The 112,385-nt window shown below is 68.3% G+C and carries 100 protein-coding genes, 3 tRNA genes and 2 pseudogenes (2 of these 105 running past the window's edge); 67 read left to right on the forward strand and 38 right to left on the reverse strand.

Annotation, left to right across the window (positions count from 1 at the left end; translation table 11 throughout):
• Together BMZ25_RS11515 and BMZ25_RS11520 are read left to right on the forward strand one after the other, a co-directional pair.
• Nucleotides 1–1,776, forward strand: partial view of a TRAP transporter large permease gene (locus BMZ25_RS11515; RefSeq protein WP_092693721.1) — the 3' portion only. 870 nt of this gene lie to the left of the window's left edge; only the last 1,776 of its 2,646 coding nucleotides appear in the window; its start codon lies off the left edge, out of view; the stop codon is at nt 1,774–1,776.
• 88 nt (nt 1,777–1,864) lie between these two features.
• The gene (locus tag BMZ25_RS11520; RefSeq protein ID WP_092693723.1) at nt 1,865–2,938 is read left to right on the forward strand and encodes an AbrB family transcriptional regulator; all 1,074 of its coding nucleotides are present in this window, start codon (nt 1,865–1,867) and stop codon (nt 2,936–2,938) included.
• 15 nt (nt 2,939–2,953) lie between these two features.
• On the opposite strand, the gene BMZ25_RS11525 is transcribed toward BMZ25_RS11520, so the two are convergent.
• From BMZ25_RS11525 to BMZ25_RS11545, 5 genes are all read right to left on the reverse strand, one after another.
• Nucleotides 2,954–3,028 (reverse strand) — tRNA-Gly (locus BMZ25_RS11525).
• A gap of 145 nt (nt 3,029–3,173) precedes the next feature.
• Nucleotides 3,174–3,248: transfer RNA gene (locus tag BMZ25_RS11530), tRNA-Gly, on the reverse strand.
• Between the two features lie 98 nt (nt 3,249–3,346).
• Nucleotides 3,347–6,790: a pyruvate carboxylase gene (locus BMZ25_RS11535; protein ID WP_092693725.1), complete on the reverse strand. Its 3,444-nt coding sequence runs from the start codon at nt 6,788–6,790 to the stop codon at nt 3,347–3,349.
• Nucleotides 6,791–6,901: 111 nt separating this feature from the next.
• Nucleotides 6,902–7,573 (reverse strand): PAS domain-containing protein, encoded by a 672-nt coding sequence (locus tag BMZ25_RS11540; RefSeq protein ID WP_092693727.1) that lies wholly within the window; start codon nt 7,571–7,573, stop codon nt 6,902–6,904.
• Between the two features lie 48 nt (nt 7,574–7,621).
• The gene (locus BMZ25_RS11545) at nt 7,622–8,827 is read right to left on the reverse strand and encodes an alpha-hydroxy acid oxidase (protein ID WP_092693729.1); all 1,206 of its coding nucleotides are present in this window, start codon (nt 8,825–8,827) and stop codon (nt 7,622–7,624) included.
• A 290-nt stretch (nt 8,828–9,117) separates the two neighbouring features.
• Here BMZ25_RS11545 and BMZ25_RS11550 point away from each other — a divergent pair, with 290 nt between their 5' ends.
• Nucleotides 9,118–11,508, forward strand: a complete 2,391-nt coding sequence (locus BMZ25_RS11550) for an ATP-dependent helicase (protein WP_092693731.1) — start codon at nt 9,118–9,120, stop codon at nt 11,506–11,508.
• A gap of 723 nt (nt 11,509–12,231) precedes the next feature.
• Here BMZ25_RS11550 and BMZ25_RS11555 read toward each other — a convergent pair.
• Nucleotides 12,232–12,453 carry a DUF1127 domain-containing protein gene (locus BMZ25_RS11555; protein WP_092693733.1) on the reverse strand — a complete coding sequence of 74 codons (222 nt, stop codon included), beginning with the start codon at nt 12,451–12,453 and terminating at the stop codon, nt 12,232–12,234.
• Between the two features lie 261 nt (nt 12,454–12,714).
• Here BMZ25_RS11555 and BMZ25_RS11560 point away from each other — a divergent pair, with 261 nt between their 5' ends.
• The 9 genes from BMZ25_RS11560 (at nt 12,715) to murD (ending at nt 23,627) form a co-directional block, all read left to right on the forward strand.
• Nucleotides 12,715–13,821 carry an Mrp/NBP35 family ATP-binding protein gene (locus tag BMZ25_RS11560; RefSeq protein ID WP_092693735.1) on the forward strand — a complete coding sequence of 369 codons (1,107 nt, stop codon included), beginning with the start codon at nt 12,715–12,717 and terminating at the stop codon, nt 13,819–13,821.
• A 707-nt stretch (nt 13,822–14,528) separates the two neighbouring features.
• Nucleotides 14,529–15,023 carry a division/cell wall cluster transcriptional repressor MraZ gene (gene mraZ / locus BMZ25_RS11565; RefSeq protein WP_177190453.1) on the forward strand — a complete coding sequence of 165 codons (495 nt, stop codon included), beginning with the start codon at nt 14,529–14,531 and terminating at the stop codon, nt 15,021–15,023.
• Nucleotides 15,024–15,027: 4 nt separating this feature from the next.
• Entirely contained in the window at nt 15,028–16,029 is a 1,002-nt protein-coding gene (rsmH, locus tag BMZ25_RS11570) for a 16S rRNA (cytosine(1402)-N(4))-methyltransferase RsmH (protein ID WP_092693736.1), read from the forward strand.
• Nucleotides 16,026–16,373, forward strand: a complete 348-nt coding sequence (gene ftsL, locus BMZ25_RS11575) for a cell division protein FtsL (RefSeq protein ID WP_092693738.1) — start codon at nt 16,026–16,028, stop codon at nt 16,371–16,373. Before rsmH ends, ftsL begins: the two co-directional genes overlap by 4 nt.
• Complete coding sequence (locus BMZ25_RS11580) at nt 16,370–18,163, forward strand: peptidoglycan D,D-transpeptidase FtsI family protein (RefSeq protein WP_092693740.1); 1,794 nt, start codon at nt 16,370–16,372, stop codon at nt 18,161–18,163. Before ftsL ends, BMZ25_RS11580 begins: the two co-directional genes overlap by 4 nt.
• Before the next feature lie 17 nt (nt 18,164–18,180).
• Nucleotides 18,181–19,671 (forward strand): UDP-N-acetylmuramoyl-L-alanyl-D-glutamate--2,6-diaminopimelate ligase, encoded by a 1,491-nt coding sequence (locus tag BMZ25_RS11585; protein ID WP_092693742.1) that lies wholly within the window; start codon nt 18,181–18,183, stop codon nt 19,669–19,671.
• A complete protein-coding gene (locus tag BMZ25_RS11590; protein ID WP_092693744.1) occupies nt 19,668–21,113 on the forward strand; it encodes a UDP-N-acetylmuramoyl-tripeptide--D-alanyl-D-alanine ligase in 1,446 nt (481 codons plus the stop codon). The genes BMZ25_RS11585 and BMZ25_RS11590 overlap by 4 nt, the downstream gene beginning before the upstream one ends.
• Nucleotides 21,113–22,198: a phospho-N-acetylmuramoyl-pentapeptide-transferase gene (gene mraY / locus BMZ25_RS11595; RefSeq protein WP_092693746.1), complete on the forward strand. Its 1,086-nt coding sequence runs from the start codon at nt 21,113–21,115 to the stop codon at nt 22,196–22,198. Before BMZ25_RS11590 ends, mraY begins: the two co-directional genes overlap by 1 nt.
• Before the next feature lie 28 nt (nt 22,199–22,226).
• Nucleotides 22,227–23,627, forward strand: a complete 1,401-nt coding sequence (gene murD, locus BMZ25_RS11600; RefSeq protein ID WP_092693748.1) for a UDP-N-acetylmuramoyl-L-alanine--D-glutamate ligase — start codon at nt 22,227–22,229, stop codon at nt 23,625–23,627.
• A 61-nt stretch (nt 23,628–23,688) separates the two neighbouring features.
• Here murD and BMZ25_RS11605 read toward each other — a convergent pair whose 3' ends face one another.
• On the reverse strand, nt 23,689–24,891 hold the full coding sequence (locus BMZ25_RS11605) for a BaiN/RdsA family NAD(P)/FAD-dependent oxidoreductase (RefSeq protein ID WP_092693750.1): 1,203 nt from the start codon (nt 24,889–24,891) through the stop codon (nt 23,689–23,691).
• Nucleotides 24,892–25,040: 149 nt separating this feature from the next.
• Here BMZ25_RS11605 and BMZ25_RS11610 point away from each other — a divergent pair, with 149 nt between their 5' ends.
• From BMZ25_RS11610 to recN, 13 genes are all read left to right on the forward strand, one after another.
• A complete protein-coding gene (locus tag BMZ25_RS11610) occupies nt 25,041–26,207 on the forward strand; it encodes a peptidoglycan glycosyltransferase FtsW (protein WP_092693752.1) in 1,167 nt (388 codons plus the stop codon).
• On the forward strand, nt 26,207–27,310 hold the full coding sequence (locus BMZ25_RS11615) for a UDP-N-acetylglucosamine--N-acetylmuramyl-(pentapeptide) pyrophosphoryl-undecaprenol N-acetylglucosamine transferase (protein ID WP_092693754.1): 1,104 nt from the start codon (nt 26,207–26,209) through the stop codon (nt 27,308–27,310). The genes BMZ25_RS11610 and BMZ25_RS11615 overlap by 1 nt, the downstream gene beginning before the upstream one ends.
• Nucleotides 27,307–28,719 carry a UDP-N-acetylmuramate--L-alanine ligase gene (murC, locus tag BMZ25_RS11620; RefSeq protein WP_092693756.1) on the forward strand — a complete coding sequence of 471 codons (1,413 nt, stop codon included), beginning with the start codon at nt 27,307–27,309 and terminating at the stop codon, nt 28,717–28,719. Before BMZ25_RS11615 ends, murC begins: the two co-directional genes overlap by 4 nt.
• A 10-nt stretch (nt 28,720–28,729) precedes the next feature.
• Nucleotides 28,730–28,972: a DUF2484 family protein gene (locus tag BMZ25_RS11625; RefSeq protein WP_235859851.1), complete on the forward strand. Its 243-nt coding sequence runs from the start codon at nt 28,730–28,732 to the stop codon at nt 28,970–28,972.
• Nucleotides 28,973–28,974: 2 nt separating this feature from the next.
• Nucleotides 28,975–29,220, forward strand: coding sequence for a DUF2484 family protein (locus BMZ25_RS11630; protein ID WP_328586856.1), 246 nt, complete (start codon nt 28,975–28,977; stop codon nt 29,218–29,220).
• A 60-nt stretch (nt 29,221–29,280) separates the two neighbouring features.
• Entirely contained in the window at nt 29,281–30,228 is a 948-nt protein-coding gene (gene murB / locus BMZ25_RS11635; RefSeq protein ID WP_268874213.1) for a UDP-N-acetylmuramate dehydrogenase, read from the forward strand.
• Between the two features lie 50 nt (nt 30,229–30,278).
• Nucleotides 30,279–31,208, forward strand: a complete 930-nt coding sequence (locus tag BMZ25_RS11640; protein ID WP_092693760.1) for a D-alanine--D-alanine ligase — start codon at nt 30,279–30,281, stop codon at nt 31,206–31,208.
• The gene (locus tag BMZ25_RS11645; protein ID WP_235859852.1) at nt 31,196–32,068 is read left to right on the forward strand and encodes a cell division protein FtsQ/DivIB; all 873 of its coding nucleotides are present in this window, start codon (nt 31,196–31,198) and stop codon (nt 32,066–32,068) included. The genes BMZ25_RS11640 and BMZ25_RS11645 overlap by 13 nt, the downstream gene beginning before the upstream one ends.
• The gene (ftsA, locus tag BMZ25_RS11650) at nt 32,065–33,399 is read left to right on the forward strand and encodes a cell division protein FtsA (protein ID WP_092693762.1); all 1,335 of its coding nucleotides are present in this window, start codon (nt 32,065–32,067) and stop codon (nt 33,397–33,399) included. Before BMZ25_RS11645 ends, ftsA begins: the two co-directional genes overlap by 4 nt.
• A gap of 179 nt (nt 33,400–33,578) precedes the next feature.
• Nucleotides 33,579–35,258, forward strand: coding sequence for a cell division protein FtsZ (gene ftsZ / locus BMZ25_RS11655; protein ID WP_092693764.1), 1,680 nt, complete (start codon nt 33,579–33,581; stop codon nt 35,256–35,258).
• A 222-nt stretch (nt 35,259–35,480) separates the two neighbouring features.
• Nucleotides 35,481–36,401: a UDP-3-O-acyl-N-acetylglucosamine deacetylase gene (lpxC, locus tag BMZ25_RS11660; protein WP_092694109.1), complete on the forward strand. Its 921-nt coding sequence runs from the start codon at nt 35,481–35,483 to the stop codon at nt 36,399–36,401.
• A 115-nt stretch (nt 36,402–36,516) separates the two neighbouring features.
• The gene (locus tag BMZ25_RS11665) at nt 36,517–37,368 is read left to right on the forward strand and encodes an outer membrane protein assembly factor BamD (RefSeq protein ID WP_092693766.1); all 852 of its coding nucleotides are present in this window, start codon (nt 36,517–36,519) and stop codon (nt 37,366–37,368) included.
• A gap of 29 nt (nt 37,369–37,397) precedes the next feature.
• Entirely contained in the window at nt 37,398–39,047 is a 1,650-nt protein-coding gene (recN, locus tag BMZ25_RS11670) for a DNA repair protein RecN (RefSeq protein ID WP_092693768.1), read from the forward strand.
• A 1-nt stretch (nt 39,048) separates the two neighbouring features.
• Here the strand turns inward: recN and BMZ25_RS11675 are convergent, their stop codons facing one another.
• The 3 genes from BMZ25_RS11675 to BMZ25_RS11685 form a co-directional block, all read right to left on the reverse strand.
• Nucleotides 39,049–39,471, reverse strand: coding sequence for an SgcJ/EcaC family oxidoreductase (locus BMZ25_RS11675; protein ID WP_092694111.1), 423 nt, complete (start codon nt 39,469–39,471; stop codon nt 39,049–39,051).
• A 20-nt stretch (nt 39,472–39,491) separates the two neighbouring features.
• Nucleotides 39,492–40,865 carry an FAD-binding oxidoreductase gene (locus tag BMZ25_RS11680; protein ID WP_092693770.1) on the reverse strand — a complete coding sequence of 458 codons (1,374 nt, stop codon included), beginning with the start codon at nt 40,863–40,865 and terminating at the stop codon, nt 39,492–39,494.
• An 82-nt stretch (nt 40,866–40,947) separates the two neighbouring features.
• Complete coding sequence (locus tag BMZ25_RS11685) at nt 40,948–41,508, reverse strand: hypothetical protein (protein WP_092693772.1); 561 nt, start codon at nt 41,506–41,508, stop codon at nt 40,948–40,950.
• Nucleotides 41,509–41,681: 173 nt separating this feature from the next.
• Here BMZ25_RS11685 and BMZ25_RS11690 point away from each other — a divergent pair, with 173 nt between their 5' ends.
• Nucleotides 41,682–43,469: a chloride channel protein gene (locus tag BMZ25_RS11690; RefSeq protein WP_235859853.1), complete on the forward strand. Its 1,788-nt coding sequence runs from the start codon at nt 41,682–41,684 to the stop codon at nt 43,467–43,469.
• A 16-nt stretch (nt 43,470–43,485) separates the two neighbouring features.
• Here BMZ25_RS11690 and BMZ25_RS11695 read toward each other — a convergent pair.
• From BMZ25_RS11695 to cobT (BMZ25_RS11710), 4 genes and pseudogenes are all read right to left on the reverse strand, one after another.
• Nucleotides 43,486–44,862 (reverse strand): annotated as a pseudogene (locus BMZ25_RS11695) (sugar porter family MFS transporter); the annotation flags it as partial.
• Between the two features lie 146 nt (nt 44,863–45,008).
• A complete protein-coding gene (locus BMZ25_RS11700; RefSeq protein WP_092693776.1) occupies nt 45,009–45,347 on the reverse strand; it encodes a DUF427 domain-containing protein in 339 nt (112 codons plus the stop codon).
• A gap of 84 nt (nt 45,348–45,431) precedes the next feature.
• A complete protein-coding gene (locus BMZ25_RS11705) occupies nt 45,432–47,249 on the reverse strand; it encodes an aminopeptidase P family protein (RefSeq protein ID WP_092693778.1) in 1,818 nt (605 codons plus the stop codon).
• A 73-nt stretch (nt 47,250–47,322) separates the two neighbouring features.
• Nucleotides 47,323–49,203 carry a cobaltochelatase subunit CobT gene (gene cobT, locus BMZ25_RS11710; protein WP_092693780.1) on the reverse strand — a complete coding sequence of 627 codons (1,881 nt, stop codon included), beginning with the start codon at nt 49,201–49,203 and terminating at the stop codon, nt 47,323–47,325.
• A gap of 156 nt (nt 49,204–49,359) precedes the next feature.
• On the opposite strand from cobT (BMZ25_RS11710), the gene BMZ25_RS11715 reads away from it, so the two are divergent.
• The gene (locus tag BMZ25_RS11715; protein WP_143071527.1) at nt 49,360–50,187 is read left to right on the forward strand and encodes a hypothetical protein; all 828 of its coding nucleotides are present in this window, start codon (nt 49,360–49,362) and stop codon (nt 50,185–50,187) included.
• A gap of 88 nt (nt 50,188–50,275) precedes the next feature.
• Here the strand turns inward: BMZ25_RS11715 and cobS (BMZ25_RS11720) are convergent, their stop codons facing one another.
• The gene (cobS, locus tag BMZ25_RS11720) at nt 50,276–51,262 is read right to left on the reverse strand and encodes a cobaltochelatase subunit CobS (RefSeq protein ID WP_092693784.1); all 987 of its coding nucleotides are present in this window, start codon (nt 51,260–51,262) and stop codon (nt 50,276–50,278) included.
• Between the two features lie 272 nt (nt 51,263–51,534).
• Here cobS (BMZ25_RS11720) and BMZ25_RS11725 point away from each other — a divergent pair, with 272 nt between their 5' ends.
• The 5 genes from BMZ25_RS11725 (at nt 51,535) to BMZ25_RS11745 (ending at nt 55,462) form a co-directional block, all read left to right on the forward strand.
• Nucleotides 51,535–52,092: a sigma-70 family RNA polymerase sigma factor gene (locus tag BMZ25_RS11725; protein ID WP_092693786.1), complete on the forward strand. Its 558-nt coding sequence runs from the start codon at nt 51,535–51,537 to the stop codon at nt 52,090–52,092.
• Nucleotides 52,089–52,841 carry an anti-sigma factor gene (locus tag BMZ25_RS11730; protein WP_235859854.1) on the forward strand — a complete coding sequence of 251 codons (753 nt, stop codon included), beginning with the start codon at nt 52,089–52,091 and terminating at the stop codon, nt 52,839–52,841. The genes BMZ25_RS11725 and BMZ25_RS11730 overlap by 4 nt, the downstream gene beginning before the upstream one ends.
• 337 nt (nt 52,842–53,178) lie before the next feature.
• The gene (gene msrB / locus BMZ25_RS11735) at nt 53,179–53,679 is read left to right on the forward strand and encodes a peptide-methionine (R)-S-oxide reductase MsrB (RefSeq protein WP_092693788.1); all 501 of its coding nucleotides are present in this window, start codon (nt 53,179–53,181) and stop codon (nt 53,677–53,679) included.
• Between the two features lie 85 nt (nt 53,680–53,764).
• Nucleotides 53,765–54,520, forward strand: a complete 756-nt coding sequence (locus BMZ25_RS11740) for a meso-2,3-butanediol dehydrogenase (RefSeq protein WP_092693790.1) — start codon at nt 53,765–53,767, stop codon at nt 54,518–54,520.
• A gap of 57 nt (nt 54,521–54,577) precedes the next feature.
• Nucleotides 54,578–55,462, forward strand: a complete 885-nt coding sequence (locus BMZ25_RS11745; protein WP_092693792.1) for a DMT family transporter — start codon at nt 54,578–54,580, stop codon at nt 55,460–55,462.
• Nucleotides 55,463–55,645: 183 nt separating this feature from the next.
• Here BMZ25_RS11745 and BMZ25_RS11750 read toward each other — a convergent pair whose 3' ends face one another.
• Nucleotides 55,646–56,272: a J domain-containing protein gene (locus tag BMZ25_RS11750; RefSeq protein ID WP_092693794.1), complete on the reverse strand. Its 627-nt coding sequence runs from the start codon at nt 56,270–56,272 to the stop codon at nt 55,646–55,648.
• A 72-nt stretch (nt 56,273–56,344) separates the two neighbouring features.
• Here BMZ25_RS11750 and BMZ25_RS11755 point away from each other — a divergent pair, with 72 nt between their 5' ends.
• A complete protein-coding gene (locus BMZ25_RS11755) occupies nt 56,345–56,599 on the forward strand; it encodes a BolA family protein (protein ID WP_092693796.1) in 255 nt (84 codons plus the stop codon).
• Between the two features lie 7 nt (nt 56,600–56,606).
• On the opposite strand, the gene BMZ25_RS11760 is transcribed toward BMZ25_RS11755, so the two are convergent.
• Both BMZ25_RS11760 and BMZ25_RS11765 read right to left on the reverse strand, forming a co-directional pair.
• A complete protein-coding gene (locus BMZ25_RS11760; RefSeq protein WP_092693798.1) occupies nt 56,607–57,026 on the reverse strand; it encodes a hypothetical protein in 420 nt (139 codons plus the stop codon).
• A gap of 92 nt (nt 57,027–57,118) precedes the next feature.
• A complete protein-coding gene (locus BMZ25_RS11765; protein WP_092693800.1) occupies nt 57,119–58,147 on the reverse strand; it encodes a ligase-associated DNA damage response exonuclease in 1,029 nt (342 codons plus the stop codon).
• 167 nt (nt 58,148–58,314) lie between these two features.
• Between BMZ25_RS11765 and BMZ25_RS11770 the strand changes: the two genes are divergently transcribed.
• From BMZ25_RS11770 to BMZ25_RS11785, 4 genes are all read left to right on the forward strand, one after another.
• Complete coding sequence (locus BMZ25_RS11770; RefSeq protein WP_092693802.1) at nt 58,315–59,730, forward strand: circularly permuted type 2 ATP-grasp protein; 1,416 nt, start codon at nt 58,315–58,317, stop codon at nt 59,728–59,730.
• 4 nt (nt 59,731–59,734) lie between these two features.
• Nucleotides 59,735–60,688: an alpha-E domain-containing protein gene (locus BMZ25_RS11775; protein WP_092693804.1), complete on the forward strand. Its 954-nt coding sequence runs from the start codon at nt 59,735–59,737 to the stop codon at nt 60,686–60,688.
• On the forward strand, nt 60,685–61,524 hold the full coding sequence (locus tag BMZ25_RS11780) for a transglutaminase family protein (RefSeq protein ID WP_092693806.1): 840 nt from the start codon (nt 60,685–60,687) through the stop codon (nt 61,522–61,524). Before BMZ25_RS11775 ends, BMZ25_RS11780 begins: the two co-directional genes overlap by 4 nt.
• A 216-nt stretch (nt 61,525–61,740) precedes the next feature.
• Entirely contained in the window at nt 61,741–62,466 is a 726-nt protein-coding gene (locus BMZ25_RS11785; RefSeq protein ID WP_092693808.1) for an Ntn hydrolase family protein, read from the forward strand.
• Nucleotides 62,467–62,469: 3 nt separating this feature from the next.
• On the opposite strand, the gene BMZ25_RS11790 is transcribed toward BMZ25_RS11785, so the two are convergent.
• Together BMZ25_RS11790 and BMZ25_RS11795 are read right to left on the reverse strand one after the other, a co-directional pair.
• A complete protein-coding gene (locus BMZ25_RS11790; RefSeq protein ID WP_092693810.1) occupies nt 62,470–63,405 on the reverse strand; it encodes an alpha/beta fold hydrolase in 936 nt (311 codons plus the stop codon).
• 5 nt (nt 63,406–63,410) lie between these two features.
• Nucleotides 63,411–63,698: an SCP2 sterol-binding domain-containing protein gene (locus tag BMZ25_RS11795; protein ID WP_092693812.1), complete on the reverse strand. Its 288-nt coding sequence runs from the start codon at nt 63,696–63,698 to the stop codon at nt 63,411–63,413.
• 72 nt (nt 63,699–63,770) lie between these two features.
• Between BMZ25_RS11795 and BMZ25_RS11800 the strand changes: the two genes are divergently transcribed.
• The 5 genes from BMZ25_RS11800 to BMZ25_RS11820 all read left to right on the forward strand — a co-directional run bounded on the left by BMZ25_RS11800 (nt 63,771) and on the right by BMZ25_RS11820 (nt 68,862).
• Complete coding sequence (locus BMZ25_RS11800; protein WP_092693814.1) at nt 63,771–64,328, forward strand: tetratricopeptide repeat protein; 558 nt, start codon at nt 63,771–63,773, stop codon at nt 64,326–64,328.
• A gap of 72 nt (nt 64,329–64,400) precedes the next feature.
• Entirely contained in the window at nt 64,401–67,304 is a 2,904-nt protein-coding gene (locus BMZ25_RS11805) for a helicase-related protein (protein WP_092693816.1), read from the forward strand.
• Nucleotides 67,305–67,688, forward strand: a complete 384-nt coding sequence (locus tag BMZ25_RS11810; RefSeq protein ID WP_092693818.1) for an RNA-binding S4 domain-containing protein — start codon at nt 67,305–67,307, stop codon at nt 67,686–67,688.
• 51 nt (nt 67,689–67,739) lie between these two features.
• Complete coding sequence (gene fdxA, locus BMZ25_RS11815) at nt 67,740–68,078, forward strand: ferredoxin FdxA (protein ID WP_092693820.1); 339 nt, start codon at nt 67,740–67,742, stop codon at nt 68,076–68,078.
• Between the two features lie 268 nt (nt 68,079–68,346).
• On the forward strand, nt 68,347–68,862 hold the full coding sequence (locus tag BMZ25_RS11820) for a CarD family transcriptional regulator (protein WP_092693822.1): 516 nt from the start codon (nt 68,347–68,349) through the stop codon (nt 68,860–68,862).
• Between the two features lie 71 nt (nt 68,863–68,933).
• Here the strand turns inward: BMZ25_RS11820 and cobS (BMZ25_RS11825) are convergent, their stop codons facing one another.
• Complete coding sequence (gene cobS, locus BMZ25_RS11825) at nt 68,934–69,689, reverse strand: adenosylcobinamide-GDP ribazoletransferase (protein WP_092693824.1); 756 nt, start codon at nt 69,687–69,689, stop codon at nt 68,934–68,936.
• Nucleotides 69,690–69,753: 64 nt separating this feature from the next.
• On the opposite strand from cobS (BMZ25_RS11825), the gene cobT (BMZ25_RS11830) reads away from it, so the two are divergent.
• Complete coding sequence (cobT, locus tag BMZ25_RS11830) at nt 69,754–70,758, forward strand: nicotinate-nucleotide--dimethylbenzimidazole phosphoribosyltransferase (protein ID WP_092693826.1); 1,005 nt, start codon at nt 69,754–69,756, stop codon at nt 70,756–70,758.
• Here cobT (BMZ25_RS11830) and BMZ25_RS11835 read toward each other — a convergent pair.
• Nucleotides 70,755–72,740, reverse strand: a complete 1,986-nt coding sequence (locus BMZ25_RS11835; protein ID WP_092693828.1) for a cation:proton antiporter domain-containing protein — start codon at nt 72,738–72,740, stop codon at nt 70,755–70,757. The two genes, cobT (BMZ25_RS11830) and BMZ25_RS11835, sit on opposite strands and share 4 nt — an antisense overlap.
• 305 nt (nt 72,741–73,045) lie before the next feature.
• Nucleotides 73,046–75,544, reverse strand: a complete 2,499-nt coding sequence (locus tag BMZ25_RS11845; RefSeq protein ID WP_092693830.1) for a hypothetical protein — start codon at nt 75,542–75,544, stop codon at nt 73,046–73,048.
• A gap of 154 nt (nt 75,545–75,698) precedes the next feature.
• On the opposite strand from BMZ25_RS11845, the gene BMZ25_RS11850 reads away from it, so the two are divergent.
• A complete protein-coding gene (locus BMZ25_RS11850; protein WP_092693832.1) occupies nt 75,699–76,391 on the forward strand; it encodes an SIMPL domain-containing protein in 693 nt (230 codons plus the stop codon).
• 11 nt (nt 76,392–76,402) lie between these two features.
• Here the strand turns inward: BMZ25_RS11850 and BMZ25_RS11855 are convergent, their stop codons facing one another.
• From BMZ25_RS11855 to BMZ25_RS11865, 3 genes are all read right to left on the reverse strand, one after another.
• Complete coding sequence (locus BMZ25_RS11855; protein ID WP_092693834.1) at nt 76,403–77,692, reverse strand: O-acetylhomoserine aminocarboxypropyltransferase/cysteine synthase family protein; 1,290 nt, start codon at nt 77,690–77,692, stop codon at nt 76,403–76,405.
• A gap of 73 nt (nt 77,693–77,765) precedes the next feature.
• Entirely contained in the window at nt 77,766–78,779 is a 1,014-nt protein-coding gene (locus BMZ25_RS11860) for a hypothetical protein (RefSeq protein ID WP_092693836.1), read from the reverse strand.
• Between the two features lie 99 nt (nt 78,780–78,878).
• On the reverse strand, nt 78,879–79,478 hold the full coding sequence (locus BMZ25_RS11865; protein WP_328586857.1) for a MarR family winged helix-turn-helix transcriptional regulator: 600 nt from the start codon (nt 79,476–79,478) through the stop codon (nt 78,879–78,881).
• 203 nt (nt 79,479–79,681) lie between these two features.
• On the opposite strand from BMZ25_RS11865, the gene ectA reads away from it, so the two are divergent.
• The 4 genes from ectA to BMZ25_RS11885 all read left to right on the forward strand — a co-directional run bounded on the left by ectA (nt 79,682) and on the right by BMZ25_RS11885 (nt 83,448).
• Nucleotides 79,682–80,203 carry a diaminobutyrate acetyltransferase gene (gene ectA / locus BMZ25_RS11870; RefSeq protein WP_092694119.1) on the forward strand — a complete coding sequence of 174 codons (522 nt, stop codon included), beginning with the start codon at nt 79,682–79,684 and terminating at the stop codon, nt 80,201–80,203.
• A 64-nt stretch (nt 80,204–80,267) separates the two neighbouring features.
• A complete protein-coding gene (gene ectB, locus BMZ25_RS11875) occupies nt 80,268–81,554 on the forward strand; it encodes a diaminobutyrate--2-oxoglutarate transaminase (protein WP_092693838.1) in 1,287 nt (428 codons plus the stop codon).
• 6 nt (nt 81,555–81,560) lie between these two features.
• On the forward strand, nt 81,561–81,953 hold the full coding sequence (locus BMZ25_RS11880; protein WP_092693840.1) for an ectoine synthase: 393 nt from the start codon (nt 81,561–81,563) through the stop codon (nt 81,951–81,953).
• A complete protein-coding gene (locus tag BMZ25_RS11885) occupies nt 81,928–83,448 on the forward strand; it encodes an aspartate kinase (protein ID WP_092693842.1) in 1,521 nt (506 codons plus the stop codon). The genes BMZ25_RS11880 and BMZ25_RS11885 overlap by 26 nt, the downstream gene beginning before the upstream one ends.
• Nucleotides 83,449–83,592: 144 nt before the next feature.
• On the opposite strand, the gene BMZ25_RS11890 is transcribed toward BMZ25_RS11885, so the two are convergent.
• The 3 genes from BMZ25_RS11890 to BMZ25_RS11900 all read right to left on the reverse strand — a co-directional run bounded on the left by BMZ25_RS11890 (nt 83,593) and on the right by BMZ25_RS11900 (nt 86,627).
• Complete coding sequence (locus BMZ25_RS11890) at nt 83,593–85,107, reverse strand: tripartite tricarboxylate transporter permease (RefSeq protein WP_092693843.1); 1,515 nt, start codon at nt 85,105–85,107, stop codon at nt 83,593–83,595.
• Entirely contained in the window at nt 85,108–85,581 is a 474-nt protein-coding gene (locus BMZ25_RS11895) for a tripartite tricarboxylate transporter TctB family protein (RefSeq protein WP_092693845.1), read from the reverse strand. It abuts the gene before it with no gap.
• A gap of 68 nt (nt 85,582–85,649) precedes the next feature.
• A complete protein-coding gene (locus tag BMZ25_RS11900; protein WP_092693847.1) occupies nt 85,650–86,627 on the reverse strand; it encodes a Bug family tripartite tricarboxylate transporter substrate binding protein in 978 nt (325 codons plus the stop codon).
• 269 nt (nt 86,628–86,896) lie between these two features.
• On the opposite strand from BMZ25_RS11900, the gene BMZ25_RS11905 reads away from it, so the two are divergent.
• On the forward strand, nt 86,897–87,214 hold the full coding sequence (locus tag BMZ25_RS11905; protein ID WP_092693849.1) for an NIPSNAP family protein: 318 nt from the start codon (nt 86,897–86,899) through the stop codon (nt 87,212–87,214).
• Nucleotides 87,215–87,220: 6 nt separating this feature from the next.
• Here BMZ25_RS11905 and BMZ25_RS11910 read toward each other — a convergent pair whose 3' ends face one another.
• Both BMZ25_RS11910 and BMZ25_RS11915 read right to left on the reverse strand, forming a co-directional pair.
• Nucleotides 87,221–88,114, reverse strand: coding sequence for a dihydrodipicolinate synthase family protein (locus BMZ25_RS11910; RefSeq protein ID WP_092693851.1), 894 nt, complete (start codon nt 88,112–88,114; stop codon nt 87,221–87,223).
• Nucleotides 88,115–88,154: 40 nt separating this feature from the next.
• Nucleotides 88,155–88,868, reverse strand: a complete 714-nt coding sequence (locus BMZ25_RS11915) for a GntR family transcriptional regulator (protein ID WP_092693853.1) — start codon at nt 88,866–88,868, stop codon at nt 88,155–88,157.
• A 233-nt stretch (nt 88,869–89,101) separates the two neighbouring features.
• Between BMZ25_RS11915 and BMZ25_RS11920 the strand changes: the two genes are divergently transcribed.
• From BMZ25_RS11920 to BMZ25_RS11940, 5 genes are read left to right on the forward strand one after another with little or no spacing between them, the layout of a single operon-like run.
• A complete protein-coding gene (locus BMZ25_RS11920) occupies nt 89,102–90,628 on the forward strand; it encodes an aldehyde dehydrogenase (NADP(+)) (protein ID WP_092693855.1) in 1,527 nt (508 codons plus the stop codon).
• Nucleotides 90,629–90,683: 55 nt separating this feature from the next.
• Nucleotides 90,684–91,586: a 5-dehydro-4-deoxyglucarate dehydratase gene (locus tag BMZ25_RS11925; RefSeq protein ID WP_218142535.1), complete on the forward strand. Its 903-nt coding sequence runs from the start codon at nt 90,684–90,686 to the stop codon at nt 91,584–91,586.
• The gene (locus tag BMZ25_RS11930; RefSeq protein ID WP_092693859.1) at nt 91,586–92,539 is read left to right on the forward strand and encodes a 2-hydroxyacid dehydrogenase; all 954 of its coding nucleotides are present in this window, start codon (nt 91,586–91,588) and stop codon (nt 92,537–92,539) included. The genes BMZ25_RS11925 and BMZ25_RS11930 overlap by 1 nt, the downstream gene beginning before the upstream one ends.
• Before the next feature lie 31 nt (nt 92,540–92,570).
• Nucleotides 92,571–94,253 (forward strand): thiamine pyrophosphate-binding protein, encoded by a 1,683-nt coding sequence (locus BMZ25_RS11935; RefSeq protein ID WP_092693861.1) that lies wholly within the window; start codon nt 92,571–92,573, stop codon nt 94,251–94,253.
• An 11-nt stretch (nt 94,254–94,264) separates the two neighbouring features.
• Complete coding sequence (locus tag BMZ25_RS11940) at nt 94,265–95,257, forward strand: aldo/keto reductase (RefSeq protein WP_092693863.1); 993 nt, start codon at nt 94,265–94,267, stop codon at nt 95,255–95,257.
• Between the two features lie 133 nt (nt 95,258–95,390).
• On the opposite strand, the gene BMZ25_RS20880 is transcribed toward BMZ25_RS11940, so the two are convergent.
• Nucleotides 95,391–95,474 (reverse strand) — tRNA-Tyr (locus tag BMZ25_RS20880).
• Nucleotides 95,475–95,609: 135 nt separating this feature from the next.
• Here BMZ25_RS20880 and BMZ25_RS11945 point away from each other — a divergent pair.
• Nucleotides 95,610–96,407: a TrmH family RNA methyltransferase gene (locus BMZ25_RS11945; RefSeq protein WP_092693865.1), complete on the forward strand. Its 798-nt coding sequence runs from the start codon at nt 95,610–95,612 to the stop codon at nt 96,405–96,407.
• Nucleotides 96,408–96,600: 193 nt separating this feature from the next.
• A complete protein-coding gene (locus BMZ25_RS11950) occupies nt 96,601–97,047 on the forward strand; it encodes a YHS domain-containing (seleno)protein (RefSeq protein WP_092693867.1) in 447 nt (148 codons plus the stop codon).
• Between the two features lie 326 nt (nt 97,048–97,373).
• Here BMZ25_RS11950 and BMZ25_RS11955 read toward each other — a convergent pair whose 3' ends face one another.
• Both BMZ25_RS11955 and hisF read right to left on the reverse strand, forming a co-directional pair.
• On the reverse strand, nt 97,374–97,691 hold the full coding sequence (locus BMZ25_RS11955; protein ID WP_092693869.1) for a phosphoribosyl-ATP diphosphatase: 318 nt from the start codon (nt 97,689–97,691) through the stop codon (nt 97,374–97,376).
• Nucleotides 97,688–98,449 (reverse strand): imidazole glycerol phosphate synthase subunit HisF, encoded by a 762-nt coding sequence (hisF, locus tag BMZ25_RS11960; RefSeq protein WP_092693871.1) that lies wholly within the window; start codon nt 98,447–98,449, stop codon nt 97,688–97,690. Before hisF ends, BMZ25_RS11955 begins: the two co-directional genes overlap by 4 nt.
• Nucleotides 98,450–98,560: 111 nt before the next feature.
• On the opposite strand from hisF, the gene BMZ25_RS11965 reads away from it, so the two are divergent.
• On the forward strand, nt 98,561–99,019 hold the full coding sequence (locus BMZ25_RS11965) for a DUF302 domain-containing protein (RefSeq protein ID WP_092693873.1): 459 nt from the start codon (nt 98,561–98,563) through the stop codon (nt 99,017–99,019).
• Between the two features lie 4 nt (nt 99,020–99,023).
• Here the strand turns inward: BMZ25_RS11965 and hisA are convergent, their stop codons facing one another.
• Nucleotides 99,024–99,740: a 1-(5-phosphoribosyl)-5-[(5-phosphoribosylamino)methylideneamino]imidazole-4-carboxamide isomerase gene (hisA, locus tag BMZ25_RS11970; protein WP_092693874.1), complete on the reverse strand. Its 717-nt coding sequence runs from the start codon at nt 99,738–99,740 to the stop codon at nt 99,024–99,026.
• Between the two features lie 148 nt (nt 99,741–99,888).
• Here hisA and BMZ25_RS11975 point away from each other — a divergent pair, with 148 nt between their 5' ends.
• Nucleotides 99,889–100,284 carry a DUF2147 domain-containing protein gene (locus tag BMZ25_RS11975; RefSeq protein ID WP_235859855.1) on the forward strand — a complete coding sequence of 132 codons (396 nt, stop codon included), beginning with the start codon at nt 99,889–99,891 and terminating at the stop codon, nt 100,282–100,284.
• Between the two features lie 85 nt (nt 100,285–100,369).
• The gene (locus BMZ25_RS11980) at nt 100,370–101,191 is read left to right on the forward strand and encodes an alpha/beta fold hydrolase (protein WP_092693876.1); all 822 of its coding nucleotides are present in this window, start codon (nt 100,370–100,372) and stop codon (nt 101,189–101,191) included.
• On the opposite strand, the gene hisH is transcribed toward BMZ25_RS11980, so the two are convergent.
• Both hisH and hisB read right to left on the reverse strand, forming a co-directional pair.
• A complete protein-coding gene (gene hisH / locus BMZ25_RS11985) occupies nt 101,188–101,829 on the reverse strand; it encodes an imidazole glycerol phosphate synthase subunit HisH (protein WP_092693877.1) in 642 nt (213 codons plus the stop codon). The two genes, BMZ25_RS11980 and hisH, sit on opposite strands and share 4 nt — an antisense overlap.
• A 19-nt stretch (nt 101,830–101,848) precedes the next feature.
• Nucleotides 101,849–102,436: an imidazoleglycerol-phosphate dehydratase HisB gene (hisB, locus tag BMZ25_RS11990; protein ID WP_092693878.1), complete on the reverse strand. Its 588-nt coding sequence runs from the start codon at nt 102,434–102,436 to the stop codon at nt 101,849–101,851.
• Between the two features lie 316 nt (nt 102,437–102,752).
• On the opposite strand from hisB, the gene phbB reads away from it, so the two are divergent.
• The 5 genes and pseudogenes from phbB (at nt 102,753) to BMZ25_RS12015 (ending at nt 110,067) form a co-directional block, all read left to right on the forward strand.
• The gene (gene phbB / locus BMZ25_RS11995; RefSeq protein ID WP_092693879.1) at nt 102,753–103,475 is read left to right on the forward strand and encodes an acetoacetyl-CoA reductase; all 723 of its coding nucleotides are present in this window, start codon (nt 102,753–102,755) and stop codon (nt 103,473–103,475) included.
• A gap of 14 nt (nt 103,476–103,489) precedes the next feature.
• Nucleotides 103,490–106,144, forward strand: a complete 2,655-nt coding sequence (aceE, locus tag BMZ25_RS12000) for a pyruvate dehydrogenase (acetyl-transferring), homodimeric type (RefSeq protein WP_092693880.1) — start codon at nt 103,490–103,492, stop codon at nt 106,142–106,144.
• Between the two features lie 10 nt (nt 106,145–106,154).
• Nucleotides 106,155–107,486 (forward strand): annotated as a pseudogene (gene aceF / locus BMZ25_RS12005) (dihydrolipoyllysine-residue acetyltransferase); the annotation flags it as partial.
• Nucleotides 107,487–107,496: 10 nt separating this feature from the next.
• A complete protein-coding gene (gene lpdA / locus BMZ25_RS12010; protein ID WP_177190454.1) occupies nt 107,497–109,284 on the forward strand; it encodes a dihydrolipoyl dehydrogenase in 1,788 nt (595 codons plus the stop codon).
• 285 nt (nt 109,285–109,569) lie between these two features.
• Nucleotides 109,570–110,067: a phasin family protein gene (locus BMZ25_RS12015; protein WP_092693883.1), complete on the forward strand. Its 498-nt coding sequence runs from the start codon at nt 109,570–109,572 to the stop codon at nt 110,065–110,067.
• A gap of 27 nt (nt 110,068–110,094) precedes the next feature.
• Here BMZ25_RS12015 and BMZ25_RS12020 read toward each other — a convergent pair whose 3' ends face one another.
• Nucleotides 110,095–110,775 (reverse strand): helix-turn-helix transcriptional regulator, encoded by a 681-nt coding sequence (locus BMZ25_RS12020; protein WP_092693884.1) that lies wholly within the window; start codon nt 110,773–110,775, stop codon nt 110,095–110,097.
• A gap of 208 nt (nt 110,776–110,983) precedes the next feature.
• Here BMZ25_RS12020 and BMZ25_RS12025 point away from each other — a divergent pair, with 208 nt between their 5' ends.
• The 3 genes in view from BMZ25_RS12025 to tatC are tightly spaced (at most 33 nt apart) and all read left to right on the forward strand, a layout consistent with a single transcriptional unit that may run on beyond the window.
• Nucleotides 110,984–111,205 (forward strand): twin-arginine translocase TatA/TatE family subunit, encoded by a 222-nt coding sequence (locus BMZ25_RS12025; RefSeq protein WP_092693885.1) that lies wholly within the window; start codon nt 110,984–110,986, stop codon nt 111,203–111,205.
• A 33-nt stretch (nt 111,206–111,238) separates the two neighbouring features.
• A complete protein-coding gene (tatB, locus tag BMZ25_RS12030) occupies nt 111,239–111,697 on the forward strand; it encodes a Sec-independent protein translocase protein TatB (protein WP_092693887.1) in 459 nt (152 codons plus the stop codon).
• Nucleotides 111,694–112,385, forward strand: partial view of a twin-arginine translocase subunit TatC gene (tatC, locus tag BMZ25_RS12035; RefSeq protein ID WP_092693889.1) — the 5' portion only. The gene runs 193 nt beyond the window's last position; the window shows 692 of its 885 coding nt (coding positions 1–692); it begins with the start codon at nt 111,694–111,696; its stop codon lies off the right edge, out of view. The genes tatB and tatC overlap by 4 nt, the downstream gene beginning before the upstream one ends.

Consider the following 112,385-nt stretch of genomic DNA (forward strand, 5'->3'; position numbering starts at 1 on the left):
ATCATCATGGGCGTCGCGACCGTGAACCAGGCGGGCGCGATCGGGGCCGTGGGCGCGATGGTGATGGCGGGATACAGGCTGCATCCCGGCGGACCGCTGCGGTTCGTGCCGGCGCTCATGGCAATTGCCGCGCTGGCGCTGATCGTCGTGGTGGTGGCGAACTACGACACCAACGTCCGAAACATCCAGAGCGAGGCCGACGCCTTCGGCGTTACGCTGGCCGCGATCGGCGTCGCCGTGCTGCTGGTGTCGATCGTCTGGAGCGGGTGGCGCACCTTCCGCCAGGACGACGCGCTGACCGGAACGATGGTCGAGACGGCCAAGACGACCTCTCTGGTGTTCATCATCCTGCTGGGCGCGGCGATGCTGACGGCGGCGTTCCGCGCCTTCGGCGGCGAAGAACTGGTGCGCGAGTTCCTGAACGGGCTGCCCGGCGGGTTCTGGAGCAAGTTCGTCATCGTCATGGCGGTGATCTTCGTCCTGGGCTTCTTCCTCGACTTCATCGAGATCGCCGTGGTCGTCGTGCCCATCGTGACGCCGATCCTGCTGGCCGATCCGGCCGCCAACGTCACCGCCGTGTGGCTGGGCGTGATGATCGGCCTCAACATCCAGACCTCGTTCCTGACCCCGCCCTTCGGCTTCGCGCTGTTCTACCTTCGGGGCGTAGCGCCGGCGGCGGTCCGGACGATCCAGATCTATCGCGGGGTCGTGGCCTTCATCGGGCTGCAGCTGATCGCCCTGCTGATCGTCGCCTTCAACCCGCCGCTGGTGAACTACCTGCCGAACCGGACCTCTCTGCTGGCAGAGACCGCGCCGCCGCCGGTGAACCCGGCACTGCAATTCTGCATGGAGGACTACGTCGCCGAGACCTTCGACGAGCGGGGCGACGACATCCGCGCCGCGATCGACCGCGCTGCGTCGCTCGACCTGTCCTATCTGCCCGAGGACCTGCGCGACGAGTTCGCCGACGGCATCGAGGCGGCGCGCGAGTCCTTCACGCTGATGGACGAGATCCGCGCCGCCGAAGAGGCGGTGGCCGCTGCCGCGCCGGAGTATCGGCCGCAGCACACGATGGTGCGCGACCTTCAGTCCGAGGTGCGCGGGCTCTCGGAGCGGATCGAAGAGCTGGAGACCCGGATCCGCCGCGGCTTTGGCGATACCGAGGCGCAGGAGGCGACGCTGGAACAGTTGCAATCCGAGCGCGAGGCGATCCAGTCGCAGATCCCCGAGGGCTGGGACGACGTGCATGCCGAGTTCGCCACGCTTACCGACGAAGAGCGCCGCGCCCGTCTGACCTATCGCCGGACCGTGGACGACGCCTACGAGCCGGTGCCGCGCCTGCAGGCGATCATCGCGGACGCCGATGCGCTCGCTGCGCTGGAGGATGAGGTGGCCGGCCTGCAGGACGCCGACCTTGAGGCGATGGATGGCGAGACCGCGGACCAGCGTTTCGGCGAGGTCGAGAGCCGGGTCGGAGAGGTCGCCGGCGCCGACGACATCCGCGGGCTGCTGGCGGATGCGCGCCGCGACATCGACGACCGCGAGCCCGATCCGGCCGCCGCGCGCGAGTCGGTGGATGAAGCGGTGCAGCTGCTGCGCTCGGAGGTGGAATGGCGGAACCGCGCCGCGGACGAGCTGGCCCCGGCGCTGGCCGAGTACGAGCGGGCGATCCGCACCACCATCGGCCTGCGCAGCCTGCCGCGGCTGCCACGGGAGCAGGCGCTGGAGATCGCCGCCTGCAAGTCGGACCACCGCGACATCTCGCTGAACTTCTAGAGCGGGCAGGGGGCGGGCCGGCCCGCCCCCTCTGGTGTCTCCCGCGCGGCGGGAGTAAGCGTCGGGAATGCTTACGTTCCGACCTCGCATGCCGTCCCGCCCCGTGCTCAAGGCGACGGCCCTCGCGATCGCTGTCGGTGCGCTCTGCGGCGTGTGCGCCGCCCTGGCGCATCTGCCGATTCCGTATCTTCTGGGCGCGCTTTTGGGCTCTGCGGTGCTCGTTGGATTCGCGCCGGGGCTCTTTCCCGACGACTACAAGTTCCCGCAGCCCTTCCGCTTTGCCTTCGTTGGCGTGATCGGCGCGATGATCGGGGCGCAGGTCGATCCCGAGTTCGTCCACCGCATCCCCCAACTGGGCATGACGTTGACCGGGGTGGCGGTCTTCGTCATCACCGCCCATGCTCTGAGCTACATGCTGTTCCGCCGGATGGGCGGCTATGACCGCGCGACCGCGTTCTTCTGCGGCTCGCCCGGCGGCCTTCTTGAGAGCATCACGCTGGGCGAGGCGGCGGGGGCCGATGTGCGGGTGCTTACGCTGCACCACTTCCTGCGGATCATCCTGGTGGTCGCGGTTCTGCCGCTGGGCATGTCGTTGGTCTATGGCCGGGCGCTCGGGTCGTCCGCGGGCGAGGGCTTCGCCCACGGCGCGGCGGAATTGTCGAGCCTGCCGATCCTCCTGGTGCTTTGCGCAGGGGGCAGCGTCCTGGGGCTGCTCCTGCGTCTTCCGGCGGCGCCCTTGAGCGGGCCGATGCTGCTGGCCGGAATCGGGTCAGGCGCGGGGCTGATCGAGCTGAACCCGCCGAACTGGGTCACGCAGGTGGCGCAGGTGGTGATCGGCGTGTCGCTGGGCGTGCGCTTCATCGGGGTGACCCGCGACCTGCTGTGGCGCGTGCTGAAGCTGTCCGTGGTGGGCGTCGCGATGATGCTGGCCATCGGGGCCGCGATCGCCGAGGCGCTTCATTTGCTCACCGGCGAGCCGTGGGACGTGCTGCTGATCTCGCTGACGCCCGGCGGCGTGATCGAGATGGGGCTGATCGCGCTGTCGCTGTCGGTGAACCCCGCCTTCGTGACGGTGCATCACCTGTTCCGGATCGTGCTGACGGTGTTGGAGATCACGACGGTCGGCAAGTACGTGATCGGCCGCGATGCGGCCCAGCGATGATCTTCGGCTGGAAAATGGAGCGGGCGATGAGATTCGAACTCACGACCCTTACCTTGGCAAGGTAATGCTCTACCCCTGAGCTACGCCCGCGTCCGTGGGTGAGGCGGTAGGTATCGCGCGTGGCCGGAGGCTGCAAGGGGGATTGGCGAGAAAAACAACAGGTTTCCGCGGGAAAATGGCACGCGCGACAGCGCGGTGGCTGCGTGTTTTCCGGTCCTGTGGGGAGGTCCCAAATTGGAGCGGGCGATGAGATTCGAACTCACGACCCTTACCTTGGCAAGGTAATGCTCTACCCCTGAGCTACGCCCGCATCCGTTGGGTGAGGCGGTGAGTAACGTGGCCGTGCGGGGCCTGCAAGTGAAAATTTCGCCGCCCCCGAAACCTGTCCCGTCCGGGGGCGGCGCGAGCTCATTCCAGCTCGATGAGCAGGTCCTTGGCGTCGATCTGCGCGCCGGGCGAGACATGCACGGCCTTGATGGTCGCGTCCCGTTCGGCGTGGATGCCGGTTTCCATCTTCATCGCCTCGATGGTCAGCAACAGGTCGCCCTGCTTGACCGACGCGCCGGGCTGCGCGGCGATCGAGGCGACGACGCCCGGCATCGGCGCGCCCAGGTGGTTCGGGTTGCCGACTTCGGCCTTGGGCTTGGCCCCGGTCGAGGCGCCGGCCTTGCGGTTGGCCACGCGGATCAGGCGCGGCTGGCCGTTCAGCTCGAAGAAGACCTTGGCGATTCCGTCCTCGTCAGTCTCGCCGATCGCCTGGCAGCGGATTTCCAACGTCTTGCCGGGGTCGATCTCGGCCGAGATTTCCTCGCCCGGTTCCATGCCGTAGAAGAAGGTGCCGGTGGGCAGGGTGCGGACGGGGCCGTATTCCTCGTGCCGCGCGACGTAGTCGGTGAACACCTTGGGATACATCAGGTACCCGTTCAGGTCCTCGTTGTCGAAGTCGATATCCTCGAACTTCGCCTGCAGCTCCTGCCGCTTCTCCTCGAAGTCGACCGGTTTCAGGTGCTTGCCCGGACGGTCGGTATAGGCCTTCTCGTTCTTCAGGGCCTTCTTCAGCAGCCACTGGGGCCAGCCGCCCGGCGGTTGGCCGAGATTGCCGCGCAGCATGTCGATGACGCTGTCGGGGAAGGTGACCTCTTTCTTCGGATCCTCGACATCCGCGCGGGTCAGGCCCTGGCTAACCATCATCAGCGCCATGTCGCCCACGACCTTCGACGACGGCGTCACCTTCACGATGTCGCCGAACATCTGGTTCACGTCGGCATAGGCCTGCGCGACCTCGTGCCAGCGGTCCTCGAGCCCCAGCGAGCGCGCCTGCGCCTTGAGGTTGGTGAACTGCCCGCCCGGCATCTCGTGTAGGTAGACCTCTGAGGCGGGGGCCTGCATGCCGGATTCGAAGGCGGTGTAATAGCCGCGCACCGCTTCCCAGTAGTTCGAGATCTCGCGCACCGCCCCGATGTCCAGCCCGGTCTCACGCTCAGTATGGGACAGCGCGGCGACGATGGTGCCCAAGGTGGCCTGGCTGGTGTTGCCCGACAGTGAATCCATCGCGCAATCGACCGCGTCGACGCCGGCATCCGCGGCGGCGAGGATCGAGGCGCCGGCGATCCCGGCAGTGTCGTGGGTGTGGAAGTGGATCGGCAGGCCGACCTCTTCCTTCAGCGCCTTGAACAGAATCCGGGCCGAGGCCGGTTTCAGCAGGCCGGCCATGTCCTTGAGCCCCAGGACGTGCGCACCGGCGGCCTTCAGCTCTTGCCCCATTGAGACGTAGTACTTCAGGTCGTACTTCGAGCGCTCGGGGTCCAGCAGGTCGCCGGTATAGCAGATCGCACCCTCGCAGACCTTGCCGCTGTCGACGACCGCGTCCATCGCCACGCGCATGTTCTCGACCCAGTTCAGCGAGTCGAACACGCGGAAGACGTCGACGCCCGAGTCGGCGGCCTGGGCGATGAAACCCTGCACGACGTTGTCGGGATAGTTCGTGTAGCCGACGCCGTTGGAGGCCCGCAGCAGCATCTGCGTCATCAGGTTCGGCATCGCGCGGCGCAGGTCGCGCAGGCGCTGCCAGGGACATTCCTGCAGGAAGCGGTAGGCGACGTCGAAGGTCGCGCCGCCCCAGCATTCCACGCTGAACAACTGCGGCAGGTTCGCGGCATAGGTCGGCGCGACCCGGATCATGTCGATCGAGCGCATCCGCGTGGCCAGCAGCGACTGATGGCCGTCGCGCATCGTGGTGTCGGTGATCAGCAGCTGGGGCTGCTCGAGCATCCAGTCGGCCACCGCCTGCGCGCCCTGTTCCTCGAGGATCTGCTTGGCCCCGCGCGGCGGCGTGTCGACCCGCGGCTTGGGCGGGCGGGGGATGCGCGCGTCGGGCGATGGCTTGTTCCGCCCTTCGGTCTCGGGGTGACCGTTGATGGTGATGTCGGCGATGTAGGTGAGGATCTTCGTCGCCCGGTCGCGCCGCGGCTTGAAGTCGAAGAGCTCGGGCGTCTGGTCGATGAACTTCGTGTGGTACTCGTTATTCAGGAAGACCGGGTGCTTCAGCAGGTTGATGACGAAGTCGATGTTGGTGCTGACGCCGCGGATACGGAACTCGCGCAGGGCGCGGTCCATGCGCGCGATCGCGGCCTCGGGCGTCGGCGCCCAGGCGGTGACCTTTTCCAGCAGCGAGTCATAGTAACGGGTGATGACGGCGCCGGAATAGGCGGTCCCCCCGTCCAGCCGGATGCCCATGCCCGTCGCGCCCCGGTAGGCGGTGATGCGGCCGTAGTCGGGGATGAAGTTGTTGGTCGGGTCCTCGGTCGTGATCCGGCACTGGATCGCGTGGCCGGATAGCTCGACGTCGTACTGGGTGGCGACGCCCGTGGCCTCGACCAGGCTCTTGCCCTCGGCGATGAGGATCTGGGCGCGGACGATGTCGATGCCGGTGACCTCCTCGGTCACGGTGTGCTCGACCTGGACCCGCGGGTTCACCTCGATGAAGAAGAACTCGCCGGTGTCCATGTCCATCAGGAATTCGATGGTGCCGGCACATTCGTAGCCGACCTGCTCGGCGATCTTGCGGCCGAGGTTGCAGAGCTGCTCGCGCTGCGCGTGAGAGAGGTAGGGCGCCGGCGCGCGCTCCACGACCTTCTGGTTGCGGCGCTGGACCGAGCAATCGCGTTCCCAGAGATGATAGATGTTGCCCTGGCTGTCGCCCAGGATCTGCACCTCGACGTGGCGCGCGCGCTGGATCATCTTCTCGAGATAGCCCTCGCCGTTGCCGAACGCGGCCTCGGCCTCGCGTCGGCCCTCGCGCACCTTTTCCTGCAGCTCCTCGGGCTTGAGGATCGGGCGCATGCCCCGGCCGCCGCCGCCCCAGCTGGCCTTGAGCATCATCGGATAGCCGACCTCCTCGGCCACGCGGGCGGTTTCGTCCTCGTCGTCGCCCAGCACCTCGGAGGCGGGGATGACGGGCACGCCGGCCTCGATCGCGACCTTCCGGGCGCTGGCCTTGTCGCCCAGGGCGCGCATGGTCTCGGACTTGGGGCCGATGAAGGTGATGCCGGCTTCGCGGCAGGCCTCGACGAAATGCGGGTTCTCGGACAGCAGGCCATAGCCGGGGTGGATCGCGTCCGCGCCCGACATCTTCGCGACGCGGATGATCTCCTCGATCGAGAGATAGGCGCCGACCGGTCCCAGATCCTCGCCGATCAGGTAGGCCTCGTCCGCCTTGAAGCGGTGCAGGCACAGCTTGTCCTCGGCGGCGTAGACGGCGACCGTGCGTTTGCCCAGCTCGTTGGCCGCCCTCATGATGCGGATCGCGATTTCGCCCCGGTTCGCGATCAGGATCTTCTGGAATTCGGCCATCGGCAAGGTCCCCGCTTTCTTTTGCAACTGCAGCATGCAGCCTAGTGCGGGGGGCGGCAACGGTAAACTCCGCCCGGCGCGGGGTGCCGGGCGGTGGGTCGACGGGGCCGCCTAGATGTCGCGCACGCTGGCCTCGGCCAGCACCCGCACCGTCATGCTATGCGAGGTCGGGGCAGGGGACGAGGTGTCGGGCAACTCACTTGCCGAGGACGCATCACGAAGATCCGCCACGGACCGTTCCAGCCCGCGGCACAGGCGGATCAGCCGATCCAGCCGGTCGGCCAGCGCCGGGTCGGCGTCGTCCCTGAGGATATCGAGGCCGTGCTGTAGCTGGGCCATCTGCATGTCGGCCTGCGCGCTCAGGAAGCGCACGTCGTCGAGCGCCCGCTCGAGATGGTGCGTGTCGTGTTCCCGGGGCAGTTCGATCGCCGAGCCGACGATCCGTTCCCAGCCCGCCGCGCCGTGCACCGGCTGGATCGTTACGCTCCACAGGCGCGGGCCACGGCCGAGATCGATGTGCTCGACATAGCGAAGCGGCTGTCGGCGGCGCAGGCAGTCGTCGTAGCGCGAGATGACCGCGCGTGCCTGTGGCGGGGGCAGGACGTCGTCGGGCGTCTTTCCGACCAGCATGCGCGCCTCGATGCCGGATTCGGCGACGTTGGCGCGGTTGACGTGAATGAACTCGAACGGGTCCCGTGACGATGGCCGCTCGGCGGCGAACATCGGGACTTGGGACGAGTCGAGGGCGAAGCGGAGCTCTTTCAGATCAGGAGTGGTGTACATGCGCGGGGACGTTCCGAAGAATGATGCCCGATCCTCGCGCGAAAGTAGTTAACCGCTCGTAAATGCCAAACCACATTCCGCGGCGCGGCGTCCGATCCCGGTCGGCGCGGGCAGGGGCATCTCGCGGCCGCGCGACTGGGACGGGGTCGCGAGGCCCATCTGCCCCATGTCGGCGAGAAGCCCCTCGCGCAGGACATGGATGGCGTGGGCCGCCCCCGCCGGGCCGAACGCGGCCAGCCCGTAATGCACCGCGCGCCCGATCATCACGAAGTCCGCCCCCCGCGCCATGAGCCGCAGGATGTCCGTCCCCGAGCGGATCGACCCGTCGGCGATCACCGGCATGTCCGGGCCGACGGCCTCGCGGATCGCGGGCAGGATCGCCGCCGGTGCCGGGGCCGCCTCGAACTGTCGTCCGCCGTGGTTCGACACCCAGACGGCATCGGCCAGACCGGCGAGTCGCTGCGCGGCCTCGGGGTCCAGCACGCCCTTGACCACGAGCGGCCCGTCCCATTCGTCGCGCACCGCGCGGAGATAGTCCCAGTCGGGCGCGCAACGCAGCAGATAGCCGATATGTTCGGTCGACGGGCGCGCGCCGCCGGCGCCTCCCTTGGCGTAGGGCTCCAGCGTCTTGAGCCGCGGCATCCCCATCCGCGCCATGCCGAGCGCCCAGGCGGGCTTCTGCACGATCTGCGCCAGGATCGGTGCGGTGACCTTCATCGGGTTCGACAGACGCGCGCGCCGCTGGCGCTCGCGGCGGCTGGCCACCGGCACGTCGGCGGTCAGGATCAGCGTGTGAAACCCGGCGTCCTTCGCGCGGCGCATCAGGTCGCGGCGAATTTCCGGATCGCCCGGCGGATAAAGCTGGAACCAGCCGCGGCCGCCGGTCTCGGGGCCGATGTCCTCGGGCGTCTCTGCGGCCACGTTGGACAGGCAGAACGGCAGGCCCTGCTCGGCGGCGAGTCGCGCGAGGTGGCGTTCGGCATCGGGCCAGACGAGGCCGGACATGCCCACCGGCGCAAGACCGACCGGCAGCGCGTACTCGTGGCCCAGCAGGCGGGTCGCGGTGTCGCGCTCGGGCGCGCCGGCCAGGATGGCGGGGCGCAGGACGACCGAGTCGAGCGCCTCTTCGGAGCGGTTGCGCGAGGACTGATCCCCCGTGGCGCTGTCCAGGTACTCCCACACGAAATGGGGCAGCCGGCGGCGCGCGCGGTCTCGCAGGTCTGAGATGGCGGGATGCGAAAGGTCGAGATCCATGCGGATCTCATAGCGCGGCACGCCGGGGCGGGGAAGGCACCGGTCGGGGCCTCGATCGGCCGATTGCTGGGGAGGCGCGCCGGAATGGCCGTTCGGCCGGGAGGAGAAACCGTTCGGCGCGGGCGTTGCCGGCAAAGCGGTGAGACGCTGTCGTCCGGCGCGCCTCACCGGCTAGGTTAGCACGTGGATCGCCCTTGGCGAGACGGGTGGGAAAAATTTCGCTTTGGGGTTGTGGAACACAACACGAACGCGGACTTTTCGCGCGGGTGCGAATGGGCTAGGTTCCGGGCATGAGCAGTTTCGACGAAGATGACGCGTTCGAGAACGCCGTCCCGCTGTCGGCGCAGGCGATGGCCGCCCGGCCGGCGCCCTATCTCGATGACCTGAACCCGGCGCAGCGGCGCGCGGTCGAGGCGCTGGACGGGCCTGTCCTCATGCTGGCCGGGGCGGGGACGGGCAAGACCAAGGCGCTGACCACTCGGATCGCGCATCTTTTGAACACCGGACGGGCGCGGCCGAACGAGATCCTTTCGGTGACCTTCACCAACAAGGCCGCGCGCGAAATGAAGGAGCGTGTGGGCCGCCTTCTGGGCCAGACGGTCGAAGGGATGCCGTGGCTGGGGACGTTCCATGCGATCTGCGTCAAGCTGCTGCGCCGCCATGCCGAACTGGTGGGGCTCAAGTCGAACTTCACGATCCTCGACACGGACGACCAGATTCGGCTGCTCAAGCAGCTCATCGTGGCCGAGAACATCGACGAGAAACGGTGGCCGGCGCGGCAGCTGTCGGGGCTGATCGACCACTGGAAGAACCGCGCCTGGACCCCCGACAAGGTGCCCGCGTCCGAGGCGTCGGCGTTCAATCACCGGGGCACGGAACTTTACGATTACTACCAGCAGCGGCTGAAGGCCCTGAACGCGGTCGATTTCGGCGATCTTCTTCTGCACGTCCTGACGATCTTCCAGGAGCACGAGGACGTCCTGGCGCAGTACCAGCGCTGGTTCCGCTATATCCTCGTTGACGAGTACCAGGACACCAACGTCGCGCAGTATCTCTGGTTGCGGCTCCTCGCGCAGGGACACCGCAACATCTGCTGCGTCGGCGACGACGACCAGTCGATCTATGGCTGGCGCGGCGCCGAGGTGGGCAACATCCTGCGCTTCGAAAAGGACTTCCCCGGCGCCGAGGTCGTGCGGCTGGAGCAGAACTATCGCTCGACCCCACACATCCTGGGCGCCGCGTCGGGCGTGATCGATGCCAACCAGGGGCGGCTCGGGAAGGAGCTCTTCACCGATCTGCCCGAGGGCGAGAAGGTCCGGCTGATCGGTCACTGGGATGGCGAGGAAGAGGCCCGCTGGATCGGCGAAGAGATCGAGGCGATGGCCGGCGGCACCCGCGGGATGCGCAGGGTCGGGCTGGACGAGATGGCGATTCTCGTGCGCGCGTCGCACCAGATGCGCGCGTTCGAGGACCGGTTCCTGACGATCGGCCTGCCGTACCGCGTGATCGGCGGCCCGCGCTTCTACGAGCGGATGGAGATTCGCGACGCGATGGCCTATTTTCGGCTGGCCGTGTCGCCCGACGACGATCTCGCCTTCGAGCGGGTGGTCAACACGCCCAAGCGGGGGCTCGGGGACAAGGCGCAGCAGAAGATACAGGTCATGGCGCGCAGCCAGGGCGTGAGCCTTGCCGACGGCGCGCGCCTGCTGCTTCAGGACAAGGGTCTGACCGGCAAGGGCGCGACCGAGCTGCGGATCCTCGTCGATGCCATCGCGCGTTGGAACGACGCCGTCCGCGCGGGCGAGGGCAGCCATATCGAGTTGGCCGAGACGATCCTCGAGGAATCGGGCTATACTGCCCATTGGCAGAACGACAAGACGCCCGAGGCGCCGGGCCGGCTCGAGAACCTGAAGGAGCTGGTGAAGGCGCTGGAGCAGTTCGAGAACCTGCAGGGCTTTCTCGAGCACGTTGCGCTGATCATGGACCGCGATTCCGATGACGACGGCGCGAAGGTCTCGATCATGACGCTCCACGGAGCGAAGGGGCTCGAGTTTCCGGCGGTGTTCCTGCCGGGCTGGGAGGACGGCCTGTTCCCCTCGCAGCGGTCGATGGACGAATCCGGGCTCAAGGGGCTCGAGGAAGAGCGGCGGCTGGCCTATGTCGGCATCACCCGCGCCGAAGAAATCTGCACGATCTCGTTCGCGGCCAACCGACGCGTCTTCGGCCAGTGGCAGTCGGCGCTGCCGTCCCGCTTCATCGACGAGCTGCCCTCGCGCCATGTCGAAGTGCTGACGCCGCCGGGCCTCTATGGCGGCGGCTACGGCGCCGCAGGCATGGCGGCCAGCGCGTCGCCCAAGATGCAGCAGGAGGCCGGGTCAGATCTGCACGAGCGGGCGGCAAGCTCGAACGTCTACAACTCGCCGGGCTGGCGGCGCCTCCAGGCGCGCAGCGCCGAGCGGCCGGTCAGCCAGCCGCGTGAAAACCGGAACATGGTGATCGATGCGACGGCGGTCTCGTCCTTTTCCGAGGGCGACCGCGTGTTTCACCGCAAGTTCGGCTATGGCGAAGTGCAGGGCGTCGAGGGCGACAAGCTGGACATCGCGTTCGAGAAGTCCGGCAACAAGAAGGTCGTGGCCAAGTTCGTCGTCGACGCGGCGAACGCGGACGACGTGCCGTTCTAGGCCACGCGCCGACCATCCTGACAGGAAAATCTGGGCGGACATGCGGCGGCTCAGGAGGAGGAAAACCGCCGCATGCCGCGCCCGTCGTCGGCTGTCGCGCGAGGGAGAGGCGCGCGATCGGCCATGTCCACGTGATACCGCGGCAAATGTTGTGATTGGATTTACGCAAAGGAAAAAGCGGCGACCCCAGGGAGGAGGAGGGGGCCGCCGCCATGTTCCGAACCGTGCACATCCGGGAGGAGGTGAATGCGACGGCTCTTCAACGCGTTGCCCCAGGGAGGAGGAGAGGGGCGCGGCGCTGTCTCTGTCGGACCGTTTCGGCCCTGTTATTCCGGGGCGGCGACCCCAGGGAGGAGGAGGGGCCGCCGCCGTATTCGGAACCGCGCACGTCCGGGAGGAGGTGAACGCCGCGGCTCTTTCAACGCGTCCCCCAGGGAGGAGGAGAGAGGAACGCGCTGTCTCGGTAGGGCCAGTGGGCCCGGAAATTCGGGACGGCGACCCCAGGGAGGAGGAGGGGGCCGCCGCCTGTTCCGCACGACGGCCACCTGGGAGGAGGTAGGTGCCGCCGCTCGGCAAACGCGATCCCCAGGGAGGAGGAGAGGGGCTCGCGTTGTTTCTGGGCCTTTCGGCCCGGTATTCCAGTGCGGCGGCACCCGGGAGGAGGATAGGTGCCGCCGCCTTAACAGAGAGCCCAGGGAGGAGGAGGGGCTCTCCGAACCGATGTCAGGTGCGGCCGTAGGCCGCTTCCAGCGCGATGCCGCGGACCTGCGAGCGGCCGATCCCCAGATCCGCGAGTTCGCGGGTCGTCAGGGATTGCAGCTCGGTCAGCGTGCGGCGATACAGGCGCCAGCGCGTCCAGCGCTCCTGCAGGTTGTCCATGATGCCGCCGGCCGACCCGGTCAGGGTGGCGTCGTAGCGGCGGGTCTGAGGGTCGGCATACGCCATAGTGGAACCCCTTTCTGTATACTTGCTGCGGTGCAGTATGTTTTTTCTGCGCCGCGCTGCGTTAGCGTTGTCAGTAAAATAAGCCACTGACCTCGCTTCGCAACTGCGGAACTTCTCAATGCTGCCATGCAGCATCTGCATGGGGACTGAGTGCGATTTGCATGCAATGCGCCTGAAAATTGCGCACGGGGCGGGCGCAGCTTGTTGTCGACGCTACGTCATGTTTCCTATGTCCCGATTGTTAGGCAAGGGACCGACGCCATGAGTGCGACCCGCGACGACATTCTCGAAACGCTGCGCGACATTTCCCTTCCGGACGGAGGGACCCTGGTGTCGCGCGACATGGTGCGCGCGCTGTCGGTCGACGGCGGTGCCGTGCGCTTCGTGATCGAGGCCCCCGATGCCGAGGTCGCCAAGACCCTCGGCGAGGTCCGCGAGTCGGCCGAGCGCGCGGTGCGGGCGCTGGAGGGGGTCGAGTCAGTTTCCGTCGTGCTGACCGCGCACGGGCCGGCGGACAAGTCGGCGCCGCAGCCCCAGCGCGAAGAACCGAAGGGCGAGGCGCCGTCGCTCAAGGTGGGGCGTCATCCCACGTCCCAGAACAGCGGGCCGCAGAAGGTGAGCGGCGTCGACCGCATCATCGCGGTGGCCTCCGGCAAGGGCGGTGTCGGCAAATCGACCCTCTCGGCGAATCTTGCGGTGGCGCTCGCGCGGCAGGGCCGGCGAGTCGGATTGCTCGATGCCGACATCTATGGCCCGAGCCAGCCACGCATGATGGGTGTCAGCGAGCGTCCGGCCTCGCCGGACGGCAAGACGATCATCCCGCTCAAGGCGCATGGCGTGACGGTGATGTCGATCGGCCTGATGGTCGAGCAGGACAAGGCCGTCGTCTGGCGCGGGCCGATGCTGATGGGCGCGCTGCAGCAGATGCTGGGGCAGGTCCAGTGGGGCGAGCTGGACGTCCTGATCGTCGACCTGCCGCCGGGCACGGGCGACGTGCAGCTGACCCTTTGCCAGCGCACGGCCCTCACCGGGGCCCTGGTGGTGTCGACACCGCAGGACGTGGCCCTGCTCGACGCGCGCAAGGCGCTCAACATGTTCGAGACGCTCAATACCCGCGTGCTCGGGCTGGTCGAGAACATGTCGGTCTTCGTCTGCCCCCATTGCGGCGGCGAGAGCCACATCTTCGGCAGCGGTGGCGTGAAGGCCGAGGCCGAAAAGATTGGCGTCCCGTTCCTGGGCGCCATGCCCTTGAGCCTTTCGGTTCGCGAATCCGGCGATGCCGGCGTTCCCGTCGCGGCGGGCGATGGGCCGGAGTCGGACGCTTATGCCGCGCTGGCCCTCCGCATGATCGATGGAGGCATGGGCTGACCAGACCCGTCGCGGGCGCCCATGGGATCGCATGGGCGCCGGTCATGGGACTTCATGGGAAATGACCCTCGAAATCGGCTGAGTCATGGAGATCAGTGGGATCGCATGCATCGCGGTTCCATCACGGATGCGCGATTCGCCCGATTCCGTGGAATCTGCGTCGATTTCCGATCCTGTTTCTTGCCGCGAGTCCACTTAAAAGGCTGTGGGCCGGGTAAGTAGATCCGGGATGCGTGCTTTTCCGCAACAACTGAATATTGTGTTCGGGGGGTCTGAAAAGCAAGATATAGACACTTCTCAGAAATTTTAACGATATGTGCCAGAATCCGGCCCTCTACCAGTAGCGGTCGGCCGACGGGCGGGCCCTACCTGAGGGCAAAAGCGACCCGGTCCCACACTTTCCCGTTGTTTCCCGTAATCTCCCATGGCATCCATAGGTCATCGGAAGCGGCGACGCACAAGAGGCACCCCAAGACCTCAAGGCATCACGATAAAACAAGAAACTGAGCAGGTTTCATACAGGCACAGCTTCTTCCGAAAACAAGAGTTCCGGTGCGCGGGCGAGCAGACATCCCCCCAGGTGGCGCGCGTAATCGGACCACCCCGGAGACGGGACGAGGGCGGCGGACCGATCAATGGCAGCAGATCGGGCCGCCGTTTTCGTGTCCGGGGTCATGTAACGGGGGCAGGTTGAGGAGCCGCGCCACGTGGTTCGGGCGTTCAGAGGCGAAAGCGTCCACAAGGTGGACACGAAGGGCCGGGTGTCGATTCCCGCCGGCTTTCGCCGTGTGCTCGAAGCGGGCGATCCCAACTTCACCGAAGGTCTGAACCCCGAGCTCGTCATCGTCTATGGTGGCGAGACCCGCGATTACCTCGAATGCTTCACGATGGACAGCATCGCGAAGATCGACGCCAAGATCAGCCGGCTGCCGCGCGGCTCGAAGAAGCGCAAGGCGCTCCAGCGGCTCTACCATACCCACGCCCACCCCACCTCGGTCGACGAGACCGGGCGTCTCGTCCTGCCGGCGAAGCTGCGCGAAAAGATCGGGCTCAACGGCGAGGCCTTCTTCGCGGGTACAGGCGAGACCTTCGAGATCTGGAGCCCCGAGGCCTACGACGCCTCGATCGGCGACGGCGGCGAGGACGAGGATTTCGATCCCGACGTCGATCCCGAGGTCTATCTCGACGGCGAGGAGGACTGACGCCATGGCCGCGGCCGATCCTTCCCGGTCAGCGCCCCACATCCCGGTCCTGCTGCGGCCTCTCCTGGCGGCGGCGGCACCGGTCGAAGGCGTATGGGTCGACGGCACGTTCGGGGCCGGCGGCTATGCCAAGGGCCTGCTCGACGCCGGCGCGGCGCATGTCGTCGGAATAGACCGCGATCCGACCGTATTCCCCCCCGCGCGCGCGTGGGCCGGCGATTACGGCGAGCGCCTGACGCTGATCGAGGGCACTTTCTCGGAACTCGACCAGCATGCCGGCGGTCCGGTGGACGGAGTCGTGCTCGACCTCGGCGTGTCGTCGATGCAGCTCGACCAGCCCGAGCGCGGTTTCTCGTTCCAGAAGGACGGCCCGCTCGACATGCGGATGGGCGACGAGGGGGCCGATGCCGCGGATCTCGTCAACAGCCTGCCGGACGGGACGCTGGCGGACATCTTGTTCCATTACGGCGAAGAGCGCGCCTCGCGGCGCATCGCGCGGGCCATCGTCGCAGCACGCGCCGACCGGCGCATCGAGACGACCGGGCGGCTGGCCGAGATCGTGGCGGGCTGCCTGCCGCGCCAGAAGCCGGGACAGAGCCATCCCGCGACCCGCTCCTTTCAGGCGCTCCGGATCGCGGTGAACGACGAGTTCGGCCAGCTGGTCGACGGTCTCGAAGCCGCCGAGAGGGCGCTGCGCCCCGGTGGCGTGCTGGCGGTTGTCAGCTTTCACTCGCTTGAGGACCGCGTGGTGAAGCGGTTCTTCCAGGAGCGCACGGACGGCGGCGGGCAGGGGAACCGCTATGCGCCCGTGACCGAAGAGGTCGCCCCCCGGTTCGAGCGGATGGGCAAGGCGGTGGGCGCTGACGAAGAGGAGATGGCCCGGAACCCGCGCGCCCGCTCCGCGATGCTGCGCATGGGCCGCCGCACCGATGCCCCCGCCGGGCCGGTCGACCGCACCCGGCTCGGCCTGCCGAAGTTCGATATACGAGAGGTTTCAGTCCGATGAGATCGTTTCTTTATGTTCTTTCGGCCCTTGCCGTGATGGGGCTCGCGTTCTGGGCCTATCACGAGAACTACAAGACCCAGGCCGCTCTGGCCGAGGTCGAGCGGCTGCAGGACGACATCGCCGAGAACCGCGAAACCTTGTCGATTCTCAAGGCGGAATGGGCCTATCTCAACCGCCCCGACCGGCTGCGGGACCTCGCCGATCTCAACTTCGAGCGCCTCGAATTGATGCCGCTGGCGCCCGAGCAGTTCGGCCGCGTCGAAGAGATCGCCTATCCCGCGCCGCCGGTGCCCGAGGCCCTCGAGCCCATTCCGCTCAGCTTTAAGGAAAGGCAGGAGCCATGATCCGCACGCCTCTGCGTCCGCTCGCCCGCATCCTCGACGCGCGCAACCGGGGCGAGAACCCCGACGCGATCGAGCGCGAGAACCTGCGCCTGCGCCACGAAGAGATGCGCGACAAGGCGCGCAGCCGGGCCGAGGGGCGGCTTCTGGTGCTGGCCGTGTTCTTCTTCTGCGCGTTCTCGGTCGTCGGCGCCCGCATGGGGATACTGGCAGGCACCACGGTCGAAGAACCGCGGGCAAGCACCGCGGGAAACACGATCTTTGCGGGGCGGGCCGACATCGTCGACCGGCGCGGGCGCGTGCTGGCGACGAACCTGTCGACCCATTCGCTCTATGCGCAGCCGCCGCACATGATCGACCCCGAGCGGGCGGCGCACGAGCTGGTCGGCATCTTTCCCGATCTCGACGTCGACCGTCTGATCAAGGACTTCACCGGTAAGCGGAAGTTCCTCTGGATAAAGAAGAACCTCAGCCCCGAACAGATGCAGAAGGTACACGACATCGGCGATCCAGGCCTGCTGTTCGGGCCGCGCGAGATGCGTCTCTATCCCAACGGCCGGCTCGCCTCTCACGTTCTGGGCGGCGCGAGCTACGGCGTAGAGGGCGTGAGCTCGGCCGAGGTCATCGGTGTCGCCGGCGTCGAGAAGGCGTTCGACACCTGGTTGCGCGACCCCGCGCGGGACGGCCAGCCGCTGCGCCTGTCGCTCGACCTGACCGTGCAGGCGGCGCTGGAGCGTGTGCTCGACGGCGGCATGAAGCTGACGAACGCAAAAGGCGCGGCAGCGGTGCTGATGGATGCAGACACCGGCGAGATCATCTCGCTGGCGAGCCTGCCGGATTTCGACCCCAATGACCGTCCGCGCCCGCTGACCAAGGGCGACCAATCCGACAGCCCGCTGTTCAACCGCGCGGTTCAGGGGCTCTACGAGCTCGGCTCGACCTTCAAGATCTTCGCCGTGTCGCAGGCGATGGAGCTTGGCCTCGTCGAGCCTGACACGATGGTGGATGCCGACGCGCCGATGAAGTGGGGCCGCTACACGATCAAGGAATTTCAGGGCAAGAACTACGGTCCGCTCCTGAGCGTGAGCGACGTGATCGCCAAATCCTCTAATGTGGGCACGGCCAACATCGCGCTGGATATCGGTGGCGAGCGGCAGCAGGACTTCCTCGAATCCCTCGGCTTGTTCGAGCCGACTGCGATCGAACTGGTCGAGGGGCCCACCGGCAAGCCGATCCTGCCCGCCAACTGGAGCGAGATCGTGACGATCACCACCTCCTACGGCCACGGCATGTCGGCAAGCCCGCTGCACCTGGCCACGGCCTATGCTTCGTTGCTCAACGGCGGCACGAAGGTGACGCCGACGCTTCTGGCGAATCCCGACCCCGAGCCTGGCCCGCGTGTCGTGTCGGAGCGCGTGTCGGCGGCGGCCCGCAAGATGCTGCGGCGCGTGGTGACAGACGGCACCGCATCGCTGGGCGAGGTCGAAGGCTATCAGGTGGCCGGCAAGACGGGCACGGCGGACAAGCCCCGCCGGGACGGGCGCGGCTACTATAACGACAAGGTCATCAATACCTTCTCAAGCGTGTTTCCTGCCGACGATCCGCAATACGTGCTGGTCGTGACCCTGGACGAGCCCTCGGACAACACCGGCGAGCAGCCCCGTCGTACCGCCGGCTGGACGGCGGTGCCCGTCGCGGCCGAAGTGATCCGGCGCACCGCGCCGCTGCTCGGGCTCAGGCCGCACGTTGAACCTCCCCTCGCACCTGAGATAACACTCACTGCAAGTAGGTGAGATATCGGGGGCACGACATGGCCGGGGCAGAGCGCGTGAGCACACTTGCCGAACTGGGCCTGACCGCCCAGCAGGGCAGAGAGGCCCGGATCACCGGTCTCGCCGTGGACAGCCGGGCGGTCGAGACCGGCAACCTGTTCGCCGCGCTGCCGGGGACCAAGGTGCACGGCGGCGAGTATATCGGCATCGCCCTGCGCATGGGCGCAGGGGCGATCTTGACCGACCGCGCCGGCGCCGCGCTGGCGGCCGACGTGTTGCGGGGATCGTCCGTGCCGCTGGTGCTGGCCGAGGATCCGCGCCAGACGCTCTCCTTCTCGGCGGCGCTGTGGTTTCGAGCCCAGCCCGAGACGACGGTCGCGGTGACGGGCACCAACGGCAAGACATCCGTCGCGACCTTCACCCGGCAGATCTGGAGTGCCTTGGGCTATGACGCCGTCAACCTCGGGACCACCGGGGTCGAGGGGGCGTGGCAGTCGCCGATGGCCCATACCACGCCCGAGCCGATCACCCTGCACCGGCTGCTGTCGGAGGCGGCGCATGCCGGGATCACCCACGCCGCGATGGAGGCGTCTTCGCACGGGCTGGAACAGCGGCGCCTGGACGGCGTGACGCTGCGGGCCGCGGCGTTCACCAATTTCAGCCAGGACCACCTGGATTATCACGCCGATTTCGACGCCTATTTCAACGCCAAGGCCGGGCTCTTCGCCCGCGTCCTGCCCGAGGACGGCACGGCGGTGATAAACCTCGACGATCCCAAGGGGCCGGCGATGGCCGAGGTCGCGCAGCGGCGGGGGCAGGATCTTCTGACCGTGGGCCGTAGCGAGGACGCCGCGCTGCGCATCCTCGGACAGCGCTTCGATGCGACGGGGCAGGATCTGCGGTTTTCCCTGGGCGGCGTGACGCAGCAGACGCGGCTAGGCCTGATCGGCGGTTTCCAGGCCGAGAACGTGATGCTGTCGGCCGGCCTCGCCATCGCCGCGGGGGCGGAACCGGCCCGTGTCTTCGATACCCTGTCCGAGCTCGACACCGTGCGCGGGCGGATGCAACTGGCCGCGCGGCGCGAGAACGGCGCGTCGGTCTTTGTCGATTACGCCCACACGCCCGATGCGCTGGCCACCGCGCTGCGTGCCCTCCGCCCGCATGTCATGGGCCGCCTTGTCGTGGTCTACGGCGCGGGCGGCGACCGCGACCGCGGCAAGCGCCCGCTGATGGGCAAGGCCGCCGCCACCGGTGCCGACGTGCGGATCGTGACCGACGACAATCCCCGCACCGAGGAGCCAGAGGACATCCGCAGCGCCATCCTCGCCGCCGATTCCGAGGCGCGCGAGGTCGGCGACCGGGCCGAGGCGATCCTGCGGGGGGTCGACGCGCTCGGCCCCGGTGATGCGCTGCTGATCGCGGGCAAGGGACACGAAACGGGCCAGATCGTGGGCGAGAACGTCTATCCCTTCGATGACGCCGAACAGGCAAGTGTCGCCGTCGCCGCGCTGGACGGCCGCGTCGCATGACCCTGTGGACCGCGGCAGACGCCGCTGCCGCCACCGGCGGGCGGGCGCTGCAGGATTTCGAGGTTGACGGCCTGTCGATAGACACCCGCTCGATCCGGCCGGGCGACATGTTCATCGCACTGACCGCCGCGCGGGACGGCCACGAATTCGTGGCCGACGCGCTGTCCAAGGGCGCCGCGGCGGCCATGGTCTCGCATATCCCCGAAGGTGTATCCGATGACGCGCCGCTCCTTTTGGTGGACGACGTGCTGCCGGCGCTCGAGGATCTCGGCCGCGCCGGCCGGGCGCGCACCGGCGCGAAGGTGGTCGCGATCACGGGGTCGGTGGGCAAGACCTCGACCAAGGAGATGATGCGCACGGTCTTTTCCGCGCAGGGACGGACCCATGCCGCCGAGGCGAGCTTCAACAATCACTGGGGCGTGCCGCTGACCCTCGCGCGGATGCCGCAGGACACCGAGTTCGCCATCGTCGAGATCGGCATGAACCATCCCGGCGAAATCGGTCCGCTGGCACGGATGGCCCGCCCGGACGCGGCGATGATCACCACGGTGGGCGCCGCGCACCTCGCGGCGTTCGACGATCTGGCTGCCATCGCGCGCGAGAAGGCCTCGATCTTCGAGGGGCTGGAACCCGGGGGGCTCGCGGTGATCAACGGAGATCTGGAGACGACGCCGATCCTACTGGACGCCGCGCGGGACGCCGGGGCGCAGATCGTGACTTTCGGCACGGGGGCACGCAACCACCACCGGTTGACCGACGTGACCCTGTCGCGCGACAGCACGGTGGCGCGGGCGCGAGGATGGCGGACGCCGCTGCTGCTGAAGGTCGGCGCCGCGGGCCGTCACTTTGCGATGAACGCGCTCGGCGTGCTGGCGCTGGTTCACCGCATCGGGGCCGACAGGGCGCGGGCGCTGTGCGCGCTTGCCGCCTGGGGCGCGCCCGAGGGGCGGGGCCAGCGCGAGAAGATCGTGATGGATCTCGTCGAAGAACAATTGTCGTTCGAGCTGATCGACGACGCCTTCAATGCGAACCCCACTTCGATGGCGGCCGCGCTCGAGGTGCTGTCGGCGTCCGAGCCCGTCCACGGTCTTGGCCGTGTCGAGGCGGGGCGGCGGATCGCCGTTCTCGGCGACATGCTGGAACTCGGTGACAGCGAGGAGGAGCTGCACGCCGCGCTGGCCGGGCTCGACGCGATGCAGGGGCTCGACCGGGTCCATTGCGTCGGACCGCGGATGCGGGCGCTTCACGCGGCCCTGCCCGAAGAGCGTCGCGGTCGCTGGGCCGAGACCGCGAGCGAGCTTGCCAAGAATGCGTCGGGGCTGGTCGATGCGGGCGACATCGTGCTGGTGAAGGGGTCCAAGGGCAGCCGGGTGAGCCTCGTCGTTGACGCCCTGCGGAAATTGGGCCATCGGCAGCCGACCGAAACCGAAGGGGACGCGTGATGCTCTATTGGCTGACGGAATTCTCCGATGGAGGCGGGGCGTTCAACCTGTTCCGCTACATCACCTTCCGGGCCGGCGCAGCGTTCTTCACGGCGCTCGTCTTCGGGTTTCTCTTCGGCCCGCCGCTTATCAACCTGTTGCGAAAGCGGCAGAAATACGGCCAGCCGATCCGCGCCGACGGCCCCGAGACGCACCTGGCGACGAAGGCGGGCACGCCGACGATGGGCGGCGTCCTGATCCTGGGCGCGGTTCTCGTGTCGACGCTGCTGTGGGCGCGGCTCGACAATCCGTATGTCTGGCTGGTGCTGGTGGTGACGACCGGGTTCGGCGCCATCGGCTTTGCCGACGATTATGCCAAGATCACCAAGAACAACAACGGCGGCCTGTCCGGCAAGAGCCGGCTGGCCATCGGGTTCACGATCGCGGCCGTGGCGTCGCTCTGGGCCAGCTGGTTCCACCCCGCCGAGCTGAGTCTCCAGCTGGCGCTGCCGTTCTTCAAGAACACGCTCATCAACCTGTCGTGGTTCTTCATTCCCTTCGCGATGGTCGTCATCGTCGGGGCGGCCAACGCCGTGAACCTCACCGACGGTCTGGACGGGCTGGCGATCATGCCGGTGATGATCGCGGCCGGCACCCTGGGCGTCATCGCCTATGCCGTGGGCCGCGTCGACTTCACCGACTATCTCGAGGTCCACTACGTCCCCGGCACGGGCGAGATCCTGATCTTCACCGCAGGGCTGATCGGCGGGGGGCTTGGCTTCCTGTGGTACAACGCGCCGCCCGCGGCGGTGTTCATGGGCGACACCGGCTCGCTCGCGCTTGGCGGCGCGCTCGGGGCGATCGCGGTGGCGACCAAGCACGAGATGGTGCTGGCCATCGTCGGCGGCCTGTTCGTGGTCGAGGCGCTGAGCGTCATCGTGCAGGTGCTGTACTTCAAGCGGACGGGCAAGCGCGTCTTCCTGATGGCGCCGATCCACCACCACTTTGAGAAGAAGGGCTGGGCCGAGCCGCAGATCGTCATCCGGTTCTGGATCATCGCGCTGATTCTCGCGCTGATCGGCCTTGCCACGCTGAAGGTGCGCTGATGGCGGCGCCGCATTCGGGAGGCCGCGCATGATCCCCGTATTGGGCTTTGCCGGCAGGCGCGTGGTCGTCCTCGGGCTTGGCCGGTCTGGCCTGTCCGCGGCGCGCGGGCTGTCCGCGGGCGGGGCCGAGCCGCTGTGCTGGGACGACCGTCCCGAGGCGCGCGAGGCCGCGGCGGAGCAGGGGCTGACCCTGCACGACCTGTCCCGGCGCGAGGCCTGGGAGGGCGTCGCCAGCCTGATCGTCAGCCCCGGCATCCCGCATCTCTATCCCAGGCCGAACCGCTGGGTCGCGGACGCGATGGAGGCGGGCGTGCCGCTCGACAACGACATCGGCCTGTTCTTCCGCTCGCTCGCCGCCGACGGGTTCCACCGGTTCGAGAGCCCGCCGCGGGTGATCGCGGTGACCGGGTCCAACGGCAAGTCCACGACCTCGGCCCTGATCCACCATCTGCTGACCGAGTCCGGGCGCGAGAGCCAGCTGGCCGGGAATATCGGCCGGGGCGTGCTGGACATCGATCCGCCGGGCGACGGCGGGATCGTGGTGCTGGAATTGTCATCGTACCAGACCGACCTGGCGCGGTCGCTGACGCCGGACGTGGCGGTGTTCACAAACCTCACGCCGGACCATCTGGACCGCCACGGCGGGCAGGGGGGATATTTCGCCGCCAAGCGCCGGCTCTTCGCCGAGGGCGGGCCGGACCGCGCGGTCGTCGGCGTCGACGAGCCCGAGGGCCGCTTCCTCGCCAACCAGCTGGTCGAGGCGCCCGAGGACGACCGGCTGATCCGCATCTCGGTCGAGCGCAAGCTCTCGGGACCGGGCTGGAGCGTTGCGGCGCGCAAGGGCTTTCTGTCCGAGTGGCGCAAGAACCGGCAGATCGCCTCGATCGACCTGCGCGAGATGAAGGGCCTGCCGGGCGCCCACAACCACCAGAACGCCTGCGCCGCCTATGCCGCCGTCCGCGGCCTCGGCCTGGGCCCGCGCGAGATCGAGCCGGCGCTGAAGACCTTCACCGGCCTGCCGCACCGCTCGCAGCTGGTGGCCGAGATCGGCGGCGTGCGCTTCGTAAACGATTCCAAGGCGACCAATGCCGACAGCGCCGCCAAGGCGCTGGCCGCCTTCACCAATATCCGCTGGATCGCCGGGGGACTGGGCAAGGACGGCGGCATCGGCGCGGCGGCGGAATACCTGGGGCATGTTACCAAGGCCTACCTGATCGGGCACTCGGCGCGCGATTTCGCGTTGCAGATGGACGGGACCGAGCACGAGATCTGCACCGACATGGCGACCGCCGTGGCCCGCGCCGCCGCCGACGCCCAGCCGGGCGACACCGTGCTGCTGGCGCCGGCCGCGGCGAGTTTCGACCAGTACCCGGATTTCGAGCGGCGCGGTGAGGACTTCGCGGCCTGCGTGCGCCGGCTGGCCGGATAGGCCGGCCCGTGGGGGCGCTGCCCCCACACCCCCGGGATATTTCTGGAACCAAAGAGGGGTGTCAGGTGCTCGAGCGGGCGGCGATGGCCTGTCCTGCGGCCCAGCCCGAGGACCAGGCCCACTGGAAGTTGTACCCGCCGAGCCAGCCGGTGACGTCGACGGCCTCGCCGATGGCGTAGAGGCCGGGGACCCGGCGAGCCGCCATCGTCCTGCTGTCGAGGCCGTCTGTGTCGATCCCGCCCAAGGTGACCTCGGCGGTGCGGTAGCCTTCGCTGCCCGTGGGGACGAGGTGCCAGGCGGACAGCGCCTCGGCGATCCCGGCGAGGCGGGCGTCGCTCTGGTCGGCGAGGTTGCCGGTCAGCCCGTGCCGCCGGGCGAGATCGGCCGCGAGGCGCGCGGGCAGGAGATCGGCCAGCGCAGTGTGAAGGGCGCGCTTCCCGCCGGCGCGTTTCATCTCGCGCAGCCGCGCGGAAAGGTCGGTGCCGGGGGCGAGGTCGAGGGTGATGCCGTCGCCGTCGCGCCAGTAACTCGACGCCTGCAGGATCGCGGGGCCGGAGAGGCCGCGATGGGTGAAGAGGAGCGCCTCGTCGAAGGCGGTGCCGCCGGCGGAGACGCGGGCGGGCACCGACAGGCCCGAGAGCTCGGCGAAGCCTGCCTCGGGACCGAAGGTCAGCGGGACGAGGGCAGGGCGGATGTCGGTCAGGGCGAGGCCGAACTGTCGGGCCAGGCGGTAGGCGAGCCCAGTGGCCCCCATCTTGGGGATCGACTTGCCGCCGGTTGCGAGGACGAGGTTGCGGGCGTGGATTTCGACCCGCGCACCTTCGCGCTCGAGGCTCACGCGGAAGCCTTCGGGCGTCGCGTCGACATCGATCACGGACGTGCGGAGCCACAGCGTCGCGCCGGCCGCGTCCATTTCGGCCCGCAGCATCGCGATGACGTCACGGGCGGAGCGGTCGCAGAACAGCTGGCCCAGCGTCTTTTCGTGCCACCCGACCCCGTGGCGGCCGACGAGATCGACGAAATCCCATTGCGTGTAGCGGCTGAGCGCGGATTTGCAGAAATGCGGGTTCGCCGAGATGAAGCAGTCGGGCGCGGCATGCATGTTGGTGAAGTTGCAGCGCCCGCCGCCGGAGATGCGGATCTTCTCGCCCGGCGCCTTGGCGTGGTCGATCACCAGCACGTCAGGCCCGGCATGGGCGGCGCACATCATGCCGGCGGCGCCAGCGCCGAGAATGAGCGTGGTCCAGGTCTGTTTCTCCACCATGGTCCGCTTCGACCATTCCGTCGCGGATTCGGCAAGCTGGCGGGCGCCGGTCGCGACACAAATGCTGGCCAGAGGCGGCTGTGGCCGCTACACTCTCGATCAGACCCGGAAAACGGGCAGTTCGAGGCAGTGTACAGAGCAGGACATCCATGACTGAGATGGTCTATGGCGCCATCCCGGCGCGTAGCGGCGAACCGATTCTGCCGCGCTGGTGGCGTACGATCGACAAGTGGTCGCTGAGCTGTGTCCTGCTGCTGTTTGGCGTGGGTATCCTGCTGGGACTGGCCTCGTCGCCGCCGCTCGCGGCGCGCAACGGGTTCGAGCCATTCCATTACGTCCAGAGACAGGCGGTGTTCGGCGTGGCGGCGCTGATCACGCTGTTCGTCACCACGCTGATGACGCCGCAGCTGGTGCGGCGCCTGGCGGTGCTGGGTTTCATCGGAGCCTTCGCGGCGCTGGCGATGCTGCCTGCCTTTGGGACCGATTTCGGCAAGGGCGCGGTGCGCTGGTACTCGCTTGGCTTCGCCTCGGTGCAGCCGTCGGAATTCCTCAAGCCCGGTTTCGTCGTCGTCGCGGCCTGGATGATGGCGGCCTCGCAGGACTTGAACGGACCGCCGGGGCGGTCCCTGTCGCTGGGGCTGACGCTGGCGATCGTGGGGCTTCTGGCGATGCAGCCGGATTTCGGCCAGGCCTGCCTGGTCCTGTTCTCGTGGGGGGTGATGTACTTCGTCGCCGGGGCGCCGATCACGCTTCTGGTGGTGCTGGCGGTTCTCGTGGCGGGGGCGGGCACCTTCGCCTACAACGCGTCGGAGCACTTCGCGCGGCGGATCGACGGCTTTCTCTCGCCCGATCTCGATCCGACGACGCAGCTGGGCTATGCCACGAACGCGATCCGCGAGGGCGGCTTCCTGGGCGTCGGCGTGGGCGAGGGGCAGGTCAAGCAATGGCTGCCGGATGCGCATACCGACTTCATCATCGCGGTCGCGGCCGAGGAATACGGGTTGATCCTCGTGCTGTGCATCATCGCGCTCTACACTACGATCGTCGTGCGCTCGCTGATCCGGCTGATGCGCGAGCGCGATCCGTTCATCCGCCTGGCGGGCACCGGCCTGGCCTGCACCTTCGGCGTGCAGGCGATGATCAACATGGGCGTTGCGGTGCGGCTGCTGCCCGCGAAGGGCATGACGCTGCCCTTCGTCAGCTATGGCGGGTCGTCGCTGATCGCCGGGGGGATCATGGTCGGCATGCTGCTGGCCTTCACCCGCGCCCGGCCGCAGGGCGAGATCGGTGACATCCTGTTGAGCCGCGGCCGCTGATGGCGGGGCGGAGCCCGTTCATCATCATCGCCGCCGGCGGCACCGGCGGGCACATGTTCCCCGCCCAGGCGCTGGCCGAGGCGCTGCTTGCGCGCGGCTGGCGGGTGGCGCTGATGACCGATCCGCGCGGCGCACGCTATGCCGGGGGCTTCCCCGACGCGGTCGAGCGGCGGACGGTCTCGAGCGCGACCTTTGCACGTGGCGGCCTGCCGGCGAAGTTGGCGGTCGGGCCCCGCATCGGCGGCGGCATCGCGGCGGCGGTCGTCAGCCTGCTGCGGGACCGGCCGGACATCGTCGTGGGGTTCGGCGGGTATCCGACGATCCCGGCGCTGTCGGCGGCCACGATCCTGCGCATCCCGCGGATGATCCATGAACAGAACGGCGTGCTGGGACAGGTGAACCGGCTCTTCGCGCCACGGGTGGACGCGGTCGCCTGCGGCACATGGCCGACGCCGTTGCCCGAGGGCGTCGAGGCCGAGCATACCGGCAACCCGGTGCGCGCCGCGGTGTACGAGCGGGCCGGCGCAGGTTATATTCCGCCGGGCGAGTATCCGATGTCGCTCCTCGTGATCGGCGGCAGCCAGGGCGCGCGGATCCTCAGCGACGTGGTGCCCGGCGCGGTCGAGGCGCTGCCGGAGGCGCTGCGCCGCAATCTCCGCGTCAGCCAGCAGGCACGCCCCGAGGACCTGGACCGCGTGCGCGCCTTCTACGAGGAGCGGGGCATCGATGCCGAGGTCGAGCCGTTCTTTTCGGACATCCCGCGCCGGATGAGCGAGGCGCAACTGGTCATCAGCCGTGCCGGCGCCTCTTCGGTCGCCGACCTGACCGTGATCGGGCGGCCGGCGATCCTCGTGCCCTTCGCGGCGGCGGCGGCCGACCACCAGAACGCCAATGCCCGCGCCCTGACCGAAGGCGGCGCGGCGATCCGAATCCCCGAATCCAAGCTTGACGCGGCAACGTTGTCAGAGCACATCGCAACGGTCCTGACCGACCCCGACGGGGCCGCGCAGATGTCGCGCAACGCGCTCGCGTTGGGGCGTCCGGACGCAACCGACCGCCTTGTCGCGATGGTCGAAACCCTCAGCCGGAAAGAGACGTCATGAACGCCGCCGCCGTCACCAAGCTCCCCACCGAGATGGGCCCGATCCACTTCGTCGGCATCGGCGGGATCGGCATGTCGGGCATCGCCGAGGTTCTTCTCAATCATGGCTACAGCGTGCAGGGATCGGACCTGAAGGGATCGAAGATCACCGAGCGGCTCGAGGAACTGGGCGCGCGGATCTTCGTCGGTCAACGGGCCGAGAATCTGGACACCGCCGAGGTCGTGGTGATCTCGTCCGCCATCAAGCCGGGCAACCCCGAGCTCGACGCCGCCCGCGCCTCGGGGCTGCCTGTGGTGCGCCGCGCCGAGATGCTGGCCGAGCTGATGCGCCTGAAATCGAACATCGCCGTCGGCGGCACGCACGGCAAGACGACCACGACCACGATGGTCGCGACCCTGCTGGACGCCGGCGGGATCGATCCCACTGTAATCAACGGCGGGATCATCCATGCCTATGGCTCGAACGCCCGCGTGGGCGAGGGCGACTGGATGGTGGTCGAGGCCGACGAGAGCGACGGCACCTTCAACCGCCTGCCGGCGACGATCGCCATCGTCACCAACATCGACCCCGAGCACATGGAGCACTGGGGCGACTTCGACCGGCTGCGCGAGGGGTTCTACGACTTCGTCTCGAACATCCCGTTCTACGGGCTGGCCGTCTGCTGCACCGACCATGCCGAGGTGCGCAACCTCGTGGGCAAGGTGACCGACCGCCGGGTCGTGACCTTCGGGTTCAACGCGCAGGCCGACGTTCGGGCGGTGAACCTGACCTACGACAAGGGGATCGCGCAGTTCGACATCGCGCTGCAGGCCGAGGGCGTGCTGATCGAGGGCTGCACCCTGCCGATGCCGGGCGACCACAACGTGTCGAACTGCCTCGCCGCCGTGGCGGTGGCGCGGCATCTGGGCATGAAGGGGTCGGAGATCCGCGAGGCGCTGGCCGGGTTCGGCGGCGTGAACCGTCGCTTCACCCGCGTGGGAGAGGTCGACGGGGTCGCCATCATCGACGATTACGGCCATCATCCGGTCGAGATCGCGGCGGTGCTGAAGGCCGCGCGGCAGGCCACCCAGGGGCGGGTGATCGCGGTGCACCAGCCGCACCGCTATTCGCGCCTTGCCTCGCTGTTCGACGATTTCTGCGGCTGCTTCAACGAGGCCGACGTCGTCGCCATCGCGGATGTCTATTCCGCCGGAGAGGACCCGATCCCCGGCGCCAGCCGGGACGAGCTCGTCTCGGGCCTGATCCGGCACGGTCACCGCCACGCGCGGGCGATCAACTCCGAGGACGACCTCGAGCGGCTGGTGCGCGAGCAGGCGGTGCCGGGCGACATGGTGGTCTGTCTCGGCGCGGGGACCATCAGCGCCTGGGCGAACAATCTGCCGGGACGGCTTCAGCGCAAGGCCTCGTGAGGCCGGTGCGGTGACGGGCTGGCTCGGCGTCGCGGCGTGCCTGTGGGTGCTCGCGGCGGTGGGCGTGTCGATGCTGCCGATGCGCTGGCAGTATCTTCCCGGTTCGGTGCTGCTGGTCGCCGGGATCGTGCTGGCGGGTCTTCTGGCCCGTGCGCTCGGTCCCCTGGCGGCGCTTGCGGCCGCGCTGGCCATCGCCTCGATGTTCCGGCGGCCCCTGGTGGCGCTGGCGCGGCGCCTGGCGGGGCGGGCGTGACGATGGCGCTCGTCCTGGCCTGCCTCTGGTGCATCGTGGCGAACCTGCTGGCGATGCGGCCGAGCCGGCGGAACCACTGGCCCGAGGCGATGGCGCTGATCGCCGCCGGTGTCCCGATCCTGGTCTGGGTCGCTTGGGCGGAGGGGATGTGGCTCGGCGCGCTGTTCTTCGTGGCCGGGCTGTCGGTGCTGCGGTGGCCCGTGCGCCATCTCGGCGCGTGGCTGGTCCGCACCGCGCGACGCCGCTGAGCCACTGGCATGATCACCGCCGCCATGGCAGACCGGAGCGGCGCTGCGGAAGGGAACGAGATGAACGACCAGAAACAGATCCTGCCCGAGATCGAAGGCCGCGTGACCCCGGATCGCGACCTCTCCGGGCTGACCTGGCTGCGCGTCGGCGGACCGGCGGACTGGCTGGTGCAGCCGGCGAGCCTGGACGATCTCTGCGGCTTCCTCGCAGCGCTCGACCCGTCCGTGCCGGTCTTTCCGATGGGCGTCGGCTCGAACCTGATCGTGCGCGACGGCGGCCTTCGCGCGGCCGTGATCCGGCTGGGCCGCGGCTTCAACGGGATCGAGATCGACGGCACCCGTGTCACCGCCGGCGCCGCCGCGCTGGATTCGCATGTCGCGCGGAGGGCCGCGGAGGCGGGCGTCGACCTGACCTTCTTGCGCACGATTCCCGGCGCGATCGGCGGCGCGGTGCGGATGAACGCGGGCTGCTACGGCACCTATGTCGCGGACCGCCTCGTCGAGGTGCAGGCCGTCACGCGCGAGGGCAGGGTGGTAACGCTGAGCCGCGATGAGCTGAACCTCGCCTACCGCAGCAGCGACCTTCCCGAAGGCTGGGTCCTGACGCAGGCCGTGTTCGAGGCGCCGGCCGGCGATCCCGCGACGCTCGAGGCGACCATGGCCGAACAGATCGCCCGTCGCGATGAGAGCCAGCCCTCGAAGGAGCGCACGGCGGGCTCCACCTTCCGCAATCCGGCGGGGTATTCCTCGACCGGGCGGGCCGACGACACCCATGATCTCAAGGCGTGGAAGCTGATCGACGAGGCCGGGATGCGCGGCGCGCAGGTGGGCGGCGCCATGATGAGCGAGAAACATTCGAACTTTCTCATCAACACGGGCGGCGCCACGGCGGCCGATCTGGAGGGGCTCGGCGAGACGGTGCGCGAAAAGGTATTCCAAACCACTGGAATTTCGCTAGAATGGGAAGTGATGAGGGTCGGCGAACCGGCCCCTGAGGCAGACGACTAGGCAACGAAAACAAGGGCCGCACAAAAAGGCCCTCAGCACGAGTGGCGGGTATGTCGAGCAGGGCAACCCCCAAGGTGGCGGTACTGATGGGCGGGCCCTCGGCAGAACGCGAGGTGTCCCTGTCATCCGGGCGCGAATGCGCGACCGCGCTGCGGGGCGAAGGCTTCGAGGTGATCGAACTGGACGCGGGTCCGGACCTTGCCGCACGGCTGTCCGAGATTGCCCCCGATGTCGCCTTCAACGCGCTGCACGGCCGGTGGGGCGAGGACGGTTGCGTCCAGGGCCTGCTAGAGTGGATCGGCCTGCCCTATACTCATTCCGGCGTTCTGTCCTCGGCGCTCGCGATGGACAAGGAGCGTACCAAGGACGCCTATCGCAGCGCCGGTCTTCCTGTCGTGCCCTCTCTTCTGGCATCGGCCGACGACGTGCGCGCGCGGCACGTGATGGATCCGCCCTATGTCGTGAAGCCCTACAACGAAGGCTCGTCGGTCGGCGTCTACCTCGTGCACGAGGCGGCGAACGGCCCGCCCGCGCTGGCGCCGGACATGCCCGAGATCGTCATGGTCGAGCGCTTCGCGCCGGGCCGCGAGATGACGACCACCGTGGTCGAGCGGCCGGGTGAGGGGCCAAAGGCGCTGACGGTGACCGACATCATCACCGACGGCTGGTACGACTACGAAGCCAAGTACCTGCCCGGCGGGTCGCGTCACGAACTTCCGGCGGACGTGCCGAAGGACGTGTTCGACGCCTGCCTCGCCCATGCCGAACAGGCCCACACGGCGCTCGGCTGCCGCGGCCTAAGCCGCACGGATTTCCGCTGGGACGAGTCGCGCGGCGTCGACGGGCTGGTCCTGCTCGAGACGAACACCCAGCCGGGCATGACGCCCACCTCGCTGACGCCGGAACAGGCGGCACATGTGGGCATGGGCTTTGGCACGCTGTGCCGCTTTCTGGTGGAGGACGCGTCGTGTCACCGGTAGGCCCCCGCGATCCCGCGCCGTCGCGCCTGGCGTACCGGCTTCAGCGGCTGATGCTGACGCCGGGCTTCCGGCGGTTCCTGCGCACGGGGCTGCCCTGCCTCGCGGTGATCGGCACGGTCGGGATCCTGGCCGCCGACCAGGAGCGGCGCGAGGCAGTGCGGCTGTGGGTCGACGACCTGAAGGCCGAGATCCAGCAGCGCCCGGAATTCATGGTCAAGCTGATGGCCGTCGATGGTGCCTCGCCGGTGCTGGCCGAGACCATCCGAGAGGTGATCCCGGTCGACCTGCCGATGTCGTCCTTCGATCTCGACCTTCCCGACATGCAGGCGAAGGTGCAGCAGCTGGACGCGGTCAAGAGCGCCGAACTGCGCGTGCGTCCCGGCGGCGTGTTGCAGGTGTCGGTGGACGAGCGACAGCCCGTCATCGTCTGGCGCAACGCCGAGGGGCTGGAGCTGCTGGACGAGACGGGGCATCCGGTCATGCCGGTGCGGCACCGTCAGGCACGGCAGGACCTGCCGCTGATCGTCGGGCGCGGCGCGGATCAGCGCGTGGCCGAGGCGCGGGCGCTTCTGGACGTGGCGGCGCCGATCGACCACCGGATTCGCGGCTTGTTGCGGGTCGGCGAGCGGCGCTGGGACGTAGTGCTCGACCGCGATCAGCGCATCGCGCTGCCGGAGACCGAGCCGGTGCAGGCGCTGGAGCGGGTCATCGCGATGGACATGGCGCAGGACCTGCTGAGCCGGGCCGTCACCCATGTCGACATGCGCAACGTGCAGCGGCCGACGGTGCGGATGGCCGACACCACCGCCACAGAACTGCGCCGGATTAGTGCGAACCAAGCGGGAGCGACCACGGAATGACGGATCTCTACCAGTCCCAGCGGGCGATGCGCGCGATGCGTACGGCGGCGATGCAGCGGGGCGTGATCGCCATTCTCGATGTCGGCACCAGCAAGATCGCCTGCCTTGTCCTGCGCTTCGACGGTCCTGGCCGCACCCGCGGCAACGACGGGATCGGCTCGCTGGCCGGGCAATCCTCGTTCCGGGTGATCGGCGCGGCGACGACGCGGGCGCGCGGCATGCGTTTCGGCGAGATCGAGGCGATGGCCGAGACGGAGAGGGCGATCCGCACCGCCGTGCAGGCGGCGCAGAAGATGGCCGATGTCCGGGTCGACCACGTCATCGCCTGCGTCGCTGGCGGCGATCCGCGGTCCTACGGGCTGGCGGGCGAGACCGAGCTCGACGGTCATCCCGTCCAGGACGCCGATGTGGCACGGGTCCTGGCGGCCTGCGACGTGCCCGATTTCGGGCAGGGTAGAGAGGTCCTGCACGCGCAGCCGGTGAACTTTGCCCTCGACCACCGCTCGGGCCTGAACGATCCGCGAGGGCAGATCGGCAACCGGCTGGCCTGCGACATGCACCTGCTGACGGTGAACGGCGCCCTGATCGAACACCTGATCTACTGCCTCAAGCGCTGCGACCTGGAGCTCGCCGGGCTCGCCAGCGGCGCCTATGTCTCGGGGATCTCGTCTCTGGTCGAGGACGAGCAGGAGCTGGGCGCGGCCTGCATCGACATGGGCGGCGGCGCGACCGGGCTGTCGGTGTTCATGAAGAAGCACATGATCTATGCGGACAGCGTGCGGATGGGCGGCGATCACGTGACGTCGGACATTTCCAAGGGGCTCCAGGTGCCGCTGGCGACAGCCGAGCGCATCAAGACCTTCTACGGCGGCGCCGTGGCGACCGGCATGGACGACCGCGAGATGATCGAGATCGGCGGCGAGACCGGCGACTGGGAACTCGATCGCCGCACCGTGAGCCGCGCGGAACTGATCGGGATCATGCGGCCTCGGGTCGAGGAGATCCTCGAAGAGGTGCGCTCGCGCCTCGACGCGGCCGGGTTCGAGCACCTGCCAAGCCAGCAGATCGTGCTGACCGGTGGTGGCAGCCAGATCCCCGGTCTCGACACGCTGGCCCCCAAGATTCTGGGTCAGCAGGTGCGAATCGGCCGTCCGCTACGGGTCCACGGGCTGCCGCAAGCGGCCACGGGGGCGGCCTTTGCCAGCGCGGTGGGCCTGTGCCTGTTTGCCGCGCATCCGCAGGACGAGTGGTGGGATTTCGCCATTCCGGCCGATCGTTACCCCGCCCGCTCGCTGAAGCGCGCGGTAAAATGGTTCAAAGACAATTGGTAGTCGCAATATCTTGATGCATTGCGGACACTCAGCGGATCATTGCCAATAGTTTTCCATATTCTGTAGTAGATCTGTGTTTTTTGGGTGACGCAACGGCCGCAGACAGTTAGGATTTATTGAAATCATGGCAGATGGCTCCGGCGGACAGGGGGCCCGGAAAACGACAGGCGGACATATCGATGACCTTGAATCTCATGATGCCCGAACAGGATGAGCTGAAGCCGCGGATCACCGTGTTTGGTGTGGGCGGCGCCGGCGGCAACGCGGTCAACAACATGATCGCCAAGCAGCTCGACGGGGTCGAGTTCGTGGTGGCCAACACCGACGCCCAGGCGCTGCAGCAATCCACGGCTCCGGCGAAGGTCCAGATCGGCACCAAGGTCACCGAGGGCCTGGGCGCGGGCGCGCGCCCCTCGGTCGGTGCCGCCGCGGCCGAGGAGTCAATCGAACAGATCGTTGATCACCTTGCCGGCGCGCACATGTGCTTCATCACCGCCGGGATGGGCGGCGGCACCGGGACGGGCGCCGCGCCGATCATCGCGCAGGCTGCGCGTGAGCTGGGCGTGCTGACCGTCGGTGTCGTGACCAAGCCCTTCCAGTTCGAGGGCACCAAGCGGATGCGCCAGGCCGAAGAGGGCGTCGAGTGCCTGCAGCGGATGGTCGACACGCTGATCATCATTCCGAACCAGAACCTGTTCCGCCTCGCCAACGAGAAGACGACCTTCACCGAGGCGTTCTCGATGGCCGATGACGTGCTGTACCAGGGCGTGAAGGGCGTGACCGACCTGATGGTTCGTCCGGGCCTGATCAACCTGGACTTCGCCGACGTCCGCGCCGTCATGGACGAGATGGGCAAGGCGATGATGGGCACCGGCGAGGGCGAGGGCGAGGATCGCGCGATCCAGGCCGCCGAGAAGGCGATCGCCAACCCGCTGCTGGACGAAATCAGCCTGCGCGGCGCCAAGGGCGTGCTCATCAACGTCACCGGCGGCACCGACCTGACCCTGTTCGAACTGGACGAGTCGGCGAACCGCATCCGCGAGGAAGTCGACCAGGACGCCAATATCATCGTTGGCTCGACGCTGGACGACACGATGGAGGGCCGGATGCGCGTCAGCGTCGTGGCCACCGGGATCGACGCGACCGCCAGCCAGGGCGATGTCCCGCTGCCGCGCCGCCGCCTGTCCGAGCCGCTTCAGCAGCCCACCCATGTCGAGGCCGCGATTGAGGAAGCGCCCACCGAGGTCGCCGAGGATCAGCCGACGCAGGCTCCCGCCGCTCGCGGCCGCGAGTTCGACCGCGACTTCTTCGATGACGTGGCCTCTGCGCCCGTCGCCGAGCCGCACGGCGCGGACAACTTCCGCAACACCGGCGGCCGCCCCGAGGCGAGCGACGACCTGCCGCCGCCGGCCTACCAGCCGCGCCACGAGCAGCAGCCTGCCGCGGCGCAGTCCGAAGAGGCCGCGCAGCCCCGTGCCCAGGCCCCCGGCCAGCCCTCGCCCGAGGCGCTCGCCCGCCTGCAGCAGGCCGTGCGCAAGACGCCGGCCGGCGAAGAGCGCGCCCCGCAGGAGCAGCAGCCGGCCGCGCGCCAGCCCCAGGGCGGCAACGTCGAGCAGCATCCCGCGGCCGAACGTCCGCGCTTCGGGATCAACTCTCTGATCAACCGCATGACCGGTCACGAGGCGGAAACCCAGCAGGGCCGCGGCCAGCCGCAGGGCCAGCAGCCGGCGCAGCGTCGCCAGCAGCCTCCGCTACGCGGCGGCCAGCAGCCCGCGCAACAGCCCGAGGCCCAGGACGAGAACTCGGCCGAGCAGGAGCGGATCGAGATCCCGGCCTTCCTGCGCCGCCAGGCAAACTGAGGTTTTCACTCACGGACGTGAACGGGAGGGCCGGCGAAAGCCGGCCCTTTTTTCGTTTGAGACCAGCGTGTTGCGATCGGGATTGCGGGATCTGTGCAAGTCGCCGCCGACGGCGATTCGTCCTGTTTCAGCCCGTCACAAAGATTGAATTGTGTCGAAACCGTTAGGCGCTTAGCTGACCATGAAGAAAAAAGACGCGAGCACGACGGGATACGGGCAATGATGCAGACGACGCTGAAATCGGCGGTGACCTTCGAAGGAACCGGTCTCCACTCTGGCAAGCCCGTTCGCATGGTGGTTCGTCCCGCGTCGTCCGAATACGGCATCTGGTTCTGCCGCACGGATGTCTCCGGGCGTGATCCCCTCATCCCTGCGCGTTGGGATGCCGTGCACTCGGCCAAGCTCTGCACCGCCCTGTCCAACGGCGACGGCGTGTCCGTCTCGACCGTCGAGCACATCATGGCCGCCATCGCCGGCATCGGTCTGCACAATGCCCTGATCGAGATCGACGGTCCCGAGGTTCCGATCCTTGACGGATCCTCCGCGCCGTTCGTCGCCGCTCTGCTGGGCCGTGGCCTGCGGACGCTGCGCACGCCGATCCGCGCCCTGCAGGTGATGGAGCGGGTCGAGGTGCGCAACGGAGACGCCGTGGCGCGGCTCGAGCCGTCGGACTGCCTCGAGATCGATTTCACCATCGACTTCCCCGATGCCGCCATCGGCCGGCAGCAGCGGCGCTTCGACCTGGCCAACGGGCGCTTTCTCTATGAACTGGCGGATTGCCGCACATTCTGCCGCGAGGCGGATGTCGAGGCGATGCGCGCCCAGGGCCTCGCCCTTGGCGGCACCTATGACAACGCCGTGGTCGTCGACGGTGACCGCATCCTCACGCCCGGTGGCCTGCGCCGCCGCGACGAGGCGGTGCGTCACAAGATGCTCGACGCGCTCGGCGACCTCGCGCTGGCGGGCGGGCCGCTTCTGGGACGCTACACCTCGATCCGTGGCGGGCACGCGATGACCAACGCCCTGCTGCGCGCGTTGTTTGCCCGTCCGGGCGCCGTGCGCATGATCGAAGTCGACGCCGACAATGCCGCGCGCCTGCCGGGCAGCGGCGTGTCCCGTGCCGACCTCGCGGCGGTCGCCTGACCTGCGTCGGCGCCGGCCGGCGCAAAGGCGTTTTGCCCCGATTTTTTCTGTGCTAGACCCTCGCCAAGACTGCGGACATGCTCTGCGGGAAGATAAGGTCGCAAGGGGTGCAGCCATGGGGACAGGCCAGGGAATGACGGGCAAGGTCTTGATCGCCACGGCTTTCTGCGTGGGACTGGCCTCGTGCGGGATCGGCGATGGCGTGGCCAGCCGGCAACAGCCGCTGGACTCCCTGTCGGCAGCCGAGATCTACCAGCGCGCCGAGCTTCAGCTCGAGAATGACGATCCCGAGGAAGCTGCCCGCTACTTCGGCGAGGTCGAGCGGCTCTATCCGTATTCCGAGTGGGCCAAGCGTGCGCTGATCATGCAGGCGATGTCCTATCACCGGGACCGCGATTACCAGAACTCGCGGGCGGCGGCGCAGCGTTACATCGACTTCTACCCCGCGGACGAGGATGCCGCTTACGCGCAGTATCTGCTCGCGCTCAGCTATTACGACCAGATCGACGATGTCGGCCGGGACCAGGGCCTGACCTTCCAGGCGCTCCAGGCGCTGCGCGACGTGATCGAGCGCTATCCCGAGAGCGAGTACACGAACTCGGCGGTCCTCAAGTTCGACCTGGCCTTCGATCACCTCGCCGGCAAGGAGATGGAGATCGGGCGCTATTACCTCAAGCGCAAGCACTACACCGCCGCGATCAACCGTTTCCGGGTCGTCGTCGAGGACTTCCAGACCACGACGCACACGCCCGAAGCGCTGCACCGGCTGGTGGAAAGCTATCTCGCGCTGGGGCTCGAGGACGAGGCGCGCACGGCGGGGGCCATCCTGGGCTACAACTACCAGGGCACCGAGTGGTACGAGGACAGCTACGCGCTGCTCACCGGCCGCGGTCTGACGCTGGAGCCCACGGGCGACAGCTGGCTGCGCACGGTCTACCGCCAGGTGATCCGCGGCGAATGGCTGTGATCCTCCAGACCCGACCCGTCTGAACCATCATGCTGCGTGGCCTCGACATCCGGGACATGCTGCTGATCGACCGGCTGGAACTCGACTTCCAGCCGGGTCTCAACGTGCTGACGGGCGAGACCGGCGCGGGAAAGTCCATCCTTCTGGATTCGCTGGGATTCGTTCTGGGCTGGCGGGGCCGGGCCGATCTGGTCCGGCAGGGTGCCAGCCAGGGCGAGGTGACGGCGGTGTTCGACCTGGCGCCTGATCACCCGGCGCGGGCGGTACTGCAGGAGGCCGGCATCGACGCGGGGGACGAACTGATCCTGCGGCGCGTGAACACTGCCGAGGGGCGCAAGACGGCCTGGGTCAACGACCGGCGGGCCAGCGGCGAGGTGCTGCGGCGGCTGTCCGATACGCTGGTGGAACTGCACGGTCAGCACGACGATCGCGGCCTTCTGAACGCGCGCGGCCACCGCCAGCTGCTCGACACGTTCGCCGGGGCCGAGGATCAGCTCGTCGCGGTACGCACGGCGTGGCGGGCGCTGGCCACCGCCCAGTCCGATCTGACCACGGCCGAGAGCGCGCTGGAACAGTCGCGGGCCGAGGAAGAATACCTGCGCCACGCGGTTGCCGAACTCGACGAACTGGATCCGCAGCCGGGCGAAGAAGAGCGGCTGGACAGCGAACGCCGCGCGATGCAGGCGGCCGAGCGCGTGCGCGGCGACGTGGCCCGCGCGCTTCAGGCGCTGGGGGGCGAGGGGGCCGAGGCGCTCTTGAACGACGCCTCCCGCTGGATCGACGGGGCGAACGAGGCGGTCGAGGGCCGGCTGGACGCGCCGCTCGCTGCCCTGGAACGCGCGATGGAGGCGCTCGGCGAGGCCGAGCAGGGCGTGTCCGATTGCCTCAATGCGCTCGAGATCGACCCCTATGCCCTGGAGCGGACCGAGGAACGTCTCTTCGCGATCCGCGCCCTGGCGCGCAAGCACGACGTCCTCGCCGACGAGCTGGGCGGTTTCGCCGACGACCTGCGCACAAGACTGGCGGCGATCGACGCGGGCGACGCGGACATCGCCGCGCGCCGGGCCGCCGTGACCGAGGCGCGGGGCCATTACGACGCCGCCGCTTCCGACCTGTCCGAGACCCGCGCCATCGCCGCCCGGCGGCTCGATACCGCGATGGCCGACGAACTTGCGCCGCTCAAGATGGAGCGCGCGGTCTTTCGCACCGTGATCGAGGAAACCGAGCCGGGCCCCGAAGGCCAGGACTCCGTTACCTTCACCGTCGCCACCAATCCGGGCGCCCCGCCGGGGGCGCTGAGCAAGATCGCCTCGGGCGGCGAGCTCAGCCGCTTCCTGCTGGCACTCAAGGTCTGCCTGACGCAGAACGCCGAGGGCCTGACGATGATCTTCGACGAGATCGACCGCGGTGTCGGCGGCGCGACGGCGGCGGCCGTGGGCCGGCGGCTGTCGGCGCTGGCCGAGCGGGGGCAGGTGCTGGTCGTCACCCACTCGCCGCAGGTCGCCGCGCTGGGGGCGCATCACTGGCGCGTGGAGAAACGCGTCGCGGACGACACCACGACCTCGACCGTCGTGCCGCTGGACGCCGGCGACCGCGTGGACGAGATCGCCCGCATGCTCGCCGGCGACACCGTCACCGACGAGGCGCGGGGCGCGGCCAAGGCGCTGCTGGCGGGATAGATCAGGCGCGGTAGTCGTGCGGCGTCAGCCCGTCCGGCGTTGCCACCTGCGTCTCTGCGCCTGGCACGACATCGGTGTTCTGGGCGGTCACGCAGGTCCAGCCATCTTCGGCACGGTGCATCACGAAGGTCAGGATGTTGGTGCGCGCCTCGGCGATGCCGCCGTCGGGGGCGATCTGCCCCGAGAGGTGCATCCGCGCCTGCACCACCGCCGTATCGCCCAGCTCGCGCAGCCTGACCCGCCCGACCCGCAGGGTGCTGTCGCGGAAGAACGTCGTCAGGCCATAGCGATGCGCCCGTTCGATCGCCGCGCGATCGTGCCACCATAGGCCGACGACGTTGACGAAATCGGCATCCTCGGCGAACAGCCCGGCCAGCGTGGCGGCGTCGCGGTCCGCCCAGGCGGCGGCGAAGGCGTGGGGCATCTCCTCGGGGGCCGACAGGTTCAATTCGAGCGGATCAGCTTGCCGGGGTTCAGCAGCCCCCCGGGATCGAGGGCGCGCTTGATGTCACCCATCACGGACCAGCCGTCCCCGTGCTCGGCCTCCATGTAGTCGAGCTTGCCCAGGCCGATCCCGTGCTCTCCGGTCACGGTGCCCCCCATGCGCAGCGCACGGTCGGCCATGCGCGCGGCAAGGTCCTTCGCGGCCTTCATCTCGGCCGCGTTGCCCGGTTCGATCAGCAGCGTCGCGTGGAAGTTGCCGTCGCCTACATGGCCCAGGATCGGGCCGGGAATCGGCGAGGCGGCGATATCGGCGGTGGTCTCCTCGACCGCTTCGGCAAGGCGCGAGATCGGCACGCAGATGTCCGTCGCCATCATCACCGCGCCGGGTTTGAGCGCGCGCATGGAATAGGCCGCTTCGTGCCGCATCTTCCACAGCTTCGTGCGTTCCTCGGGCTTGGCGGACCAGTGGAAGGGGCCGCCGCGATGCTCGGCCACGACCTCGCCGAAGCGCGCGGCTTCCTCGGCCACCGCCGTCTCGGAGCCGTGGAATTCCACCATCAGGTGCGGCTTCTCTTCCATGTCGGTGCCCGAGCTCATCTTGAAGGCGCGCACGCATTCGGCGTCGATGAACTCGATCCGGGCAAGCGGAATGCCCAGCTGGATCGTCTCGATCACGCAATCCACGGCGCTGCCGATGTCGGGAAAGGCGCAGACGCCGGCCGACACCGCTTCGGGCTGGCCCCACAGCCGCAGCGTCAGTTCGGTGATCAGCCCCAGCGTGCCCTCCGACCCGACGAACAGGCCGGTCAGGTCGTAGCCGGCCGAGCTTTTCCTCGCCCGGCTGCCGGTGCGGATCACGCGGCCGTCGGCCATCACGACCTCGAGCGCGCGGACATTGTCGCGCATCGTGCCGTACCGCACGGCCGTCGTGCCCGAGGCCCGCGTCGCCGCCATCCCGCCGATCGTGGCGTCAGCCCCCGGATCGACCGAGAAGAACAGGCCCGTCGCGCGGAGTTCCTCGTTCAGGCGCGAGCGGGTGACGCCGGGCTGGACGCGCACGTCCATGTCCTCGGCGTTGATCTCGACGACCTTGTCCATCCGCGAAAAGTCCATCACGACGCCGCCCTTCGTGGCCAGCGCGTGCCCTTCCAGCGACGTGCCGACGCCCCAGCCGGTGATCGGGCAGCCATGCGTGGCGCAGATCCGCACCGCCGTTGCGACCTGTTCGGTCGAGTCGGGATAGAGCACGCCGTCGGGCAGCGTCTCGGGGAAATGCGCCTCGGACCGGCCGTGAAGCGCAAGGTCCGACTCCGACCGGCTCAGCCGATCCCCCAGGACCTCGGAAAGTTCGTCTAGAGCGGTGTGGATCGTCATGGCTCGGATGGCCCCCTTCGGCGTGACAGGTTCGGGACGGCGTCGACCCTAGGCCACGGGCCGTGCGGGCGAAAGGCCGATACTAGCGGCCGCAGAGATAGCCGTAGACGGGAAACTCGGCCCCCGGCGGGACGTACCTGATGTGATCCAGCTCGCCGCCATAGCTGACCAGCTCGATCGGCATGATCCCCTCGTCCTCGGTGCGCATCTGAACGGTCTGGCCTTCGATCCGGTAGGTCACCGGTAGCGATACGCCCCCTGTATCGAGTTGCTGGTACATCCCGTCGCCCAGTGTCATCGGGTCGCTGCATTGTTCGGGCGAGGTGCCGGGCGCCAGGCGCAGCTGGGCGGGCCGGGGCGTCCAGCGCCCGATCAGGAAGGTGGGCGGCAGACGCTGGAACTCGTCGTAATCCGCCAGCGCGCGGTACTCTTCCAGGAAAGCCTCGAAGCCCCGGCTCTCGCGCAGCACGGTGAGATAGCGGTCGGGGTCGGACTGCCGCAATTCCTCCAGATAGAGGCCGGCGCGGCCGTCCAGCACGTGCAGCGCCCCGAAATACACCACGCTCGCGGCCAGCGCGACGAGGCCGCCGACGACCTCGATCCGCGCGGGGCGGTAGTGTCTCCAACGGGATACGCTCGTCATGCCTGTCTCCGATTCTGCCTTGGTCCAAGGCGCGGTCGGTCGGGGCATGCCACGCTTTGCATCTTTGCGCACAAAGGCGTAGCTGGATGCGACGGGCTTGCTCGGCCGGCAGCGCGATTGCGCGGACCATATCCTTCGCCGCCGATGCCTACAATTGCTGGACGCTTTGCGACATGACCGAAACGACGACGGACGACACCAAGTACCCCCTGACAGCTCCCCAGGATGACAATCGACGCGGCTCGATGATCGGGTTGTCGCTGATAGCGGTGGTGATCGGCATCGTCACGGGACTCGGCGCGGTGCTGCTGCGTTACCTGATCGCGGTCATTCACAACCTCGCCTTCCTCGGCGAGTTCTCGTTCCACTACGACGCCAACCTGCCGACCCCGCCCGCGCCGTTCGGGCCGCTGGTGATTCTCGCGCCGGTCGTCGGCGGGCTCATCGTGCTGTGGCTGGTGCGCACCTTCGCCCCCGAAGCGAAGGGCCACGGCGTGCCCGAGGTGATGGACGCGATCTATTACCGTGGTGGCCATATCCGCCCGGCGGTGGTGATCACCAAGTCGCTCGCTTCGGCCCTGTCGATCGGGTCTGGTGCGTCCGTCGGACGCGAGGGGCCGATCATCCAGATCGGCTCGGGCATCGGGTCGGTGCTGGGTCGGGCGTTTCGGCTGAGGTCGTGGCAGGTGATCACGATGGTCGCCGCCGGGGCAGGGGCCGGCATCGCGGCGACCTTCAACACCCCGCTCGGCGCTGTGTTGTTCGCGGTCGAGCTGATGCTGCCCGAATTCAGCGCCCGCACGCTGCTGCCCGTCGTCCTGGCGACGGGGACCGCGACCTATGTCGGCCGTCTCGCCTTTGGGATGGAGCCCGCCTTTCTGATGGCGGCACACAGCCGCCCCGACGTGTTCGTGCCGCTGTCGGTCGACATGCTGCCGCTTTACGTCATCTTCGGCATGGTCGCCGGCGTCGCCGCGTGGCTGTTCGTGAAGGTGCTCTACGGGACCGAGGACCTGTTCGAGAGCTGGAAGGCCAACCCCTACGTCAAGAACATGGCGGGGATGCTGTCGCTCGGCATCCTGATGTATGTCCTGCTGCTGACCACCGGCCAGTACCACACCGAAAGCGTCGGCTACGCCACCATCGAAGCGATCCTGACCGGGCAGCTGACGGCGCCGGGCTTCCTGTTGCTGCTGTTCGTGCTCAAGCTCCTGGCGACCTCGGTGTCGCTCAGCGCGGGGGCCTCGGGCGGGGTGTTTTCGCCCTCGCTGTTCCTCGGCGCGGCGCTCGGGGCGGCGTTCGGCAGCGGGCTGGACTTCCTGTTCCCCAATCTCGGCTTCCACTCCGTGACCTTCGCGGTGATCGGCATGGCGGCGATCGTCGGCGCGTCGACCGGGGCCGCGATCACGTCGATCATGATGATGTTCGAGATGACGGGCGACTACTCGATCACCGTCGCGGCGATCATCTCGGTGGTCTGCGCGCTCGGCGTGCGGCGCCGGCTGTCGGATGACGACATCTATACGACCAAGCTGTCCCGTCGCGGCGCGCATATCCCGCGTGAGCGCCGATCCCACAGCTTCTCTATCCGCACGATCCGTCAGCTGATGTCGCCCTCCGCCGGGATCATCGAGAAGTCCGAGCTGGGCTCGAGCGGCGTCGTCGATACCGAGCTGGGCAAGGAGCGCGTCTATGCCGTCGTGACCGAGGGGCGCAACGTGGTCGGCATCGTCCGGGTCCACCCCGAGGACCCGACGAAGCGCCACGGCCCGATCATCGCGCCGGTGGGCTACGCGCAGGAGACGAGCTTCCTCCAGCGGGCGATGACCAACATGGCCGACCGCGGCCACTCGGCACTGCTGGTGGTGCCCGAGGGCGTGCAGCCGAAGCCCGAGAACGTCATCGGCGTGCTGACCCGCGACGCCATCGCCGACTCGGTGCTGCGCGACTTCCGCAGCTGACCGGCGGGGCGGCGGCTCAGGTCATCCTGACGCCGAGCTGCCGCTCCATCTTCTCGAGGGGGACGTTCTTCGTCTCGGGGAAGAAGGTCAGCACGATCACGAACTGCGCCACCATCATCGCCGCGAAGACGAAGAAGGGCAGCCCCTGCGACGCCGCGGCGATCGAGGGGAAGACGGCGGCGATGGCGGCGTTCAGCCCCCAATGGGTCGAGGCGCCCACCGCGCTGCCGCGTCCGCGCACCGGCTGCGGAAAGACCTCGGAGATATAGACCCAGATCACCGCGCCGGTGCTGGGCGCGAAGAACACGATGAACGAGATCAGCGCAACTAGCACGTAGATGCCCGGCAGCACGCCGTTCAGCGCCAGCGCCGCCACCACAAGCGACACCGCCATCCCCGCCGACCCGATCAAGAGCAGCGGCCGCCGCCCGAGCCGGTCGATGAAGAGGATGCCCACGGCGGTGAAGATCGTGTTTACCACGCCGATGACGATGGCCTGCAGGTCCGGCGACAGGTCGTTGCCGGCGGCGGCGAAGATGTCGTTGAGGTAATAGAGCATCGCGTTGATGCCCGAGAGCTGGTTGAACCCGGCCACGAAGATCGCCAGCAGGATCGGCTTGGAGTGACGCCGCCAGGACAGTTTTTCGGCGTCTGCGTCGCCGGTCTCGCCCTCACGGAAATGGGCGATCTCGGCATCGGCGTGGCGGCCGGAAATGCCGATGAAGGACAGTGCCTCGCGCGCCTCGTCCTCGCGGTCCTGTCCGGTCAGCCAGCGCGGCGTGTGCGGCACCCGCAGCAGCAGCAGGAAGAACACGATCGCCGGCGCGGCCGCGACGCCGAACTTCCACCGCCACTCGGCTGTGCCGACATCCATACCGACAATCACCGCGTTCGAGATGTAGGCCAGCAGGATGCCGGTGATGACCATGAACTGAAACGACGCGACCAGCCGGCCCCGGCGCGACGGTGGCGCCACCTCCGAGATATAGACCGGCGCCAGCACCGACGCGCCGCCCACGGCGAGTCCGCCGATCACCCGGAACACCAAGAGCGAGGTCCAGTCCCAGGCCAGCGCCGAGCCTACGGCCGACACGAGGTAGAAGATCGCCAAGACGCGCAGCACGTTGCGGCTGCCGTAACGGTCGCCCGGCGTCCCGGCGACAAGTGCCCCGACCAGCGTTCCCCACAGCGCCGACGATACCGTGACGCCCAGCCAGACGGGCGACAGATCGTATTCCTGCCGCAAGAGCTCTGTCGTGCCCGAGATCACTGCCGTGTCGAAGCCGAACAACAGGCCCGCCAGCGCGATGGTGATGGTGCAGATCAGAAGGCCGGGCTCGGTCAGCGGCGGCTCGGCCTCGGACGAGATGGCGGCGTCGGCATCGGACATTGCGGCCTCCGGAAAGCGCCGCCCCCGATGGCGGCCCGGCGCGACCTAGCCGCGATGCATTCGCCGTCAATTCCCGCCAAGCCGGGCTGCGCAAAGGAAAAAGGGCGGCCCACCGCCGCCCCTTGCACGCCCGGATTCCGTGACGCGGATCAGAGTTCCTCGACCGTGACCTTCTCGGCGTCGAACGCCAGATGCCCGGCCAGCCGCGCGGCCTCGGGCGCGGGCGCCTCGTAGCTCCAGGCGGCGTCGGGGATCAGCGTGCTCTTGGTCTGGATCGAATAATATGTCGCCTCGCCCTTGCGATCGTCCTTGGTGCGCGTGGACGAGGAATCGAGAAACTCGACGCCGATATCTTCGCGCGGGAAGTAGATGACCGCCCCCTCGGAATCAGCGACCTCGATTGCCCTGCCGCTTTCGCCCAGCACGGCGCCTCCGGCGCGGACCACCCAGGTCGTCTGCGAGTCGCGGATCGTGATGTCGTCAGCCATGTTGCTCCCCCGTCCGATGGTGATCGGTTTCGCGCGGACCGTAGCAACAAAGATGCGACAGCGCCATGACGGGTGTTACCGCAATCAGATCGGCCGTGTCGCCTCGGCCAGCCATGCCGCCGCGCTCTCGGACAGGCGCGGGCCGATGCGCTCGGCCACCGCGGCGTGATAGTCGTTGAGCCAGTCGCATTCCTCGGCGCTCAGCATCGCCGCGTTGATCAGCCGGCGGTCGATGGGCACCCATGTCAGCGTGCGGAAAGCGTACATCTCGCGCGGGTCGGCACCGGCCAGTTCGGGCGCGGGTTCGACGACGATCAGGTTCTCGATGCGGATGCCGAACGCGCCCTCGCGGTAGTATCCCGGCTCGTTCGACAGGATCATCCCCGGCTCGAGCGGCACCTCGTTGCGACGCGACAGGGCCTGCGGCCCCTCGTGCACGCCCAGGAAGGTGCCGACGCCGTGCCCGGTGCCGTGGTTGTAATCCTGCCCCGCCAGCCACAGGGGTGCGCGGGCCAGCGGGTCCAGGTCGCGCCCGGCGAGTCCCTTGGGGAAGCGGGTGCGCGAGATGGCGATCATCCCGCGCAGGACACGGGTGAAACAGGCGCGATGTTCCGCCCCGGGCTGGCCGATGGCCACCGTGCGAGTGATGTCGGTGGTGCCGTCGGGATACTGCCCGCCGGAATCGACCAGCAGCAGCTCGCCCCGGCGCAGCGCGCGGTCGGTCTCTTCGGTCACGCGGTAATGCACGATGGCGCCGTTCGGGCCGCTGCCCGCAATCGTGTCGAAGCTGATGTCGCGCAACATGTTCGTCTCGCGCCGGAAACCTTCCAGCGCGGTGACCACGTCGATCTCGGTCAGCCGTTCGGACGGATCCGACAGGGCGTCGGCCCGCTCGTCCAGCCAGGCCAGGAACTCGCACATGGCCGCGCCGTCGCGCAGATGCGCCTCGGTGGTTCCGGCAAGCTCGGCTTCGGTCTTGATCGCCTTGGGGCGCAGGCAGGGGTCCTCGCCGAAGGCAATCTCGACCTCGGCCTCCTCGAGCAGGCGCAGCACCTCGACCGGGGCGCTGCGGCGGTCGACGCGCACCGGACCCTCGACCTGCGACAGGGCGGGGGCAAAGCCCTCGGCCGGCTGCACGGCGACCTCGTCGCCGAGGTGCTCCAGCACGCCGTCGGCCTTGCCCGGCGTCACGAACAGCTCGGCCCGCCCGCTGTCGAAGACCAGCGCGAAGCCGTGAGGCACCGGCGTGTGCGCGATGTCGCCGCCGCGGATGTTGAACAGCCACGCGATCGAGTCCGGCAGCGTCAGAACGGCCACCTTCTGCCTCGCCTCGCCGAGCGTGCGGGCGACCTCCTGCCGCTTGTCGCGATGATCGCGTCCGGCCAGTTCGGCCGAGTGCGCGGTGATCGGCGCGGCGGGCGGAGCGGGCTGGTCGGGCCAGACCCGGTCGATCAGGTTGTCGATATCGATCAGGCCGATGCCCTTGGGCTCCAGCGCCTCGCGCAGTTCCTCGATCTCGGCCACGGTATGCAGCCACGGATCGAAGCCGACCCGCGCATTGGCGTGCAGCCGTTCCGCCAGCCAGTCCGCCAGCTTGGTCTCGGGCCAGGCCACCGGGGTGAACGCGGTCGTGTCGACCTGCGCCTTGACCTGCACGGTATAGCGGCCGTCGACGAACACGCCCGCCTGATCGGTCAGCACCGCCGCAAACCCGGCCGATCCGGTAAAGCCGGTCAGCCAGGAAAGCCGCTCATCCCGCGGGGCGACGTATTCGCCGCGATGCACGTCCGCGCGGGGCACGAGAAAGCCGTCGAGGTTCTCGGCCGCCATCTGCGCGCGCAGCGCCTCGAGCCGCGGCGGCCCCTGGTCGGGACGGGTGGGGGAGTCGAAGGTCTGGAACATCGTGTCTCCTTCCGCTCGGTCCCGCGTCTTGTGTCGCGGAATCCGGCGAAAGGCCAGCCCCGGTTCGCGCCCGTCAGCTGGCGTTCTTGAGCCCCACGATCTTGGCCCGGGCGCGCGGATCGTTGTCGAACAGGTCGGCGAGCTGCTCGGTCATCGCGCCGGCCAGCTGTTCGACATCGGTGATCGTGACCGCGCGGTTGTAGTACCGCGTGACATCGTGGCCGATGCCGATGGCGATCAGTTCCACCAGCTTGCGCTTCTCGACCATCGAGATCACGTCCCGCAGGTGCTTCTCCAGATAGTTCGCGGGGTTCACGCTGAGGGTCGAATCGTCCACCGGCGCGCCGTCCGAGATCACCATCAGGATCTTCCGCGCCTCGCGGCGGTTGGCCATCCGGCGGTGCGCCCATTCCAGCGCCTCGCCGTCGATGTTCTCCTTCAGCAGGCCCTCCTTCATCATCAGGCCCAGGTTCGTGCGGGCCCGGCGCCAGGGAGCGTCGGCGGGCTTGTAGACGATGTGGCGCAGGTCGTTCAGGCGGCCCGGCATCTGCGGGCGGCCCTCGGCCAGCCACTTCTCGCGGGCCTGTCCGCCCTTCCACGCGCGGGTGGTGAAGCCCAGGATCTCGACCTTCACGTCGCACCGTTCGAGCGTCCGTGCCAGCACGTCGGCGCAGATCGCCGCGATCGAGATCGGCCGCCCCCGCATCGAGCCGGAATTGTCCAGAAGCAGCGTCACCACGGTGTCGCGGAACTCGGTATCGCGCTCGACCTTGAAGGACAGCGGCGTGGTCGGGTTCGCCACCACCCGCGCCAGCCGCCCGGCGTCGAGGATGCCTTCCTCGCGGTCGAACTCCCAGCTGCGGTTCTGCTGCGCCTGAAGCCGCCGCTGCAGTTTGTTCGCCAGCCGCCCCACCGCGTGCTTCAGCGGGTCGAGCTGCTGGTCGAGATACGCGCGCAGCCGTTCCAGCTCGATCGGCTCGGCCAGATCGTCGGCGCGGATTTCCTCGTCGTTGGCGGCGGTGAACACCTTGTAGCCGGGGTCGGCGTCCGAGTGCTGCGGCGGCACCGGCGGATCCATCGGCGCCTCGCCGTCGGGCAACTCGGTCTCCTCGCCGCTCTCGGCGTCGGCCATCTCGTCCATCGAGACCTGTGCCTGGCTCTCGTCCTGCTGCTGTTCCTGGCTCTGGTCGGGGGCGGCTTCGGCGTCCTCGCCGTCCTCCTGGTCGTCGCCCTGGCTGTCTGGCTGATCGTCGTCCTGCGAGTCCTGCTCTTCGGCGTCGTCCTCGGACTGGTCGTCGTCACCGTCCGGATCGTCGCCCAGCTGGTCGCCATAGCCGAGGTCCTCGATCACGCGCCGGGCGAACTTGGCGAAGGCGGTCTGGTCACGCAAAGTCTCGTCCAGCCCGCTCAGCGTCTCGCCGGCCTGCGACTCGATATAGCCGCGCCAGAGATCGACGATGTTGTCCGCGCCCTCGGGCAGGTCGCGCCCGGTGGCCATCTGCCGCACCATGTAGCCCGCCGCGGCCGACAGAGGCGCGTCCGAGGCCTCGGTGATCTCGGAATATCCGCGCCGCGCGGCCTCGCTGGCGATCCGGGCGTCGATGTTCTTGGAGGTGCCGGGCATGTCGTGCGCGCCGACGGCCTCGCACCGGGCCATCTCCATCGCCTCGTAGATCTCGCGCGCCAGCTCGCCCTGGGGCGAATAGCGGTTGAAGGTGCCCTGGTCGTGGTACTTGCGCCGCATCGCGTAGGTGTCGGCGATGCCGCGCGCCAGCAGCACCTCGTCCTTGGTCATGCGCCGGCTGATCTGCGGCAGGCGGACGCCGTCCTTGTTCATGCCCGGCGGGTCGACGGAATAGCTGACAGCCATGTCGGGATCGTCGGCCAGCACCTTGGTGGCCTCGGCGAGGGCCTTCTTGAACGGGTCGGCGGGGTTGTCGCTGGGCTTGTCCATGGCGCGTAATCTAGACGTCCTGACGGCAGGCACAATGGATCGTGTCCCGGTTCGTCGGTCGCGGCGGTGACGAATTTCGGTGAAACCTATCCGGCAAGAGGTCGTTGACCGGATGACGTGGCCACGTCTCATTCCAGTTTTCGCAGGAGGAGAGACATGCCAACCCCCCAGAGAGCGATCGCAGCGGAAGCTAGCCCGGCCATCCGCGCCGTCCCAGCACGCATCATGATGGCGACGGCGACCGCCGCGCTGATCGCGATGGCGGCGCCGCAGGCTTTCGCCCAGACACAGGATGACACCACCGGCAGCGAGATGGGCGACGGCGCCTCCGCCACCGACGGCGGCACGTCGACCGGCAGCGTCACCACCGACGACAGCGGCATGGCCGATGGCGGCATGTCCGACGGCTCCGGCGAGGGCGACGCGCAGGTCGGCGGCCAGCCGATCGAAGAGGCCATAGAAGAGGCCGACGCACCCGATACGGGCGAGACCGACGCCGAGGGCCAGACCTCGGCGCAAGGCCAGGACACGGCCCAGAGCCAGAGCGGCGCCCAGGATCGGCCCGGTAGCCAGATGCAGGGCGGCCAAGGCATGCAACCCGGACAGGCCCGGGGGATGACGCGCGAGAATGCCGGCCAGACCGTCATGCTCGACATCGAGGGCTTCACCGAGACGATCTACGAACGCGGCTACCGCCAGGGCTATATCCGCGGCATGGCCGATGCGCGGCAGGGCTTCATCCAGCAGATGCGCGACCGGCACATGCAGCAGGGCATGCAGCACGGCGACATGGGCGGCGAGTACATGCGCGACATGCCCGGCGACGGCCCGGCCAGTGGCCAGCAGCGCCCGATGCCCCGCAGCGGCCAGTCCGGCGGCGGCGACGATCGCGGCGCGATCATCGTGCTGCCCCAGGGCGTCAGCCCGCAGGCCTTCGTCGACCGTCTGATGCAAGAGAATGAGCAGATGTCCGGCGGCAACTGATCCACGCCGCCGTTCCGAAAAAAGGAATACCCCGCCACCGCGGCCGGTGACGGGGTTTTTCGCGTTGATCCGGTCGTGCCGGGACGGCTCAGCCCAAGCTGATGCTCGCCGCGCTTTCCGGCAGCTCCTCGTCGAAGCAGCGCTGGTAGAACTCGGCGACCGTCTCGCGCTCGAGCTCGTCGCACTTGTTCAGGAATGTCAGCCGGAAAGCATAGCCGATGTCGCGGAAGATGCCGGCGTTCTGCGCCCAAGCGATCACCGTGCGCGGCGACATCACCGTCGACAGGTCGCCGTTCATGAACGCGGTCCGGGTCAGGTCGGCGACGGTGACCATCTGGCTCACCTGCCGGCGGCCCTTCTCGGTGTTCCAGGCGGGACATTTCGACAGCACGATCGCCGCCTCGGCGTCATGGCTGAGATAGTTCAGCGTCGCCACCAGCGACCAGCGGTCCATCTGGCCCTGGTTGATCTGCTGGGTGCCGTGATACAGGCCCGTGGTGTCGCCCAGGCCCACCGTGTTCGACGTGGCGAACAGGCGGAAATAGGGGTTGGGGTGGATCACCTCGTTCTGGTCCAGCAGCGTCAGCTTGCCGTCCACCTCGAGCACCCGCTGGATCACGAACATCACGTCGGCGCGCCCGGCGTCGTACTCGTCGAACACGATCGCGGTCGGGTTGCGCAGCGCCCAGGGCAGGATGCCTTCCTGGAACTCGGTGACCTGCACGCCGTCCTTCAGCTTGATCGCGTCCTTGCCGATCAGGTCGATCCGGCTGATGTGGCTGTCGAGGTTCACGCGCACGCAGGGCCAGTTCAGCCGGGCGGCAACCTGTTCGATGTGGGTCGACTTGCCGGTGCCGTGATACCCTTGGATCATCACGCGGCGGTTGTACTGGAAGCCTGCCAGGATCGCGAGTGTCGTGTCGGGATCGAACTTGTAGGTCGAATCCAGCTCGGGCACGCGGTCGGACCCGTCGGCGAAGCCCTTGACGTGCATGTCGCTGTCGATGCCGAACACCTCGCGAACCGAGAGATCCTCGGTCGGCTTGGCGTGGATATCGATGCTTCCGTCGGCCATGTCGGTGTCCTCTTCGTGTCTCGCCCAGCTGCGCGTCGGTGGCGCGCGGGCCCGTCGCGGCGGGCAGGGGCCCGCGCGTCTCGTTGAAGCTGTGGGTGCAACATATCGCGGGGCTGTGCAAGGAAAAGGCCGCACACGGGCCTTCTTGGGCGGATGCCATGCGGCGGCCGCGCCGTGGCCGAAACGTGACGCCCCGCCGCCGTCGCCCCGGACGCACTGGTCTCGCGGGGGCGCATTTGCTCTAACCCTCCGCAGCGAGGGAGAGATACCGCATGTCCACGACCCGCATCGCCGAGATCGAGACACTGATCGGAGCCACGGCCCAAGGTGACCGCGAGTCGTTCCTGCGCCTCTACGACGCGACCAGCGCGAAACTCTTCGGCGTGGCCCTGCGTGTCTTGAACGACAGGGGCGATGCGGAAGAGGCGCTGCAGGATGCGTTCCTCAAGATCTGGCGGAACGCGGGCCGCTACGCGGCCAACGGGCTCAGCCCGATGACGTGGCTCATCACCGTGGTTCGCAACACGGCGATCGACCGGCTGCGCACCCGCAAGGCGCGACGCGACGCCACCGACGACGTCGACGCGGTGGCCGAGCTGCCCGACGGCGGCCCCACGCCCGAGGCGGCGGTCATCGCCGCGTCCGAAGGGGCGCGGGTGCACGACTGCCTCGGCGAACTGGACGGCGACCGCGCGGACGCCGTGCGGGGGGCGTATCTCGACGGCCTGACCTATCAGGACCTCGCCGACCGCCACGAGGTGCCGCTGAACACGATGCGGACCTGGCTGCGCCGCAGCCTGCAGAAGTTGAAAGAGTGCCTGACGCGATGAGCGACGACCCGAACACCCCCGGCGACCCGCCCGACGGCGACGCGATGCTGGCGGCCGAGTACGTCCTTGGCCTGTTGCCCGCGTCCGAGGCCGACGCCTTTGCCCTGCGGCTCGAGACCGAGGGCGCGCTGCGGGCCGAGGTCGCCCGGTGGCAGGAGGACTTCGTCGCGCTGGCCGACGACATCGCCCCCGCGGCCCCGCCCGCCCGCGTGCGCCGCGCGCTGGCCGAGGCGACCGCGCCCGCCCCGTCGCGGCGCAGCCGGGGGCTGGGACCGCGCCTGCGCTTCCTCGGCGGTCTGGGCTCGGGCATCGCGGTGGCCGCACTGGCCGCGCTTGTCGCGGTTCTGCTGGTGCCGCAGGCGGCGCCCCCGCCCGAAACCCCCTCCGACACCGCCGGGACCGAAGCCGACGCGCCGTCCTACGCCGCCCGGATCGCGGCGGACGACGACTCGCTCGTGATGCAGGCCAGCTACCAGGCCGACAGCGGCGCGCTCTCCGTCTCGCGCTCGGCGGGCGGGGCGCCGCAGGGCAGGGTGCTCGAACTCTGGCTGATCCCGAACGGCGCCGACGCCCCGGTCTCCCTCGGCGTGCTGCCCGAAGAGGACAGCGCCGAGCTGGCCGTGCCCGAGCCGCTGCGCGACCGGATCGCGGGCGGCACGCTGGCGGTGTCCGAGGAACCGCCGGGCGGCTCGCCCACGGGCGCGCCCACCGGGCAGGTGCTGGCCGCCGGGGCGGTTTCCGAGGGCTGACGGGACCGGGTCCGCAGGCGTGTGCTCACGCGTCTGTGATCGAAAATGTCAAATGTGACGAAACTTTCTGCCGTCCTCGGTCGTGTCTAGGGGCAAGGTCGGCGTCAACCGGCGCGACCGCAGCACAGAAGCGGCGGGCATGTCCTCGGCGGGAACGCCGGCAGCGGCATGCTCGGGGAAGAAATGGTATCTTTTGTGGCAAGTGCCCGATGTCGGACAACGCCGTTCACGTTGTCGACACCGTCCTTCTTCGGGCTTCGTAAAGAGTTAAGTTGAGTAAAGAGTGGGCGCCGTCCGGGTTCGACCCGGACGGCGCTTGTCCATAGAGGAGGAAGTCATGCACCGCAGATCGTTCCTGACCGCATCCACCGCCACCGCCGCCGCGGCCCTGCTGCCGCGCTTCGCCATGGCCGCCGAGGGCGAGAGCTTCGAGGTCACGCGCTCCGAGGAGGAGTGGCGCGAGATGCTCACCGACGCCGAGTACAAGGTCATGCGCGAGATGGGCACGGAACGCGCCTTCACCAGCCCGCTGCTCGAGATCAAGGACGCGGGCACCTATCACTGCAAGGGCTGCGACCTGGGCCTCTACGCCTCGGACACCAAGTTCGAAAGCGGCACCGGCTGGCCGTCCTATTACCAGGCGATCGAAGGCACCGTCGGCACCAAGCCCGACCGCTCGCTGTTCATGACCCGGACCGAGGTGCATTGCGCGCGATGCGGCAGCCACATGGGCCACATCTTCGACGACGGCCCCGAGCCCACGGGCAAGCGGCACTGCATCAACGGCATCGCGATGGTGTTCCGCCCCGCGAATTCCGGAGAGCCGGTGATCGGCTGATCCGGCTGGGAACCACGTCCCGCACGGGCGGTTGGGGACAGGCGCCGCGCCGCGGCCCTCACCACCCGCACCGAACGGAGACGTCATGCCCGATTTCACCGGACAAACCCTCATTGTCACCGGCGCCGGTTCCGGCATCGGCGCCGCCACCGCGCGGCGCCTGTCGTCCGACAACGCCAATGTCGTGCTGGCGGGCCGGACCCGCGACAAGCTCGAGTCCGTCGCAACCGAACTGCCCGAGGACCGCACGCTGGTCGTGCAGGCCGACGTGTCCGAGCAGGAGGATGCCGAACGGCTGGTCTCCGAGACGCTGTCGCGCTTCGGCGAGCTGCACGGACTCGTCTGCAATGCCGGCATCGCCGCGATGGGCCGGATGGGCGCGCTCGACCGCGACGACTGGGACAAGGTCATCAAGATCAACGTCACCGGCACCTACCTGACGATCCGCGCCGCGTGGGACGCGTTGCAACAGACCGGCGGCTCCGTCGTGGCGACCAGCTCGGTCTCGGGCCTCGGCGGCGATTGGGGCGGGTTCGCCTACAACGCCTCGAAGGGCGGCGTCAGCAACATGGTCCGCGCCCTCGCGCTCGAAGCCGGCACGACCGGCGTGCGGGTCAACGCCGTGGCGCCCAGCATGACCGACACCGACATGGCACCCGACAGTGCCGAGCTGGTCGGGAAGTTCCAGGAGCGCATCCCGCTGGGCCGCGCCGCCACCACCGCCGAGGTGGGCGACGTGATCGCCTTCCTGCTGGGCCCCGATGCGCGCTTCGTGAACGGCGTGGTCCTGCCGGTCGACGGCGGGCTCAGCGCGTCGAACGGTCAGCCGCCCATCGGTTGACGGCCCGCGGGGGTGGGGGCTTTGCCAAGCCGCCCGCCCGCGCGTAGGAGACGTGCCATGCATCACGACAGCGCAACACGTCTGGCCAGTGTCATCGTCATCGCCACTGGCACGCTCTGGGGGCTCTACTGGCTGCCCGTGCGGCGCCTGTCCGAGCTGGGGCTGACGGGCGCTTGGGGATCGCTGGCGATCGTCGCGGCGGCGGCTTTGCTGCTGGCGCCTGTGGCGCTCGTGCGCAGGCGGGCGTTTGCGGGAACCGACAGGCTGGCTGTCGCGTCGGTCCTGCTGGGCGGCGCGGCCTTCGCGCTCTATTCCGTGGCGCTGGTCTATGGCCGCGTCGCCATCATCATCCTGCTGTTCTTCCTGACGCCGGTCTGGAGCACGCTGATCGCGCGCTATGCCCTGCGCTGGCCCACGCCGCGCCTGCGGGTGCTGGCCATCGCCTGCGGCCTCTTGGGGCTGGGGGTGATGCTTGGCGCCGACGGCACGCTGCCGCGTCCGCGCAGCGCGGGCGAGTGGCTGGCGCTGGTCTCGGGCATGCTCTGGGCCGTGGCGTCGACCGGCATCCGCCTGCGCGCGCCGGTCGCCCCGCCCGAGGCCGCCTTCGTCTTTGCAACCGGCGCCTGCCTCGGTGCGGCGTCGGTCGCACCCTTTCTGGCCCCGTGGCCGTCCGCGCTGCCGGCGGGGCATCTCGGCCCGGCGGTGGGCTGGGTGCTTCTGGCCGGCGGGCTCTGGTGGGGGCTGTCGATGGCGGGCCTGATGTGGGCCACCGCGCGGCTCGACCCGGCCCGCGTCGGCATCCTGCTGATGGCCGAGGTGCTGGTCGGCGCCGCCTCCGCCGCACTGATCGCCGGAGAGCGACTGGGCCCGCTCGAACTGGCCGGCGGGGCGCTGGTGCTCGCCGCCGGCGTGCTCGAGGTCTGGCCCGTCCGCCGCCGCTGAAGCCTTCTGGAGATACGTCGGATGTATGTCGCCCCGTGCACCGTCTGTGCACGCGCGGTGCACGTCCGGTGCACCGGGTCCGGCGCCGCCAATGGGCGACGCTTCTCAACCTTAAGATGAAAAAGGGGGAAGGCCCGTGCCCGGCGTCGCCGCCCCCGAACCGCAGGGACGGCCGATCCGGCGTCACACGAAGTAGCGGCTGTCCTTGAGCTGGTCCCAGGCCCACATGACCTGCTGCAACTGCTCTTCCTGGCTGCGGTCCCCGCCGTTCATGTCGGGGTGCAGCACCTTGATCAGCGCCTTGTAGGCCCGGCGGATTTCCGCCTTGGACCAGTGATCCTTGCCCTCGAGAATATCCAGCGCGCGCCGCTCGGTCGGCGGCAGGCGGCGGCCCCCGCCATTGGCGTTGCGCCCCGGATTCTGGGTGGCGTTCTCTCCCAGCAGCTTGTGCGGATCCTCGATGCCCAGCCGGGACCAGGCCCGTTGCTCGGCCGATTGGAAGGGCTTTGTCTTGCGGCCCCAGACCTTGTCGTCCTCGATCTGATCCTCGAATTCCTCCTCGGTCGTGCCGTTGAAGAAGTTCCATTTCAAATTGTACTCGCGCACGTGCTCCTTGCAGAACCACAGGAACTCGTCGAGGTGGTCCGGCGACTTTGGCGCGCGGTACTGACCGGCTTTGTCGCAGCCCGGATGCTCGCACACCCGCTGCGATGTCTCGAAGGCTCCGGACATGCCGCGTTTGCCGCGGGGGTTCTTCTTCTTCGCCGAAGACACCCGCATGTCGAAACCGAAGGGATCGTTTTTGTCCATCGCGCACACCTTTTCGACTCGGACGTGGCAGTTTAGACGTTGTGCATCGAGAGGGAAGAGGGAGCGCAAAAAATGGCCATGGCCGAGATCATCGAGTCCCGCCTGAACGAGGCCTTCGCGCCCCGCGCTCTCGAAATCGTCAATGACAGTTCCCGCCATGCGGGACATGCCGGCGACGACGGCTCCGGCGAAAGCCACTTCACCATCCACATCGCCTCCGATGCATTCGCGGGGATGAGTCGGTTGGAACGCCACCGCGCGGTGCATACCGCGCTCGGGGACCTGACCCACCGCATCCACGCGCTCGCCCTGAAGATCGAGGCCTGAGCGCGGTCTAGCGCTGGGGCCCCGGAATGGGGCGGACGTTGCTGTCGGCGTCGCGCCGCGCCGGACCGAGCCGCGGCTCGGCCGCGCTGTCCACAGGGTCTGCCGGACCCGTCTCGACGGGGCGCAGTTCCTGGGCCATCGCCTCGGGCGGCGGGCTTTCGGCAAGGTAGTCCTCGCGGGCGCCGTGCCCGATCTGCCGGCGGAAGATGAGCATGTGCTGCATCGTTTCCTCGCGCTTCTTGCGCGACAGGAACCCGCCGCTCGCGGCGCAGGGCAGGCTTTCGGCGCGAACATATTCCCAACCCGCGGCGGCCTCGTTGTTGATCGCTTCGGCCATGGCCAGGGCGAACCGTTCGTCCACGCCCTTGACGCCCTTGGCTTTCGGGGCGGCCTTGGGCGCCGCGATTACCCGGTATTCGTATCTCACCCCGTCACCCTCACGTTTTGCTCGACGCCGCGCGTGATAGCAGGAAGCGGCGGCGAGGTCCAAGGGCGGAAGCGGGATCGCGGGCCGGGCGGCTAGGCCTCGCCGGTCCGGTCGCCGTCGTCGTCGGTGTCGAGGCTCTCGCCCTCCCACGCGGTCTCGACGATCCGCGCGTCGTAACCCTGCTCGGCCAGCCATCGCCGGAAGATCGCCGTGTAGCCGTGGGTGACGAAGACACGCTCGGCCCCGGTGTCGCGGATCGCGGCGTTCAGCCCGTCCCAATCCGCGTGGTCCGACATCACGAATCCCCGGTCGGCAGCCCGGCGGCGGCGCACCCCGCGCAACGCCATCCAGCCGCTTGCGAAGGCGGTCGAGGCGGGGCCGAAGCGGCGCATCCACGGGGTACCGAGGGCCGAGGGCGTGGCCACCACCAGCGCACCGGGATAGGCTTTCGGGTCGAGCTCGTGCGTCACACGAACGGTGTCGGGCAGGGCGATGCCCTGGGCGCGCAGCACCTCGTTGGTATTCTCGACCGCGCCATGGGTCAGGATCGGCCCGATCCCGGTATCGACCGAGACCAGCACCCGCTGTGCCTTGCCAAGCGCGTAGGCGCCCAGCACGCTCACCTTGCCCGCCGCCCGGTTCGCCGCCCACCAGCCGTTGATCTGCGCGGCGATCTCGGCCTGCGGCTTCCAGTTGAAGACGGGGAGGCCGAAGGTGCATTCGCTGATGAAGGCGTGGCACTGCACGGTCTCGAACGGCTCGGACAGGCCGTCGGCGTCGGTCTTGTAGTCGCCCGAGACGACCCAGACCTCGCCGCGATGCTCGACCCGGATCTGCGCCGAGCCGGGAACGTGGCCGGCGGGATGGAACGACACCCGGACTCCGTTCATCTCGCGCACCTCGCCGAAATCGACGGTGTCGATCGCGATGTCGCCCAGCCGGTGTCGCATCACCGGCGCCGCGCCCGTGGTCGCGAGGTAGCGGGCATGACCGGGGCGGGCGTGATCGGCATGCCCGTGGGTCACCAGCGCCCGGTCCACCGGCCGCCAGGGGTCGATGTGAAAATCCCCGGCGGCGCAGTAGATGCCGCGATCGGTAAAGCTGAGCAACGTGTCCGCCATGGGGCAGGGTGTAGGGCGTGCCGCGGTGCCGGCCAGCATCCTTCGCTGGCCGCGTCGTGCCTAATTGCTGTGCGTGTGCATCTTGCCGGTGCGTCAGGGGCGGCCACAGCCCTTGCTCCTCGAACGACGATCGCGTTTGATCGAACCGAGCCGGCACAAGAGGGGGCATGACGATCAATTACTTCAACGAGATGTTCGACGGCGAAACGGTGCGCGATCCGTATCACGGACTCGACGCCTGGAGCCGCAACATGCCCGAGGAACTGCGCACGCTGAAGCAATCCGAAGCCGAGGCGCTGTTCCGCCGCATCGGCATCACCTTTGCGGTCTACGGAGAGGGCGGGTCGCCGGACCGGCTGATCCCCTTCGACATGTTCCCCCGCGTGTTCAGCGCCGAGGAATGGCGCAAGCTCGACCGCGGGATCAAGCAGCGGGCCCGCGCGCTGAACGCCTTTCTGGTGGACGTCTACGGCCGTGGAGAGATCGTGAAGGCCGGCCGTGTTCCGGCCCGGCTGGTCTACGGCAACGACGCCTTCGAGACCGCCGTCTGCGGCATCGTCCCGCCGATGGGGGTCTATTCCCACATCGTCGGCATCGATCTCGTCCGCACGGGGCCCGAAGAGTTCTTCGTCCTCGAGGACAATTGCCGCACGCCCTCGGGGGTGTCGTACATGCTCGAGAACCGCGAGATCATGATGCGCATGTTCCCGGGGCTGTTCCAGGAAAAGCGCATCGCCCCGGTCGAGGCCTATCCCGCGATCCTCAAGCGGACGCTGGCCAGCGTCGCCCCGCGCAAGTGCGAGGGCGACCCGCGCGTGGTGATCCTGACGCCCGGCCATTTCAACTCGGCCTACTACGAGCACTCGTTCCTCGCAGACCAGATGGGCGTCGAACTGGTCGAGGGGCAGGATCTCTTCGTCGAGGGCGATTTCTGCTGGATGCGCACCACCGAGGGGCCCAAGCGCGTCGACGTGATCTATCGCCGGATCGACGACCATTTCCTCGACCCGCTGTGCTTCCGGCCGGATTCGATGCTCGGCGTTCCGGGCCTGATGAACGTCTACCGATCGGGTGGCGTGAACATCTGCTCGGCGCCGGGCGCGGGCGTGGCCGACGACAAGGCGATCTACACCTTCGTGCCCGACATGGTGCGGTTCTACCTCGGCGAAGAGCCGATCCTGCAGAACGTCCCGACCTGGCAATGCGCCAAGCCGGACGAGTGCAAGTACGTCCTCGAGAACCTCTCGGAACTGGTGGTCAAGGAGGTCCACGGCTCGGGCGGCTATGGCATGCTCGTCGGCCCCAGGGCCACCAGGGAACAGATCTCCGCCTTCGCCGCCAAGATCGAGGAAGACCCCGACAACTACATCGCCCAGCCGACGCTGGCGCTCTCGACCTGCCCCACCTTCGTCGAGAATGGCGTCGCCCCCCGCCACGTGGACCTGCGCCCCTATTGCCTCGTCGGCGAACGGGTCGAACTGGTGCCGGGCGGGCTGACGCGTGTGGCGCTGAAGGAGGGCTCGCTCGTGGTGAACTCGTCGCAGGGCGGCGGGGTCAAGGACACCTGGGTTCTGGCGGAGTGATCGCATGCTGAGCCGTACCGCCGAAAACCTCTTCTGGATGGCCCGCTACATCGAGCGCGCCGAGACCAACGCACGCCTGCTCGAGGTGGGCGCGCGCAACGCCCTGATCCCCAATACCAGCGGCGGTTTCCGCACCGAGTGGGACTCGGTCCTGCAGGCCAGCGGCAGCGCCGAGGGCTTCTACGAGAAATACGGTGACGTGGTCGAGCGGAACGTCGAGACGTGGATGTTCTTCGACCACGACAACCCCTCGTCGGTCGCCTCCTGCATCTCCCAGGCGCGCGAGAACGGCCGCATCGTCCGCACGGCGCTCACCAGCCAGGTCTGGGACGCGCTGAACAACGCCTTCTCCGAGATCCGCGCCTTCGGTCGCACCGAGCGCTCGAAGATCTCGCTGAGCGATCTCAGCGAATGGACCCTGCGGACGACGGCGCTGGTGCGCGGCTCGGCCCTGGCCACGCAGCTGCGCAACGACGGCTACGACTTCACCAATATCGGCCATCACCTCGAGCGGGCCGATTCCACTGCCCGGCTGCTCGACGTGAAATACTACGTCCTGCTTCCCCAGGCGAGCTTCGTGGGTTCTGGCCTCGACAACTACCAGTGGCGCACGCTGCTGCGCGCGATGAGCGCCCACCGCGCCTTCTCCTGGGCCTATGGGGGCGAGATCACGCCGCCCAAGATCGTCGACTTCCTCGTACTCAACCGCGCCTCGCCGCGCTCGCTGCTGACCGCGCTCGAGGGCGCGTCGGAACATCTCGACCGGCTGGCCCGCGGCTACGGCCGCTCGACCGAGGCCCAGAGCCAGGTCCGCACCCTGGTCGGCGAACTCGCCGAGATGACCGTCGACGACATCTTCGAGGAAGGGCTCCACGAGTTCCTCACGCGGTTCATCGGCGACACCGCGGGTCTCGCCGCCACCGTGCACGCAACCTACCTGAACGGAGACGTGCGATGAGGCTGACCGTCTCCCACACGACGACCTATCAGTTCTCGCCGCCGAAACGCGGCGTGGTCCAGAGCCACCGCCTGACGCCCGCCCGGACCGCCGGACAGGCGGCCCGGTCCTGGTCCGTCAGCGTCCCGGGCGCCACACAGGGCGCCGCCTTCCGCGACGGGGCCGGGGACTGGATCGACACGGTCTCGCTCGCCGGCCCGGTCAGCGAGCTCTCGGTCGAGGTCACCGGCGTGGTCGAGACATCGGACACGTCCGGCGTCCTGCGCGACCACCGCGAGACCGTGCCGCCGATGGCCTACCTGCGCGAGACGCGTGCCACCCATGTCGACCACGATCTCGCCGTTCTCTCCCGCGACGCCGTCGCCGAGCTGCCGGAGGACGACGCGCTCGGCCGGGCCCATGCCCTGTCCGAGGCGGTCGCGGCCCGCATCGCCTACCGCTCGGGCAGCACCCTCTGGGGGACCTCGGCGGCCGAGGCGCTCGCCCAGGGCGAAGGCGTCTGCCAGGATCAGGCCCATGCGCTGATCGCGGTGGCGATCGCCGCGGGGCTTCCGGCGCGCTACGTCGCCGGCTACCTCTATTCCGCCAACGGCGACCTCGCCGCGGACGAGGCGACCCATGCCTGGGCCGAGATCTGGATCGACCGCCTGGGCTGGGTGGGCTTCGACCCCGCCAACGGCTGCTGTCCCGACGACCGCTACATCCGGCTCGGCTCGGGGCACGACGCGGTGGGCGCCGCCCCGATCCGCAGCGTCTCCGAGGGCGCGGGCGACGAGCATCTCGACGTCTCCGTCTCGATCCTTCCAGATACCGCGCAGTCCCAGTCGCAACAGTAACTCTTCGGTTCCCGAAATATCCCGGGGGAGTCGCCGCTGGCGACGGGGGCAGCGCCCCCACTGCCGCGCCGGGACGGCGCGGAGATCCGCGTGGCGCGCACTTGCGCGCCTCATTTCGGCAACGTGGCGGAAATTCGGACCGCGCGCCATTGTCCCTGGGCCGGGCGCGGCCTAGCTAGGCGGAGCGCAGCGCGCCACTGACAGGGGGATTGTCCCGTGACCTATTGCGTCGGTCTTCTTCTGGATGCCGGCATCGTTCTGTTGTCCGACACCCGGACCAATGCCGGGCTCGACAACATCTCGACCTACCGCAAGATGTTCCTGTTCGAAGAGCCCGGCGACCGGGCGATCGCGATCATGACCGCCGGCAGTCTGTCGGTGACCCAGACGACCCTCGCGCGTCTGCAGGACGCGATCGACGATCCCGACGCGGGGCCGGAGAAGTCGATCATGCACTGCCAGACGATGCTGGACGTGGCGCAGCTCGTGGGCGACACGCTGGCGCGCACCACGCAGGAGATCTCGCAGAAGATGACGGCGATGTCGCAGACGGCCTCGGCGTCGCTGATCGTCGCCGGCCAGCGCAAGGGCGGCGAGATGCGGATGTTCCTCGTCTACAAGGAGGGCAACTTCATCGAGGCGACCGCCGACACGCCCTTCCTGCAGATCGGCGAGCACAAGTACGGCAAGCCGATTCTCGACCGGGTGATCGAGCCGGGCACCAGCCTTGTCGAGGCGCAGAAGGCCGCGCTGCTGTCGATGGATTCGACCCTGCGGTCCAATCTCAGTGTCGGCATGCCGCTGGATCTCACCGTAATCGAGCGCGACCGGATGGCGGTGTCCGTCAGCCGCCGGATCGAGCCCGACGACGAGACGTTCCACAAGATGTCGCTGGCCTGGTCCGAGGCCCTGCGCGACGCCTTCGGCAAGATCGAGATCTGACGCTCAGGGGTGCCCGGCGAAATGCGCCGCGGCGGTGTCGAAGACGCGGTTGCGCACCTCGGGCGTCTCCATCATCACCTCGTGGCGCGCGCCCTCGATCATCTCCAGCCGCCCGCCCGGCCAGCGCGCCATGCGCCGCTCGATCCGGGGCATGTCGACGATGGTCTCGTCCGAGCCGAGGAAGGTCACCACCGGCACCGGCGGCGCGGGCAGGGCGGCCAGCGCGCGGGTCTCGGTCAGAGCCTCGTGCAGCCAGCCCATCGATGGCCCGCCGAGCCGCAGGTCGGGATGCGCCTCGGTCTGGCGCGCCATGTAGCCGAACATCTCTTCGTCGGTGGTCAGCGCGTTGCTGCCGAAGGGTTCGGAATTGACATAGGGCTCGCCCTTGGTGCCGGGCGCATAGCGGTGCGACTGCCCCAGCTGTACCGACAGCCAGGACAACGAGACCGCCAGCGGCATCACGTTGCGCGCCAGGCGGATGCCCCACATCGGCGCGCTGAAGCAGGCGGCGTTGACGTCGAGCCCCTCGATCAGTGCCCGCAGGCCGACGCAGCCGCCCATCGAATGCGCGACGAGGTAATAGGGTTTGGGCAGGCCCCGCTCCTGTGCCACGGCCAGCACCGCGGCCACGTCCCGCTGGTAGTCGGGAAAGGTCAGGACATGCCCCGACAGGCGGTCGGGCAGCAGCCGATCGGCCAGACCCTGTCCGCGCCAGTCGATCGCCAGCATGGCAAAGCCGCGCCGCGCGAACTCGGTGGCGGCACGCCCGTATTTCTCGACGTATTCGGTGCGGCCCGGAAAGAGCAGGACGGTCCCCTTCTCGCCGTCCTCCGGCCAGAATCCGACCCGGATGCGCACGGAGTCCGAGGTCCTCAGCCACCAGGCTTCGGCGCTGTCGGGGCCGTCCGCGACCTCGTCGAAATAGGGCGCCCGCTCCATACCGGTCAGGACAGGGCCGTCCCGAGCTTCATCGCCTGGCCCATGTCGCCGTCGATCTTGAGCTTGCCGGTCATGAACGCCGTGGTCGGGTTCAGCGCGCCGTCCAGCATGTCGCGGAAGGTGTCGGCATCGGCGGTCATGGTGACCTCGGCGTCCTCGTCGCCGGCGCGGGCACCATCCTGGTCGAGCATGACGGTGCCCTCGTCCTCGATCACGAACTTGGCCGAGCCGTCGAAGCTTCCGCCGGTTTTCTCGTTCAGGGCGGTCACGGCATGGTCGATCACGTCGCTCATCGGTATGTTCTCCTGGTTGTGAGCGCGAAGGGGGATGCCTCCGGCCCGGAATGCGCTATGCTCGGGAGCGTTATGAGACCATTCCGCCGATACCTCAAATACGCCGTTGCGGCATTTCTGCTCGGGGCCGGCGGCACGCCGCTTCCCGCACAAAACGCCGACCTCGACCCCCTGTTCCAGCAGCTTAGGTCGGCGGATGACGGTGAGGCCGAACCGATCGTTCAGAAGATCTACGAGGAATGGTCGAACTCCGGCTCCGCCTCGATGGATCTGCTGCTCGAGCGCGGGCGCGAGGCGTTGCAGGCCGGGGACACCGAGATCGCCATCGAGCATTTCAGCGCCCTCATCGACCATGCGCCGGACTTCGCCGAAGGCTACAACGCGCGCGCCACCGCGTTCTTTCAGCAGAAGCGGTACGGCCTGTCGCTGAACGACCTCGAGATGGCGCTGGCGCGGAACCCGCGGCATTTCGGCGCCCTGAGCGGGCTGGCCATCATCATGGAAGAGCTCGGGCACGAGGATCTTGCCCTGCGCGCCTGGCGCGAGGTCGTGGCCCTCCACCCCCAGCAGGACCAGGCGGACGAGGCGATCGCCCGACTCGAGCAGCTGGTCGAGGGCAGCCGGCTCTGATCGCCGCCGGCCTTGTTGCCGGCGGTCGCTTCTGGTTTTGTGCCCGTGGGTTCAAAGAACAGGCAGGCAGCGATGGCAGTCGATACGGGCCGGATCACCGCGGTCCTCGGCCCCACCAATACCGGCAAGACCCACTACGCGATCGAACGCATGCTGGGTTATCGGTCCGGCGTCATCGGTCTGCCGCTCCGGCTTCTCGCCCGCGAGGTCTATGACCGCATCGTCGCCGTCCGTGGCCCGAACGCCGTGGCGCTGGTCACCGGCGAGGAGCGGATCGTTCCCGAGCGTACCCAGTACTGGGTCTGCACCGTCGAGGCGATGCCGGACGGCATGGGCTGCGATTTCGTCGCCATCGACGAGATACAGCTCTGTGCAGATCCCGAACGGGGGCACGTCTTCACCGACCGGCTGCTGCGGGCGCGAGGCACGCAGGAGACGCTGTTCCTCGGCGCCGACACGATGCGCAGCGCGATCGCCGCGCTGGTGCCTGGTGTGCAGTTCATGCGGCGCGACCGCTTCTCCGAGCTGATCTACGCCGGCCCGAAAAAGATCACTCGGATGCAGGCCCGCAGCGCCATCGTCGGTTTCTCGATCGACAACGTCTATGCCTTCGCCGAGCTGATCCGCCGCCAGAAGGGCGGGGCGGCCGTGGTGATGGGCGCGCTCAGCCCGCGGACCCGCAACGCGCAGGTCGAGATGTACCAGAACGGCGACGTGGATTTCCTCGTCGCCACCGACGCGATCGGCATGGGGCTGAACCTCGACATCAATCACGTCGCCTTCTCGGCCACGCGCAAGTTCGACGGCAAGCGGATGCGCGACCTCGCCCCGAACGAACTGGCGCAGATTGCCGGTCGGGCCGGGCGGCACATGAACGACGGCACCTTCGGCACGACCGGCGACGCCGCGCCGCTGAACGAGTCCACGGTCGAGGCGATCACCAGCCATTCGTTCACCCCGATCCGCAAGCTGCAATGGCGCAACGACCGCCTGCGCTTCGGCTCGATCGACGCGCTGATCGGCTCGCTGGAAGAGGGGATTGAGAACGAGCATCTCGTCAAGGCGCGGGAGGCGGACGACCTGACCGCTCTCAAGGCGCTGGCCGACATCCCCGAGGTGCGGGAGCGCGCGCGCGACGGCCCCGGCGTGCGTCTGTTGTGGGACGTGTGCCGGATCCCCGACTTCCGCGGCATCTCGTCGACCGAGCACGCCTCGCTTCTGGAGAAGATTTTCGGCTTCCTGAACGAGTGGGGCCGGGTGCCCGACGACTGGCTGCATCGGCAGGTCAGCCGGATCGATCGAACCGATGGCGACATAGACGCGTTGTCCAAACGATTGGCATACATCCGCACATGGACCTACGTGGCGCAGCGCAAAGGGTGGGTCGATGACGAAACCCATTGGCGCGAGGCGACACGTGCCGTAGAAGACCGGCTGTCCGACGCGCTCCACGGAGCGTTGACGCAGCGATTCGTGGACCGGCGCACCAGCGTTCTGATGCGCCGGCTCAAGCAGAAGGAGGGCCTTGTGGCCGAGGTCAACGACAAGAGCGAAGTGACCGTCGAGGGTCAGTTCGTGGGACGGCTGGAAGGGTTCCGCTTCCGGCAGGATTCAACCGGAGGCGCCGACGAGGCCAAGACGCTTCGGCAGGCCGCCACGCAGGCATTGCGCCCCGAGTTCCACCTGCGCGCAGACCGCTTCTACAACGCGCCGGACACCGAGATCGACTATACCGAACAGGGTGGTCTGATGTGGGGCGAGCAGGCAGTCGGCAAGCTCGTGAAGGGTGCCGAACCGCTCAAGCCGCATGTCGAGGCGTTCGTCGACGAGGATGCCGGGCACGATGTCCAGCAGAAGGTGCAACGCCGTCTGCAGCACTTCATCGACCGCAAGATCGCGAACCTGTTCGAGCCGCTCGTCGCGATGCAGCGGGACGAGGCGCTGAGCGGGCTTGCCCGCGGCTTTGCCTTCCGCATGGTCGAGGCCCTGGGCATCCTGCCGCGCGACGAGGTCGCGAACGAGGTCAAGGAACTGGACCAGACCGCACGCGGCAGCCTGCGCAAGCACGGCATCCGCTTCGGCCAGTTCACGATCTTCATGCCGCTTCTGCTGAAACCCGCGCCGACGCGGCTGCGGCTGGTGCTTTGGTCACTCTGGGAAGGTTTCGACGTCTTCCCCGAAAGCCCGCCGCCGGGCCTCGTGACGATCCCCGTGGTCGAGGGGGCGCCGGTCGGGGCCTATCGCATGTCCGGCTATCGACGTGCCGGCAGCCGGGCGATCCGCATCGACATGCTCGAGCGCCTTGCCGACCTGCTGCGCGCGCAGGATACGCGCAACGGGTTCGAGGCGAGCGCCGATATGCTGTCGATCACCGGCATGACGCTCGAGCAGTTCGCCGACCTGATGCAGGGCCTCGGCTACAGCGCCGAGAAGAGCGAACGCGTCAAGGAACGCCCCGCGCCGGCGGCCAGCCAGGCCGATGCACCGGCGCCGACGGGATCGGACGTTCCGGACCCGCCGCAGGAGACGCCGCCGCAGCCCGATCCGACGCCGCCGGGCCCGCCGCCGGAAACTCCGCCGGAGCCGGACCCGACTCCGCCCGGCCCGCCGCCCGAAGCCCCGCCGGAACCCGACCCGACGCCGGTTCCGCCGCCGGCCGAATCCGAGGCGGAGCCTGCTTCCGAGGCCGACGCGACCGAGGCGCCCGGCGAGACTCCGGCCCCCGAGATGGAGGTGTTCTACACCTTCGCCTGGGTCGGCACCCGCCAGCGCAACCAGGGTGGCCGCCGCGAGGGCAAGCCGGGGCAGAACCGCTCCAAGGCCAAGCAGGGCGCCAAGCCGGGCAAGCAGGGCAAGCGCCCCCCGCGCGAGGACAAGCCGAAGAACTATCAGTCCAAGCCGGCCCGCAAGGAAAAGCAGATCGACCCCGACAACCCCTTCGCCGCCGCGCTTATGGGGCTGAAGGACAAATCCTGATTGGGTGATCCGGCCGAAGAGCCCGCCCGGATCCGGCTGGACAAGTGGCTCTATTTCGCGCGGTTCTTCAAGACGCGGGCGCTCGCGGCCAAGGTCGTGACGGCGGGGCAGGTGCGGGTCAACGCGACCCGCGTTTCCAAGCCCTCACGCAGTGTAGGGCCGGGCGATGTGCTGACGTTTCCCCAGGCCCGGGCGGTGCGCGTCGTCCGTATCCGGGCCGCGGGCGAACGCCGCGGCCCCGCGCCCGAGGCCCAGACGCTCTACGAGGATCTGTCGCCCGAGCCCCGTCGAGACGGCACCGAACCGCGGCGCGAAGCGGGCGGGCGGCCCACCAAGAAGGCGCGTCGGAACATGCTGCCTAAATCCGGTCCGCCGCTTGAATGATCCCGGCCGCTCGTCTAGGTGACGCACAAAGATCGAGTGGATGTTTCCGACATGACCTACATCGTCAACGATGCCTGTATCTCCTGCAAATACACCGACTGTGTCGAGGTGTGCCCCGTGGATTGTTTCTACGAGGGAGAGAACATGCTGGTGATCCATCCCGACGAATGCATTGATTGCGGCGTCTGCGAACCCGAGTGCCCCGCCGACGCGATCCGTCCCGACACCGAGCCGGACGCCGAGAAGTGGGTCGAGTTCAATCGCAAGTACTCCGAGCAGTGGCCGAACATCATCACCAAGAAGGACCCGCTGCCCGAGGCCGAGAAACACGACGGCGAGAGCGGCAAGCTGGAGAAGTACTTCTCCGAGGCGCCGGGCGAGGGCGACTGAGCGATTCGCCGCCGCAGCGCGGCATCACGCAGCGTTCACGAGCAATTTTTTGCTGTTTTTTAACGGCTTAATCGGGCTGCGCTTTCCAAGTGTCATGTGACGTGCTATGTATACGCCTCGCGCGGCCAACTCCGCGCGGGCGCACCCGTCTGCCTGAGGATCGCGAATTGGGTGCGCGTCGGCGCTGCACGGACGTTCGGAACGGTCGGGTTCCGGGGGTCCTTTTCTTCGCCGGTCACCTGGGGTCCTTACGAGGAAGACTGACTACATGAGCAAAGCGAAGAAACCTGAGTTCCGTCCCAACGATTACGTCGTCTATCCGGCGCATGGCGTGGGTCAGATCGTCTCGATCGAGCAGCAGGACATCGCCGGCATCGCGCTGGAGCTGTTCGTGATCTCGTTCGAGAAGGACAAGATGACCCTGCGTGTGCCGACCCATAAGGCCAGCGAAGTCGGTATGCGTCAACTCAGCACGCCTGACGTTGTCGGCGAGGCGATGAAGACGCTTCGTGGCAAGGCCAAGGTTAAGAAGGCCATGTGGTCGCGCCGGGCCCAGGAATACGAGCAGAAGATCAACTCGGGCGATCTCATCGCGATCGCCGAGGTGGTGCGAGATCTCCATCGAGCGGACGACCAGCGCGAGCAGAGCTATTCCGAGCGGCAGCTGTACGAGGCCGCGATGGAGCGTCTGACGCGTGAGGTCGCTGCCGTGTCCGGCTCCGACGAGACCGCCGCGCAGAAGCAGGTGGACGAGGTTCTGGTGGGACGCGCCGCCGCCGCGTGATGCCCCTCCGGCCAGCGCCGCCTCTGTCGAAGCCGTCGCAGCCCTGCGGCGGATTTCGTCTTTTCGCGGGGTCAGAGCGCGGCGAGCAGGGTCAGCAGCACCGCGATCTCGCTGAGTTGCTGACAGGCGCCCAAGATGTCGCCGGTATGGCCGCCGATCCTGGCGCGGGCGATCAGCGCAAGCCCGGCGCTCACCGCTGCCGCGGCGAGAAGCGCGGGAAGCGTCGCGATCCCGACGGTCAATAGTCCGACGATCAGCGCGACGGCGATGGCGCCGGTCTGCGTCGTGGTGCCCGGACGGCCGACCTTGGCGGACAGGCCGTCATCCCGCGCCGGGCGCATCCGTCCCATCGCCAAGACCATCGGCACGCGTGAGATCACCCCTGCGGCGAGAAGCGGGGCCAGCACGGCGCCCTGCGCGAATAAAGCGGCAAGCGCGGCCCATCGCAGCCCCACCGACAGCGCCAGCGCCAGCGTGCCGTAGGCGCCCATGCGGCTGTCCCCCATGATTTCGAGCCGACGCTGGCGGGTCCAGCCGCCCCACAGACCGTCGGCGGTGTCGGCCAGCCCGTCCTCGTGCATGCAGCCGGTGGCGATGACGGTCACCGACAGCGCCAAGCCGGCCGCGACCGCGGGGCCGAGCCCAAGGGAAAGCGCCGGCACCGCGACCAGCGCCGCGAGCCCCCCGGTCACGAGACCCACCGCCGGCCAGGCCCATGCCGCACGCGCGCCGCGCTCCATCGCGCGCATGCCGTCGCCGGGTACGGGAAGGCGGGTCAGCAGGCCAAGGGCGCAGGGCAGGTCGCTGAGGCGCGGGGCGTCGGACATTGGGCTCTTTCTCTCGTCGCTTGGCTGCGCCAGAAGGGGCGCGCCGCCGACATGAAGGACCGAGATGACATTTTCCAGCCTCGATGACATCGCCGCCGCGCTTCGCGACCTTCCCCAGCCCGACGCGCAGGCGCTCACCGGCGCCGCCGAACGCAATACGCAGCTGACGAAGCCGCCCGCGTCGCTCGGCCGGCTGGAAGAGCTGGCGCAATGGTATGCCGGCTGGCGCGGCATCCCCCGGCCCGGCCTGGCGCGGCCCCAGATCGCCATCTTTGCGGGTAACCACGGGGTCGCGCAGCGCGGCGTCTCGGCGTTCCCGCCCGAGGTCACGGCGCAGATGGTGGCCAATTTCCAGGCGGGCGGCGCGGCGATCAACCAACTCAGCCAGACCTTCGGTGCGACGATGAGCGTGCACGCGCTCGATCTCGGAACGCCGACCGCCGATTTCACCGAAGGCCCCGCGATGGACGCCGATGCCTTCCTCGCCGCGTGGCGCACAGGGTGGGACGCCGTCGATCCCGAGGCCGACCTGTTGGTGACAGGCGAGATGGGCATCGGCAACACGACCTCGGCCGCCGCCATCGCGCTCGCGCTCTACGGCGGGGCGGCTGCCGACTGGACGGGGGCCGGGACGGGCGTGACCGCCGGGGCCTTCACCGGCAAGGCGAGGGTCGTCGAGGCCGGTGCCGCGCGGCACGGGAGCCAGCCGCCGGTGGAGATCCTGCGGTGTCTCGGCGGGCGCGAGCTGGTTGCGATGGCGGCGGCGATCCTGCGCGCCCGGCACCTGCGGATCCCGGTGATCCTCGACGGTTTCATCTGCACCGCCTCCGCGGCCACGCTGGAGGCCGCCGCACCGGGCGCGCTGGACCATTGCGTCGCGGGGCACCGATCGGCCGAGGCAGGGCACGGGGCGCTCTTGCAGCGGCTGGACAAGGTGCCGCTCCTGGACCTCGGCCTGCGGCTGGGCGAGGGCTCCGGCGCGGCGTTGGCCATCGGGGTGCTGCAGGGCGCGGTGGCCTGTCACTCGGGCATGGCGACCTTCGGAGAGGCGGGGGTGAGTGGCGGCTAGGCCTTCAGCCCCTCGGCATCTTCCTTTTCCTGCTGGATCGCGTCCTCTTCCGCGATCTCCTCGTCCTCGGCGAAATCGGCGGCGCGCTTGCGCGCGGCCTCGTCCGAGTCGAACTTGTCGACGAGCGCCGTCTCGAGCTCCTTGTTCAGCTCGCGCGCGCGGGCGATGTAGGCGTCGTTTCGCGCCACGGGCACGCCAGGCACCCACAGATCGGCCAGCTCGCGCAGGGCCGAGCGGTCGATCTTGTAGAACGCCTTTTCCATCTCGGACGCCTCGTAGCCCGAAAGCCCCATGTTCTCGAGCACATAGCGGCCGGCCCTGAGGGAGGAATCGAAGAGCTCGCGCACGATGTCGTCGGCCCCCGCACGGTACAGCTCGTAGACGTGGACCCGGTCGCGGGCGCGGGCGACGATGTGCAGGTCGGGGCGTTCGCGCCGGGCGAACTCGACGATGCGGGTCGAACTGTCCTTGTCGTCCATCGCCACCACCAGCACGCGCGCCGTGGCGAGGCCCGCGGCGTGCAAGAGTTCCGGCCGCGCCGGATCGCCGAAGAAGCCCTTGAACCCGAAGCGCCGCATCAACTGGATCGTGTTCAGGTCGTGGTCCAGGACCACCGTGCGGAACCCGCCCAGTTGCAGCATGCGGTTCACCACCTGACCGAACCGCCCGATGCCGGCGATGATGATCGGGGCAGTCTCGTCGATCTCGTCTTCTTCGACGTCGTCCTCGGGCTCAGCCATGCGCTTGGAAATCTGCTCGAACGCGATGAAGAACAGCGGCGTCATCAACATCGAAAGCGCGATCACCAGAAGGGCCGTCTCGCCCAGTTCGGCCGGCAGCACGTTCTGCTGGAGCGAGAAGCTGACCAGCACGAAGCCGAACTCGCCGGCCTGTGCCAGCCCCAGCGTAAACAGCCAGCGGTCGCGGGGCCTGAGCTTGAAGATCAGCGCCAGCACGTACAGCACGGCCCCCTTGATCGCCATCACCCCCAGCGTCAGACCCATGATCGCGAAGGGCGCGCCGAAGAACGTGCCGAACTGGATCCCCGCGCCAACGGTGATGAAGAACAGCCCCAGCAGGAGGCCCTTGAAGGGTTCGATGTCCGATTCCAGCTCGTGCCGGAACTCGCTGTTGGCAAGGACCACGCCGGCCAGGAACGTGCCGAGCGCGGGAGACAGGCCCACCAGCGTCATCAGAAACGCGGTCGCGATCACGATCAGCAGGGCGAAACAGGTATAGAGCTCGCGCAGGCGCGCGGCGTGGATGAAGCGGAAGATCGGGCGTGTCGCATAGGTGCCGAGCAGGATGACCAGCGCGACCGCGCCGAGCGTCAGCAGCGTCATGCCCCAGCCCGGAAGGTTGTCGATCAGGCTCAGCGCGGCCTCGGCGTGGTCGCCGGCGGTGGTTTCCGGCAGGTCGGCCTCGCTCTCCGCCCCGCCGTGGCCGCCGCCGCCGCCGCCGTTCAGGCCGGGGATGGCCAGCAGCGGCAGGAAGGCCAGCATCGGGATGACGGCGATGTCCTGGGTCAGCAGGACCGAGAAGGTCGAGCGTCCTCCGCTGGTTTGCACCAGGCCCTTTTCGCTGAGCGTCTGCAGGACGATGGCGGTCGAGGACAGGGCAAACACGGTGCCGAGCGCCAGCGCGATGCTGGGCGGCTGGCCCAGCAGCATCGCCCCGCCGGTCACGAGCGCCATGGTCAGCAGGATCTGTGCACCGCCGAGGCCCAGCAACCGGTGCCGCATGTCCCACAGATTGCGCGGCTCCAACTCCAGCCCGATCAGGAACAGCATCATCACGACGCCGAACTCGGCGAAGTGCTGCAGGTCCGCCGTCTCGGACCCGACCAACCCGAGGAACGGCCCGATCACGATCCCCGCGGCGAGGTAGCCCAGCACCGAACCCAGCCCAAGACGGGCGGCAAGCGGCACGGCGATCACCGCGGCGGCGAGATAGATCGTGGCTTGGAGCAGGAAGTTTTCCATGTGTCTCCTCTTGGATCGCGGCCAAGGTCGGCAGCGGCGCGTCCGGTTTCACCCCGATCCATGACGCTCCGGCTGCGGACACTTGGCCACGGCCGGACGCAGCGGCAGAAACTGGGTCAGGAACGTGTTCAACGCTCCGGGATCGGCGCAGAATATCCGCAGAAGGTAGTCCGCTTCGCCCGCTGCTGTCCATGCGCTGATGATGTCGGGCCGACCTCCGGTCGGATCGCGGTGACCAAGCTGCCGGACCGGCACGGAGGACGACGGCGCCCGCGACTGGCGCGCCCCGTCGTCGTTCCGAGCGGTCAGCTGTTCGGCATCTGCAGCGTAATGTTCCGGCCGCCTTTCACATAGCGGAGGGCGCTGTCGCCGATCGCGGCGACCCGGCCCCCGTCGATGCGGTCCCCGACCTTGACCTTCACGAAGCGCCCGTTGGGCAGGCGCAGCAGCGCGCGGCGGTTGCTGTCGCCGCCATAGACGCCGATCAGGTTCATCCGGCCGAGCCGCAGCTCGTTCGGCGACGTGGCCGAGCGGGCGACGGTCGCGCTTGTGGGGGCGGTGGGTTGCGCGCGGGCCTCGCTCGGCACTGGCGTCGACGCCCGTGCGGCCGCGATACGCTGCTCCAACGCCTCGGGGCGAGAGCGGGGCGAAAGCGAGCGGGCCACCGCGGCGGGATTGGTCGAGACGATCTCCGTCTCTTCCTCCTCGGCTGCGCTCTCGTCCTGTTCGGCCGTGTCTGCGGCATCGGCCGGGGCGTTGTCCTCGAGCTCGTCGATCACCTCCTGGGCGGCGGTGGAGGCGGCGGCGCTGGCCTCGGCGGCGGCGTTGGCGCTCTCGCGCGCGGCGGCCAGGTCCTCGGGGCGGGCGCGGGGACGCAGCAGTGCTGCCTGCGCCTCATCGTCCGTGGTGCTCTCGTCCGCGTCTGGCGTTTGGGCCTCGGCCTCTTCCTCGCTGCCCGTGTCCTTGCCCGGACGGCGCAGCGGCCGCACGGCAGGCACCTCTGTATCGTTGGCGCTGCGGACCTCGACCGGAGCGCGGTCGGGGCGGTCCGGCGGGATCACGTCGGGCACGCCGTCATAGACGACGATGCCGTCGGGCGAGACGGCGCCTTCGGGATCGGGCCTGACCATTCCGTCGTCGGTCAGGTCGAAATCCGTACCGGCCGGTGCGGGCGGCAGCGCGACCGTGTCGGAAGGCGTGTCGCGCGGCGGCTCGGGCGTGGGCATGCGGTTCGCAGAGGCAAGCGCGATCTCGGGGTCGTCGGCAGAGACGTAGATGTCCTCGGCCCGGTCCGCTTCGGGCGGTGCGGATTCCTCGGGTGACAATTGCCAGATGCCGGTCGAGGCATAGCGCGACAGCGCCGCTTCGGGGGTCAGCGGTTGCGGCAAGGCGGGCTCGGCCGCCGCGTCAGAGGATGGCGGCACGGTGGCCTCGGCGTCCGCCGCCGGTGTCAGCGCCGCCTCGTCGGTCGCGGGCGGGGTCGCGCCGCCATCCGGGCCAGGCGGTACGACGTCGCGCGCCTCGGCGTCCGGCGCGGTCGTGCCGGGTTCGACGGCGGCGATGCTGTTGGCGTCTTCGGACGCGCTGCCGGTGACCCAGGTGATGCCGATCCAGCCGCCCACGACGAGCGCGACGGCAATCACAACGCCCGCCACGAGCCCGCCTATCCCGCGCGAGGCTGGCCTTTCGGAGGCGCGCGCGCCGAAGATCGTCAGCGCTTCGGCCTCGTCCTTCGGGCGGTTCGCGGCCAGCCTGTCCTGCGCCGGATCGGGGCCGGGAATGGAAGGGGCCGAGGATGTCTGGCCCATTTTCCCCGTCGCCGCGGGGGATGTCCGCGGCGCGGGCGCGTCCTGCGCATCCACGTCGGCCTCTCCTGCGTCGGCCCGCAGGTCCAGACGGCCGGGTACGTCGCCCAGATCGGGAGAAGTCGCGGCGGGCTCCTCCTCGGCCGTGCGGCGACGGGACATGAACTGAACGGGGGCCTCGGGCAGCGGGGCGGTGTCCTTCGTCGCTGGTGCGGGGCGCGGCGCGGCCGGCTCCTTGGGGGCGGGCATGCCGGGCTCGCGCGGCTCGATCTCGGACGCGGGCTTGGCTTCGGCGAGGTCGTGAGGCGGTTCCGGCGACGTCTGGGCCGGCTCGGCCCCGTGATCCTCGGGCGGGCTGGCGGCTTCGGACGACGGCTCGGGCGGACGGGCTGCGATCTCGGGCGCGTCCGGTGTCGACGCCTGGGGCGCGTGCGGTTCGGTTGGTGCCACTTCTGTGGGCGCGACTGTCGGCGCCGCTGTGGCCACGGTGGCGTCCGCTGGTGGCGTGGCGGGGGCCTCGGCCGAGGAGGTCGCGCCGAATTTCGGGCGCCCGCGGAACATGCCGGGCCGGGGGCGTGCGGTGAACCGGACGGGATTGAAACCGTGCGCGGCGGCAAAGCCTTCGGCCTCGTCCAGCGTTTCCTTCGCCACGGCTGCGACCAGCGCGGCATCGTCCTTGGTGCGCCAGTCGTATCGCAGGTCCGCGATGCCGTAGGGCGTCATAGACTCGAGCGCCGCGCGCACCGCCGCATCGCGGGTGGCGCGGTCGGGGCCGGGCGCGTCGATGCTGGTATAGAGAATTTCCGAATCCGGCACGATCAACTCGGTCCGCAGCGGTCCCTCGGCGGTGTCGAGGGCCAGCTGGCGCAATCCGGCGATCTTCTCGTCGAAGGCGGGGTCGTCTAGCGCGACCTCTCCGATGACCGGGTCGCCCTTGGCGGTCAGGTGCCGCAGGCGAACGCCTGTCCTGGAAAGATCGAGCGCGAATTCCAACTTCATGTCAACGCTCTAGCAATAAGTGCGGACGTGACGCGTCGTCAGCTTCCGCTTTCAGGACCTTATAGCAGCATTTCGCCGAACTTGGCAAAAACAGCTTTCCGGGCGAGGTGCGCCGTGCCCTTGTCCCGTCAAGGGTTAACGGAGAGAGAACATCATGCGGACACTCATCACACTGCTGGCCGTGCTGTGGGCGGGAAGCGCCATCGCACAGGTCGAGACGGCGGACACGATCACCGTGACCGGCGAGGGCAGCGTCGCCGTCGCGCCGGATCAGGCGACGCTCCAGACCGGCGTGACCGCCCGCGCGGACGAAGCCGCCGGCGCCGTCTCGGAGGTCGCCACGGCGCTGGACGAGGTTCTGGCGCAGATCACCGGGGCGGGCGTTGACCGGTCGAACGTGCAGACCTCGAACCTGCGGCTGTCGCCGGTCTACGAAGAGCGGCAGCCGAATGGCGGCACGCCCGAGATCGTTGGCTTCGAGTCGGCGAGCGACCTGGCGGTGACGACGGGGGATCTCGACGGTCTGGGCGATCTGCTGGATGCCGTCCTGTCGGCCGGAGCAACGCAGTTCGGGGGCCTCTCCTTCGGGCTCGAGGACCCGACCGAGGCGATGGACGAGGCCCGGCGCAAGGCTGTGTCCGACGCGATGCGCAAGGCCGGCCTCTATGCCGAGGCGGCCGGCGTTGCCCTTGGGCCGGTCCGGACCATCACCGAGACGCAGGGCGGCGGCGCCCCGCGGCCGATGCGCGCCTTCGACATGGCCGAGGCGCGCACCATGCCCGTGGCCGAGGGGGAGATCGCCGTCACCGCCTCGGTCACGATGGTCTTCACGCTCGAACAGCCCTGAACTGCGTCCGATCAGGCGGTGGCCTTGGCCAGCGCCTGATCGAGATCGGCGATCAGGTCGTCGGCGTCCTCGATGCCGATCGACAGCCGCACCATGTCCGGCGCCGCGCCGGCGGCGTGCTGCTGCTCTTCGGTGAGCTGGCGGTGCGTGGTCGAGGCCGAGTGGATGATCAGCGACCGCGTGTCGCCCAGATTGGCGACGTGGCTGAACAGCTCGACCGAGTCGACCAGCTTGACGCAGGCATCGTATCCGCCCTTGACCGAGAACGTGAACAATGCCCCGGCGCCAAGCGGGCAGACCGACTTGGTCCGCTCGTAATACGGCGACGAGGGGAGCCCGGCGAAGGTCACCCCGGTGACACGCTCGTCCTTTTCCAGCCATTCCGCGACGGCCAACGCGTTGTCGCAGTGCTTGCGCATCCGCAGGCTCAGCGTCTCGATGCCCAGCAGGGTGTAGTGCGCCGCCTGCGGGTTCATCGTCATGCCGAGGTCGCGCAGGCCGATCGCGATGGAGTGAAAGGTGAACGCCATCGGACCGAACGTCTCCTGGAAGACAAGACCGTGATAGGCGGGTTCCGGCTGGCTCAGCGAGGGGAACTTGTCCGAGGCGGACCAGTCGAAAGTGCCCGCGTCGACGACGCAGCCGCCGGTGACGGTGCCGTTGCCGGTCAGGAACTTGGTGGTCGAATGGACGACCAGCGTCGCGCCGTGCTCGATAGGTCGGCACAGGTACGGCGTGGCCGAGGTGTTGTCGATGATGAGCGGCACGCCGGCGTCGTCGGCGATGTCGGCGATGGCGCGGACGTCCATGATGTAGCCGCCGGGATTCGCAATGGCCTCGCCGAAGATCGCGCGAGTGTTCTCGTCGATCGCGCCGCGCACGGCATCCAGGTCGTCGAAGTCGACGAAGGTGGCCGACCAGCCGAACCGCTTTATGGTCTGGCTGAACTGCGTGACCGTCCCGCCGTAGAGCCGGGTCGACACTACGATGTTCTTGCCGGGCCCCATCAGCGGAAAGAGCGCCAGCAGCTGCGCCGCGTGGCCGGATGAGCAGCAGACTGCGCCCGCGCCGCCTTCGAGCGCGGCGATCCGGTCGGCCAGCGCCATCACCGTCGGGTTCGTCAGGCGCGAGTAGATGTAGCCGACTTCCTGCAGGTTGAAGAGCGCGGCGGCATGGTCGGCGTCGCGGAACACGTAGGACGTGGTCTGGTAGATCGGCACCTGCCGCGCGCCGGTCGCCGGGTCCGGCTTGGCCCCCGCATGGACCTGCATCGTGTCGAAGCCCTGGGTCTTTTCGGTCATCGTATCCTCCCTCGATGTGCTCGGTCACGATCTGTAGGCGCAAGCGCGGCGGCGCACAACGCGCGCGAGGCGGTCAGCGCATCCAGAGATTGCGGCGCTTGATGCGGTTGCGGATCTGCTCTTCCTTGCGGGGCAGGTCGGATTGGTCGAACAGCGCCCGGACCTTGGCGCCGCGGTGCTGGAGGACCATACGCCTGATCGGATCGTGACGCTTGAGGACTTTCTTGATTCGGTTCGGCGCGGTGATCCGTTCCACCAGATCGACGACGGCATCGCTTTCCCGCGCGTAGAGCAGGGGGAGCAGGCGGTAGTGGCACGACACGCTGCCGTCCAGAAGTCCCTCTGGCAGGGTCTGCCGACCGCCGCCAAGCGCATGGATGACCAGTGGCAGTGCCACCTGGTCGAGCCAGGGATCGAGCGATTGGCAGGCCAGTTCATCAGGAGGGTCGTCGCGGATCGCGGTGGCATACTCGGTGAAGCGCTCTCCGAATGTCGCCGGGTCGGAATGAAAGAACCAGCCGGCGTTGAAATAGAGATAGCGCCGCCAGTATTCGTCCGGCTGCGACAGGTCGAGCGAGCTTTCGAAGTCCAGCCCGAACCGGTCGTAGAGCGACCGCCAGATCCGCGTATAGCCGGGGCCGTAGAGCTCGATCCGCGGCCACGTCCCCTCGCGGCGGAGCGAGGCGCTGGGGCGCGAGAAGTCGAAGGGCACGCGGCTGAGCGGGCCGGTGATCAGCGTGTCGCTGTCGAAGAAGACGAAGGGCTCGTCCGGGGGGAGAGCCTTCAGCCCGTCGATCTTGTTGCCGTAGGGATAGGACTGCCCGAAGTGGTCCGAACGGAACGGCACGATCTCTGCCCCGAGCTCGGCTTCGAGCAGGGCGCGCAGGTCGGAGTCGGCGATGCGCGGATCGTCCTGCCAGAGCGGTCCGGGCTGCGGCTCTGCCACGATCAGGCGTCCGGCGAAATCCGGGTCCGAATGGCGAAGAGAGGCGGCGAAGAGCGCGGCTTCATAGCCGATCCGGCCGGATTGGCCGACGACCATCACGTTGAAGCGTGTCGGGCGGTCCGTCCTGGGGGTGTCGGCCATCCCTTGCCCTGCCAATGCCATCATGCGCCGCGCACCCTAGCGGCACCGCAGCGGCTTGGCACCCCGGTATCGTCGCGGCCGGCCGGTCCGGCCGCGATCTCAGAACGGGCCCGTCTTGCTGGAGAAGTCGCCGATGTCGAGCACGGGCGAGGCTTCGATCCCGGTCTCGTCCAGCATCGACGCGACGCGTTCGAGCACCGAGACGATCATCGCCTGCTCCCAGTCCTCAAGCGACTCGAACTTCTTGACGTATTTCTGCTGCAGCGGGTCGGGCGCGGTATCGACCGCGTGCTGGCCTTCGGGGGTGATGACGATGTTCGTCACCCGGCGGTCATGGGCCGAGGGGTGCCGTTCCACCATCCGTTTCTTCTGCAGCCGGTCCAGCAGCGAACTCATCGTCGCCGCCGAGACGCCCATGCGGCGGCAGATTTCCTTGGGCGTGGCGCGGCCCTGTTCGGCCACGATCTGAAGCACGCGGATCTGCACCGCGGTCAGGCCGGCCGCCTTGGCAAGCTCGCGCCCGTACAGTTCCGTCGACCGCAGGATGCGCCGGATCGCGACAAGACTCTTGTCCGTGCGGTCCATCGGGGCCCGGTGATCGGTGCCCTCGAGCCGCGCATCACCGGGCGCATTGCGCGACTCGGCCGGCACCGCATCGGTGTCCTTCGCACGTCCCGTGCGGGTACTATTCAAGCTCATACGACCTCTCATGTTTCGTGTCGCAAAGATATGTGCTTAAAATCCGCGTCGAAAAGCGATGGCGTTTCATGCGGATAACGGGCTTGTCAGTGTCCAAACGATTTTAATCTTGATCCGACAGGGGATAGTTTATATTTAGCCTTACGAACGATAGGAACTTAGCCTTACGAACGTTGTTCTGCAACAAGAATGGGACCGAGCCCGTGCCGACACTGCAAACAGATAACCCGATCACCCTGCGCACCCCTTCGAGCGACGATGGGCCCGCAGTTTGGGAACTGATCCGGGAGTGCAAGCCGCTCGACGAGAACTCGCGGTACTGCAACCTGATTCAGTGTGACCACTTCTCCGAGACCTGCGTTCTCGCCGAGATGGACGGAGACGTCGTCGGCTGGATCTCGGGGTACATCGTCCCGGACGAGCCGGACACCTTGTTCATCTGGCAGGTCGCCGTGTCCGAGAAGGCACGCGGGCAGGGGCTTGGCCGCCGGATGCTGAACGAGCTGGTGAAGCGCGACATCTGCAACGGTGTCGACCGCATCCGGACCACCATCACCAAAGACAACGACGCGTCGTGGGGCCTCTTTACGCGTTTCGCTGAAAAGAAGGGCGCCGAACTCGACAGCGAGGCGCACTTCAAGAAGGACGACCACTTCGACGGCAATCAGTCGACCGAACACATGGTCACCATCACACTCGCCGAGGCGCTCGAGGCCGCTGCCTGAGCTGGCCCGCGCCGTGCGCCGCCCTAGGTGACTAGGGCGGCTCAAACTCCAATGGAGAATCCCCATGTCGACAGTCACCAATGGCGACAAGAGCATCTTCGACCGCCGCGAGAGCCAGGTGCGCTCGTACTGCCGGTCGTTCGATACCGTTTTCACCAAAGGCCAGAACGCGACGCTGACCGACGTCGAGGGACGGGAATACACCGATTTCCTCGCTGGTTGCTCGTCGCTGAACTACGGTCATAACGACCCCGACATGAAGGCCGCACTGATCGAGCACATCACGGGCGACGGCATCGCCCACGGGCTCGACATGTACACCGATACCAAGGCGCGCTTCCTCGAGACCTTCGAGAAGACGATCCTCGAGCCGCGTGGCATGGACCATAAGGTGATGATGGTCGGCCCGACGGGCACCAACGCCGTCGAGGCATCGCTGAAGCTCGCGCGCAAGATCACCGGCCGCAAGAACGTCATCGCGTTCACCAACGGCTTTCACGGCATGACGCTGGGCTCGCTCGCGCTGACCGGCAATTCCGGCAAGCGGAACGGCGGCGGCGGCGTCAGCCTGGGCGACGTGACCCATCTGCCGTATGACGGCTCGATGGGCGACGTGGATACGCTCGAAGTCGCGCGCACCCTGCTGAACAACTCGTCCAGCGGCGTCGACAAGCCGGCCGCGTTCATCGTCGAGCCCGTGCAGGGCGAGGGCGGCCTGAACGCTGCCTCGAAGGAGTGGATGCAGGGCATCGCCGCGCTGGCGAAAGAGCACGGTGCGCTGCTGATCGTCGACGACATCCAGTCCGGCGTCGGCCGCACCGGCACGTTCTTCGCCTTCGAGCCGTTCGGCATCGAGCCGGACATGGTGCCGATGGCGAAATCGTTCTCGGGCATGGGCCTGCCGTTCGCGGCGCTTCTCGTGAAGCCCGAACTCGACGTGTGGAAGCCGGCCGAGCACAACGGCACCTTCCGCGGCAACACCCACGCCTTCGTCACGGCGCGCGTCGCGCTCGAGAAGTTCTGGACGGACGACACGTTCGCCAAGGAAGTGACGGAAAAGGGCGAGGTGCTGCACCAGCGCCTGTCCGAGATGGCTCAGAAGATCGACGGCGCCCGCCTGAAGGGGCGCGGCATGATGCGCGGCGTCGACGTGGGCTCCGGCGACCTCGCCGAGGCGATCTGCGCCGAGGCGTTCAAGAACGGCCTGATCATCGAGACGTCGGGCGCCGGCGACGAAGTGGTCAAGGTGCTCGCGCCTCTCACCATCCCGATGGAACAGTTCAAGGCAGGGCTGGATACGCTCGCCGCCGCAGTGGACACCTGTGTCCAGAACAAGATCGCAGCGGAGTAACCGAATATGATCGTACGTGATTTCAACGAGTTGAAAGACGGCCCTCGCGCCGTGTCGGATGCCAATTGGACCTCGGTCCGCATGCTTCTGGCCGATGACGGGATGGGCTTCTCGTTCCATATCACGGTGCTCCAGGCCGGATCCGAGCACACGTTCCACTACAAGCACCACTTCGAAAGCGTCTATTGCGTCTCGGGCCGTGGGTCGATCACCGACCACGGCACCGGCGAGACGCACGAGATCAAGCCCGGTGTGATGTACGCGCTCAACGAGCACGACAAGCACACCCTCCGGTCGGACGAAGAGCTGGTCATGGCCTGCTGCTTCAATCCGCCCGTTACGGGCAACGAAGTGCATCGAGAGGACGGTAGTTATGCCCCAGCAGACGCAGACACCTGACCCCCGTACACCCGTCGCCGAGATCCCCGGCGACGGGCACACCGTCGAGAAGATCGGCGGCACGTCGATGTCACGCCTGCCTGAACTGGTCGACACGCTCTTCATGGGCGACCGCGAAGGCGAGGATCTCTATAACCGCATCTTTGTCGTATCCGCGTTCGGCGGCGTCACCGACATGCTGCTGGAACACAAGAAATCCGGCGAGCCGGGCGTGTATGGCCTGTTCGCCAGCGCCGAAAGCGACCATGGCTGGCTGGATGCGCTGAACCGCGTGTCCGAGGCCATGGGCAAGGCGCACCGCGACGTGCTGGACAATCCCGGCGATCAGAAGCTTGCCGACGATTTCGTCCGAGACCGGATCGAGGGCGCGCGCTCGTGCCTGATCGACCTTCAGCGCATCTGTTCCTACGGCCATTTCCGCCTGTCGCGGCACCTGATGATCATCCGCGAACTGCTGTCGGGCTTGGGCGAGGCGCACTCTGCCTTCGTCACCTCGTTGCTTCTGAACCGCAAGGGCGTCTCGGCGCGCTTCGTGGACTTGTCGGGCTGGCGCGACGAGGGTGAGTACAGCCTCGAGGAGCGCATCCGCTCCGAGCTGGAGGACATCGACTTCAGCGCCGAGTTGCCCATCTGCACCGGCTATGCCCAGTGCGCCGAAGGCCTGATGAAAGAGTTCGACCGCGGCTACTCCGAGGTGACGTTTTCGCGCATCGCGGCCATCACCGGCGCGAAAGAGGCGATCATACACAAGGAGTTCCACCTGTCGTCGGCCGACCCCAAGGCCGTGGGCGAGGACAAGGTGCGCAAGGTGGGGCACACGAACTACGACGTGGCCGACCAGCTGTCGAACATGGGGATGGAGGCGATCCACCCCAAGGCGGCCAAGACGCTGCGCCAGTCCGGCGTGCCGCTGCGCGTGACCAACGCGTTCGAGCCGCACGATCCCGGCACGCTGATCGAGGAGTTCCCCTCGCAGCACGCGACCGCCGAGATCGTTTGCGGCATCGACATCTACGCGCTCGAGGTGTTCGAACAGGATATGGTCGGCGTAAAGGGCTATGACGCCTCGATACTCGAGCTTCTGACCCGCCACGGGCTGCGGATCGTATCGAAGGTGTCGAACGCGAACACGATCACCCACTACGTCGATGCGCCGCTCTCCAAGATCCGCTCGGTCGAGAGCGACGTTGCCGATCGGTATCCGCAGGCTGAGATCAACACCCGCTCGCTCGCCATCGCGTCCGTCATCGGTCAGAACATGGCCGGACTGAAGGTGCTGGCCCGCGGTCTGGCGCTGCTGGACGATGCCGGCGTGGACCCGGTTGCCGCTCATCAGAATGCACGCAACGTGGACGTTCAGTTCCTCGTGCAACGTGACGACCTCGACACCGCGATCAAGGCGCTGCACGTGCTGATCGAAGAGGACGAGGCCGAGGTGACGCGCCAGCGCGCAGCCGAGAGCAAGGGCAAGAACGCGGCCAGGGCCGCCGCCTGACGCCTGCGTCTCACCGCAGGTTTTCAATCAACGCCCCGGCGCGATCTGCGCCGGGGCGTTTTGTTGTGCGGGTTCGCCTGCCGGAACGAAAAGGGCCCCCGGCGATGTCGCGGGGGCCCTTGTCGGTGTGCTCTGGCCCGTGGCTCAGGAAGGGGCTGCGGGCCGCTTCCGGAACAGGATCAGGTAGACGAACAGCGCCGTCAGCAGCAGGAAGAACAGGCTGTCCAGGTTGGTCAGGAAGACCATAGGATTGCCGTCGTTCAGCGACAGCGACCGCCTGAGATACTGCTCGAGGTCAGGGCCCAGGATGAAGCCCAGGAGCATCGAGACCGTCGAATAGTTCTGCTTGCGCAGGAAGAAGGCCAGGATGCCGAACAGCAGCGCCAGGAACATCTGGAAGATCGAGAACGTCGCGACATAGCTGCCCACGAGGGCGACCACCGCGATGGCGCTGTACAGAAGGCCCTTGGGGATCTGGACGATCCGCACGAAGTAGGGGCCGAACAGGAACAGCGTCAGCGGGATCAGGATCAGCGCGCTGATGAACAGCGAGGCGAACATCGGTGCGATCAGGTCGGCCTGCTGCTCCAGCAGCCGCGGCCCCGGTTGCAGGCCGTTGATGACCAGCACGCCCAGCACGATCGCCGTGGTCGGATCGCCGGGGATGCCGAACATCAGCATCGGCACGAAGGCACCGCCGCACATCGAGTTGTTGGCCGATTCCGCCGCGGCCAGCCCCTCGCGCGAGCCCTTGCCGTATTCTTCCGGATGGCGCGAGCTGCTCTTGGCCGAGGCGTAGGACACGAAGGCCGCCATCGACCCGCCCGCGCCGGGCAGGATGCCGGTGCCATAGCCGATGATGGCGCCGCGGAGATAGGTGAACAGGCCGATGCGCCGGATTTCGGACAGGGGCGGAATGAAGTCGCGGCGCCGGATCTTCACACCGTCGGCGTCCTTGATCTGATCTCCGATCGAGCTGTTCCAGCTCTGCGCCTGGATCAGCACCTCGCTCACGGCGAAGGCGCCGATGACGATGGGCATCAGGTCGATCCCCTCGACCAGCGTCTCGGTGCCGAAATTGAAGCGCGGGATCGGCTGCAGCACGTCGATGCCGACGGTGGCCAGCATGATGCCGAACAGGGTTGCGACGACGCCTTTGGCGATGGCCCCCTTGTCGACAATCACGATGACGACCAGCGCGAACAGCACAAGAGAGAACTTGCCGGGCGTTCGGATGAGCAACGACAGCTCGGCCGCGAGCGGCATGAAGCCCATCAGCAGGATCGCCCCGATGCTGCCGCCGATCATCGAGCCGAGCGCGGCGTGACCGAGCGCGTTGGCGCCCTTGCCCTGCTTCATCAGGGCGTTCCCCTCAATCGCCGTCATCATCGAGGACGGCGCGCCGGGGATGTTGATCGTGGTGGCGGTGATGCTGCCGGAATACATACCGGACATGAAGATCGCCGCGCTCATCACGAGGGCGGGGATCACGTCGATGGTGTAGGTGATCGGCAGCAGTAGCGCGATCGCGAGGACCGAGGTCAGGCCCGGCATCGCGCCGAAGAACGTGCCGATCAGGAAGCCGGCGACGAGAAAGCCGATCACCGTCCAGTCGGCCAAAGCGGCGAAACCGCCCAAGAGGGTGAGGAACGTCTCCATTTACAGAAGTCCTCCGAGAACGGGCGGCAGTCGGACGCCGAAGACCAGGCCGAAAAGAGCGTAGAAGGCGAGGGTGGTCGCCGCCACGTAGAACACGAACCAGACCGGGCGCCGCGTCTCGAAGCCGAACACGAAGAACAGCGCGGCCACATAGAGCGCGGTGGCCGGGAAGTATCCCAGCGGCCGGAACACGAAGATGTAGACGAATGTCGCCACAACCACGAGCGCGGGCTGCAGGAGCGAGCCCTGCGCCTCGTCCGGGGCGTCGTTGCGCAGTTCTCCGATCAGGACGACCAGCAGGGCCACGTACATCAGGATCGCGGTGAGGATCGGGATCGTTCGCGGGCCGATCTCGCCGGCGCCCGAGAACTGTGCGCGGATCGTGAAGGCTTCGGCCAAGTAGACGGTCGTCACGATCAGGAAGAAGACGGGAAGCAGGATTCCCATCCGTCCGAACCGTTCGCGTGGGCTCATGTCACTCTCCAGAAATGGCAGGGCACCGGAGCCGAGGCTCCGGTGCCGCAACACGGTTCAAAGGGGCGTTATTTCGACAGAACGCCTTCTTCGACGAGGGCGTCCATCTCGTCATAGAGGCCCTGGGCGGTCTCGTTGGCCCAGTCTGTCACTTCGCCGCTGCCGAGCCAGGCGGGGGTCACGCCGACTTCGCGGACCCAGCTCTGGAACTCGTCGCTTTCGAACGCGGACTTGTAGGCGCTCTCGAGCGCCGAGATCGCGTCCTCCGGCGTGTCGGCCGGTGCGGCGAACACGATGAAGCTGCCGTTGGTCAGGTCGACGCCCTCTTCGGGCGCGATCGGCACGTCGTAGGTCGGGTTCGGGTTGTCCGCGAACTCCACCAGCCCGCGCACGGTGCTGTCCTGGATCAGGTTGGCGAAGTCGCCGAGGCTGGTCAGCGCGACGTCCACCTCGTCCGAGAGGATCGCTTCCTTCTGCGGGGCGGCGCCGCCGGGATACGAGACGATCTTGAACTCGGTGTCGGTCATGTCCTGCAGCTGCAGCAGCGTCAGGTGCACGCGGCCGCCCATGTTCTGCACGGCGACCCGAACCTGGCCGGGATCTTCCTTGGCCGCGTCGATCAGGTCCTGCAGCGACTGGTAGTCGGAGTCGTCGTCGACGATGATCGCGTCCGGCTCGCTGGTGATGCGGGCGATCATCTTGAGCTTGTCGAGGTCGTAGCTGGGCAGCATGCCCTGCCACGGCACGGTGACGATGCTGTCATAGGTCAGCGCGCCGATCGTGTAGCCGTCGGGGCGCGCGCTCATCACCTGGCCGATGCCGGTGGCGCTGACGCCGCCTTCGATGTTCTCGACATACATCGAGGCGTCTCCGAGCTCCTGTTCGGCGATGTTCGTGATCTTGCGCACGATGCCGTCGGTGCCGCCGCCGGCGCCCCAGGGCACAATCACGCGGATGTCGCGCTCGGGGTAGTCCGCAAGCGCGGTCAGCGGAATCATGGCGGTGGCCAGCGCGGTCGCCGCGCCGAGTATCGTCCGTCGTTGCATGGTCTCTCCTCCTTGCTGGCGGCGGAATACGTGCCGCCGCGACTGGTTAAGGCGCGACCGTCCGATGCGGACGTGCCGACACGCCGGTCCGGACCCGCATGGCGGCGCCGTCCGGGTGGCCCAGGTGCCGGCGTCTGGCCGCTCCCCCCGATCTGTTGCCTCGCGGGCAACTGATACATTACTATATGAACACGCAGTTGTCTGACAAGACGATTCAGCTTCTCGTATGAGCGGCTGGGCCAAGTCACTGAGAAAAAGGAAAGAGCCGAATGATCTACGATCACAGGACCTACACGTGCCGCCCCGGAACCATCAAAAAGCACATGAAGCTGTACGAAGAGCACGGCTGGGACGTGCAGTGCCGGCACCTTGGCAATCCGGTGATCTACGCGGCGACCGAGACGGGCGACGTGAACTCGTACGTCCATGTCTGGGTATACGAGGACGCCGCCGACCGGGCCAGCAAGCGCGCCGCGATGCAGGCCGACCCCGACTGGCAGGCGTACCTCGCCAAGAGCGCCGAGGCCGGTTACCTCGTCAAGCAGGAGAACAAGATCCTGACCCCGGTATCCTTCTTCAAGGGGTAGCGCGGATCAGTCGGGCAGGTCCATCCGCCCGACGAGGAAGTCCAGCTCGGCGAGGTCCGCCTCGCCGAGCGCCGGCGCCGGTTGCCGCAGGATCGCGCAGTCGAGCGCCCCGCGCCGGCGCATCATCTCCTTGCGGATCGCGATGCCCCACTTGCCCTGCGCCTCGTAGCGCAGCAGCGGCAGGTAGCGGTTGAACAGGTCATGCGCGCCCGCCCGGTCATCCCGTTGCATCAGGTCGTACACGCCCGACAGCATCTCGGGGTACGAGAATCCCGCCATTGGGCCGTCTGCGCCGCGTTCCAGCTCCTGCGGCAGGTACATTCCGTTGTTGCCGGTGAGGATTCGCACCGGGCGCGGCATCTCGGCCCGCAGGCGGCCGATCTTGGGCGGACTCGGGAAATCCTCTTCCTTGATGACCTCGATGGCGGGGAATCGCTCCAGCAGGCGGCCGATCAGCGGGACCGACATCTTGACGCCCGAGGCGGCGGGAAAGTCCTGCAGCACGACCGGCACGTCGCCGATCCGATCGAAGACCGCGCCGAAATAGCCGATGATCTCTTCGTCCGTGCGGACATGGCCCGGCGGGCAGATCATCACGCCGTCCGCCCCCTCGGACATGACGTCGCGGGTGACGCTTTCCAGCACGGCGAGGCTGGGAGAGGACACGCCCGCCACGATGCGCCTGTCGCCCGAGGCCGCCACGAACCGTGCGGCGACGGCGACGGCCTCGTCAGGGGTCAGCATCTGCGCCTCGCCCGAGACGCCCAGCACCAGAAGCCCCTGCGCGCCATGGCGGTAGTAGAAGGCGGACAGCGTGTCGATGCTGTCGAAATCCACCGCGCCATCGGCGCGAAACGGGGTCTGGGCCACCACGTGGAGGCCGGCGCAGGTCTTCAGCACTGTCTGTCCTTTCCTGGGGTCGCCTGAGTCGGACGCGCGGTCAGGCGAAGTATTCCTCGTTCTCGCTGCGGAATTCCTCGACGCGCGAGACCGTCTTGCTCAGGTGTTCGCGGATCGCGGCCACCGCGGCGTCCTCGTCCCCGGCCGAGATGCTGTCGAGAATCTCGGCATGGCCGGCGACGATGCGGTCGATCTTGTCCTGGTCGGGCCAGTTCAGTCGGCGCACCCGGTCGAGGTGACCGGAATGAGAGCGGATCAGGCGGTGGAGCGAGTCGCGGCCGATTCCCTCGAACAGGATCTGATGGAAAAACTCGTCGAGCTCCTGGAAGAGCGGGACCTGCGCGCGGTCCTCGGCGATGGTCTGCTGCATGCGCAGGATCGACCGCGCCCGTTCGACCGTCTCGTCCGAGGGTTGTCGCGCCAGCTCGCGCACCACTTCGGTCTCGAGCGCGGTGCGCAGGAAATGCGCCTCGAATATCTGGGGAATGTCGATCCGCGTGACCACGGTCTTCGATTGCGGATAGATCTTTACCAGCCCATCCTGCTCGAGCCGCTGCATGGCATCGCGGATCGGCGTCTGGCTGACTTCGTACTGCTTGGCCAGCTCGGTGCGGAACAGGTTCGTGCCGGGGGGGAAGTCGAGGGAGATGATGCGCTGCCTGAGGTCTTCGTAGACGCGCGACGAGGCCGACGGCCGGGGCGATGCCGCGCGCAGCCGGCCAAGGTCGAGCGCTGCTCTGAGGGATGACTCCATGCGTCCGTCCTGGGGTGTTGCGCTGGATTGGTGTGTGTCGCTGCTGTCCATCTAGCTTCTTCTCGCACGGCGGTTGACCCCCTCGGCCCACTGAAATATTAGTGCATATCGAGAGGGAGGCCAAGAAATTTGCGTCACGGCGGTCGCTGCGGGCGGTCCGCCCGGCCTTCGATGACGTGTGTCTCGGACCGCGCGACCGGCGATGCCGGCGCGCAGCTGAAAGGATGAGAAATATGGACGGCAGCACCGATTTCACCCCCCACGGCAAGCACCTGATCGCCGGTGAGTGGATCGCCGGCGAGGCGACGTTCAACTCGCAGCCGGCCCATGGCGACGCGCATGCCTTTTCCGTGGGCACGCCCGATCTGGTCGACCGCGCCGTGAAGGCCGCCGAAGAGGCGTTCTGGACCTACGGCTATGCCTCGCGCGAGGAGCGGGCGAAGTTCCTCGACACGATCGCCGACGAGATCGAGGCGCGCGGCGAACAGATCACCGCCATCGGCACCTCAGAGACCGGGCTGCCCGAGGCGCGCCTGAACGGCGAGCGCGGCCGCACCACCGGCCAGCTGCGCATGTTCGCCAAGCATATCCGCGACGGCGCCTATCTCGACCGTCGCCACGATGAGGCGCTGCCCGACCGTGAGCCGGCCCCGCGCCCCGACCTGCGCACCATGCAGCGCCCGATCGGACCCGTGGCCGTGTTCGGCGCGTCGAACTTCCCGCTGGCCTTCTCGACCGCCGGCGGCGACACGGCGTCGGCCCTGGCCGCCGGCTGCCCCGTCGTGGTCAAGGGCCACGGTGCGCATCCGGGCACGGGCGAGATCGTGGCCGAGGCGATCCATGCCGCGATCCAGGCCTGCGGCATGCCCGCCGGCACGTTCAGCCTCGTCCAGGGCGGCAAGCGCGATGTCGGCCAGGCGCTGGTGCAGCATCCGCTGATCAAAGCCGTCGGCTTCACCGGGTCGCTCGGCGGTGGCCGCGCGCTCTATGACCTGTGCGCCCAGCGGGACGAGCCGATCCCGTTCTTTGGTGAACTCGGCAGCGTCAACCCGATGTTCCTGCTGCCCGAGGCGGTCAAGGCGCGTGGCGCCGAGATCGGCAAGGGCTGGGCCGGCTCGCTGACGATGGGCGCCGGGCAGTTCTGCACCAATCCCGGCATCGCCGTGGTCGAGAAGGGCGCCGAGGGCGACGCGTTCGTCGCGGCTGCGAAGGATGCGCTTTCGGCCGGCGGTGAGCAGACCATGCTGACCGAGGGCATCGCGCAGGCGTACCGCGACGGCCGCCAGCGCTTCGAGGGCCGCAACGCGGTCAAGCCGGTGCTCTCGACAGAGAGCGACGGCCGCACCGCGACGCCGAACCTCTACGAGACCGACGCCTCGGCCTATCTCCAGGACCACGCGCTCGGCGAAGAGGTGTTCGGGCCGCTGGGTCTCGTCGTCCGCGTCTCGGGCGCCGACGAGATGGCCGAGCTCGCGCAGGGCTTCGAGGGGCAGCTGACCGCGACTCTGCACATGGAAGACGGCGACACCGATGCCGCCAAGCGCCTGATGCCGATCATCGAGCGCAAGGCCGGCCGGCTTCTGGTCAACGGCTTCCCCACCGGCGTCGAGGTCTGCGACGCGATGGTGCACGGCGGGCCGTACCCGGCCTCGACCAACTTCGGTCACACATCTGTCGGCACCTTGGCGATCCGCCGTTTCCTGCGGCCGGTCTGCTACCAGAACATGCCCGAGGCGCTGCTGCCCTCGGACCTGACCTGAACGACGCGGCCGCCTTCGGGCGGCCGCCCCACCTCTTACCGGAGACGATCCCATGATTTCACCGAGCGACCTGCGCGAAACCATCCGCACCGGTCTTCTGTCCTTCCCGGTCACGCCGTTCGACGGCGAGGACCGGTTCGCTGCCGGCCCGTTCCGGGCCCACATGGAATGGCTTTCGAGCTATGACGTGTCGGGCCTGATCGTCGCCGGCGGGACCGGCGAGATGTTTTCGCTCACGCCCGGTGAGATCGTCGATGTCGTTCGCACCGCCCGCGAGTCGGCCGGGGACGCGCCGGTCATCGCCGGTTGCGGCTACGGCACCCGGATGGCCTGCGATCTCGCCAAGGAGATCGAGGCCGCGGGTGGCGACGGCATCCTTCTGTTGCCGCACTACCTGATCGGTGCCCCCCAGGACGGCGTCGCCGACCGTATCCGCGCGGTCTGCAAATCGACCAACATGGGCGTCATCGTCTACAACCGCGGCCAGGCCCGCGTCACCGCCGAGACGCTGGAACAGCTGGCCGACGAATGTCCGAACCTGATCGGCTTCAAGGACGGCACCGGCGACATCGACACCGTTCGCCGCGTGACCGTGGCCCTGGGCGACCGCCTGTCGTATATTGGCGGGATGCCGACGCACGAGTTGTTCGCGCAGGCCTATCGCGGCGCGGGCATGCCGACCTATTCCTCGGCGGTGTTCAACTTCGTACCAAAGACGGCGCTCGCCTTCCACAAGGCCTTCACCGACGGCGACGACGCCACCTGCGAGAAGCTGCTGCGGGACTTCTACTATCCCTTCGCGAAGATCCGTGACCGCAAGAGCGGCTATGCCGTGTCGGCGATCAAGGCGGGCGTCGCGCTGCGCGGCTTCGACACCGGCGCGGTGCGCGCGCCCCTGACGGACCTGACGCCCGACGAGATGGACATGATGCGCGAGCTGATCAAAGGATACGAGTGATGGCGATCGGTCCGGTCGCGGTCCTCGAACCCTCCACCGAAGAAATGCGCGCGCGGACTCGCGAGATCTGCGAGGGCTTCGATCTGCGCTTCCCGGCCTCGGGGGCGCCCGAGGATTTCACCGAGGTCGTGCGTGACGCCGAATACGTCGTCACGCGCGGCCTGCGCTTTCCGCCCGAGGTGCTTGACCGGGCCGAGAAGCTCAGGCTGATCCACCAGTGGGGCACCGGGGTGGACGGCATCCCTCTGGACAAGGCGCGGGAGCGGGGCATCACCGTCGCCCGCAGCCCCGGCGTCAACGCGCCCTCGGTGGCCGAGGCGACCGTGATGCTGATGCTCGCGGCGCTGCGCCACCTGCCGCAGGTGCACAACGCCCTGCGCGATGGCCAGTGGGAGATGCCGGACCTGTGGAAGCAGTCGCGCGACCTGGGCGCCTGCACCGTCGGTCTCGTCGGGATGGGTGCGATCGGAACCGAGGTCGCGCACCGGCTGGCCGCGTTCGGCTGCGACGTCATCTATACCCGGACCTCCGGGCCGCTGCCCGGCTCGGACCCGCGCCACAAGGAGCTCGACGCCGTGCTCGCGCGCGCGGACGTGCTGAGCCTGCACCTGCCGCTGACCGACCGGACCCGCGCCATGATCGACGCCTCCGCCATCGCGCGGATGAAGGACGGCGCGGTCCTGGTGAACACTTCGCGCGGGGGGCTGATCGACGAATCCGCCTTGCTCGACGCGCTCGACACCGGCCGGATCTCGGCCGCCGCGCTCGACGTGTTCGCGGAAGAGCCGGTTGACCCCGACAACCCGCTTTTGCGGCATCCATCCACGTTGACGCTGCCACACGTCGCGGCGCGCACGTTGGACAATTTCGACCGCATGGTGTCTCACTGGGCCGGAAATATCCGCGCCTTCGACGCCGGGCAGGGGATCGACACGTCGTGCCTGGTCGAGTGACCGGCGCGGCTTCACGACAAGGAGAGAGGCCATGACCGGACCGGAGACGACGCGCCGCACCGGGGGGCAGGTCCTTGTGGACCAGCTGTTGCTGCACGGGGCCGACTGCGCCTATTGCGTGCCGGGCGAAAGCTATCTCGAGGTGCTGGACGCGCTGCACGACGCTGGCGACCGCTTCACCCTCTACAACGCCCGGCACGAGGCCGGCGCTGCCGACATGGCCGAGGCCTATGGCAAGCTGACCGGGCGGCCCGGCATCTGCATGGTCACCCGTGGCCCCGGTGCCTGTCAGGCGGCGGTGGGCGTTCACATCGCCTACCAGGATTCGACGCCGATGATCCTGCTCGTGGGACAGGTCGGCCGCGACACGATCGACCGCGAGAGCTTTCAGGAAATCGATTACCGTGCGATGTTCGGCGGCGTGGCCAAGTGGGCGACGCAGATCGATGATGCGGCGCGGGTGCCGGAATACATGGCGCGCGCCTTCCGCGTGGCCACGTCGGGCCGTCCGGGCCCGGTGGTGATCGCGCTGCCGGAGGACATGCTGACCGACAGTGTCGAGGTCCCGGACGCCAAGCCCTATCGCGCCTCGGTGCCCGAGGTCTCGGCCGCGCAGGTCGCCGCCGTGACGGACGAGATTGCGCGGGCGGAGAGGCCGCTTCTCCTGGTCGGCGGGTCGGGCTGGACCGACGCCGCCTGCGCCGCGCTGCGGGACTTTGCCGAGCGCAACGATCTTCCGGTGGCCACCTCGTTCCGCCGGCAGGACGTCATCGACAACCGCTCGGACGCCTATGTGGGCGACTTCGGCACCGGCGTGTCGCCCTCCCTGGTCAAACGTCTGGCCGAGGCCGACCTGCTGGTGGTCATCGGCGCGCGCCTGGGCGAGATCACGACCAAGACCTACACCACCCTCAGCGTGCCCACGCCGGCGCAACGGCTGGTGCATGTCCATGTCGATGCCGACGAGATCGGCCGCGTCTACAGCCCCGATATCGGCCTCGCCGCGGGCACCGCGCCGTTCGCCGAGGCGTTGGCCGGGCGCGACCTGAACCGTACGGGCGATGCGGATTGGGCCGGCACCCTGCGGCGCGAATACCTCGAAGACAGCGAACCGCCGCCGCACGACTTCCCGCTGGACATGGGGCAGGCGATGGTCGAGATGCGCGACCTGCTGCCCGAGGACACCGTGATCACGCTCGACGCCGGCAACCATACCGGCTGGGCGCAGCGGTTTCTGCGCCATGGCCGGCCGGGCCGGCAGGTCGGCTCCACCTGCGGCTCGATGGGCTATGCGGTTCCCTCGGCGGTCGCTGCGTCGCTCCAGAATCCCGACCGGCAGGCGATCGCGTTCGTCGGTGACGGCGGCTTCATGATGAGCGGGAACGAGATCGCCACTGCGGTGCAGCACGGCGGGCGCCCCATCGTCCTGCTGTTCAACAACGGCACCTACGGCACGATCCGCATGCACCAGGAGCGCGAGCATCCGGGCCGCGTCTCGGGGACGGACCTGACGAACCCCGACTTCGGCAAGATGGCCGAGGGGCTCGGCGCGGCCTTTGCCCGCGTGACCCAAACCGACCAGTTCCGCCCCGCGCTCGAACGGGCGTTCGCGGAACGGCGGCCGACGGTGATCGAACTGGTGACCGATCCGGATCTGATCTCGACCCGTACCACGGTGACGAAATTGCGCGCCGCACGGCGCCAGGGCAGCTGAGGAGGCCGAGGATGGACAGCCGCAAACTGGGGGCGAACGGCCCCGACGTCTCGGCCATCGGCCTGGGCGCGATGAACATCTGCGGCTTCTACGGCCCCTCGAGCGAGGACGAGGCCCGAGCGCTGTTCCGCCGCGCGGCCGAGCTGGGCGTGACGCATCTTGATACCTCGAACGTCTACGGCAACGGTTTTTCCGAAGAGGTGATCGGACGCTACCTCGCCGCGGGCGAGCCCGGTTTCACCTTGGCGACCAAGGCCGGCATCCGCCGCGATCCCGACAGCGGGGCACGGTTCTACGACAACAGCCCCGCGCATCTGCGCGAGGCGTTGGAAACAAGCCTCGAGCGGCTGGGCGTCGACCGGGTCGAGCTGTTCTACATCCACCGGCGCGAGGCGGACCGCCCCATCGAGGAGGTCGCCGAGACACTGGCGGACTTCCGCAAGGAGGGGCTGATCGGCGGTTTCGGCTTCTCCGAGATCGCCCCTGCCTCGCTGCGGCGCGCGGCGGCGGTGCACCCCGTGGCGGCGGTGCAGTCGGAATACTCGCTGTCCACGCGGGCGCCCGAGCTGGGGCTGGTCCAGGCCTGCGAAGAGCTGGGCACCGCGCTCGTGGCCTTTTCACCGGTGGGGCGGGGGCTGCTGACGGACGTGCCGCCGACGCCGGAAATCGTCGAGGACTCGGTCTTTCTCAAGGTGAATCCGCGCTTCCTGCCGCCGAACCTGGCCGCGAATGTGGCGATCACCGACGGGTTCCGGGCGCTTGCGGCAGAGATGGGATGCCCGGCGGCATCGCTTGCCATCGCCTGGCTTCTGGCGCGGAGCCCCGCCGTGATTCCGATCCCCGGCACCCGGGGCGTGGTGCACCTGGAAGAGCTGGTGCGCGGGGCCGGGATGCGGCTGAGCGCCGAGGACATGGCGCGGATCGAGGCGGTGCTGCCGGTGGGCTGGGCCCACGGCGACCGCTATTCGGACGCCCAGTGGCATGGGCCGGAACGCTTCTGCTGACCCGGAGACCGGGGCCGCAAGGGGCCTGTCACACCGCATGCACCAAGCGTGCACGCGGCGTATGACATCCGTACATACACTTGCCGCACGATAGCGCCGGCCGTGAAGGCATGGTGTCGATCGGGTGGGGGGATGGTGGGCGACCCTGGAATCGAACCAGGCGTGGGTCTCCCCGGCGGATTTACAGTCCGCTGCCGCACCTTGCAGCGCGTCGCCCATCGCCGTGGCCCTCGGGCCGCAGCGTGGGGGGGACATACGTTTCGGACCGCGGGGCGTCAACCGCAAAATCCCTTGCGCCGGCGATCCCGCGCGCCCATCAACGGCCCCGGATCCGAACCCGGGGGAGAGACGCGTGAAGAAGCCGAAATGGGTCGTCGAGAAGGAACGCGCGAAGCGCAGCGCGGCGCAGCAGACCGTCTGGCTGTTCGGCCTGCACGCGGTGCGCGACGCGCTGACGAATCCCGCGCGTGAGAAGCTGCGGCTGATCCTCACCCGCAATGCCGCCGACCGGCTGGGCGACGCGGTCGAGGCGGGCGGGGTGGAGCCCGAGATCGCCGATCCGCGCAAGTTTCCCGCGCCGCTCGACCCGGCCTCGGTGCACCAGGGCGCGGCGCTGGAGGTGCGGCCGCTGGACTGGGGCGATCTCGACTCGCGCTGCGCCGCGGAAGAGGGTTCGGCCCGGCGGGCGGTCGTGGTCCTGCTGGATCATGTGACCGACCCGCACAACGTCGGCGCCATCCTGCGCTCGGCCGAGGTATTCGGCGCCCGCGCCGTGATCGGGACGCTGCGCCATTCCGCGCCCGAGACCGGGGCCCTCGCCAAGAGCGCCTCGGGTGCGCTGGAGCGGCAGCCCTACCTGCGGGTCGTGAACCTGGCGCAGGCGATGACCCGGCTGGCGGACATGGGCTATGTGTTGCTGGGGCTCGACGGAGAGGCCGAGCGCGACCTCGAGGACGCGCTGACTGACGCGGGTACGGACCGGCCGGTGGCGCTGGTGCTGGGCGCCGAGGGACCGGGACTGCGCGCCAAGACCCGCACCACCTGCCACGGCCTCGTGCGGTTGCCCGCGGCGGGGGCGTTCGGATCGCTCAATGTTTCAAACGCGGCGGCCGTCGCGCTCTATGCCGCGCGGTCGCGCGGGGCAGGCTAGGCCGCGCGCCACAGGGGCTGGTGTGCGGCGCGCCGACCGGCACGAGATGCGCGGTACGAGCCGTGCTTGGTCGCGACGGGCGCGGTCGGTGGCGGGTCAACGGCGCTCACGAGTGCGAGACGGGGATGGCGGGATGGCCCAAGGCAGGCCATTCTCTCGGAACAATCCCGTCCGAGAGCCCCGGAGCCACACGATGCCCGACCGCCGCGCCGTCCTTTTCGCCCTTGCCGCCGCGCCGGCCCTCGCCGCGGGCGCGGCGCGCGCCGCATCGCGGGTGCATGCCGTCTCGGGGATCGCCATCGGCGGCGTCGACCCCGTGGGCTATTTCCGCGAGGGCCGCGTCGTGCAGGGGGCGCCCGAGATCGCGGTGATGTGGCGCGACGCGATCTGGCACTTCGCCAGCGCCGAGACGCGGATGGCCTTCGAGAACGATCCCAGGCGCTTCGCGCCGGCCTATGGCGGCTATTGCGCCTATGCGGTGAGCGAGAACTACCTCGCCCCGATCGACCCCTCGGCCTGGACTCTCCACGAGGGGCGGCTGTATCTCAATGCCGGGCGGCGGGCGCAGCGGCTGTTCCGCGCGGATCTGCCGGGTCGCATCGCGGCGGCGGAGCGCAACTGGCCCGGCGTGCTGCGCTGACGGGCCGTTCACGTCTGTATTACATGGTCTGGCACGGCCGCGGCGCGGTCTTATGTGATGTGTATGGCACGAGGAGCGGAACCCTCGTCGCCAACTTCACTGTCCCTCGTTCCGACACTGCGCCCGGAGGTTTCTTCGGGCGCTTTTTTGTCTGCATCGGGTGATCCTGCGGAGGCGCCTGCGGCGCCGCGCCATCATCGGGCCCGCGCTGCCGCGCGGGCGGGCCGATGGCGGGCTGCGGGGACGACCGGCGGGCGGCCGTGCCTGTGGCGGGCCGGGGCCTCCGGCGGGGATATTTCCGGACAGAAGAAGGGGCGCGTCGCCGCTCAGCGGGGGCGGGCGGCCTTTTCGGCGTGGCCGGACGTGCCCTCTCGCCGGGCCAGCTCGGCCTCGATGTCGTCGAGGGCGACGCCGCGGGCGGCGCACATGACGAGGAGGTGGTAGAGGACGTCCGCCGCCTCGGAGGTGAGGCGGGCGGGATCGCCGCGGACCGCCTCGATCACCGCCTCGACGGCCTCTTCGCCGAACTTCTCGGCGGTCTTTTCGGGGCCCTTCGCCAGCAGCGCGGCGGTATAGGAGCCGTCGGGATCGGCGGCGTCGCGGCGTTCGGCGATGGTGGCGGCGAGACGGGTCAGGGCGGTCATGTGAGCCTCATCGGGATGCCGGCCGCGGCCATGTGGGCCTTGGCCTCGGCGATGGAGTGTTCGCCGAAATGGAAGATCGAGGCGGCCAGCACCGCGCTCGCCTTGCCCTCGGTCACGCCGGCGACGAGGTGGTCGAGGGTGCCGACCCCGCCCGAGGCGATGACGGGGACGCTGACGGCCTCGGCGATGGCGCGGGTCATCTCGAGGTTGAAGCCCGAGCGGGTGCCGTCGCGGTCCATCGAGGTGAGCAGGATCTCCCCCGCACCGCGTTCGGTGACCGTGCGGGCGAAGGCGACCGCGTCGATGCCGGTGGGGCGGCGGCCGCCATGGGTGAAGATCTCCCACTGGCCCTCGGCCACCCTCTTGGCGTCGATGGCGACGACGATGCACTGGCTGCCGAAGCGGTCGGCGGCGCGGGCGACCACGTCGGGGTCGGCCACGGCGGCGGAATTGAACGACACCTTGTCCGCGCCCGCCAGGAGCAGGCTGCGCACGTCCTCGGGCGTGCGGACGCCGCCGCCGATGGTCAGCGGCATGAAGCAGTGTTCGGCGGTGCGGGTGACGAGGTCGAACATCGTGCCGCGATTCTCGTGCGTGGCGTGGATGTCGAGGAAGCACAGCTCGTCGGCGCCGGCGGCGTCGTAGGCGATCGCGGCCTCGACCGGGTCGCCCGCGTCGCGCAGGTCGACGAAGTTCACGCCCTTGACGACGCGGCCGTCGGCGACGTCGAGGCAGGGGATCAGGCGGGTCTTCAGCATCGGCGGCTCCTGGTCTCTGCGTGGTCTAGACCGAACCGGCGGCGCTGGCCAGTGGGCGGGGCGCCCGAGTCGTGGCAGGATCGGTCTCGTGCTGTCAGAGGAGGATTCGCCATGCACCGTCTCGCCATCGCCGCCGCCACCGCCGCCCTAGGGGCGGCGCTTGCCGCGCCTGCCGCCGCCGATATCGACAGGGTGTCCGCCGAAGGGTCGGTCGCGGAAGTGGCGGACCGGCTGGAGGCCGCCGTGTCGGAGGCCGGCGCGACGGTGTTTGCCCGCGTCGACCACGGCGGCGGCGCGGCGGAGGCGGGGCTGGAGCTGGCGGACGCGCAGCTTCTGATCTTCGGCAATCCGCAGATCGGCACGCCGGCGATGCAGGACGACATCCGCGCGGGTCTGTTCCTGCCGCTGAAGCTGCTGGTCCATGCCGATGCCGACGGCGGGACCTGGATCACCTGGGAAGAACCCGAGGAGACGTTCGACGATCTGGAGATCGACGACGACGCGGCGTATCTCGGCAAGATGGAGAGCGCCCTGCAGGGCTTTGCCGACGCGGCCGCGGGCGGGTCGTGACCACTCAGCCCAGGGCCGCGACCGCCTCTTGCAGGTTCAGCTTGCCGTCGTAGAGCGCGCGGCCCGAGATCGCCCCGGCGATGACGCCGGTGTCGCGCAGGCGCACGAGGTCGTCCATCGACGACACCCCGCCCGAGGCGATCACCGGCACGTCCACCGACCGGGCCAGCGTGGCCGTCGCGGTGACGTTGGGTCCGCCCATGACGCCGTCGCGCTCGATGTCGGTATAGACGATGGCGGCGACGCCGGCGTCCTCGAACTTGGTGGCAAGGTCGGAGACGGTCAGATGCGTCTCTTCGGCCCAGCCGCGGGTGGCGACCCGTCCGCCGCGGGCGTCGATGCCCACCGCGATGCGACCGGGGAAGGCGCGGGCGGCCTCGCGCACGAGATCGGGATCCTCGACCGCGACGGTGCCGAGGATCACCCGTGCCAGACCCTTTTCCAGCCAGGTCTCGATCGTCTTCATGTCGCGGATGCCGCCGCCGAGCTGGGCGGGGACGTCGATCTCGGCCAGGATCGACTCGACGGCGGAGGCGTTCACCGGGCGGCCGGCGAAGGCGCCGTTCAGGTCGACGAGGTGCAGCCACCGGCAGCCGGCGTCGACGAAGGCGCGGGCCTGGGCGGCGGGGTCGTCGTTGAACACCGTCGCGCGCTCCATCTCTCCCTGCAGGAGGCGGACGCACTGGCCGTCCTTGAGGTCGATCGCGGGGTAGAGGATCATCGCGGCGGTCCTTCGTGTCTGCTCGGTTCTGCGCGCGGCGTTCTTGCCCCGGCAGGACGGCGACCACAACCCTGCGACCCGACGTCAGGATTGCCTTCGCGGCGGGGCGGCGCCGATGCTGGCGGGAGATGTCCAAGGGAGGAGCGACATGAGGACGAGACTTGCCGCGGCGGTTGCCGCCGCGACGCTGATGCTGGCCGGGGCCGCCGCCGCCGACCCGCTGGAAGGGCGCTGGGTGACGGCGCGGGACGACAACGGCAATTTCGGCATGATCGAGGTCGCCCCGTGCGGCGGCGGGCTGTGCGGGACGCTGATTCGTGCCTACGGCCCCGAGGGACAGCCGATCGAAAGCCCGAATGTGGGCCGCAACATTATCTCGGAGACCCGGCCCCAGGGCGACGGGACCTATCGCGGCAAGGTCTATTCGCCGGATCGCGGCAAGACCTACAGCTCGCGCCTGACGCTGTCGGGCGACCGGCTGTCGGTCGAGGGTTGCGTGCTGGGGATCTGCCGCGACGGCGGCACCTGGGAGCGCGTCGAGTAGGCCGCGCAACGCCCGGCCGGCGCGGAACACTTGCCCCGGCGCCTCGTTTCCGACGCGACATGCGTGACAATTCAAGGAGACGGGGATGCCGACGCTGACCACCAAGGACGGGACGGAGCTCTACGTGAAGGACTGGGGCGAGGGGCGGCCGGTCGTGCTGATCCACGGCTGGCCGCTGAACGCCGACAGCTGGGAGCACCAGGCGCTCGGGCTGGCCGAGGCGGGCTATCGCGTGGTCAGCTACGACCGGCGCGGATTCGGCCGCTCGGCCCAGCCGTGGACCGGCTACGACTACGACACCATGGCCGACGACCTGGCGATGGTGATCCAGGATCTCTACCTGCGTGACGCGCTGCTTGTCGGTTTCTCGATGGGCGGGGGCGAGGTCGCCCGCTACATGGCGCGCCACAACGGCGCGGGGGTGAAGCAGGCGGCGCTGATCGGGTCGATCGCGCCCTACATGCTCAAGACCGACGACAATCCCGACGGCGTGCCGGCGGACGTGCTCGACGGGATCAAGCAGGGCATCCGGCAGGACCGGCCCGGCTTCTTCCAGGAGTTCCTCAAGGATTTCTACGGCGAGGGCACCGAGGGTGGCGGCGTGTCGGACGCGGTGCGTCACTGGACCTGGGGCATGGCGATGATGGCGAGCCCGAAGGCGACGCTCGACTGCGTCGACGCGTTCGGCCGGACGGACCTGCGCGAGGACATGGGCGCGTTCACGGTGCCGACGCTGGTGGTGCATGGCGACGCCGACCAGACGGTGCCGATCGACGTGGCCGGTCGGCAGGCCGCAAAGATGATCGAGGGCGCGACGCTGAAGGAATACGAGGGCGCGCCGCACGGGCTGACCGCCACGCATGGCGACCGGCTGACGCGTGACCTCGTGGACTTCCTGAAGGGCTAGGGCCGCCAGGTCAGGAAATTGGAGATGAGCCGGAGCCCCGCGCCCTGGCTCTTCTCGGGGTGGAACTGGGTGCCGACGGTCGTGCCCTTGCCGACGACCGCGGTGACCCGTTCGCCATAGTCGCAATGGGCCAGCAACTGGTCCTCGGCGCCCATCACCATGTGGTAGGAGTGGACGAAATAGGCGTGATCGCCCGTCTCGATTCCGGCGAGCACGGGATGGGGGCGGTCGACCACCAAGTCGTTCCAGCCCATGTGCGGCACTTTGAGCCGCGAGTCGCCCGGCGTGATCCCGACCACCTCCCCGTCGATCCAGCCGAGGCCGGGGACGGTGGCGTATTCGTGGCCCTGCCGCGCCATCAGCTGCATGCCGACGCAGATGCCCAGGAAGGGCCGTCCCCTGGTCTCGACCGCGTCCACGAGCGCCTCGTAGACGGCCTCGCGGTCGCGCATCAGGGCGGCGCGGCAGGCGGGGAAGGCGCCGTCGCCGGGCAGCACGAGGCGATCGGCGCGGGCCACGTCCTCGGGCCGGGAGGACACCAGGACCTCGCCCGCGTCCGTCTCGCGCGCCATGCGCTGAAACGCCTTTTCGGCCGAGTGAAGGTTGCCGCTGTCGTAGTCGATCAGCACCGTCAGCATGGTGTCGTCTCCGCCGTGGTCACAGGGCACCCTTGGTCGAGGGCAGGGCCCCGCCGGCACGCGGGTCGGGTTCGACGGCGTCGCGCAGGGCGCGGGCGACGGCCTTGAACGCGGCCTCGGTGATGTGGTGACTGTTGAAGCCAGACAGCCGCGCGATGTTCAGGGTTATCCCGCCATGCTGCGACAGCGCCTGGAAGAATTCGCGCACGAGCTCGGTGTCGAACGTGCCGATGCGGGCGGCGGGCAGGTCGAGCTCCCACACCAGGTAGGGACGGCCCGACAGGTCGAGCGCGGCGCGCACGAGCGCGTCGTCCATCGCCAGGTGGCAATCGCCGTAGCGCCGGATGCCGGCCTTGTCGCCCAGGGCCTCGCGCAGCGCCTGGCCGAGCGCGATGCCGGTATCCTCGACCGTGTGGTGGTCGTCGACATGCAGATCGCCGTCGGCGCGCACGGTCATGTCGATCATCGAATGCCGGGCGAGCTGGTCCAGCATGTGATCGAAGAAACCGACCCCGGTGGCGTTGTCGTACTGTCCGGTCCCGTCCAGCGCGACCTCGACGGTGATGTCGGTCTCGGCGGTCTTGCGGGTGATCGTCGCGCGGCGCATCGCGGTCTCCTCTTGGTCGCCGCGCTTATAGGCCGAGGGCCGCAGAGGGGAAAGGGCAGGCGGGCAGGGAACCGCGACCTGTCTTCGCGCTATTGTCTCTGGCGGGGGTTCCGTGCCTAACTCGGCCCCGTGGACGCGTATCGCAAGGAGGAGCAAGCGACGGTGTTGCGTCCGTCTGGTCACGCGCTAGCGTTAACAAGTGCATAGCTGACTTGCAGCTGAAACGGTGCCGTCGTGGCGCGGGATCGTCTAAGGAGGGCGAAATCTGGCCGGGATTTTATCGCGGCAGGTACGGAAGTTAACGGGAGGAGACAGAATGGGACGTGTTGCACTTGTCACCGGCGGGACGCGCGGCATCGGCGCGGCCATCGCCAAGGCGCTCAAGGCCGACGGGTATGAGGTGGCCGCGACCTACGGTGGCAACGACGAGGCCGCGAAGGCCTTCAGCGACGACACCGGCATCGCCACATACAAGTGGTCGGTTGCCGATTACGACGCCTGCAAGGCGGGTCTGGAGAAGGTCGAGAGCGATCTCGGCCCGGTCGACGTGCTGGTGAACAACGCCGGCATCACCCGTGACGCCCCCTTCCACAAGATGACGCCCGACCAGTGGCGCGAGGTCATCGACACCAACCTCACCGGTGTCTTCAACATGACCCATGTCTGCTGGCCCGGCATGCGCGAGCGCAAGTTCGGCCGCGTCATCATCATCAGTTCCATCAACGGCCAGAAGGGTCAGTTCGGCCAGGTCAACTATGCCGCCTCGAAGGCCGGCGACCTGGGGATCGTCCGCTCGCTCGCGCAGGAAGGCGCCTCGAAGGGGATCACCGCGAACGCGATCTGCCCCGGCTACATCGCGACAGAGATGGTGATGGCCGTTCCCGAAAAGGTGCGCGAGGCGATCATCGGCCAGATTCCCACCGGCCGCCTTGGCGAGCCCGAAGAGATCGCGCGCTGCGTGAGCTTCCTCGCCTCGGACGACGCGGGCTTCATCAACGGCTCGACGATCTCGGCCAACGGCGCGCAATTCTTCGCCTAAGGAGAGCAGAACCCATGAAAGACGGCACGCCCGATATCGATCCGATCGAATCGCAGGAATGGCAGGAGGCGATCGAGGATGTGATCGCCCGGGACGGCGCCGACCGCGCGCACTACCTGCTGGACAAGGCTGTCCAGCAGGCCCGCGCCGCCGGCGCCACGCTGCCGTTCTCGGCGACGACGCCCTACCAGAACACCATTCCCGCCGACGACCTGCTGGAGATCCCCGGCGACGTCGAGATGGAAGGGCGGATCCGGGCGATCAACCGCTGGAACGCCATGGCCACTGTCGTGCGCCGCAACAAGGAAAGCAGCGAATACGGCGGTCACATCGCGTCGTTCGCCTCTTCGGCGGCGATGTACGACGTGGGCCTGAACCATTTCTGGCGGGCCCGCTCGGCCACCCATGGCGGCGACCTGGTGTTCTTCCAGGGGCACGTCGTGCCGGGCATCTACGCCCGCTCCTTCATGGAAGGGCGGATCAGCAAGGAGCAGCTGGAGAATTTCCGCTCGGAGGTCGGTGGCGGCGGCCTGTCGTCCTATCCCCACCCGTGGCTGATGCCGGATTACTGGCAGTTCCCGACCGTCAGCATGGGCCTCGGCCCGATCATGTCGGTCTACCAAGCGCGCTTCATGAAATACATGGAGAACCGTGGCCTGATCGAGAAGTCCGACCGCAAGGTCTGGTGCTTCCTCGGCGACGGCGAGATGGACGAGCCGGAATCGCTGGGCGCCATCTCCCTCGCCGCGCGCGAGGGGCTCGACAACCTGATCTTCGTGGTCAACTGCAACCTGCAGCGTCTCGACGGGCCGGTGCGTGGCAACTCGAAGATCGTGCAGGAGCTCGAGGGCGCGTTCCGCGGCGCCGGCTGGGGCGTCATCAAGGTGCTCTGGGGCCGCGGCTGGGACGAACTTCTCGAGCGTGACGTCTCGGGCCGCCTGCGGCAGCTGATGGACGAGACGCTGGACGGCGACTACCAGACCTTCAAGTCGCGCGACGGCGCCTATATCCGCGAGCATTTCTTTGGCAAGTATCCCGAGACCGCCGCGCTGGTCGAGGACTGGACGGACGAGCAGATCTGGGACCTGCGCCGCGGCGGCCACGACACCCAGAAGGTCTATACCGCGTTCCAGCGTGCGACCGAGGCCGAGGGGCAACCGACATGCCTGCTGGTCAAGACCGTCAAGGGCTATGGCATGGGCACGGCTGGCGAGGGCCAGAACACGACCCACCAGCAGAAGAAGATGCAGGACGACCAGTTGCGCGCGATGCGCGACCGGTTCAACATCCCCGTCTCGGACGAGGAACTGCCGAAGGCGCCGTTCGTGTCGCTCAACAACGCGCAGAAGGCCTATCTGGCGGACAGGCGCAAGGAATTGGGCGGACCCTTCCCACAGCGCTTCACCGATTCTCCCAGCCTCGAGGTGCCGGGGCTCGATTCCTTCAAGAAGGAACTGCAGAGCTCGGGTGACCGCGAGATCTCGACCACGATGGCGTTCGTTAGGATCCTGACGACGCTGTTGCGCGACAAGAAGATCGGCGACCGCGTGGTGCCGATCGTGCCTGACGAAAGCCGCACCTTCGGGATGGAGGGGCTGTTCCGCTCGGTCGGCATCTACAACCCGCTGGGGCAGCAATACACGCCCGCCGACGCCGACCAGATGATGTACTACAAGGAGGCGAAGGACGGGAAGGTGCTCCAGGAGGGCATCAACGAGGCCGGCGCCATGTCGGACTGGATCGCGGCGGCGACGTCGTATTCCAACCACGGCGTGCCGATGATCCCGTTCTACATCTTCTACTCGATGTTCGGCTTCCAGCGGGTCGGCGACCTGTGCTGGGCCGCGGGCGACAGCCGCGCACGCGGCTTCCTGTTGGGCGGCACCGCGGGCCGGACCACGCTGAACGGCGAGGGTCTGCAGCACGAGGACGGGCACAGTCACGTCCTGGCCTCCACCGTGCCGAACTGCGTCAGCTATGACCCGACCTTCCAGTACGAGGTCGCGGTGATCGTGCAGCACGGTCTCAAGCGGATGTTCCAGGATCAGGAGGACGTGTATTTCTACATGACCCTGATGAACGAGAACTACGGCCATCCAGAGATGCCGACCGGTGCCGAGGAAGGCATCATCAAGGGCCTCTACCGCTTCCAGAAGACGAACCGCCCCGGCAAGAAGCACGTCAACCTGATGGGCTCGGGCACCATCCTGATGCAGGCGGTCAAGGCCGCCGAGATGCTCAAGGAGGACTTCGGCGTCACCTCGGACCTGTGGTCGGCGACCTCGTTCACCGAGCTGGCGCGCGACGGGCATGACTGCGCCCGCTGGAACCGGCTGCACCCGCTGGAGGAGCCGAAGGTGCCGTACGTCACCAAGACGCTCGAAAGCGCGAAGGGCCCGATCGTGGCCGCGACCGACTATGTGAAGACCTTCGTCGAGCAGACCCGCGCCTACATCGACCATCCGATGACGGTGCTCGGGACCGACGGCTTCGGCCGCTCGGACAGCCGGCAGAATCTGCGCCGCTTCTTCGAAGTCGACGCAAACCACATCGCCGCGGCCGCCATGGTCGAGCTCTACAAGCTGGGCAACGTCACCAAGACAGATGTCGAGAAGGCGATGAAGAAGTACGAAATCGACGGCGACAAGCCCAACCCGCGGCTGTCGTGAGCCTGCGGTCGGAACGAAAGGGACAGAGAGAATGGCAACCGAAGTAAAGGTTCCCGATATCGGCGACTTCACCGACGTTCCGGTGGTGACGGTGCTTGTCAGCGTCGGCGACACGGTGGCGAAAGAAGACCCGCTGGTCGAACTGGAATCCGACAAGGCGACGATGGAGGTGCCGTCCTCCGCCGCCGGCAAGGTGACCGAGATCAAGATCTCCGAGGGGGATTCCGTCTCGGAGGGATCGGTCATCCTGCTGCTCGAAGAGGAAGAGGGCGGCTCAGACGGCGGTGAGTCCGGTGGCTCGGACGACGCTGCCAAGGCCGAGGACGCGCCGAAGAAGGAAGAGGCGCCCAAGCAGGAAGCGCCGAAGCAGGAGGAACCGCAGCCCGCCGCCTCGCAGAGCGACGCGCCGGTGGTCACCGACAGCGGCTTCTCGAAGGTGCACGCCTCGCCCTCGGTGCGGGCCTTTGCCCGCCGGCTGGACGTCGACCTGACCAAGGTGAACGGCTCGGGCCGCAAGGGCCGCATCTTGCGCGAGGACGTGACGAAGTACTTCAAGAGCCAGCAGGGCGGCGCCGCGGCAGCCACCGGCACCGCGCAGGGCGGCATGGGTATCCCGCCGATCCCACAGGTCGACTTTTCCAAGTTCGGCCCGGTCGAAAATGTCGAGATGTCCCGGATCAAGAAGATCTCGGGTCCGGCGCTGCACCGCTCGTGGCTGAACATCCCGCATGTCACCCACAACGAAGACGCCGACATCACCGAGCTCGACAAGTACCGCAAGGAGCTCGACACCCAGGCCAAGGAAGAGGGCTACCGTGTCACGCTGCTGTCCTTCATCATCAAGGCCAGCGTCGCCGCGCTGAAGAAGCACTGGGAGGTCAACTCGTCGATCCATCCCGACGGCGACAAGCTGATCAAGAAGGACTATTACCACATCGGCTTTGCGGCGGACACGCCGAACGGCCTGATGGTCCCGGTGATCAAGGACGCCGATCGCAAGGGCATCGTCGAACTGTCGAAGGACCTGGGCGATCTCTCGGCCAAGGCGCGAGAGGGCACGCTGAAATCGGCGGACATGCAGGGGGCGTCGTTCACCATCTCGTCGCTCGGCGGGATCGGCGGGACGTCCTTCACGCCGATCGTCAACGCGCCCGAAGTGGCGATCCTCGGCCTGACGCGGTCGGCGATGAAGCCGGTCTGGGACGGCGAGCAATTCGTGCCGCGCAACATGCTGCCGATGTCGCTCAGCTACGATCACCGGGCCATCGACGGCGCGCTCGCCGCGCGGTTCTGTGCCCACATGAAATACCTGCTGGCCGACGCGCGCCGGCTGATGCTGTGAGGTGGCCGACATGGATGTGAAGGTTCCCGACATCGGCGACTTCTCGGACGTGCCCGTCGTCACCGTTCTCGTCTCGGTGGGCGACACGATCGAGAAGGAGGATCCCCTGATCGAGCTGGAAAGCGACAAGGCGACGATGGAAGTCCCGTCGCCCGCCAACGGCACGGTCAAGGAGATCAAGGTCAAGGAAGGCGACAGCGTCTCGGAAGGCGACGTCATCATGGTGTTCGAGGACACCGACGAGGATGCCGGCGGCTCGGAAGACGGCGGCGGCGATGCCGCCAAGGAGCCCGAGGGCAGCGGCGGCGAGGCCGAGGCCAAGGAAGAGGTCAGCGAGGCGCCCAAGAAGGTCGAGGCCACCGGCACGGCCGGCGGGCAGGGCGACGTCCACGGCGAGGTCGTCGTGCTGGGCTCGGGCCCGGGCGGCTATTCGGCGGCGTTCCGCGCCGCAGACCTCGGCAAGAAGGTCGTCCTGATCGAGCGCTATCCGTCCCTGGGCGGCGTCTGCCTGAACGTCGGCTGCATCCCGTCCAAGGCGATGCTGCACGCCGCCAAGGTTCTGACCGAGACCGAGGAGATGGGCGCACACGGGATCAGCTTCAGCAAGCCGAAGATCGATCTCGACGGCCTGCGCGACTGGAAGGACGGCGTCGTCAAGCAGCTGACCGGCGGCCTTGCCGGGCTTGCCAAGCAGCGCAAGGTCGAAGTCGTGCAGGGCATGGGCAAGTTCACCGGTCCGAACATGATCGAGGTGGATACCGGCGACGGCACCAGGACGGTCTCGTTCGACCAGTGCATCATCGCCGCCGGGTCCGAGCCGGTGAAGCTGCCCTTCGTCCCGCACGACGACGAACGGGTGGTCGATTCCACCGGCGCGCTCGAGCTGCGGGATATCCCCAAGAAGATGCTCGTCCTGGGCGGCGGCATCATCGGGCTCGAGATGGCGTGCATCTATGATGCGCTCGGGTCGTCGATCACGGTGGTCGAGCTGCAGGAGCAGCTGATGCCCGGCGCCGACAAGGACATCGTCAAGCCGCTCGCCACCCGGATCGGCAAGCGTTACGACAACATCTATCTCAAGACGAAGGTCACCAATGTCGAGCCGCAGAAGAAGGGCCTGAAGGTCACCTTCGAGGACGACAAGGGCGAGACGTTCACCGACACGTTCGACCGTATCCTCGTCAGTGTCGGCCGCGTGCCCAACGGCGCCAAGCTGGATGCCGAGAAGGCGGGCGTCGCGGTGGACGAGCGCGGCTTCATCCATGTCGACCATCAGCAGCGCACCGGCCAGAGCCATATCTTCGCCATCGGCGATCTCGTCGGCCAGCCGATGCTGGCGCACAAGGCGGTGCACGAGGGCAAGGTCGCGGCCGAGGTCGCGTCGGGCCACAAGCGGGCCTTCGACGCCAAGGTGATCCCGTCGGTCGCCTATACCGACCCCGAGGTCGCCTGGGCCGGCCTGACCGAGACCGAGGCGAAGAAGCAGGGCGTCAAGTACCAGAAAGGCGTGTTCCCCTGGGCCGCGTCCGGCCGGTCGCTGTCGCTCGGCCGGTCCGAGGGCGTGACCAAGCTGCTGTTCGATCCCGACGACGATCGGGTCATCGGCGTCGGCATGGTCGGCCCCGCGGCGGGCGATCTGATCGCCGAGGTGGCGCTGGCGATCGAGATGGGGTCGGATGCCGTGGACCTGAGCCACACGATCCACCCGCACCCGACGCTGTCCGAGACGGTGAACTTCGCCGCAGAGATGTACGAGGGGACGATCACCGACCTCATGCCGCCGCGCAAGCGCAGCTGATTTGCCCCCCCCGTGCGGCCGCCTGACAGGTGGCCGCACGGACCGCTGTTGAACACCGCATACATCCCTTTTTCAGGGCCACGGGTCCGGGGCAGTGATCCTTCGCTACTCGGAGCAATCGTCCCATGCCCCGGCATCTTGGCCCGCTCGCGGCGCAGCACGCCCGGCGGGAACTGCCTCTTCTTGTGGCAGTGCGCCAACGGCTTTCCTTGATCCGTCGGTCAGGTTGGTTACGCTATCTCGCAGGGATGCCACCGCACGCCCGACAGACGAGGAGGAGCCTGAATGGCCACCAAGAACCCCTACGACTTCAGCGAGTACTTCAAGGCTTTCGACCCCGAGCTGATGACCAAGATGTTCACGCCCCAGGCGATGATGGCCATGTTCCAACCCCAGAGCCGGGGCGACATGTTCGACATGGAGTCGGTGATCAAGGCCAACCAGCGCAACTTCGAGGCGATGGCCGACGCGAACCGCGCGGCCGCCGAGGCCTACAAGGACCTGCTCGACAAGCAGATGGAGATCTTCGGCAAGCTGACGATGGCCGCCCGCCAGCAATACGAGTGGATGGAGGACACCGCCGGCCCCGACACGCTCAAGGCAAAGACCGAGGCGATGAACGACGCCGTGGAAGAGGCGCTGACGCTGATGCGCAAGCTGGCCGAAGAGGCCCGCAAGGCCAACGAAGAGGCGTTCTCGACAGTACGGGGGCAGGTCGACGAGGCCGTCGAGGAAATCAAGAAGTCGACGCCGCAGCAATCCGGCGGATCGAAGAAGAGCTGATCCGATATCGCGCGCCGGGCGGGATGCTCAGTCCTGTTCGGCGCGCGTCCTGAAATCGGCCAGCGTCTTGCCGTCCTCATCGACGAAAAGCTGCGGCAGCACCTTGAGCGTCTCGATCTGGTCGATCCTGAGTTCGGTGAACCCCTGGCTGGCCTCGCACCAGGCCGTCACAGTCCAGACGCGCCCCCAGTAATCCAGTTTCAGCGGTCGGATAACCCGCGCCGAGCCGGTGTCCTCCTCGCCCAGCAGCAGGATCGACAGCTTCTGACGCGCCCGGATCGCCGCGCGGATCGCCGGCATGTGACGAAATCCGTGTGCCGCGTCGGCAAAGGGATAGACCGCGAAGCCCCACGCGCGGGGCGCGGTGCCCCTGTCCTCGGGCAGAACCGCGTCGATCTTGGCCGAAAGCGCGCGCGCGGCCTCGCGCAACTCGTCGTCGCCGCCGGCGCCGACCGCGGCGAGGCCCATGTGCAGCGCCTCGAGTTCGGGCAGCGTGAGATTCAGCGGCGGGAGCGTGACCGGCGCCGTCATCCGGTAACCATGCCCCCGGTCGCCCCGGACCGGCACGCCCGAGGCCATCAGCGTCTCCATGTCGCGATAAACCGTCCGCGCCGACACGTTCAAGCGTCGGGCGAGGTCGTGCGCCCGGTGCAGGCGCCCGTCGCGCATCAGCGCGATCAGGTCGTAAAGACGGTCGGGACGGGACATGAGGCTCTCTGATTCGGCTCTTTCGAGGGTGGCGTAGGGGACCCACTCCTGACAATATGCTTGCAACTGACAGGTTCGTGACAAACAAACCGACAGTGACGCGACTTTCCTTGGCTTTCCGGCTTTTCAGACTGCCCCGAGACACATAGAAACAGGGATCGCAACAGGGTGCGCGGGCCGGCCCGCGCCGCGAGAACGGAGTTATCCCATGCTCAACAATATCGGCCTGCCGGGTCTTCTGCTCATCGCCGTCGTCGTGCTCGTGCTTTTCGGGCGCGGCAAGATCTCGTCGCTGATGGGCGAAGTCGGCAAGGGCATCACCGCCTTCAAGAAGGGCGTCAGCGAAGGTAGCAAGGAGCTCGAGGACGGCAGCGAGAGCGTCGAGCGGTCCACTGCCAGCTCGACCGAGGAAGAGAAAGACAAGGTCTAAGCGGCCTCGACGCCGCGCGAAAGGCACCCTGACATGCTCGACATCGGCTGGACCGAGCTTCTGGTTATCGGCATCGTCGCGCTGATCGTGGTGGGCCCGAAGGATCTGCCCGCCATGTTCCGCACGCTTGGCCGCTTCACCGCCAAGATGAAGGGCATGGCGCGCGAGTTCCAGCGTGCCATGGACGAGGCGGCGGACGATTCCGGCATGCGCGACACCGCCAAGGACCTCCGCAAGATGACGTCCTCCCGGCAACTGGGGCTGGATCGCCTGAAGGACGCCGCCGACCGCTTCGACAAGTGGGAGCCGGGCAAGGATGGCCGCAAGACGGGCTCGGAGACCGACCGTCTGCGCGAAGAGCGCGCGGCGCAGGCCGCCCGCGTGCGTGAGACCACCGCAGAAGAGCCCGAGATCGAGGCCGCCGCGGAAGATGCCGCCGACGCCGCCGATGCGGCGGACCTGCCGGCAGAGGACAAGCGGGACAACACATGAGCCAACGCGACGAGATCGACGACAGCCAGGCGCCGCTGATCGAGCATCTGGCCGAACTCCGGACGCGCCTGATTCATGCCGTCGCCGGGTTCATCGTCGGCATGGTGATCTGCTTTACCGTGGCGACGCCGATCTTCAACTTCCTGACTAACCCGCTCTGCGCCGTGCTCGCTGACCGGGGGCAGAACTGCGACCTGATCTTCATATCGCCGCAGGAAGGCTTCTTCGTGGCGGTGAAGGTATCGCTGCTGGGCGGTCTGATGATCTCGTTCCCCTACATCGCGCTGCAGATGTGGCGGTTCGTGGCGCCGGGGCTCTACCGCTCGGAGAAGGGCGCGTTCCTGCCGTTCCTGGTCGCTTCGCCGTTCATGTTCTTTCTGGGCGCGGCGTTCGCGTTCTACGTCGTCACGCCGCTGGCCTACGACTTCTTCCTCGGGTTCCAGCAATTCGGGGCCGAGGGCGAGGCGGTGCCCGGCGCCGGGGTGGGCGAGGGCCTGTCGGTCGTCTTCCAGGGCTCGGCGCAGGAATACCTGAACCTCACCATCAAGTTCATCGTCGCCTTCGGGCTGTGCTTCCAGCTGCCGGTGCTGCTGACGCTGATGGGCAAGGCGGGGCTGGTGTCGTCGCGCGGGCTGGCGGACATGCGGAAATACGCCGTCGTCGGCATCCTCGTGCTGGCCGCGCTGGT

Origin of the sequence: Tranquillimonas rosea (assembly GCF_900111315.1) — a bacterium.
Taxonomy (GTDB): Bacteria; Pseudomonadota; Alphaproteobacteria; order Rhodobacterales; family Rhodobacteraceae; genus Tranquillimonas; species Tranquillimonas rosea.

Excerpts from the sequence above, each read along its gene's own strand:
- BMZ25_RS11540 (WP_092693727.1), bottom strand. The coding sequence starts at position 7,573 with ATGTACACCACTCCTGATCTGAAAGAGCTCCGCTTCGCCCTCGACTCG.
- BMZ25_RS11920 (WP_092693855.1), top strand. The coding sequence starts at position 89,102 with ATGGACGGCAGCACCGATTTCACCCCCCACGGCAAGCACCTGATCGCC.
- BMZ25_RS11765 (WP_092693800.1), bottom strand. The coding sequence starts at position 58,147 with ATGGCGGACACGTTGCTCAGCTTTACCGATCGCGGCATCTACTGCGCC.
- fdxA (WP_092693820.1), top strand. The coding sequence starts at position 67,740 with ATGACCTACATCGTCAACGATGCCTGTATCTCCTGCAAATACACCGAC.
- BMZ25_RS11730 (WP_235859854.1), top strand. The coding sequence starts at position 52,089 with ATGAGCGACGACCCGAACACCCCCGGCGACCCGCCCGACGGCGACGCG.
- BMZ25_RS11890 (WP_092693843.1), bottom strand. The coding sequence starts at position 85,107 with ATGGAGACGTTCCTCACCCTCTTGGGCGGTTTCGCCGCTTTGGCCGAC.
- BMZ25_RS11775 (WP_092693804.1), top strand. The coding sequence starts at position 59,735 with ATGCTGAGCCGTACCGCCGAAAACCTCTTCTGGATGGCCCGCTACATC.
- BMZ25_RS11885 (WP_092693842.1), top strand. The coding sequence starts at position 81,928 with ATGCCCCAGCAGACGCAGACACCTGACCCCCGTACACCCGTCGCCGAG.
- hisF (WP_092693871.1), bottom strand. The coding sequence starts at position 98,449 with ATGCTGAAGACCCGCCTGATCCCCTGCCTCGACGTCGCCGACGGCCGC.
- murD (WP_092693748.1), top strand. The coding sequence starts at position 22,227 with ATGATCCCCGTATTGGGCTTTGCCGGCAGGCGCGTGGTCGTCCTCGGG.
- lpdA (WP_177190454.1), top strand. The coding sequence starts at position 107,497 with ATGGATGTGAAGGTTCCCGACATCGGCGACTTCTCGGACGTGCCCGTC.
- BMZ25_RS11675 (WP_092694111.1), bottom strand. The coding sequence starts at position 39,471 with ATGCCCCACGCCTTCGCCGCCGCCTGGGCGGACCGCGACGCCGCCACG.
- aceE (WP_092693880.1), top strand. The coding sequence starts at position 103,490 with ATGAAAGACGGCACGCCCGATATCGATCCGATCGAATCGCAGGAATGG.
- BMZ25_RS11585 (WP_092693742.1), top strand. The coding sequence starts at position 18,181 with ATGGCCGGGGCAGAGCGCGTGAGCACACTTGCCGAACTGGGCCTGACC.
- cobS (WP_092693824.1), bottom strand. The coding sequence starts at position 69,689 with ATGTCCGACGCCCCGCGCCTCAGCGACCTGCCCTGCGCCCTTGGCCTG.
- cobS (WP_092693784.1), bottom strand. The coding sequence starts at position 51,262 with ATGGCCGACGGAAGCATCGATATCCACGCCAAGCCGACCGAGGATCTC.
- BMZ25_RS11590 (WP_092693744.1), top strand. The coding sequence starts at position 19,668 with ATGACCCTGTGGACCGCGGCAGACGCCGCTGCCGCCACCGGCGGGCGG.
- BMZ25_RS11610 (WP_092693752.1), top strand. The coding sequence starts at position 25,041 with ATGACTGAGATGGTCTATGGCGCCATCCCGGCGCGTAGCGGCGAACCG.
- BMZ25_RS11700 (WP_092693776.1), bottom strand. The coding sequence starts at position 45,347 with ATGGCTGACGACATCACGATCCGCGACTCGCAGACGACCTGGGTGGTC.
- BMZ25_RS11950 (WP_092693867.1), top strand. The coding sequence starts at position 96,601 with ATGCCCGACCGCCGCGCCGTCCTTTTCGCCCTTGCCGCCGCGCCGGCC.
- BMZ25_RS11750 (WP_092693794.1), bottom strand. The coding sequence starts at position 56,272 with ATGGACAAAAACGATCCCTTCGGTTTCGACATGCGGGTGTCTTCGGCG.
- ftsA (WP_092693762.1), top strand. The coding sequence starts at position 32,065 with ATGACGGATCTCTACCAGTCCCAGCGGGCGATGCGCGCGATGCGTACG.
- BMZ25_RS11965 (WP_092693873.1), top strand. The coding sequence starts at position 98,561 with ATGCACCGTCTCGCCATCGCCGCCGCCACCGCCGCCCTAGGGGCGGCG.
- BMZ25_RS11605 (WP_092693750.1), bottom strand. The coding sequence starts at position 24,891 with ATGGTGGAGAAACAGACCTGGACCACGCTCATTCTCGGCGCTGGCGCC.
- BMZ25_RS11935 (WP_092693861.1), top strand. The coding sequence starts at position 92,571 with ATGACCGGACCGGAGACGACGCGCCGCACCGGGGGGCAGGTCCTTGTG.
- BMZ25_RS11690 (WP_235859853.1), top strand. The coding sequence starts at position 41,682 with ATGACCGAAACGACGACGGACGACACCAAGTACCCCCTGACAGCTCCC.
- BMZ25_RS11895 (WP_092693845.1), bottom strand. The coding sequence starts at position 85,581 with ATGAGCCCACGCGAACGGTTCGGACGGATGGGAATCCTGCTTCCCGTC.
- BMZ25_RS11940 (WP_092693863.1), top strand. The coding sequence starts at position 94,265 with ATGGACAGCCGCAAACTGGGGGCGAACGGCCCCGACGTCTCGGCCATC.
- BMZ25_RS11740 (WP_092693790.1), top strand. The coding sequence starts at position 53,765 with ATGCCCGATTTCACCGGACAAACCCTCATTGTCACCGGCGCCGGTTCC.
- BMZ25_RS11665 (WP_092693766.1), top strand. The coding sequence starts at position 36,517 with ATGGGGACAGGCCAGGGAATGACGGGCAAGGTCTTGATCGCCACGGCT.
- BMZ25_RS11980 (WP_092693876.1), top strand. The coding sequence starts at position 100,370 with ATGCCGACGCTGACCACCAAGGACGGGACGGAGCTCTACGTGAAGGAC.
- BMZ25_RS11685 (WP_092693772.1), bottom strand. The coding sequence starts at position 41,508 with ATGACGAGCGTATCCCGTTGGAGACACTACCGCCCCGCGCGGATCGAG.
- murB (WP_268874213.1), top strand. The coding sequence starts at position 29,281 with ATGAACGACCAGAAACAGATCCTGCCCGAGATCGAAGGCCGCGTGACC.
- BMZ25_RS11795 (WP_092693812.1), bottom strand. The coding sequence starts at position 63,698 with ATGAGCGACGTGATCGACCATGCCGTGACCGCCCTGAACGAGAAAACC.
- BMZ25_RS11835 (WP_092693828.1), bottom strand. The coding sequence starts at position 72,740 with ATGGAAAACTTCCTGCTCCAAGCCACGATCTATCTCGCCGCCGCGGTG.
- BMZ25_RS11680 (WP_092693770.1), bottom strand. The coding sequence starts at position 40,865 with ATGACGATCCACACCGCTCTAGACGAACTTTCCGAGGTCCTGGGGGAT.
- msrB (WP_092693788.1), top strand. The coding sequence starts at position 53,179 with ATGCACCGCAGATCGTTCCTGACCGCATCCACCGCCACCGCCGCCGCG.
- BMZ25_RS11780 (WP_092693806.1), top strand. The coding sequence starts at position 60,685 with ATGAGGCTGACCGTCTCCCACACGACGACCTATCAGTTCTCGCCGCCG.
- tatB (WP_092693887.1), top strand. The coding sequence starts at position 111,239 with ATGCTCGACATCGGCTGGACCGAGCTTCTGGTTATCGGCATCGTCGCG.
- hisH (WP_092693877.1), bottom strand. The coding sequence starts at position 101,829 with ATGCTGACGGTGCTGATCGACTACGACAGCGGCAACCTTCACTCGGCC.
- BMZ25_RS11930 (WP_092693859.1), top strand. The coding sequence starts at position 91,586 with ATGGCGATCGGTCCGGTCGCGGTCCTCGAACCCTCCACCGAAGAAATG.
- BMZ25_RS11545 (WP_092693729.1), bottom strand. The coding sequence starts at position 8,827 with ATGGATCTCGACCTTTCGCATCCCGCCATCTCAGACCTGCGAGACCGC.
- rsmH (WP_092693736.1), top strand. The coding sequence starts at position 15,028 with ATGGCCGCGGCCGATCCTTCCCGGTCAGCGCCCCACATCCCGGTCCTG.
- mraY (WP_092693746.1), top strand. The coding sequence starts at position 21,113 with ATGCTCTATTGGCTGACGGAATTCTCCGATGGAGGCGGGGCGTTCAAC.
- BMZ25_RS11975 (WP_235859855.1), top strand. The coding sequence starts at position 99,889 with ATGAGGACGAGACTTGCCGCGGCGGTTGCCGCCGCGACGCTGATGCTG.
- BMZ25_RS11800 (WP_092693814.1), top strand. The coding sequence starts at position 63,771 with ATGAGACCATTCCGCCGATACCTCAAATACGCCGTTGCGGCATTTCTG.
- BMZ25_RS11850 (WP_092693832.1), top strand. The coding sequence starts at position 75,699 with ATGCGGACACTCATCACACTGCTGGCCGTGCTGTGGGCGGGAAGCGCC.
- phbB (WP_092693879.1), top strand. The coding sequence starts at position 102,753 with ATGGGACGTGTTGCACTTGTCACCGGCGGGACGCGCGGCATCGGCGCG.
- BMZ25_RS11900 (WP_092693847.1), bottom strand. The coding sequence starts at position 86,627 with ATGCAACGACGGACGATACTCGGCGCGGCGACCGCGCTGGCCACCGCC.
- BMZ25_RS11745 (WP_092693792.1), top strand. The coding sequence starts at position 54,578 with ATGCATCACGACAGCGCAACACGTCTGGCCAGTGTCATCGTCATCGCC.
- BMZ25_RS11845 (WP_092693830.1), bottom strand. The coding sequence starts at position 75,544 with ATGAAGTTGGAATTCGCGCTCGATCTTTCCAGGACAGGCGTTCGCCTG.
- BMZ25_RS11560 (WP_092693735.1), top strand. The coding sequence starts at position 12,715 with ATGAGTGCGACCCGCGACGACATTCTCGAAACGCTGCGCGACATTTCC.
- BMZ25_RS11715 (WP_143071527.1), top strand. The coding sequence starts at position 49,360 with ATGCCAACCCCCCAGAGAGCGATCGCAGCGGAAGCTAGCCCGGCCATC.
- hisB (WP_092693878.1), bottom strand. The coding sequence starts at position 102,436 with ATGCGCCGCGCGACGATCACCCGCAAGACCGCCGAGACCGACATCACC.
- BMZ25_RS11630 (WP_328586856.1), top strand. The coding sequence starts at position 28,975 with ATGGCGCTCGTCCTGGCCTGCCTCTGGTGCATCGTGGCGAACCTGCTG.
- BMZ25_RS11855 (WP_092693834.1), bottom strand. The coding sequence starts at position 77,692 with ATGACCGAAAAGACCCAGGGCTTCGACACGATGCAGGTCCATGCGGGG.
- BMZ25_RS12015 (WP_092693883.1), top strand. The coding sequence starts at position 109,570 with ATGGCCACCAAGAACCCCTACGACTTCAGCGAGTACTTCAAGGCTTTC.
- BMZ25_RS11880 (WP_092693840.1), top strand. The coding sequence starts at position 81,561 with ATGATCGTACGTGATTTCAACGAGTTGAAAGACGGCCCTCGCGCCGTG.
- ftsL (WP_092693738.1), top strand. The coding sequence starts at position 16,026 with ATGAGATCGTTTCTTTATGTTCTTTCGGCCCTTGCCGTGATGGGGCTC.
- BMZ25_RS11770 (WP_092693802.1), top strand. The coding sequence starts at position 58,315 with ATGACGATCAATTACTTCAACGAGATGTTCGACGGCGAAACGGTGCGC.
- BMZ25_RS11550 (WP_092693731.1), top strand. The coding sequence starts at position 9,118 with ATGAGCAGTTTCGACGAAGATGACGCGTTCGAGAACGCCGTCCCGCTG.
- BMZ25_RS11955 (WP_092693869.1), bottom strand. The coding sequence starts at position 97,691 with ATGACCGCCCTGACCCGTCTCGCCGCCACCATCGCCGAACGCCGCGAC.
- cobT (WP_092693826.1), top strand. The coding sequence starts at position 69,754 with ATGACATTTTCCAGCCTCGATGACATCGCCGCCGCGCTTCGCGACCTT.
- ftsZ (WP_092693764.1), top strand. The coding sequence starts at position 33,579 with ATGACCTTGAATCTCATGATGCCCGAACAGGATGAGCTGAAGCCGCGG.
- hisA (WP_092693874.1), bottom strand. The coding sequence starts at position 99,740 with ATGATCCTCTACCCCGCGATCGACCTCAAGGACGGCCAGTGCGTCCGC.
- BMZ25_RS11725 (WP_092693786.1), top strand. The coding sequence starts at position 51,535 with ATGTCCACGACCCGCATCGCCGAGATCGAGACACTGATCGGAGCCACG.
- ectB (WP_092693838.1), top strand. The coding sequence starts at position 80,268 with ATGTCGACAGTCACCAATGGCGACAAGAGCATCTTCGACCGCCGCGAG.
- BMZ25_RS11905 (WP_092693849.1), top strand. The coding sequence starts at position 86,897 with ATGATCTACGATCACAGGACCTACACGTGCCGCCCCGGAACCATCAAA.
- BMZ25_RS11790 (WP_092693810.1), bottom strand. The coding sequence starts at position 63,405 with ATGGAGCGGGCGCCCTATTTCGACGAGGTCGCGGACGGCCCCGACAGC.
- murC (WP_092693756.1), top strand. The coding sequence starts at position 27,307 with ATGAACGCCGCCGCCGTCACCAAGCTCCCCACCGAGATGGGCCCGATC.
- BMZ25_RS11615 (WP_092693754.1), top strand. The coding sequence starts at position 26,207 with ATGGCGGGGCGGAGCCCGTTCATCATCATCGCCGCCGGCGGCACCGGC.
- BMZ25_RS12020 (WP_092693884.1), bottom strand. The coding sequence starts at position 110,775 with ATGTCCCGTCCCGACCGTCTTTACGACCTGATCGCGCTGATGCGCGAC.
- BMZ25_RS11555 (WP_092693733.1), bottom strand. The coding sequence starts at position 12,453 with ATGGCGTATGCCGACCCTCAGACCCGCCGCTACGACGCCACCCTGACC.
- BMZ25_RS11580 (WP_092693740.1), top strand. The coding sequence starts at position 16,370 with ATGATCCGCACGCCTCTGCGTCCGCTCGCCCGCATCCTCGACGCGCGC.
- BMZ25_RS11860 (WP_092693836.1), bottom strand. The coding sequence starts at position 78,779 with ATGGCCGACACCCCCAGGACGGACCGCCCGACACGCTTCAACGTGATG.
- BMZ25_RS11535 (WP_092693725.1), bottom strand. The coding sequence starts at position 6,790 with ATGGCCGAATTCCAGAAGATCCTGATCGCGAACCGGGGCGAAATCGCG.
- BMZ25_RS11755 (WP_092693796.1), top strand. The coding sequence starts at position 56,345 with ATGGCCATGGCCGAGATCATCGAGTCCCGCCTGAACGAGGCCTTCGCG.
- BMZ25_RS11520 (WP_092693723.1), top strand. The coding sequence starts at position 1,865 with ATGCCGTCCCGCCCCGTGCTCAAGGCGACGGCCCTCGCGATCGCTGTC.
- cobT (WP_092693780.1), bottom strand. The coding sequence starts at position 49,203 with ATGGACAAGCCCAGCGACAACCCCGCCGACCCGTTCAAGAAGGCCCTC.
- BMZ25_RS12025 (WP_092693885.1), top strand. The coding sequence starts at position 110,984 with ATGCTCAACAATATCGGCCTGCCGGGTCTTCTGCTCATCGCCGTCGTC.
- BMZ25_RS11915 (WP_092693853.1), bottom strand. The coding sequence starts at position 88,868 with ATGGAGTCATCCCTCAGAGCAGCGCTCGACCTTGGCCGGCTGCGCGCG.
- BMZ25_RS11865 (WP_328586857.1), bottom strand. The coding sequence starts at position 79,478 with ATGAGCTTGAATAGTACCCGCACGGGACGTGCGAAGGACACCGATGCG.
- BMZ25_RS11640 (WP_092693760.1), top strand. The coding sequence starts at position 30,279 with ATGTCGAGCAGGGCAACCCCCAAGGTGGCGGTACTGATGGGCGGGCCC.
- BMZ25_RS11805 (WP_092693816.1), top strand. The coding sequence starts at position 64,401 with ATGGCAGTCGATACGGGCCGGATCACCGCGGTCCTCGGCCCCACCAAT.
- BMZ25_RS11705 (WP_092693778.1), bottom strand. The coding sequence starts at position 47,249 with ATGTTCCAGACCTTCGACTCCCCCACCCGTCCCGACCAGGGGCCGCCG.
- recN (WP_092693768.1), top strand. The coding sequence starts at position 37,398 with ATGCTGCGTGGCCTCGACATCCGGGACATGCTGCTGATCGACCGGCTG.
- lpxC (WP_092694109.1), top strand. The coding sequence starts at position 35,481 with ATGCAGACGACGCTGAAATCGGCGGTGACCTTCGAAGGAACCGGTCTC.
- BMZ25_RS11820 (WP_092693822.1), top strand. The coding sequence starts at position 68,347 with ATGAGCAAAGCGAAGAAACCTGAGTTCCGTCCCAACGATTACGTCGTC.